Below are 108,853 nucleotides of genomic sequence, written 5' to 3' on the forward strand. Positions count from 1 at the left end.
CGTCGACCGGATCGAAGCCGTGCTGCTCCGTGAACTCCGCGTGGTACTCGGCAGGGTCCCGGTCTCCCGGGTGCGGCCGGACGGAGCCGATCGCGTTGGCGATCCACTCCAGTTCGTCGGCACCGGACCACTCCGGCTTGGTGCCGAGGCCGAGGGCATTGGCGTCGACGATGTCGGTGTCGGTCACAGGTCCGGGGTTGCCGTTGGTCCGGGACAGCGGCCTGCGGCAGTCGGGGATGAATCCCATGGCAAGCAGGACGGTCACCGGCAGGTGGTGGGCGTGCCAGATCGCGTCGGCGGCGTCGGTGGGGGAATCGCCCGAGGAGAGTCCGCCGGAGAGGTACAGCCGGTAGCCGGCGACCTCGATGGTGTCCGTCTCGCTGGAGTCCAGCACCTCTTCGAGCTCGTCGATGATCCTGCGGCCGACGCGCTTGATGACCTCCGGGGTCGGCTCGCCCTCGGCGTCCAGGTGCATGTCGGGGTCGAAGTCCTCGACCAGCTCCTCGAGCTGGGACTCGGGGTCGTCGAACCGGAACGATTCAGGGTCCGCGGTCTCCTCGACCATCAGGCGGCCGCGTTCGAAGTCGATCGGCTTGGTGCGGTTGGCCGGGACGGCGATGGCCGCGGTGAGCATATCGGCGCTCATGGGTTCTCCTTGGGTCGGGATGTGGGTGGGGTCGGCTCAGGCGGCGGATTGCTGTGTCTTCGCGGCGGCGTGCTCGCGGTAGAGGCGCACAGCCAGGTCGACGCAGTAGCAGGTGAACAGGAAGTGGATGTCCCAGTCGCGCAGGTCCCACTCCCAGGTGTCGGAGCCGACGGTGTCCTCGTGCTCAGCCAGCCATTTGTGGGCCTCCGACTCGCTGTCGGCGTGCCAGCGGGCGTCTTCGATGATTTCCATGCGCCGCTCGGCAGGGGAATGTCGTGGGACCTCGATGTCGGCGATCTCCATCCAGTTGTGTTCCTCTGTGAGCCGGTCGAACTTCTCGTCGGGGATGCCGTCGGTGCTCCAGAGGGCAGCACGCGCCGCAGCGGCCGCGTTCCGGCGCTCGTGGTTCAGCACGGTGTCGGTGGCCGCTCGGTGCTCCTGGGCGGTCCAGTGGGCCTCGAAGAGCGCCAACTGTGCGTCCCCGTCAAGGCCGCGCAGTTCGTGCAGGCGCGCCAGCAGCGCCAACTGCTGATGGTGGACCTCCTGGGCCTCGGTGCCGAGTCCCTCGCTTTCTTCGAGGTGCTCCCGCACCAGCTGGATGAAGAGATCCGGGTCGTACTGCTTTACTTCGCGGGAGCGGCCGCCGCAGAGCTTCTCGGCCCAGTAGCGGAAGTCGATGCTTGGCGCACCGTCGGAGTAGTAGCCCTCGCTCTTGCCGGCCGACGCGAAGAACCCGATCATGTCTGGTTCTCGGGTGAACATGTAGCCGTCGGCGATGTCGCCGCTGGTGGCCAGGTGGCCGGGCCAGGTGGTGACGTCCCAGGACCACATGCGGGTCCCTGGGGCCTGGATCCTGAAGTGGCGGTAGAGATCCTCGTCGTGCAGAACGACGAGGACGTGCTCCCGGGTCTGGGCGAGAAAGTCGGCGTACGTACGGGCGTACGGGTTCTCGGGCTTGACGGTGTCAGGTGCGGACATGGCGGGTCCCTTCCGGGTCTGCTGGTCAGGGTTGTGGTCGGGGCCGTCCGCTCGGGCGGTGCTCAGAGGATCGGCAGTGGCCGGCCGGAGGGCTTGTAGTGGCCGTCGGCCTCGTCGAGCACGGCCTCGGTGAGGAGCACGGTGGCGGGCATGAGGAACGCACCCACGAGCGCGGCGAGGCGCTGCTCGTCGGCCAGCACCCGCTCGGGGATGCTGCCGCGGGAGCTGAAGAACATGTCGGCACGCTCGATGAGGCTGGCCCGGCGGGCCTCTCTGGAGGTGAAGTGCTCGGCGATGGTCTGTCCGGGGCCGTACTCGGTGATCACCGAATAGAGCGCGGCGGGAACCTCGGTCTTCTTGCGGGTTGTGCTCACGTAGACCTGGACGCCCCATCGGCGGCAGAGCTTGGCGATGGCGTTGACCACGCTGTCCGGGGCGCTCTCCCACTGCCCGGAGCTGGACTGGTACAGCTCGTGCACTTCGTTCGCGGCGGAGGCGTCGATTGCGCCCAGGACGACGTCCGAGGCGGTCAGCAGCTGCGCGCACATGCGCAGCCGGAATGCTGGCGAGGGGTAGTGGTTGTGGAAGACGATCCGGTCGTCGTGGCAGATGACCAGGTCGTAGGCACTGTCGGGGCCCGGCACGAGCTCCTCTGAGCCGGCCTGGATTCCAGTGGCGGTCATGGCGTGCTCCTTCGAAGCTGCATTGGCTGTGTTTATAGGATGGGAAGCAGGAGGCGCGGGCGCTCCGACCTCTCGTGGAGGTGGAGCGCCCGCGCCGGTGCCGTCGGTCAGACGGCTTCTGCGACCTGCTGCTGGTCGCCGGCGGTACCGGCGTCCTCGTCGTCGACCAGAAGGGTCGGGTCGATGCCCGCAGCGCGCTGCGCGTTCTTCTCGTCACGCTCGGTGAGGGCGTTGACGATCTGTTCGTAGCTGCTCTGGATCGGCGGGTTCTTCGCCGTGCCGTAGGAGAGCACGTACTGGCTCTTCATGGCGCGCGTGAACGCGACGTAGAACATCCGCTTGGTGTCCTGGGTCATCTTCGCGTCCTCCTTGTAGAGGACGACGACGTTGTCGAACTCGAGGCCTTTGGCACCGTGGATCGTCGAGACGACGAGGTCGGCCTTGGACTCGAGGTTCTTCCGCTTGCGCTCCTGGTTCTTCTGCTTGTTCACGTTCAGCTTCTGCTGGTTGCGCGTGATCTCGAAGGACAGGAGGTTGTCGCGGAGCCGGTCGAAGAACACGTTCGCAGGCAGGCTGCCCTGGTTGCACAGGGCCACCCAGCCGTTGATCGCGGCGCTGTTCTCGACCCACCACTCGGAGATGGTGCGCAGGATTGCCTTCTCGACGTTGACGTTTCCGGCATTCTTCGTCAGCTTGCCCATGTTGTCCTTGATCCCCTGGGAGACCACGAACGAGGCGTTGGCCGGCTGCACCTGCAGGACGTCGTTCCAGAAGAACTTGATGTACTTCGAGAAGATGTCCGTGGCGTAGACGCGGTCGCTGACGAGCGAGGCCACGTGCTTATTCGGGTAGGCCTTCTCGAGCACTTCCTGGATCAGCGCCACCTCACGGCGGGCGTAGGCCAGGAAGGCCACCTGCTCGCCGCGGTCCAGGCAGGCCTGAACGTACTCCGGGATCACCGTGTTGCGCACGAGCGGCTGCAGGTCTTTGGCGATGAAGCCGGTCAGGCGGGCCACCTCGTGGTAGTTGAGGGTGACCTTCTCCTGGAAGGAGTCGACCGTGGGCACCGCCAGCGAGTTGGCCTGCAGCTGGATGTTGGCGAACTGGTTGGTCTCCAGACCGCCAAGCACGACGTTCGCGAAGTCGAGAATCTCCTGGTTGCTCCGGTAATTCGTCGTGAGCCGGAAGGTCGCGAAGACCCCCGAGCCCTCCAGCGTGTTGAGCGCCCTCGGGTTGGCCGAGCGGAACTCGTACAGCGTCTGGCTGGCGTCGCCGACGATGAACAGCGACTGGGCGTGCTTGGTGATGTACTTCAGCACGTAGATGAACTCGAAGACCGAGTTGTCCTGGACCTCGTCGATGATCAGGTACTTGCTCTGCACGTGGGCAGGCTCGGACATGTCATCGATCTTCTGGTAGCAGATGATGATCTGCAGCTCCAGCGAGGTCTGCTCGATGCGGTCGAGCAGCGCGATCACCTCGTCGAAGTGGTTCTCGACGAAGGTGTTCAGGGCCGTGAACGCGCCGGTCTTGTTCTGGTCGACCTCCAGCAGGCGGTGTCGGAACGTCGCCGCGAACTGGCTGTTCGGGTAGAAGATGTCGATCGAGTTGATGATCGTGTCGATGGCCGAGACCTTGTGGGTCGGGTGGTTCATCGAATAGATGTCGATGATCATCTTGGCGATCGTCATCGAGCCGACGTTCGGGTTCTTCTCCGTGATGTTGTCGGCCGCGGCGTTGGTGAACGACAGGACGGTGATGTCGCTGGCGGGCACCCCGCAGGTCTCGAGGTACTTGATGCGCTCGAGGATCACGGTCGACTTGCCTGTGCCCGCGCCTGCCTGCGTCATCACGAGCGGCTCGTGCGTGCTGAGCGCGTCGAGCTGCTGCTTGGACAGGTGCGGCGGGAAGACCGGGGCCGTGGCCGGCTGGGGCGGCGTGATGAGCTGGCCCTTCATGCGCTCCAGGTGGTCGAGGGTGTGGTTCATCAGCAGGCTGAGGTTCTGCTTGGACAGCTTCGCCGCGATCGGCGCGGAGAACGTGGTGTCCAGCTGCTGGTGGATCCGGCGGTAGGCCTCCAGCGGGACGTTGTAGTTCTCCAGGTAGCGCAGCTGCACCGCGAGCATGTTCAGCTGCTCCTCGGTGGGGCTGGCCGGCATGTCCTGCACGTACTGGCAGACGGTGTCCGAGATGGCCTCGGAGTCCCAGATCTGGGCCAGGCGCGTGATGCGCTCGTAGATCGGGTACTCGTCCATCCAGTCGGCGAGCTTGTCGAGGTTGGTGGCACTCAACCCTGCGGCCGAGAGCACATCCTCGATGACGTCGCGGGCATTCTCTGCGGGGCTGGTGTCCCACTGCAGGAACACCGCCGCGTCGTGGTTACCGTAGCCGATGGAGCGGGATACCGATACGGCACGCTCGGGCTCGGCCAAGCCCTGCTTGAGGAAGTAGAGCTCCAGGCGGTACTGGATCACCAGGTCACGGCGGATCTTGTCGCCGGACTTGTCCTCGTACACGGTCAGGGCCTGGGGGGTCATGTCGAAGTGCACGTCCCAGGAGTTGGTCGGCGTGGCGATGTCGAGCTCGAAGCGGTCATCGACATGCGGTACCGGCAGCGTGAACGACCCGCCCGAGAGCAGGGAGCGGCGCGTGATCGGGGCCAGCGGCACCAGCGCGGTGGTGATGTCGTGGTGGGTCGAGCTCTGCTTGACCTCGATGTCGCGGTCAACCGCGTAGGCGGTGTTGGTCGCAGTGTTGATCGGCCGCAGGCTCTCATTGAGCAGGCCGGTCTTCTTGCCGGACCCGGTCAGGCGCGAGGAGAAGAACTTCGGGTCGACGGTCTTCTGGGCAGCGACGGCGGCTGCGGAAAGGTCGATGTCGTCAAGCAGAATAGGCATGGTGTCGTCTTTCTTCGAACGAATCAGTAGGCGGGTCGAGAGGGTTTGTCGAATGGAAGCCGCATAGACCATGCTCACAGGAGACGAATGGTCAGTCGAATGCTCGTAGACGAGCGCTTGGGTCACGGGCGCGGGCATGAGAGCGGGAGGGCTCGCCTCTGGCGACGAGCCCTCCCGCGCTCCTCTCAACCCACCCGTCAGGGGCCGTGAGGCCCCTGAATCCGGGCGCGGCGGCGTCAGCCCCGCGGACCCGGACACCGCGCACTACCCATGCGCGCGGCGGTCAATCGCAGGCTCACCTCTTGGGTAGGCCCGGCGGGAAGCACCTTCAGTCGGCGTTCCAGGGATTGGCCTTGGTGACGGACCCGGAGGGGTCCACCTCGACAAGGCCGAGCATGAGTGCGAGATCACGGCAGTCGGCCGCGTCCGCCGAGTGGGCGGAGACCAGCAGCAGTGCGTCGCCGCAGATCTGCTCGCTCCTGTCTTCGGGCTGTGCCGAACGGACTGTGCCGACGGCGGTGGTGGTCGTGGTGGTCATGGCAGTGACGTCCTTCTTCCTGTGTTCGAACGCGGTGCGCGCACGCACGAGCGCCCCCACCCCAGGTATCCGGGACAGGGGCGCTCGAACGCAGTGTGGTGCCGGATCAATCGACGGCCAGCGGCTCCGGCTCGTCGGAGACGGCGGCTGCGGGTGGGATGAACGCAGTCGACGCAGCCGACGCAGCCTGGGCGGCGAGCAGCCGGTCCTCGATCCACACGCGCACGGCCTTGCCGGCCGGACGCGCACCCTGGGAGTCGACGTAGGTTTCCTCGGCGACGGCACGCAGCTCGTCGTCGGGGATCGACGCGGGCAGCGTCTGGCCCAGGCGGGGCCTGGCGTCCAGGATCCGTTCGCGCTGGCGGCTGTACTCCGCCGCGAGGATTTCCCGGTAGGCCTGCTCGTCGACCGGGTTGAAACCCACGACGAGTGAGAACCGCCCGAGCAGCTCTGCGTCGAAGAACTGAGCCAGCTCCTTGGTCAGGGACCGGTGGGAGACCGCCGGCGGGGCCGAGCCGAAGCCGACCGGCTTGCGGTTCAGGGCTTCCCGCGCGGCGTTGGTCGTGCAGATCACCAGCGCCTTGGAGAAGTCCAGCACCTTGCCGTGGGCGTTGCGGATGTAGCCCTCGTCGAAGGCCGAGAGGAATAGCCGCTGCACGGCTTTGTCCGCCTTCTCGAACTCGTCGAGCAGGATCACCCGGTGGGGGTTGGACTCGAGCGTGTCGAACGGCAGCTCGCGGTTGGAGTCCGAGCCCACGTAGCCGGGAGGTGCCCCGACGATCTTCGCGGTGTCCGAGGGAGTGTGGAACTCCGTCATGTTCAGAATGATCGGCTCGGTGCCGGTCATCTGCTCCGCAATGATCTTCGCGGTCTCGGTCTTGCCCACGCCCGAGGCTCCGGCGAGCATCCAGGTTGTCGGGGTCGACGTCGGGAACAGGTCCAGCTCCTCGCGGGCCAGGCGGTCCACGAGCTTCTCGAGCACGTCGTCCTGTCCGCGCAGGCGGCCCAGCAGGGTCGCCCGGAGGGTTGCGACGTCGAAATCCGGACGCTGGGCGTTTCCGGTCATCAGACGCTTGGCCACGTCCAGGACGCGTTTGGTAGTCAGCGGCACCTGCGGGATCGACCGCAGGGTGTTCACGAGTGCCGTGTCTCCGGCTGCCTCGGCCTGGACGATGAGCTTCTTCTGCTCCAGCACACGGTCGGCCATCGCCCGGTCCAGCAGCGTGATGGCGCTGTCGGGGCGGTGCTGCCCGGCACGGGAGTTCTCCTCCGCGATCCGGACCGTCTCCGCCAGGACATCGTCGGAAACCGCGATCTGGTGGCGGTAGTGCGCCACCAGGCCCGGACGGACACTGCCGAGCACCGTGAGGGTTTGCTCGACGGTCAGTTCGTCGACGATGAGCGGGGTGAAGCGCCGCGCGAAGGCAGGGTCGTCGTCGAAGGCCCGGGACTCCGTGGAGGTGGTGGCACCGATGACGCGCATGTCGCCGCGGGCCAGGGCAGGTTTGAGCACCTGCGAGACCTTTCGCAGCACCGAGTCGGTGTGGGAGGTGGATCCACCGGTGATTTGGTGGATCTCGTCCATGAACAGGATGACCTTGTTCTTGGGGTCTGAGGCGAAGTCGATGACGGCCTGGACCTTCTCCTCCAGCTGCCCGACGATGCCGGAGCCGGCGACGAGGTTGGTGATGGGCAGCTCGTAGACGGTGAAGCCCTTGAGCTGGTCGGGGATGAGGGTGTCGCCCAGGGCGATCCGGCGGGCGATGTCCTCGACGATCCGGGTCTTACCAACGCCGGCGGAGCCCTTCAGGAGCACGTTCGGCTTGTTCCGGCTGATCAGGACGGAGAGGACCTGCTCGATGAGCGCGTCGCGGAACATCGTCGGGTCGGCGTTCTTGAACTTCTCGTTGTAGTCGACGAGGAGCTCCTTGACGGCGTCGTCGGACTGGCCGCCCTGGCTGGGGATGCCGCCCATGGGCGGGAAGCTCGGAGGCGTGCCGCCGCTGTTCGTGTCGTCGTCGGAGCCCGACGTGAAGTTGTTGAGGCCCATCGCGGGTCCCTCCTTCGGTGGGGTTCGCCGGGCGGCGCGCTGGGTGGGCGCGCCGGGATGCCCGGCAGGGTTACGGGTAGGTCTGAGGGAGGAGGAGACGCCGGCCGGTTCGGCCGGTCGGCGTCTCCCCTGTGGCCGGGAGCAGGATCAGAGGACCATGCCCAGCAGCTTCTGCCGGATGCTCGGGTCGATGTGCTGCATGCCGTTCGCGTACGCCTCGGCGGAACGGACCATGTACTTCCAGTCCATGGCCGAGCACGGGGCGTAGTAGAGGTTCGGCGGGTGCTCCTCGCGTCTCGAGGGCGGAGACCACTCGAAGTCGGTGATCATCAGCGACAGCCGGCGCTTGCGCACCGGGGAGGCGTTGATGTAGTCCCACACCTGCTTGAACTCGGTGCCGCCGGTGACCTTGGGCACCTTCCGGAACTCCTGCCAGATCTGCCGCGTCGACTTGTTCTCGACCTTCAGCAGCGTCTCCTGGGAGAGCATGTGGCTGAAGGAGTTGAAGTACAGGTTGACGTTGAGCTTCTTGGCGATCCGGATGAGCATCAGCACCGCCTCCTGGTAGTTCTCCTCGGAGATCGACCCGGAGGTGTCGATGAAGACGTGCAGGTCGGGCATGTACTGCACCGAGGTGATCCGGCCCGGCTTGTTGAAGTCGTCCGGGTTGCGGCGGTTGGCCTTGAGGAAGGTCGTCTTCGTCGTCCGGTAGACGTTCTGGGACTTGTTGACCTTGCCCATGCGCTTGAGCACCCGGGTGATGTCCTTGAACAGGTCCAGCTTCGTGGGCGGGGCCTTGCGGAACTTCACCTGGGCCGAGCGCGAGCCCGGCTGTCCCGGCTGCTGCCGTGCGCCCATGGCAGCGGCCCTGGCAGCTGCTCGCGGGAGCGAGGTCAGCTTGGACAGCGCGGCGTTGGAGACGACTTTCACGGGTGAGGCGAGGGACTGGTTGATGAGGTTCCACTCCCCCGTTACCTTTGCGGCGGTGGCGCGGGCGTGGGCCTCGACGTTGACCAGGACCAGCGACCGCGGGCAGAACAGCTCCCCGACGGTAAACGGCATGATGCCGGTGTCGAGGGCGGCCGCGCCTGTTGAGGCGGCCTTGCGCTGCTGGTCGACGTAAGTCATCAGCATGCGGATGACCAGCCGGGCGAAAGAGAACTCGTCGTTGCCGTCGGAGTCGTCCTTGCGCAGCAGCAGCGATTCGGTCAGCCCCTTGAGCGAGAGGTTCGCGAAGTCGTTCAGCAGCCGGAGGGTGTCCGCCGGCATCGCGTTCGCGCCGGCCATCGTCTGCACCTGCTGGTTCAGCCAGATCTTGAAGCCGTCGAACGCGGCAGAGGACTGGAACCAGAACCCGAGGGTATTCGGGTGGTAGGTGTAGGCGACGGAGGCGAAGAAGGCGCTCTCGTCGGCGGAGCCTGCGAGCAGGCCCTTGGCCGCGGGGATGACATCGTTCTGGGCTGAGTAAAGGACCCGGGCTGACGGCGCGGGCCACTTGTTCTGCTGCCCGGCCTGGACAGCGAACAGTTCGCCCACCGGCAGGGGCGTGCCCTGGTCATAGCTGACCATGGTCTGCCCGAGCAGCGCCTTGGCGTTCTTCTCGGCGGCCGGGTCCATCGTCTCGCCGAGGCAGCGCATGACGATGTCCAGGACGTCGCCGGTGATGTCGTGGCCCGAGCCGTCGACGATGCTCGCCGGAGCGCTGGGGTTCAGCGGCTCCAGCAGCGGGTCGACCAGGACCTTCTGGATGGCCGGCATGGGGTCGTAGTCGCCCGTGCACGAGATCGTGTGCAGGGCGTCGAGCACCGCCGGCTTCTGGTTCGTGACGGTGATCGTCATCGTGGTCTCCTAATGCGGTCTGAGGCGACGGGTGTCGTGGGATGGCGGGGGACGCTCCGGAACGGAGCCGGTGGCGTCCCCCGCCGCCCGGTGCCGGGTCGGCTCAGAGGAAGGCCGACAGGGACGGCTTGACCGCGGCCACGATCGGCGAGTCGACCTCGAGGAAGGCCTCCAGGTTCTGCCGGTCGAACTGCCCGGTGGTCACCAGCTCGAACAGGGTGCGCGTGTGCTCCGGCTCAATCTGGACGGCGGCCTGCGCCAGCTGCTCGATGAGGCGCGAGTTGTCATCCTTCTCCTTCATCGCGTAGAGCAGCGAGCCGGAGACCTCGTTCTGGGTCAGGCCCGAGATCTGCGCGGCGAGGTCGGTGACCGTGCCCGCGGACTTGAGGGTCGCGTAGCAGTTCGGCTTTGGCACGTTGACTCGGTTGTGTGCCGGGCCGCCCGAGTTCGATGCGAGGTCTTCGGCGATGACCGCCACGAGCTGGGTGGTGAACATGGTGTCGCCGGTGAAGGCCTCGATCGCCTCGTTGAGCAGCGAGGTGTCGCGGCCGCCGATCTGGACCGGGGTCGCCAGGTGGCTTGCCAGCTCCTGGCGGTCGACGCGGTTCAGCCACCGGGAGAGGTGGTCGATGGTGCGCGGCGTGGTGAGCTGGTTCATCTCCTCGCCGCCGTCGAACAGCTCGGCCATGGTGACGTTGCCGTCGTCATCGTCGTCATCGCGGCCGTCGGCCACGATGGAGTTCGGCGTCGACTTCTGGAAGATGAGTCCGGGGTGCTGGGTGAGGACTTTCTTCACCCAGGGGTTGAGCGCGTCACCGAGGACGGACATGAGGGTCGTCGCATCGGGCTCGACGTGGAAGATCGCGAAGCGCGACAGCGAGGCCTCGTCGAGAGTCGTGACGTTACCCTTGTCGTTGCCCGCCACGATGAGGCGCACGTTCTCCGGCAGTTCGATGTGGCCCATGCGCCGCAGGGTCACCAGGGTGAGCGCGCCGGAGGTCACGTCCGAGGTCGTGCGGTTGATCTCGTCGAGGAAGAGGATCGGCCACTCGCGCGGGTTCTCCAGCGCGTAGTCGATGCACTCCTGAATGACCTGGTGCGGGTAAAAGACCTGCTTGTAGGACTGTGTCCCGTCGGTCTTCTCGTAGGGCACCAGGCGCGCGCCGGTGAGGTCGGCCTTGTCGGCGAGCTGGTTGCAGGGCAGGACGAAGGCTTTGGTGCCCATCGAGTAGGCGAGAGCCTCGACGAAGGAGGACTTGCCGATACCGGGCTCGCCCATGAGCGCGGGCGTGGCCCCGACCTCGAGGGACTGCTGGATCAGAGTCGTCAGGGTGTCGTTGAACTTCATGGGAATGTCTTTCTGGTCGTGGGTGAGCTGTGAGCAGGTGAGACGGGAGACGGACCCACGGCAGGGCTGAGCGCCGTACGGGACATGTCGGAAGCAGGGCCACAAGGCCCGGTGACGGGGGCGGTCGGGCTCAGAAGCCCACCGCCTCCCCATCCCCGATCGGGCTCCGCCCGATCCAGTCCTTGTTCCACCGCCAAACCGATGGGCAACCCCCAAAGGTTCACCCCGCCTCGGCGGAGGCTTCCCGTGCCGCCACCAGGGCAGCGGCACGGTCCAGCAGGAACGGCCTGCCGTTGCGCATCTGGGCGTGCTTGGGCCGAGGCTCGATCACCGCCAGCGAGGTCTTGTACAGCAGCCAGGCCTCGTCACCGGAGGAGAACTGCGCGCCGAAGGACCGGTAGGTGCGCAACGGCAGCTGCATGCCGGTGTAGAGGACACCCAGGACGGAGAACTCCCAGCGGGAGCGGTCGTTGTCGAAGTCCTCGGGCGTCTTCAGCCGGTCGCGGGAGCCGGCGAGTGTCTGCTCGACGATGGCCTCGGCGTACGGGATGTCGGGCATTTCGCCGTCCGTGCCGACGGCGGTCGAGGGGATGCTGATGCTTGGCTTGGCCTTGGCGGCGAGGTCTGCATACAGGTCCGCCACCGAAGAGAACCGGTCGGAGGCTGGTCGCGCCGCAACGTGTTCGACGATCCGCTGCGGCACCGGGTTGCGGGTGAACGTGCACCAATGGTCCAGGAGGACCTCGTACCAGCCGTGCTCCTCGCGCAGGACGCGCTTGTCAGCGGCGATCGGGAAGTCGTGGAGGTTGGCAGGCAGCGGGGCGACCAGGTGGAAGCCCCGGCCCGACATCGACAGCTCCGAGTACAGGATTCCGGGCAGGCGCAGGATGTCTGCGGCCACGTCCGGCGGGCAACCGGGCTCGACGTCGATCACGATCAGACCGTCGGAGGGGGCCTGCAGGTAGAAGGCAGCGTTCGCCGCGTTCGGCAGTGTGGCGGCCAGCTGGTCGAGAGTGAGCAGGCAGGTCGCGTCCAGGGCGAAAGCTCCGCGCAGGGGGCCTGCGTGGCGGCAGCCCGGATTGCAGCCGTCGAGCAGGTGCCGCACATCGATCGGTGCCTTGCGGCCGGAGTCCTCGTCGTCGAGCTCGCCGAGCCGGCCGGAGATGGTCCAGCGGCAGGCGGTCGCCAGGGCGCGAATCGCGGGGTTGTCATAGAAGCTGGGGAAGATCGCGCGGGGATCGACGGCGGTCACATCAATGCCTTCTTGTCGGGAGCGGATGAAAACAGGGCCGGGTTGCACTCCGGCCCTGAAAGACGAGACCCCCGTACGGCATGGATGCCTGCACGGGGGTCTCGTCTGGGGGTTCGGTCGGTCGGATCGGCCTTGGATCAGCCCTGGTAGGTGATTCCGGCCTGCTGGGCATCGCCGGAGCCGCCCCACGGGCCCTGGCCGGCGGGAGCACCCACGGCCGAACCCGCGTTCTTCAACTCGGCGTTCTCACGCTCGAGGCGGGCGAGCTTCTGCTCGGGCGTCTCCTGCTGCGGCTGCACCGCGGGGACCGGGGCGGCAACCGGAGCCACGGCAGGGGCCGCCTGCGGAGTCACCGCGACCGGTTCGGTCAGGACCTGCGCGTGGGCCTGGGCGGGGACCGGAGCCGCGACTGAAGCCGCGACGGCGGGCTGCGGGGCCGGGAAGGACAAGCCGTCCTCGACCTCGGTGGCGACCGGCTCCTCGCCGTTGCCGACGGCGGAGCCCGAGCCCGGCTGGGCCTGGACCGCGCGGGGCGGGGCGTTGAAGACGATGCCGCGGGCCGCGAGCTCCCCGCTGGCGACGCCGCCGGCGTTGTAGTAGCGCGGGGTCTCGTGCACAATCACCTGGTCGAGCGACAGGCCGCGGTTGGCGAAGTTCTTCGGCTTGTAGACGCGGAGCACGAGCGTCACGTCCAGTCCCTGTGCCAGCTCCTGGCCGGAGGTGTCCTGGTCGTAGGTGCCATCACCCTTCTCGGACGGGATCGCGATGATCGGCAGGTTCGTGCCCTTGGAGTCGATCGAGTAGTTCGCGCCCGAGGCTGGGTTCTTCTTCGAGGTGTAGCGGCGCTCGGAGACGAACTGCTCCTCGACCGTGGGGTTCGCCGGGTCGGCGAACTGCACCTCGGCCTCGGTGATCGTCGCCGTGGTGTGCGGCTTGCCCACGGGGCTCATGCCGTTCTGGACCTTGCGCTGGTCGCTGGCGGCGAGGGCAGCACCCTCGATGAGGCTGGTCAGCCGGGCGAAGGCGAGCTTGCCGCGGATGAAGACGCTGGTGCCCTCGGTGAGCTGGTTGGCGGAGATGGAGTAGTTGGCCATGGTGGTGGGTTCCTTCTGTTGAGTGATTCGGTGGTTCGTGGCGGCCCGTCGGACTGGTCTATGACTCGTCTATTCCTTCTCCTATTCTATCAAGAGGCACTGGACTACGAGTAGAATGTGCATGAGGACTCGAATGGTCACAAATGGTGAGCTGGATAGAGAGGGACAGGGATGACGGATACGATGCACAGGCCCGAGGAGAAGGTCGCTGATGCGGCTCCCCCGGCCCGGGTGGCGGTGCAGCGGCGGGACCGGCTTGGGCCCCTGGGCTATGGCGGTGGACCGGTGCTGGCGGCCGGGATCATGGCCGGTGGCGCGCTGCTGTTCGCCGGCTGGGGCGCGACGCAGCTCCTCACTGCTGACCGGAGCCCGGCGAGCGATGCGGCGGCAGCTTCCCAGCACGAGGAGGGCACCGTGACGGTGACCTTGCCGGACCGGGACCGCAACGGGGTCCCGGACGCCTTCGAGGCCAAGGCCGGTAACGGCAGCTCTGCGGACGGCCAGGGTTCGGGCACCTCGGCGTCGGGCAAGGGCGACGAGGACAAGCCGGCGCAGGTCCCCGAGCCGAAGCCACAGCCGCGGGTGTATGTGATCCAGTGGGGTGACACCCTCACGGAGATCTCGGCGGAGACCGGAGTGCCGATCGGGGCCCTGGTCGAGAAGAACCGGATCCAGGATCCGAATCTCATCTACGCCGGGGCCTCGCTGCTCATCCCGCCCACGGCGTGAGAGCAGGCCTGGGGCCCGGACTGCGCCGACCTTCAGCGCAGTCCAGGCCTCTTGCTGTGTCCGGAAACGGTCAGTCGGCGGGTCCTGCAAGCATCTGCTGCAGCGATCGCAGCCGCGTCAGCTCGGCCTGCATGCGGGCGACGTCGTCCGGCGCGTAGTCCTGGGGGTAGTCGAGCTTGTACTCGGCGAGCAGCTCGATCTTGGCGGCGAGGAGGTCCGGCACGCCGAGTTCGTCGATCAGGGCCCGGGTGAAGGCCCGGAACGCGTCCTCGTGGGTGATCGCCGCGCCCTGGGCCCAGCCGAGGGCTGCGAGGGCGGATTCCCCGTCCTCATGGGTGAGGCCCCGGGAGGTGACGACAGCGGCTGCGGCCTTCTCGGTGAGGCTTGCAATCGTTCCGGTCAGGTCAGTCATCGGCACCGCCGCCTTGCCCTGCGGCGCTGTCGCCGGCCGGGGGCGACGGGGTCTGGATGTCCAGCCAGATCTGCATGGCCTCCAGGACGTTCGAGACCCCGTCGCCTTCGTCGAGCGTGATCAGCTCCGTCCATCCCGACTGCGTGAGTGTCGAGACGGCGAACTCTTCCCTGGCCGCAGTCACCTGGTAGAGCCCGGAGCCGGCGACTTCGTAGATGGTCCGGCCGTGCCGGGCGGAGCCTTCGGCCCGTTCGTACTTGACGGGCAGCTGGGCTGCGCGGAGAGGGACGGTCATGGGCTACTCCTGTGGGTCGTGGCTCTCAAGAACAGACGATTCGGTAACGGTGGCCGCGCCGCGCACCGCGCGGCTGCGACCACCACGGAACGACCCCCGGGACCGGCGTGAGCCGGTCCACGGTCTTTTCCACCGGTTCCCCAGGGAAGCAAAAGACCCCGCCTCGGCCGAAGCCGGGCGGGGTCGATCGAGCGCCGGAAGAAGTGCTGCGCCGCGCTCAGGCGGCGTCTGTGTCGGCCTCACCGGGATCCTCGGCAGCGTCGTGCTTGTCAAACAGGAAACCCCGGGCCTGGCCGCTGGCCATCATGTCTCCGAGGTGCGCCAGGAGCACCGCGCGCTGCGTGGTCCGGCGGTCCTCCAACGGGTCGTAGTCGCGCAGGGCATCCAGGTTGACCACCCAGCCGTTCTCGCGTTCGACGGCTTCCTCAAGTTCGGAGCCAGCGGCGACGGTCATATCGGTGAAGTCGTGGTCGAACTCGGGTGTGACGTCGAGCCGCCGTGTCGGGTCGTCGATGTAAAGCGTGTCGCCGAACAGCAGCCCGCCGGAGCGGTCGAAGGCGGTGAGAAAGACGCGGTCGGCGCGGGAGGTGTTCTCGACATGCACGGCGGCCACGGCGTCGTTGGCGAGAAAGTCCGTCTCGCTCAGACGGGCATAGATGCGTGAGCGGGCTTCGTAGCACCACATGATCGACCGGGCCTCGTCGAATCCGCGGAACTCGTCGGAGGGGGGCTGCATATCGACCATCTGATGCTCCTTCACGGGCGTGATCACCTTAGTCCGGCGGGACATCACGATGTACGGAATCGCCGGGCTGTGGTTCCCATCCTGCCACAGGAGTGGAAAAGATTCCACTCAAATACCAAACGCCGGCACGAGGAAGACGTCCGCAGGGTGGTGGGACCCCGCGGCGGGATCAGTCTTGAGCGGAATCAGGGCTCTTGGGCGGGTCGTCGAGCTGTTCGCTCTTGCGCGCCAGCTCCACAATGGCCCGGATGCTGGCCAGTGCGCCGTCGCTGAGCCCGTGCACACGCAGGGCGATGGTGCGCTCCTGCGGGGTCAGCTCCTGCTCGGTGGCGCTGTCTGGCTCGTTCTCCTCCAGGAAGTAGGACAGGGGGACGTCGAAGGCGTCGGCCAGGGCTCGGAGGTGCTGCAGGCGGGGATTGTGGGCCTCCCCCTTGCGCAGTTGCTGCAGGTAGCTGAGCGACATCGAGGAGATGCCGCGCTGCTCCATTCTCTGGACGATTTCCTGCAGGGTGACGGGGCGACCGTGTGGTCCCGCCGTCTCCGCGAACAAGCGTTCTAGTCGCTGGGCGATGGTCACGGAGCTGGATCCTCCTCGTGATTTCAGACATGAAGTCATCGAGGCGAACGGTGCACGCGACGACACCTTCATACTAGTGGAAGATCTTCCAATGCGGTGGCATCGGCACATTTCCCGCTGCGCCGGAGCGGCGGGCAGTCCTAGCCGGCGGTGGGCATGTACGCACTGGCTCCGAGCATCACGGCGGCCGCCAGGCCGGATCCGAGTGCGAGCTCGAGGCGTGTGTGGTGCTTTAGCTTCAGCCGGGCGAAGGCGACCACGGGCAGCAGGGTTGGGAGGGCAAGCAGCCACCAGGGCGAGAGCCGCATCGCCGCGAGGACGACGAGGGAGGTGAAGCAGAACGCGTGCATGGAGACTTTTGGTCCCAGGAGGGTCACTCCCCCGGCAAGGACGAGCCCGGCGACCATCGTCGGCAGGATCCACAGCAGCGGGCGCGGTGCGTCCAGCAGCACCGCCGTTGCCATGCCTCCAAGCACAGACGCCACGCAAACCAGGAAGACCCACCAGCGCTGATCGCGCCGGGTGACGTGTCGATCGGTGAGCTGCTCGCGCCGCACGGCGACATGGATGGTTGCTGTCGGGATCACTGCGCAGAAAGAGCCGATCAGGATGCCCCATCCGAGACCAACCCATGTATGCGGGTGGCCTGTGACGCCGCAGAGGACGCAGATGAGGAACACGGACACAGCGGGCGCGAACACGTCACTGAGGATCCGGGCGGCCCGGGTCGCAGGATCGCCGGCCGCGGGGATGCGGATATTCGTCCCGTTCCCGGTCATCGCCCGTCCGCCCCATTCATGGCACTCATCGCAACACGGATTTCGTAGAGGCTCTGCACAGAGGCGGCCAGGGTTTCGTCGTCTTTCAGCTTGAGCGTGCGGAGCCGGCTCAGGGCGAGTGTGAACCACCCGAGGCTGGGAACGGCGTTCTCGCCGCTGAGATGGCGCACCAGCCCCGCCGACAGGTGCGGATCCTCGGGGTGCTGCCTGTGCAGGGGTTCCAGTGCGGGGTCGTGGTCCTCGCGGATGAGTCTGAGCGCGTCGTGGGTTTCGATGGTGAGCCTTGAGAGCGTCATCAGCTGATCGAACCCCTGCCTGTCTTCGGGCGGAAGCTTTACGTCGGGGTGAAGAGTGGTGGTCGTTCGCCACAGAGGTACGACGACCTCGTGCGCGAGGCGGAGCGCGAGCCTCACCTGCGTTTCTATGCTGATGCGGCGGATGACCCCTGTTGCGAGTCCCAGGAAGAAGAAGCTGACAACGGTGACGAGGAGTTGTGTCCTCAGTTCAGTTCCGCCGACGACCGGACTGCCAAAGAGGTCCAGGAGTGATGAGCCGATGAACAGGGCAGATCCGATGGCCCCCGTAAAGACGAATGCAACCGGAAGGCGGGCGGAGAAGGGTTGGTTCTTCTGCGTCATGGTCCGCCAACAGCCGACGGCAACTACGGCAGTTGCCGCGGCGAATGCAGAGAGGTACAGGAAGTTGTAGGAGATCAGTGCCCAGGCCTGGCCGCGGGCAAGGGCGGCGTCGATGTCGACCCGGTCGTAGATGGTGCCGTCGGCATGGACGGGGATGAACCACACCAGCACGGCCTCGCCCAGGGCGATGATCCCGGCGAAGAGGTAGATGAACCGGGTTGCACGTCGTGAAAGCGGAGTCGCGCGGAACGTGAGGATGAGCAGCGCCACGGATACCTGGGCGGTCAGGATGGCAAGGCGCTTGAGGAGGTCGACGGCAGGTCCGTCTAAGGGCGGCTCCACGCCACGGCAGACCGTGGCCACGAAGAGGGCGGCACAGGTGACCCTGAGAAGGTTAACCCGGCGTCGGCGTCCTTGATACAGGGCAGAGACGATGATGATCAGGCCCATGGTGATACCGACAATGATGATCTCAGTCATCAGATCTCACCGTCCTCGTTTGATCCGGACAGGAAGGCGAGGACCTCGCTGCGTTCTTCCGATGCCCGCCGCTTCCGGTGCAGAGCATCCATCAGCCGCATGCCGGTGGTCTCGGCGCGCTTCTCCACCGGATCGTCGAACATGCTGCGCAGATGGGTGCAGTCGGTGTCGGCCCGGACGTCGCCGTGCAGGATATGGGCGAACTCGTGGAGGATTGTCTGCTCAATGTTGAGGGGCGGGAGCTCAGGGTCGTAGAAGACGTGGGCCACTCGTCCGATCACAGTAGTGAGGCCGCTGACCTCATGATGGCGCATCTCATCCGGGATGGGCCGTATCACGATCTCGAGTCCGCAAGCTGAGGCGATGGCTTTCCCGAGTGCTTCGAGGCTCAACTCGTTCGGCCAGTCGAAGAGGTCGAGCTGAGCGGGCTTCGGGGTGCAGCTGGTGGGACCGATCTTGGCAGCGCCTTTGCGCATCAGTCGGGCGAACAGGGGGTGACGGGGCTGGCCGTTCCGAGGCGTATCGGCGGTCGCAGCGGATGGAATGAAGGCAGGCATCAGCGTTCCTCTAAATAGCGAGAAGAGCGGACACCGCCTGTCGTTTGTCAACGAAGGGGTACAAGTCCAGTAAAGTTCAGTGTCACAACTTTACAACCTGGGAGGGTAAGAAAAAAATGAGCGACATGGGGAGAACTGCCCTGGTGATCGGTGCAACCCGTGGGATCGGGGCGGCCACGGCTCGAGCCCTGCTCTCCGCCGGCTACCGGACGGCGGGTACGCATCGTACCGGGGGGACCGTGCCCGAGGGGGTGCTCCCCCTCGAGATGGATGTGCGTGACGGTAATTCGATCGCAGCTGGCGTCAAGGCGGCTGCCGCCGACCTGGGTGGTCTGGATGTGCTCGTCGTCGCAGCAGGGATCACCCGCGACAAGCTGCTCATGCGGATGAGCGAGGAGGACCTGAGCGAGGTCATGCAGGTCAATGCGATCGGGCCGATGCTGGCCTGCAAGGCGGCCCTGGGGCCGATGCTGCGGCAGCGCGGCGGATCGATCGTGCTGGTTTCATCCATGTCCGTGAAGTACGGCGTTGTCGGCCAGTGCAATTACACTGCCTCCAAGGGGGCATTGGAAGCGTTTGCACGATCGATGGCCAGGGAGTACGCAGCCCGGAACATCCGGGTGAACGTTGTTGCTCCCGGCGCAACTGATACGGACATGATGGCTGATGTTGCTGAGGAGGCACGGATGGCAATGCTGGAAGGAATCCCGCTGGGTCGGTTCGGGACGGCAGATGAAGTCGCTTCGGCGATCATTCACACCGCGGAGAATACCTACATGTCGGGGGCCACTGTGCAGGTCTCAGGCGGTATTTGATCATGCAGGTCCAGCTGGATGTAGGTTCCTGGGGCCTTTTCTGCGGAAGCGACGGCAAGCAGCTGGTTCTGGTGGACGATAAGCCCTGTGGTCCGGTCTCCGCTCGGAAGCCCACGCGTGCAATTCCCAGGCGTCTTCTACTTGATGAGAACCGCATCGCCCAGGTGATGCGCAGTGGCAATGTAATTTCCGAGACAGTCCCCCATGCGGACGAGCAGTGGGCAGTTGAGGTACGGCCCGTCTTCTCTCCACGTACCTCCACGGTGATCGGTGTCCTCGCCGGCGTGGCCAAAGCGGCTGATCCGCTTCCGGAACTACCGCTGGTCGGTGGCTGGGAATGGGAGATCGAGCGTGACGCCGACGGTCAACCAACACTGCGCCGGCGCACGTACTGGGACCGGAACCTGTTTCGTATCTATGACGTCGACACAAGCGTCGCCCAGCAGCGCAGTGGCTATTGGGAAGCCGGGGAATGGGCGAGCGAGCTCATCGACCAGTCCGACCGGATGCGCGTGAACAGCCTCATCCGCGACGGCATCCAGGACGGGCTGATGGGCGTAACGGGCAAGGTCCGGTGCCTGACCTACAACATCGTCACAGGTTACGGCACGGCTTCACAGGACCGTCGGCACATGCGCCTGGTCGGCGTGATTCCGCCGATCGAGCCCGATCACGACAAGATCTATCTGCAGGGCTTCAGTTACGAGGCCCCGGAGACTTTTCACGATATGGCCTTCGAGCAAGACGCCAATGCGGGGCGCGTGGACGACGTGCTTCGCGGAGTCATGGCCCTGGCCAAGGAACCGATGGCCGTCGTCGACTCTGCAACGCTGGATGTTCTTATGACGTCGCCATCGTGGCGTCGGGAAGACTTCGGGTATGTCGGCGGCCTTGGTGAATTTGCCATTGACGCTTCAGGTGAGTTGCACAGGTTCATCGCGGCTGCGGCGAGGGATACCGCTCGTTCTCAATCGATGGGTCTGGCGCTTCGCCGGGTCGACGGTTCCGTGCAGAATGTGCGCATCACCGCCACCGGAGTCAGGTCTGGGGCTGAAGGGCGGGATGCAGTCATCAGGCTCGACTTTTAGTCGAGTCCACCTGCCCCGCCGTTTCGCAACGGGTTTCGTGCACTGAACACCGCCACGGTACCGATGACGTCGACCTTCACTTGGTCGAAGCTTCGCCGCAGTGCAGCCTCAAGTCCTGCGGCGTCGTCTTCGCGGTTGTGAAAGATGCCCAGGCGGTTGTACAGGGCCATGAAGCCGCGGCCGATGAGGTTGTGGCTCACGCCACTGCCCAGGATGGTACTGCCGAACAGCACACCGTCAGCAGCGAGCCGCTCCCCTAGGTGTTTGAAAGCTACGCCCTTGTCCGCCCAGGAGCCGGGAACGCAGTGGAAGACGTAGTTCGCCGCGATGGAATCGAATTGGCCGAGAGCCTCGGGGATCGGTTCGAGGACGTTCGCGGTCACACCTCTGGTGCTTACGTGGGTGTGGGCGAGTCTGGACGCTGCGTGCTCCACGCTGTTTTCGTTGAGGTCCATGAGTGTGATCTCAGCAGATTCGGGGAGGTCGGCATTGGCGAGGTACCAACCAGTGCCGGGACCGACATCGAGATGGCGGGTGCCGATGCAACGGTTGTACTGGTCTAGCATGAGCTGGCTGGGGCATCGCCAGGCCAGCGAATTGGAGAACTTCACGACGAGCAGGTCGTAGAAGCCCAGCACCGGCTTGCTGTAGATACCTGCGCCGCGGCGCACTTCCTGGTCGTTCATGTGATCGGAGCCTATCGGTCGAGGTCGGCGAAGTGAGGGTGAGCAGGGTGGTTTCACGAAGGAGCAAGGACGGCTGTGCTGGGGTCCGTGTCCACTGGGTAGCTCTGAGATTGCATCCTAGTGGAAGTAGTTCCACTGGTGAAGTCGAGCCGGTGCGGCGTCAGCCGAAGACCAGCTCGCCGTAGCAAGCGGTCTGAAGGATGATGTCAAGGTCTTGGACGCAGCCGAATCCGAGCTGTTCGGACTCGATGGCGGCAGAGCAGCAGAGGTGGTACCCCTTCTGCTTGGCCTTTCGAAAGGCTTCCTTGATTTGGGCGGCCGACAGCTCGTAGTCCTTGGTCTTGGACTCGTCATCAGACTCTGGATCGTCAAGTGTGATGCTCACGTGCAAGCCGTCCTCTGTCAGCTTGCTCCCGTGGTACCAGGGAAGCGCGCCACCGAAGTAGAACTCTTCGACGTCCTGCAGGACTGAAGTTGCTGATTGGGTGAAGATACCGGTGTTGGTCATGTTTCCATTCCTTCGCGATTCCGTGCGATCAGGGCAAAATGACTTCGCGGGAGGCGAGGTCGGAGAGAACGGCCGGATCCGGGACCCGTGCATCGACGCTGTCCTCCTCACAGAGGGCATCGATCAAAGGGTGGCCTTCCAGCGCGCTGCGGGCTTCTGTGGGAGATGCGAAGACGACAGCTGTGCGGGGATGGAACTCCCGGTCGATGAGCACGTAGCCTAGTTCGCCGGGCTCGCGGCGCTGCATGCGCAGCAGGTCGAGATGCAACCGTGCCTGCGCTTCGACGGCGGCGACGTCGATACCAAGATCTGCTGAGAGTCGGTCGTCCACAGTCCTGGGCTTGTCGGACTCCGGGGTCTGCCTCGCGCGTTCAGTGTTGTCGTTGATCATGCTCATCCCCTCTCGTAGGTCTTGTGGAAGCCGACGACTTTGCTGGTGATTTTCCATGCAGCGACGATCCAGGATGATGCGGCCACGGTTCTACCTCTGGTCCGCGATCTAGTCGAGGGGGTTCCTGTCCTCCACGGTCATCTGATCGATCGCAGCCAACCGTCTGGCGATGGTTTGTTCGAAGCCATTGCCGGTAGGACGGTAATACTGTGTGCCGCGGACGGCATCGGGTAGGTATTGCTGCAAGACAACTCCGTGTTCGAAGTCGTGAGGGTAGAAGTAGCCTTCTCCGTGCCCGAGGCCCTTCGCGCCCGGGTAGTGCGCGTCGCGCAGGTGCACTGGCACGCTCCCGGTCCGGCCGCGCCGGACGTCTTCCAGCGCTTGGTCGATGCCGCGGATGACGGCCGGCGACTTGGGGGCCGTGGCGATTGCGACCGTTGCCTGAGCGAGGTTGAGCCGCGCCTCGGGCATACCGATCAGCTGGACGGCCTGGGCGGCGGCCACTGCGATGCCCAGCACCGAGGGGTCGGCCATGCCGACGTCCTCGGAGGCGTGCACCACCAAGCGCCGTGCGATGAACCTCGGGTCCTCCCCCGCCTCGATCATCCGGGCCAGCCAGTGCAGGGCCGCATCCGGGTCGCTGCCTCTCATGCTCTTGATGAATGCGCTGACGACGTCGTAGTGCTGGTCGCCGTCGCGGTCGTAACGCTGCAGCGCAGCGCCGGTGACCTGCTCCAGCACCTCGCGGTCGACGACGCTCTTGCCTGCGGCCTGCGCAGTTGCGACAGCGGTCTCCAGCCGGTTCAGCGCCTGGCGGACGTCGCCGCTGGACAGCCCTGCAATGATCTGCAGCGCGGGGTCGGCGAACCCGATCCCGGTGGCTGAGAGGACCGGGTCCTCCTCTAGGGCACGCGAGAGCAGGTTCACGACCTCGCCGTCCTCCACAGGGCGTAGGACCAGCAGGATTGAGCGCGAGACCAGTGCCGAGTTGACCGAGAAGCTCGGGTTCTCGGTGGTCGCGCCGATGAGCGAGATGACCCCGGCCTCCACGGCGGGCAGGAGGACGTCCTGCTGCGCCTTGGAGAAGCGGTGGATCTCGTCAATGAACACGAACGTCTGGAGGTCGTCGTCGAGGGCCTTCTGGGCTCCGGCGAGCGTTTTGCGGACATCGGCTACGCCGGCGCTGGTCGCAGAGAGCTCGACGAAGCGGCGGCTGGTCTGGCGGGCGATCACCGAGGCGATGGTGGTCTTGCCGACGCCGGGCGGACCCCAGAGCAGGACCGAGGTCGCACCCTCGCCCTGGGCGAGCAGCTCGAGCGGCGAGCCGGGAAAGACCAGGTGCTCCTGGCCCACGATCTGGTCGAGGGAGGTGGGCCGCATGCGGGCGGCCAGGGGTTGGATGGCACTCATGGTCTACTCCTTGTTTGGTTCGAGGCGGGCGATCTCGGCCTCGACCCGGGCTTCTTCGCTCTGTGCCGCGGCGGTGCGCGCCCTGGCCTCGGCGAGCCGGGCACGCGCCTCGCGCAGCGCCTGCGCGTCCGACATGGCCTCGACGGCGTGGATCGCTTTGAGCACCGGTGCGGCTGCGTACGAGGGCACCCGGACGCCGATCTGCAAGTAGAAGTCGTCACCGTCAGATGCGTGACCGACGCTGGGCGGCCGGCCGAACGCTGTCGTGCACTCCTCGTTCTTGCGCGTGTGGATCCGGCCGGCGAAGACCTGGGCGGCGGTCACGCTGCAGTCCGCGACGGCGGCGTGGATGGCCCGGAGCACCGGCTCGACGAGCTGGGTGTCGGTGCGCTGCTGTGGATTGACGGTCGGCAGGAGTCCGGGGTCGAGGTGGCTGTCTTCGATGCGGGGGTGCATGATTGCTCCTTTTGCGGCGGGGGTGGCCATCAGCTCTCGATGCGCGTGAACGGGCCGGAGTTGTGGACGAACAAGGCGATGATCGGCGCGTACCGGGCGTCGCGGTGTACGCCGCCGGCGTCGGTCCAGCCGCCTTGGGCGTCGAGCGTCCAGCGGTCGCCCGTTGTGTCGAGGTACTCTCCCGGCTCGGCCGGGAGCCGATGCTGTTTCACCATCCGGCGGAGCTTGCGGTCAATGGCGGCGCGTTTCCTGGCCGGCATGGGCGCGCCTGTAGTCCGTTCAGGGGGATAGGCGTCCCCGGGCAGCATGTTCTGCTGCCTGAAGCGGCGCGGGAACAGTGGCATGGCGGTCCTTTCAATTGACGGTGCTGCGCTCAGGCGGAGACGGCGTCCTCCCGCTCCTTGTGCCGGGCGAGCACCCGGTAGACGGTGCGGTCGGTGACCTCGGCCATGTCGGCGATGGTCCGGGGGTCGATCCCTCTGCCGGCCATCGCGACGATGAGGGTGTCGCGTTCCTGCTTTTGCGCCTGGGCGGCGCTACGGTGTGCCACCGGTGAAGTCTTGATAAGGCGGTCGCGTTCGGCGGTGCTGAGTCCGCCCCAGATGCCGAAGCGCTCGTCGGCGCTCAACGCGTAATCCAGGCACTGTGCGCGCACCCCGCACTGGGCACAGACCTTCTTGGCGTCGGTGGTGTTGCCGCCCTTCTCCGGGAAAAACGCGTCGGGGTCTGTTTCTGCGCACAGGGCATCCCTGCGCCACTTCTCGTCGGGGTCCTCGCCGCTCATGACGGTGCGGCCGGGAGGCGGGTGTTCTGCTGTGCGTGCACCGTGGCTCCTCCTAGAAGTTGTCGTGCGTGTGTCGGTACTTCGTTCTCGGGGTGTGCGGGCACAGAGCCCCGGAGGATCCCATTCCTCCGGGGCTCTGTGCGCGAGGCTTCCGTCCTGTACTCCGGGGCGGCTGCGCCGCGCGCTGCTCCCGCTGTTCCTTTTAGTCACTGAAAAGGTGCGCGAAGTGTTCGTCGCTGAGGTCAATCTCGACACGCTGGCCCCCACGAGAGATCGTGAAGACGCAGCCCTCGTCAGCACTGGGCTGCCATGGTCCGCGCTGGAAGACCTCCCGCCAGACCTTGCTGGCGGCCTCAGCGGGCGATGCAGCATCCTGGTCGATCGTCCATCCGACGAGGTACTCCTCGCTGCCGGTGCCCTCAAACGGGTCGAGCTGATCCCGGGGGAAGACCTGGTCGAGCGCACGCTCGAAGTCTTCCCGGGTGGTGTCGCCGCCGGACACAGCTCCGCGGATGAGGTCGGCAAGGCTGTCGATGTGCAGGCTCATGGGGTTGCTCCCTGGGTTTTGGTTCGGGTGGGGTCTGCTGCGACCAGCGCGGCGATGAGCTCGAGGTCGTCTCCGCTGTCGGGGTCGATGAGGGTCCCGGCGGATCCGATGTCGGCCAGCGGCTGCTCGTGCGTCTTGCCTGCCGTGTCCCGGTAGACGAGCGTCACGCCGGACAGGTCCACGGCCGTGGTGCTTACCGGGGAGGACCCGGAGGCCTCGAACGCCGGCCGGATCGCCTCGATGAGCGCGATGAGGTGCTGTACCTCTGATTTCCGTTCGAGCAGCGCCTTGCGCTGGAGTGCGCGCTGCTCGAACCGGGCCAGGTGCGCGTCGCAGCAGGTGTCGGTCTTGTCGGGCTCGTCCTTGGGATAGGACAGCAGGTAGTGGTCCGTCTCGACGGATTTGTCGACGAGCGTGTCGAGCAGGATGTCGGCCTGCCGGGCGGTGATGCTGAGGCCGAGGCGCTGCTGCGCCGCTGCCATCAGGACGCCGCCTTCCGGTCCTCCGGGACGATGCCCTTGGTGCACAGCCGGACGAGGGCGGTGAGCATGTCCTGGCGGTGCCCGCCCCAGTGGACAGTGCGGCCGGAGGCCAGCTTGACGACGATCACGGGTGCCTGGGCGTATCCGAGGTCTTCGGTGATGTGGCGGTGGTTTTCATCGCCCTGCTCGATGTCGATTTTGGTGTACTGCATCGCGGGCTGCTGCCGATCGAACAGGCTCTTGGCCTTGTCGCAGTTGGGGCACTCCGCCGGCCCGTAGATGGTGATTTTCGGCGCGGTGTGGGCGGTCCGGGGCAGGTCGCCGATCGTGGTGGGGGTCATGGGACTTGGTTTCCTTCTCTCCCCTGCTGGGGTCGTTGTGGTGTGGAGGCCCTGGCTCTCAGACGTCGGGCTCCAGGTCGAACAGCCCGGGCTGGGCCACACGCTCGCGCAGCTGCCGGGCGGGTTCCTCGCCGAGGCGCTCGACGGCCTTGTCCAGGTCGCGGTAGGCCTCGGACTCGCCGAGTCCACCCATGGCCTCGATCTGGAAGTACAGCTCGGCGAGCTCCCGCTCGCTCAGGCGGTGGCCGAGCACTTCGGGGGCAGCGAGGTCGGTGTACGAGGCGCTGTAGCCCAGCTCCCAGTCGGACTCGGTCTGCTGCTCGGCTGTAAAGGCCACGAGGATGCCGTGGTCGGGCACGAGCGCGCCGACGAGCAGGTCCGCCAGCTGGTCCGGTGTCGGGCTCCACGGCTGCGCCTGCTGGAGGACTGCGCGGACCTTGGTCCGCAGCACTGAGTCGGCGTACAGCCCGGGCTTCCCGCACGGGCACCCGCCGCGAGGGGGCCGCGATCGATGGGCACCCAGAGCCCGTGGTCGTGCTCGAGGTGTTGGTCGGCGTCGTGCCGGGCGATGGCTGCTGGTGTCGACATGACCGTGCTGTGCTGCCAGCTGCACCCGATGCACGCCATGCCGTCTGCGCGCTGCTGGCCGTAGACGTAGACCTCGTGCTTGCCGGGGTGCTTGGCGCGCTTGCCGTCCGGCGTCGCGTCGACCCACCAGTCGGGCAGGGGCGCGTTCACGGCTTCACGTCCTTGGCTGTGCTGTGCATCTCGGCGAGATGGGCGATGGTGCGCCGGCGGAGCCCGTCGTAAAGCGCCCAGAAGGCGTCGTCGCGCGCGGCGAGCTCGTGTATCCAGCTGTTGATCTGTCCGTCCGGGAGCGCTGCGATCTCCGCCGCCTGCTCCGGATCGAGGCCGTGGGCCTCCGGGGCCTCCCGCAGCTCGGCGCGCAGTGACTCTGCGTCGAGCGCGATTCCGGTTGCGGGCCCTCGGTTGTTGTCGGTCATGGGTGGTCTCCTCGGTGTCGCTGCTGGTCGCGGATCGCCTGTCGCTCCCGCTCGCGGCGGGTGCCCTTGCGGGGCTTGGGGGTGTGCCGCTGCGTCGCACTGGACTTGCGGAGTTCCCGCATCCAGTGCGCCTGTTCGGGATTCGCCGACGGCCGGAAGCCCTCGGTGGAGTAGTGCTGCCTGCGCTTTCGGCTCATGGGTTCTTCTCCTCCGCCACGCGGGCGATGTGGCGGGCGCAGCCAGCCGCCCACGTGCGGGCATCGGCGGTCTGCGCGGCGGCCACCGCCTTCGCGGCGCGGTCGGCATCGATGGGCAGCCGATGCCGGATGAGCAGCGCCAGGGTGACGTCGAGCATCACGGTGCGCTCGTGGTCGCTCAGCTCCGTCTGCTCGGAGTGCTCGTGCACCCCACGGCGTTCGTGCAGGGCACGGTCCGCCCGCGAATCGAGCAGGGTCTGCTCGATCTCAGGGACGAGCTCTTCTGCGGTGGTCGTGGTGGTCTGGGGCGTCATGCGGTTCTTTCCGCCGGGCCGCTTGGCCCGGGATCGAGGAGCCCCGTCGCGACGCCGTCCCACAGGGACCCGGCCGCGGCGAGGCTGCGGTCGTGTGGTCTGGGTCAGTCCTTCGAGCCGTCGCGGAACTGGAGGTACTCCCGCAGGGTCGGCGCGTCCGCGCCGGGAAGCGAGATCCGGTCGAGGGCTCCGTACAGGTCCTCGTCTCCGATCAGCTCGCCCTCGTGGGCGACGACGGCTTGCGCCAGGCGGACCAGCAGGACCTTCATCTCCTCGGCGCGCTCCTCGTCGGCGGTCCGCAGGCGCTTGATGTCGATGAGGCGCTTCTCGCAGAGGCTCTTGAGGTAGAGCGCGCCCTTGCGCCACTCGAGGAACTCGATCAGCTGTGTGCTGTGATCCAGCGGGGACAGCCGCCAGATCTCGGCGTCGTCCTGGCGGAATGAGAGCTGCTGGTCGATGCTTGAGGCGGTGGTCTTCAGCCAGTGCTCGGTTTGGTTGAGGCCGGCCGGCGTGGTGGTGACCTCGGCCCAGACTGCGTCATCGCGCAGGCAGCTGCGCATCACGGCGTCGAGCGGGTCCTGCAGGCGTGGAGGTGCGGGGCGGGCGGTGGTCGTCATGGTCATGGCGGATGTCCTCGTCGGTCGTGTCGTTGATGGTCTGCGGAGCGTCGGCCCCGACAGCGCGCCCGTGGCGCTGGTTGTGGAATTAGGTCTCAGTTCCTGGTGCCGAAGCGCAGGTCGGGCCAGATGGGCTCGACCGAGACGCCCAGCAGCTGGATACGGGGGTCGCGGTCCTTGGCGCGTTTCCAGGCGCGGCGAACGGCTGCGGCCTTGTTCCGGGCCTTCTTCTGGTCGTCGAACGGCCCAATCAGGCGCGAGTAGGTCTGGGGGCTGGCGGACTTCAGGCTCTTGGCCTGCATCATCACCACGACGCCGTAGCCGTTGGCCTCCTCGGCCACCAGGTCCTCCCAGGAATCGTAGGTGCGTTCGGTCTGCGTGCTGTACGCCTTCATGGCGAGACCTCCTGGTCGTCGTGACGGATGTCGATGGGCCGCTCCCAGAGCGGCATCCCGTCCTCGCCGGTCTCGGCCGAGAACTCGAGGCGGACCTCCGGCTGGTCTATGTGTGCGCCGAAGTCCGACCAGCCCGCAGGCGGGAGCCGGTAGATGGGCTGCTCAGCCATGGGACTCGCTCCTTCTCGTTGTGGTGTCGTGGCAATGAGGGGGGACCGGGCCGGGACCCGACCCCCGGCATCACTGCCCCGGCACCCGGGTCGGCCCTGCCGACCCCGACGCTGTGCCCTCCGGTGACCAGCACCCGCAGGGTGCCGGTCACCGGTCGGTCATGAACCAGCTGCGATGCGTCCCGTCCCGGTCATCCTGGTCTCAGCCATAGGGCTGTTCTCCTGCGTTTCCGGGTTGGGTCTGCCGACGTTCGGCGGCCCAGGGGAGGCGGGAGTCCTGGTCAGCGGAGCACCAGAGCCCGCCAAGCGAGGCGCTGCGGTGGGTGTGGGGCAGGTGGTCCTCCCGGTCTCCGCACAGCCCGACGGGCAGACCGGCCGGGTCTCCAGTCAGCTCGGCGAAGCGCAGGCGGTACTCGAGCTCGGCAGCATCCGGGCTCCAGGCCTGGATCTCGATCCCGAAGGGCTGACCTGGAACCTCCCAGTCCCCCGCCGGCTCGCCCAGCAGCGCCGCGCGCTCGTCGAGCAGGATCCGCGAGTCGGCGTGCTTCACCTCGGCGGGCATGGCGGGGTCGATGCTGAACTTCTGGGCGATGGCGACCATGACGCCGTCCTCGACGGCCCGGTACTCCGGCATGTGAAGCTTCAGCGGGCGGACCATGTCGCCCACGTATGCCTCTGTCGCGTCGTGCAGCAACGCCCAGAGCGCATGCTCCGGGGCGACGAGTCGCGAGAGGAGTACGCAGTGCTCGGCGACGGACATGAACCGGCGGACGTGGCCGTTGTAGCGGCACTGCATGGACAGCGCGTGTGCGATGTCGGCGATGTCCACGTCCTCGGGCCGCGGGTCCAGCGGGTAGAACCGGCGACCCGTGTAGGTCTGCATCCAGTTGCCGCGCGGAACTACGGTCGTGGCGGGCCGGGCTCCGGCTGTGGCCATCCCTGCTCCGTGATGGCGAGTGACGCTCCTTGTCCCCCGGGCGGGGTCGAAGCTGGCCGGCAGCTCGCGGTCGAAGAGCTCCTCGAGCAGCGCGACGTCGGGGTCGACGGGTTCGTGCTCTGCGCTCTGGAGCCAGAGCACGCCGTAGCGTTCCCCGGTCTCGCGCAGCACGACGTCGTGCAGGCCGTCGTCGGTGTTGTCGATCGTGTAGTCCGTGTTCGGCCCGAGGGCCGGTGCGCGCAGCGGCTTCGTTCCGGGCCGCGCCTGCATGGCTTCCCTGGCCTCGGCGGTGAAGCGCACGCGCGCTCCGTCGGGCCAGGCCTGGTGCTTCGGGTCATTCATGGATCAGTCCTCCTCGGGCCGGGTGGCACTGGGGTCGGGGTGGTGCGCCGCGGAGCGCCGGCGTGTGGCTGGCGCTCCGCGGCGTCGGAATGGGTTGGTCAGACCCGTTCGGAGACCCACAGGTCGTTGAGGTCGTCCTGGATCTCCTCCTCGAGGGCGACGAGGATCGCCTCCTCGCCGGACACAGCCGAGATGAGGTCGTCCTGGACCTGCTGCTTCTCTGCCAGGACTCCGGGCATCCGCTCGTCCTGAGTGCCCTTGGTGATAATCCGGTGGATCACCACGGGCTTGGTCTGCCCCGTGCGGTAGAGACGGCCGTTGGTCTGCAGGTAGTGCTCGAGCGAGAACGGCAGCGTGTACCAGATCATCGTCGAGCCGCCGTCCTGCAGGTTCAGGCCGTGGCCGGCCGCCGCGGGGTGCAGCAGCATCACCTGGATCTGCTTGGCGTTCCACCGGCGGACCATCTCCCGCGAGCCGTCAAAGACCTGCGCGTCGATGCCCGCCTTCTTGAAGCGCGCCATCAGCTGCTCCAGGTCAGAGCGGAAGTGGTACGCGACCAGCACGGGGTCTCCCCCGCTGTTGCGCACCAGGTACTCGGCCATTTCGAGCTTCTTGTCGTGGATAACCTCGTACTGGCCCTTGGTCGCCGGGTCCTCCGGGTCGGCCGTGTAGAGCGTCCCCGAGGCGAACTGCATCAGTTTGCTGGTGAGGACCGCCTGGTTCTCGGCGACGATCGACTCAACGCTCTGGGTGAGCTTTCCGTCCTCGTCCTGGTAGGTCTTCACGACGTCGAGCACGAGGTCGCGCCTGAACTCCTTGTAGGCCTGCATGAGGTCCGGCGGGAGGGTGACGTTGGCGTCCTGGATCGTCAGGCCCGGCAGGTTGAGGTTGGTGTTCTGCGCGCTCATCACCAGGTGCCTGATGGCCTCATGGATCTCGGCCTCGGCGTTCGGGGTCGGGATCCACTTCGCCGGGGTGGTGGTGCCAGGCACCATCTTCGGGATGAACCACCGGTTGCGGAACTCCGTGATGGTCCGGCCCAGGGCCTCGCCCTGGTCGAGCAGGTAGATCTGGCTCCACAAGTCGTGCAGCCCGTTCGGGCTCGGCGTGCCGGTCAGCTCGATGAGCCGCGTGATGGCCGGGCGGACCGCCTTCAAGGCCTTGAACCGGGCGCTGCTGTGGGACTTGAAGCCCTGCGACTCGTCGATGATCACCGTCTGAAACGGCCAGATGAGGGTGTCCTGTCCGTTGATGGACTGGATCGGCATCTGGTCGACCAGGCCGTAGCGGCACTGCGCGCAGCCGTCGCCGCCGCAGCTGCGACAGTCGTGGCTCTCGCGCTCCAGCGCGCCGCGGGTGACGAGCTCGCTGATCGCCTCCTTGACCGCGGTCTTGGTGGGGGCTTTGGTTCCGGACTGCCCGGCAGCCAGCTGCAGGAAGTGTCCGATCAGCTGCTCCTGGGCCATTGGTCCGATCGTCTCGATGAGCCCGCGCAGCCGCACGGCCTCCGGTGAGATCCCGGCGGCGATGGCATCGCCGGTAGGGTCGCCGGTCAGCTGGAGCAGACGCGCACCCTGGGAGGGCTGGGTCAGCAACTCCTGGTTGACGAAGTACATCGTCGGCGGGTCGGAGAAGACTTCCCGAAAGCGTTCCAGTCGCTTCTCCTTGGGCAGCTTCCGGTCGTTCTCGTTGACGATGAGCGACTTGGTTCGGATCGGGAATCCCCATTTGTCGATCTCGTCGAGCCAGGTCGAGCGAGCGATCGCGATCGGTGCGACGACGAGGATGTGGCCCATCGGCCGGACTGTCTGCAGGACGCTGAGGGTCGAAAGCGTCTTCCCGGCTCCGACACCAAGCCAGGCTCCGGCGAAGGGGCGGCTGACGAGGAAGTCGTGGATCTGCTGCTGGTAGGGCTTGAGCACGATGGGCGCGGGTGACGGCTGCGGTGGTGCGATGGTCGTGGTCATGGTGTGCGGCCTCCTCTCGTGGGTTGTCGGCAGTCGGGATCAGGCATGGAATGCCTCGCGTATAAGGCCCAGGCGGACCTCGGCGTCATCGGCCCGGCGTGTCTGGGCGGCGAGCTCTGCCTCCAGCCCGACGATCCTGCGCTGCAGGGCGGTGACACGCGGGTCCTCACCCAGCGCGGTGCGTACGCGCTCAAGCACCGCTTCGGCAGAGGCATCCCCGACGGCCGCATCGGGTATGGGCGTCGCAAACGGCAAATCTTCCTTGGCCTCGGCGGTCATGTCGTCCTCTGCTTCCTGCCCGGGCTCGGGCGCGATCATCAGGTGTCCCCGGCGGCGGGTGGGCCGGGCCGTCGCGGGCTCCGGCTGGTCTTGTTCCGGTGCATCGGGCTGTGCGGGCGCGTCGACGGGCACGGCCTGGAAGGCCGGCTCCCCGGCCCCGTCGAACGAGACCTCGATGAGCTGGTCCGCAGGCAGGCCCTCGGGCTGGGCGTCGAACCAGCGGGAGAAGGCGGCTGGGTGCTCCACGAAGGCCACCGCGACGGTCATCTGCCGTTTCCCGCGTGGCCTGCGGTCTGCGGCGGATACTGCATGATCGGCCCGGTGCCCGCCGAGCAGCCGTTTCATGTCGGCACGGGCGTTCTGCGCCGTGCGGTTGGGTGAGGTCATGTTGCGCGGCACCGAGACGGATCCGCCGGCATTGTTGCGCAGGATGGCGTGGCCCCGGGACGAGACACGCCCAACGCAGCCGGCCCGCATCGCTTCGAGCACGAGCTCCGTGGCCTCGCGATCGAAGGTGCCCAGGTCGGCCCGGGTGAGCTGGCGGAAGGCCGAGGTGGCCTGGCCGTTGCCCTTGGTGACGCGGCCGCTCATCGGGCGGCCTCCGGGGTTCCGGCGTCACCGCGGGCGATCACCGTCCGGGTGCTTTCCGCGGCCAGGAGGTTGAACACCACGGCAGCCGCGTGGTCCTCATCGTCTTCGCCGCACATCCACTGCATGAAGTGGCGGAAGGCGCTGGCGCGGAACTCCTCCATCTCTGCGGCAGTGCTGGCCTGCTCCCAGTCGCGCGAGTCGTACTTGCGCGCTCCACGCTCCACGAGCGCGGCCGTCCTTGTGAGCAGCTGGTCCTGGTAGGGCACCTGAAGCGGTACGAGCAGGTCGAAGCGGGGCTGGCCTGTCTTCACCTCGCGCTGCATGCCGGAGGCGGTGACCCTGCGTGATCCCGAGTCTTTCGTTTCGTAGTCGCGGGCGGCTGTCTCCGGGCCCGCGGCCGTGGCTGTTGCGGTCATGATGCTGCTTTCTGCTGGCTCTCGATCCGGCGGTAACCGAGCACGTGGGTGATGAAGGCGTCGACGGCCTGCTCGTCATCCACGACGTGGATCTCGGCACCGAAACGGCGCATCTTGGCGTGCATGACGCGCTGGCGCTTCTCGAGGTCTCCGCCGGGTCGCTTGACCTCGACGAAGACCGTGCCGGTGGGCGTGAGGACGATTCGGTCGGGGACGCCCCCGCGGGCCGGGGACACGAACTTCAGGCAGAACAGACCGTGCCGGCGGCACTGCGTGAGCAGGTACTGCTCGACGGCCTTCTCCCGCTGGTTCTTCTTCCTCGGCATGGGGCCTCAGTCCTCGTCGGTCCCGGCAGCGTCGGAGGCGTCGCCGTCAAGGAAGTGCCCGAAGCCGACGATGTCCTCGTCGTCGATGTAGGCAGCGATGGCGTCCGGGTCGTAGACGAAGCTCGGGTCGTCAGGGTCGACTACGACCCAGCGCTTGGCCGCATTGCCGTAGTTGGAGAAGCCGTCGATGTCGGCGACGGTCACCAGGCCCTGGTGGGCGAGCTCCTTGAGCCGGGTGCGGATGACGGAGTCCGAGGAGCGCGGCACCTCGCCGAGGCTGGTGACGACGCGGTCGTGGTAAGCGGCGATGAGCTCGTCGTGGGTGAGCGGGCCCTTCTCGCGGACGATGTCGAGCACGATGGGACGGACGCGGGATGCGCCGAGCGCGGCCTTCACGGCGGCGGCGTAGGAGGTCTCCGGGTCAGTGGAGCGGACAGGGAGTGTTGACTGGGACATGATGGCCTCTCGTGGTCGTGTCGTGTCGAGCCTGAATTGCCTTTCGTACTCAATTATGACTCGAAGTGAATGATCTGTACGGAACCATTCGCAATGGTGCACAGAGTTGAACAAGGGGCCGCGGCGTCCGCGGCCCCCTTGTGCGGGCTGTGGTCGATCGGCTCAGGCGGCCTCGTTCATCCAGTTCTTGGTGAACGTCTCCTCGAGCATCCGGACGTAGGTGTCCAGGTCCAGCGAGGCGATGAGCCGCTCGATCCGGTCGGCCGGCAGCTGGTGCAGGTCGTCGTTGACGACGACCATCGACCAGGTTGGGTCGATGGCGTTAATGCGCCGCACCACGACGTCCTGGTCGTCCGGGAGCACGGCGAGCCCGTCCGACATGCTGGCCTCGGCGCGGGAGCGGGCCCAGCCGTGATGGCGCAGCACCTCCAGCGCGACCGGGTCGCGCTTGGTCCGGCCGATGTCCTCCTCGCGGCGCTTGGCCTGGCTGGCCGCGGTGACCTTCCAGGCACCGGCGTTGAGCAGGCTCCGGGCGTTCTCAGTGCCCTCGCGGACGATGAACACCCGGTTGACCATCTGCAGCACCTGCGGGTCGCGGACGTTGGTCACGTGACCCTGCTCGCTGTACTTCACACCCACGGCGGGGTCGATGGGTGCAGCCGAGAAGGGGTAGGTGATCGAGCCGCGGGAGGCCGCGATGACGTTCTGGAACAGCAGGAGCGACCGGATCGGGTCGTCCTCCAGGACCGCCTCCTCGATCACCTTCCGGCCCAGCATCAGGTCGAAGGGCTCCGCGATCGCCGACTCTCCCCTGCTCGCCACCGTCTGCAGGTAGCGGGCCAGGGCGAAGTCGATCACGGCCGGGTGGGCCAGCGACTTCGTCGGAGTCGGGCCCGCGTGGCAGGCCAGCGTGCCGCCACCGGCGGCGATGATCGGACTGTCTGCCACGGACCGCCCCGGCTCCGGGGCCTCCAGCTCCAGGCGGTTGTTCGAGTCCTTGCTGATGAGGAACATCAGCTCAGGCTCGATGTCGACGCCGATGGCCTCCTGCTGCTCGGCGAGCACCCGGTTGTTGGTCGCTTCGTCGAATCCGTTCTCGCCGCCGACGACCGAGTAGAGGCCGTCGGTGTTGGTGGAGATGATCCGCGCCCCGGCCAGGGTCTGGGCCTGTCCGATCCGCCAGCTGAACAGCTGGCCAAGGATGCGCATCGAGATGATGCGGTTGTTCATCCGGATCGGCGTGCGGTGACTTGCGTCGCCTGCGCCCGAGGCCGAGTTGAGGATCAGCTTCGTGCCGTTGCGCAGCACGCCGAGCCCGGCGATCTGAGCCTTCAGCCGCGCAGCTTCAGGGCTGTCGCCCGGAAGCTGGGCCAGCTGCTTCTTCAGCCCCTTGATCTCCTGGCCGTAGCGCTCCTTGTCGAAGAAGATCTTCGCGTAGCGGTCCTCACCCAGCTCGGGGTTCCAGAACGCCCGCATGTTGCGCAGCAGGTTCGGGTAGTAGCTGGTGAAGTCCTCGTGGATCACCAGGCCAGCCGAGGTGCGTGCGAACTTCGGGTGCAGCTTGTCGGAGCCGTCTTCCTTGGCGATGAACAGCTCTGGCTTCTTCTTGGCCGGCTCATCGCGGTAGGCGGCATTGGTGGCCGTGCTGTTGGCGAGTACCACCTTGCCTTCCAGGACACCGCCGTCGGGCAGGACGACGTTCAGCGCCTCCGCCTCGGGCCGCTGGGTGGTCAACAGGTCCGCCGGGTCAGGCACCTGGGCCTGGGCGCGGGCGAGCTGCCCGGCCTGGTCAGGGTCGTCCTTCTTCGGCTTGCGGTACTTGACCTTCTCCGGGTCCGAACCCAGCAGGACCAGCCGCTTGTCGACGAAGGTGCCGTCGGGCAGGCGGAGCATGGCGTGCTGACGCTTGGCCTCTGCTACGAAGTCCTTTGCGTCCGGGAAGGCCTGCGCTGCCCGGATGAGCATCATGGTCTGATCGTTGTGCTCGACCTTCTCGGCGTTGAACACCGACAGGTCGGCTTCGGCCCCATGGATGCCGCCGGTGGAGAACGTGGCGAAGCAGGACGACGGCGAGGCGTCCGCCCGGAAATACGGCACGTTGTTCGGGGTCTTGGGCACATCGCGCAGAGACCGGGCCGGAAGGCTGAACTTGTCGCGGTACTCCTCGGAGTCGTTGAAGTTCTGCCCCTCGATCGAGCGGTAGTACGCCACGACTTGCAGGAATTGCCGGTGGGCCTCGCGCTGGGCTGCAGTCACTTCGGAGTGGGTGGCCGGGTCGGGCGCGACGTTCTCCTCGAAGAAGCGCACGCACTCGTCGAGCACGTTGACCGGCTCGATCCCGCGTTCTTTAGCGACCTCGGGGTGCGGATATACGAAGGACACCGCCTCGATGTCATCCAGTGAGGCGTAGGGTGCGAGGATGCGGCCCACGAACTTTGCCGATGAGGAGTCGACTGCCAGCCGGTCCTTGCGCACCGCACCGTTCTTGGTGAACACCGTTTCGGTGAACTGGGTGAGCAGAGCGGCCTTGAGATCGAAGTTGCTCGCGTACGCCGGGTGCCGGAACAGCTGGGCCAGACCAAGGCAGTCCGAGACGTTGTAGGCCAGCAGCTCATAGAGATCCTCTACCGCCTCGATGCTCGTGTCATGGCTGAGCTTCTCGGATTCCTTGATCTGGCGGCCGAGCATCCCGAGCAGGCGCTTGAGGCTGACCTTGGACTGCAGTTCGTTCAGCCGGGCCACGTCCAGGTGCCGGCCCGAGTGAAGCATGGCGCGGCGGATCTTCGCAGCCGCCCCGTCCCAGCCGAGGTAGCCAGGCATGTACTCGATGTGCTGGGACGAGAAGAGCTGGTCGTTGTGGTCGCGCAGAGTACGGGCCGTGGTCGGCTGAAACGGCCGACCGCTGCCCGGGGCCGGAAACGCCTCGTTGAGGTAGAGCGCGACCATGGTCGTGTCATAGTTCATTGAGTTGTAGCCAGCAAGGAACGGATGCAGTGCCGGGTCGTATTCGGGGTCTGTGTCGCAGACCGGACGCAGCGCCGCGGGGTACCCGCCTGGGTCGGAGTGGTTGCACACCTGGTCGGCGTTCGAGAGGCCCATCAGTTCGGCGAGCCGGAGGCTGCCCCGTTCGCTGCCGAGGTTCCAAAGCTGGACGCTGACCGCGGGCAGCCCCGGGTTGGAGCGGATCACGGTGTCGTAGAGGGCCTGGGGGTCGACGGAGGCGACCAGCGCCGGGTCGTCGGCCAGGAAGAAGATCTCCAGGTCGTGGACGGCGCGGCCCGGCCGCGGGGTGTAGGCGCACAGCGTGAAGACGTTCGACAGCGATTCGATGTCGTAGAACGTGAAGAGCGCGGTCTCAGCTGTGACGGGGGTGCGCTGGGTGGTCATGGGTCTGGCCTTTCGGTCGTCACCGGCCGTCACGGCCGGGGTATGCAGTTATCTGGTCGGGGTGCCGGGCGCTGCCGCGGATGGCCTTAGGCGGCGCTTCTTCCTTGTGACGGGCGCGGGGACCGGCCGGGCACCGCGGGCCCATCGACCTCCCACCAGGGAGTAGCCGAAGTGCTCACGCTGGCCGGTGCAGTCGGCGCATTCCTTTCCGGGCGAGACTCCCTCTCCTGCACATCCGTCTTTCCAGTTCGGTTCGTTCGGGTGCGGCTGCGTCATGTCCTGTTTTCCGTTCTTGTCTTCAGTCGATCGGGTTGTGTGGAGAGCGGCGGCGCGGGGCGTCCATCCGGCTGGAGGCCTCAGCCACGAGCCGCCGCTTCTCCTCCGGGTCGGCACTGATCTGCGAGCGGACGATCAGGTTGGTGATCCGCTGTTCGCGGGCGACATCGGCCAGCGCGGTGCTTGCCCTGCCTTGTTGCTTGGCGAGGTCGGTCACCGCCCGGGCGAGCTCGGTGATGGCCCTGGCGATTGTGGGCATGGTCGGATCAGTCCTCTCCTGTGGTGTCCTCGTCGTCGGCGTCCACCTGGGCGGCGGGACCTGTGTGCCGGAGCAGGCCGCGGTAGTTGGCCTGAAGGACCGGCTGCGACTTCTTTTTCGGGTCCGAGCCGCTGTAGTGCGGGTTCATCCACTTCTTCAGCTCGTACTCGGCGATGGTCGTCTCGGGGGTGGCCATCATCTGGCCGGGGCGGATCTTCTTGTTCTTGTCCGGGCAGTGCCACAGCGGGTCAGGCCGCACGATCGCAACCAGGTCCGTGATGAACTGCTTGTTGCTCACCGGCGACCCCGAGGGCGAGACGTCTGCGAACCAGGCCTTGTAGAGGTCATAGGTGAAGGTGAAAGGCACCAGGTCCCACACCAGCCGCTCGCGGAACTCTTCCCAGAAGGCGCGCACGGGGTCGTTGGCCTCCTTGTACTCGGCCAGGACCACCTTGGTCGCCACCGGCTCGGAGAGCTGGTAGTAGTTGCCCGGGTCGGCTGCGCCGGCGCGGTTGAGCACGTACCAGAGGGCGTACTCCAGGACCTCGCGGCGCTGGAGGTAGTCGTCCTTGATGTACTTGCGCTCCATGCCGGTGAAGCTCTTGTTGAACGGTACGAACAGCTGCCGGCGGTAGAAGCTTTCGGACTTGTCCTTCACGCGCGGGAACTCGTTGAGGCACTGGACCATGAAGCCGAAGAACTGGTAGGCGATCGGCATCCGGTACTTCCGGTTGATCTGGATGACGTCGTTGGTGACGATCGCCTTCAGGTTGGCCGCTTTGTCGATGAAGGTGCCCACGTCGTTCTCGTCGACGATGATCGCGTTGGCGCGCACGAGCGGCTCGAGCGCGAAGTCCTTGCCGAAGTCGCTCAGCGGGATCGAGGTGTGCGAGCGTGGCCCGCACAGGTTGCGCATGAGCGAGCACAGCGTGCCCTTGCCGTTGTTGCCCTGTTCTGAATAGAACCAGGCAGTCTTGCCCCAACTGACGTGCGGCCGAATGATCGCGCCGATGACCTCCCAGAGCAGCTCGGGGATACCCTCCTCGTCGGAGAGCTCGCGGATCCAGGACTCGATGTCCCAGACCGAGCCGTCGACAGGGTGGACGATCACCGGGTTGTCCGGGTCTTCGACGTAGTCGATGTGGCACTTGGCCAGGAACACCAGTGCCGGGTCGAAGGGCACGAGCGACTTGGGTTCGAAGTGGAAGGCCTTGCCGCCCTCATGGATGTCCCGGGCCTCGCGGCCGTAGTGGAACACGCCGTTGTTCACGGCGATGAGGTCTCTGTGGCTGCACTGGTGCCGGCGCGGGCTGTCCTCGCGGAGTACTGCCAGGACCTCGGCGAACTCCTTGAGTGTCAGCTGCGTGTTGTAACGGCGTGCCGTGGTGCGGATGTCGTCCTCGCTGGTGGTGTACGTGCCGCGGCCCGGACCGGTGGCCTGGTACATCGCCAGCAGGTCGTACTCGCGGTCAGTGTCCTTGGCGCTGGGGGCGATGCGGATCACGTGGTGCAGGCTCAACAGGATTTGCGCCACTTGCCAGTAGGTCAGGTGCCGGGCCAGGGGCAGCTTCTCGGCAGCCACCTTGGTCTTGCTGTTCTCGGCCTTGGAGACGCCGTTCACGATCGCGAGCAGCTGCTTCTCGAGCAGGCGCGGTGCGGGCGGGTCCGACGGGTCGATCAGCTGGAGGTAGACCTCGGTCGCGCGCGTGACTATTTCGTTTTGCGGGGCGATGTCGCCGCCGTCGGCGAAGTACGTCATGACCTCGGTGAAGGCGTCGGCGACAGGGTTGGTCGAGGGGGTGTCGAAGTCCTCGTCGAAGACGGGCGTTGGGTCGTCAGGAGTCGTCATGCTGCTGTCTTTCTCGATCGCGTCGAGTACCTGCCGGCAGTGAGTGGGAAGCCGATTGGTCTCGTAATCGAATAGGAACGTGCTCACGACTCTATGCCATCCGAATGGTCTTTCGCAACGAGTCGACTGATAGTCGACTCATGGTCCGACAGAGGTCCCGGGTGGTACCCGGGTGGGGCTCGGAGGGGTCGCGCGCGAGACCCGGAGGCCACGGCGACACGACGAGAGCGTGCGGTCTGGAATGAGAAACAGCGGCTCCGGGGGCGTATGCCCCACGGAGCCGCTGGCTTCTCGTGCTCGAGCACTCCCCCGCGGGCGGCGTGAGCCGCCCGACCCCCTGGTCGGGGTTCGGGGAGTTCTTCCGACCGGCCGGCCGGGAACCTCCAGAGCTGGGATCCGGCTGCAGCAGCGAGCCGGTATACCCCCAATGGGTATCGGAAGGTGTACCACTTGACGTGGTACACCTGTTTCCCCTGGTCAGTCGGGGATTTCAGGACTTCTCCAAACGGGGTGTACCACATGGAGATTTGCACGTGGTACAGGCGTTTGCCCTGGTCAGACGGGCTTTATATACCCCCTGTACCACTTGTACCACTAAATAAAGACTAGATATACGCGCATGGGGATAAGAGCTCTTACTGGCTGGATGACCGATCGGAGGCGTCCTTCGCGCACATATGTAAACGCTCGGAATCTGGTGGTACTCGTGGTACACCCGCCGAAAACGCTGATCTGCCAAGGCAATACGGCGTACCACGTCCGCTCGGGCACGTGGTACAGACTCCCTCGGCCGCGGTCGCCTGACCCGCCGTTTGAGCAGGCCAGCACTGGGATCGGGAGGTGTACCACGACACGTGGTACACCTCGGCGCTGCGTCCTCCCGTGCAGCGGAGCATCAGGCCCTGACGGCCCTGACGGGAGCGATCGCGATGGGTCCCGCGTCCTGGTCGACCGGGCTTCCGAGTTATTCCGAGTGATTCGAGACAGACCTTCGAATGGTCGCCGGAATGGGACGCCGACTGCATTGCACATGATGAATCGACACTGATATAGTGGGCATCGGTGTTAGGGCCAGGAACCGTCACCAGGTGTTGTTGTCACAGGAACGTGAAAACAGAAAGGCCGGAGAAGCATCCCCGTGGGAAGGGAGCTCTCCGGCCTTTCTGCGCGTTCACGCTGGTGCGAGGCCCTGGGTGCGCCGGCCGCCTAGAAGGCGGCCGCGCTGCGGCCTCGCCGGTATCCCGCATTGGGGGACTCGGGTATGTGGGCACGGACCCGGTGGCCGTCCTCGACGGCGTACAGGATCTCGTAGGTGATGGAGACGTTGCGGTTGCAGGGCATCACACCCTGCCTCCGGCGCATCTCGAGCTTGCGGAAGCCAGCGACGGACTCGGCGCGTTCGAAGAAGCGGGCAAGCATCTCGCGGGCGCGTTCGTGCGCCTGCTCCGCCGTGCGGCCGCTGGTGCTCATGGTGAAGAAGTGCATGGACCCTCGATCGAAGGTCGGCCTCTCACCGGTGTCGAAGTCGCTGGCGAACCGCGCGCGGCGCACTTCGCTGCCGCTGGGGCGCACGAGCCGGCCTTGCGCGTCATACGCGCACTTGTTGACGACTGCCATGGTGGATCCACCTCCTCTCAGGTCTGGCTGACGAAAATCCTTCAGCCAATCCCCCGGTGACCGGATCACCCCGGTCACCCAAGAGCAGGCCCTCCGGAGCGACCGTCGGCCCACGGCCGAAAGGTCGCCCGGAGGGCACCAGCGTCAGTCCTGCACATTGAGCCCGGCCGCTATGCGGCCTGTGGCTCGCTTTCCCTGTCTTCTTCCCCGCCGGCTTCCCTGTCGTCTTGTGCAGGCCCGGGCGCGGGTGCCGCCATGCGGTACACCGCCAGGGCGCACGCGAGGAACGCCGCGGTCATCAGCAGCGCTGAGACGGGGTTCGCCAATGCGCCCAGCAGCTGGGCGGGGACAAGGACGGCCGCGAGGTTGAAGGCCAGGTGGAGCAGCACGCACGGCCACAGGACGCGGGCGCGTTCGTAGACCAGCGCCAGCAGCACCGCCAGGGGCAGCGTGGCAGCAAACTGGACGACGTTGGCGTGCAGCAGGCTGAAGCCCGCGGCGGTGACGAGCACCGCCGCGACGATGCCGACCCTGCGCCGCAGCAGCGGGTAGAGCAGGCCGCGGAAAAGCATCTCCTCGGCCACCGGCGCTGCCACCAGTGCTAGCAGGAGGGCCACGACGGGACCGGCGTCTGTCCTGGCTCGGGTCGATTCATCGAATCCCGCCGAGCCGCCCAGGGTATTGAGCCACAGGGCCAGGGACTGGCCGGCGAAGAACGCCAGAGCCAGGCACCCAAGCACCGTTCGGGTAAAGCGCGGTGTTCCGGACATCGGTCGGACCGTTGGCGCGTTGGCGAACCACCGGGGCCGGAAGAGCCTGGCAGCGCCGACGAGCAGCGCCACCAGGCCTCCGAGCACCGCCGTACCCAGGACGGGCTCGCCGACCACGGAAACTACGGCAAGGCCAAGTCCCAGGTAGGCGGCGAGCACGCCGAGGGGCACGAGGACACACCACGCGATGGAGACGAGCCGGGACTTGATGGGTGGAGCGGGCATCCCCGCCTCCTTTCCGTGGTCAGACAGACGCGGGGATCTGCTCTTCGATGACGGCCTGGACGCGGGTCTCGCCGCGGAAGGTGTTCAGCTGCAGCTTCGCGATGAAACGCAGCGTTCCGACCTCGGTGCGGCTGGCCGACCGCGTCAGAGCCGAAATCTCCGGCTCCTTCTCCTCGGCGACGTTCCACCACAGGCAGGACAGCCCGGACCTGGTGACCAGCCGCAGATGCTTCTTGCACAGGCGGCACACGCGGTAGCCGCGGGCGTTGGTCATCAGGTTGGCGTCGGTGCGCTCATGGCCGCAGTCAGTATCGGAACCGATCCGGTCCACCCGCAGCCCAAGGGGCTCGACAGCGATTTCGACCACCGGCTCGACGAAGCCGTGGCCGAAGGGCCGCAGCGCTTCCACACGCCGGACGAAGCCGACCAGAGGCTCCAGGTCGTCCAGGCCAGCATCGCAGTCCCGGTCCGGGCCCAGGACCAGGTCGGCCCGGCGCTCATCCTGGACGACAGCCAGCAGGGCAACCTGCGTGGCCTCCCGCAATGCTTCGACCAGACCGTCGAGCAGTTCCGCCCGGTCGACCTTGACGCCGCAGGCCTGCTGGTGGCCGATGGCACGCATGCCGTCCTGGTGCTCGAGCGTGTCGATGATGCCGAACCACGACGGTGCCCGGCCGGAGCCTCCGACGTAGTCATCCGGCCCGACGGGACGGTTGAGCACGACGACCGGGTGGCCGTGGCGCTCCATCAGCCGGTTGGCGAGCAGACCGTACATGCCCGGGTAGGCCTCGGAGAAGTAGACCCAGGGGGCCAGCGGCTGATCACCCTCCTCGAGCTCCTGGGTGTGGACCTCGACAAGCTCCTTGCGGCTCTCGTTGGTCGCGATGACCTGGTGTGCCGCCTCGAGCATCAAGTCCTGGTCAGGCGCGGTGAACACACCGAAGCACGGTGCGAGCGGGTCGCCCGTGCGGCGCGGGGAGTTCATCGCCGGCGCGAGGTAGAACCCGTAGAAGCCCTCGTCGATACTGTCGATGTCGCGGACCTTGCCTGCCTGGCCGAAGGCCTTCAGCAGGACCGCGAAGCCCTCGAAGGCCCGGACGAAGGCCGGGTGGTGCGGGTCGACGCGCAGCAGCTGCATCAGCGTCGACTGCCCGACGTCGATCGCCTCGGGGTCCGGGTCGAAGCCCCAGGGGGTCGGGACGGTGCGCGGCGCGGGCGCGTACAGCAGCCGTGCGATGGACAGCGAGTCGCGCACCAGCTGCCGGTTCTCGTACAGCACTGGCATGACGTCGGAGACGGTGCCCAGGCCGGCGAACAGGCGCAGCAGGCGGATCTCCCAGAGCTTCTCCGGCCGGTGGACGCGGGCATAGGCCTCCAACACCTGGTAGAGCACGTGTGCGCCGCAGATGCCGGTGTTGGCGTAGGTCTCGTCCATCCGACAGGGGTCGACGGTGACGTCGGCGCTCGAACCGGGTTCGAGCTCCTCGTGGTGGTCGGTGACCAGGGTCTTCCATCCCAGAGCCCGGGCGGCGGCGATCCCGCGGTGGGAGTTCACTCCCCCGTCGCAGGTCAGCAGGACCTTGGTGTCCGGCCACGTCGCGGCGATCTCTGCGATGTCCTCGGCCGTGAGGTCGTGGCCGCGGCGGTAGTCGGGCACGTGCAGCTCGACGTCGAAGCCGAGCTCTGACAGTCCGGCGTAGCCGAGCACACCGGAGGAGATCCCGTCCATGTCGAAGTCAGGGGCGATGGTGACCTTGTGGCCGGCGGCGCGGGCGTCTTCCAGGGCCTCGACCATCTCGGCCAGGCCCAGGAGCTCGTCGTGTTCAGCTGATTCGATCTCGCGGAAGTACTCGTCGGTCCAGCCGCGGCGCTGGCACATCAGGGCGAACAGGTCGACGCCGTCGTCCGTCAGTGGATGGTCGTCGACGGTCTGGAGAATGGTCATGGTGGGGGGCCTCTCGATCGTGTCGAATGGTCGGTTTACAGGGGTGGGGAAAGGCACCCGCTGGCAGTGTGATTTTAGCAGTGCTGCGGGTTTATTATGCTGGTATAGCAGCGTTTTCGGCCTATGATGAAGGCATTCGAAAGATCTGTCGTTCTGGCGTGCCCAAAGACTTCTCTAAGGTGGTTCGGATCGTCTACCATTCAAGACATGGCTATTCGAAATATTGTGGAGTCGGACATCAGTGGCAAGCCGGATGCTGCCACAGTCACCTTCGGACTGGGCGACACCTGGTTCGAGATAGACCTGACCGACGAAGAGCGCAAAGAGCTTGAGAAGAATCTCAAGGAATACATCAGTAAGGGTCGAAAGGCCACTAAGAAGGGCGAGAAGAAGCGACTCGTGCCCGAGACGACGCCCGAGGAACGTGAGGAGATCCGTAAGTGGGCGCGCGAGAACGGTCATGAAGTGCCCGAGTTTGGTCGCATTCCGAAAGCTGTCATGAAGGCCCACGATGAGGCACACGGCATCGAGCGGACTCTCTAGCCCCACCCTTTCCGCAGTCTTTCGGGCCATACCGGAGAGATTTCCGGCCACCTATTCGAATCAAGGATCAACAGCCCTGCAGCACCAGCTGCAGGGCTGTTGTCATCTCCGGGGTGTGCACTTGTCAGAACGGAGGCAGGCGCGGGTGGATGATGTCTTCGACCTCGATGCTTGCAGCCAGGGCGCGGGAGCGGGCGTGCACGGTGCCATGTGAGAAGTGCCCTGGCGTTCCGGGCATCAGCTGCTGCTGGCCGGTGCGTTGGTCGCACTTGCTGCAAAGGTCCAGGAAGGCGGCGACACGGACCTCCGCTCCCCCGGCGCGCATGGCGACGAGGGCATCGACCATCCGTTGGTTCCGGGTGAAGCCCGCCGCCTTGGGCTCAGCGCTCCAGTCGGCCGGGAACTCAATTACTTCGAAGCCGGCAGCCCGCCACAGCCGCTCGGCCATGGCGTCAGCACCCTTGGGACAGTGCCCTGAGAGGAGCACGGGTCGGGCGACCGCAGACGGTCCCCAGGCTCTCCAGGCCTCGTTCAAAGCCGCCTTCATGGCCTCCGCGGCGTCCCAGGTCCGGGAACCGGTCACGAGCAGGGCATGGCTGAATCCACTGGTCATCGTGATGCCTCCCGGCTGGTCATCTTGGTCATCGGCATAGATCCCGCCGAGGCCGCCGCGGTGGCAGTCCGGATTGTGATACTCGTCTGTCGCTGCATCATTCGCGTCCTCTTTCGCCGCAATGTTTTCCGGAATGATTCCCGGTGTTCCTTCTCAGTCGGCAGGTCACTACGCGGCAGCTGCCGACGCCTGGGCACTGTTGACCCTGGCACCGCCGCGTTCGTAATGGATTGCCACCCGGACCTTCCGGTCCTCGCTGAGCGGTGCGACGTGAAGGGTGTATCCACCGTCCTTGTCGCGCTCGAGGTAGGCGACGCAGACCGTGCCGCTCTCTTCATCGTCGAAGTCGACCTTGCCAAAGCTCTCCGCCGGAGTCGCCTCAGTGACTCGCTCTCCGTAGGGGATCCACGGCTTGGCCTCGCACCTTGCTCCGGTGTCGTAGGGCGAGAGCTGCGGCTGTGGCCGGCGTGCGGACCTGGATGCCTTCCGGGCGTGTGTCATGACGATGCCTCTTCTGTTTCTCGGGATGCAGGTGTCGGGCATCGAGTGCAGGTCCCGCCAGGGGTCCGCGGAGACTCGATGTACGGTCCAGCTCCCGTGCCAGCTCCGCTGGCCTGACGGCCTACTGGTGAACCGTGTCGGGAACTGCTCCGACTGGGCCGCGCAGCGGGCCGGCCGACGGGCCGTCCTCCTCGGACAAACCTGGTGCGCAGCGCCAGGTGATCCACCGCCTGGCTGCACCCTTTGCCGCGTCGTCCACCTGTGGACAAATGCGGCGGGGCAGGCGGGGTGTCCTCCACTCAAGCGCAGCGCTGGGCATAGCCGGAGGGAGCGCAGCGACTGACGGACCGGCGAGCGAAGCGAGCGGTGGAACCTGTCGGCTATGCCGACCAACAGCGTCTCGAAGCGCAGCGAGAGACCGGAGCGAAGCGGAGGGTCCGCAGGACCGCTGTTGCCAGGTTCCCTTATGCCCTTTTCCTCTCTTGCCGCCATTTCGCCATTCCACGGCTGGAGCGTTAGCGGAAGCCTGGAATATCAGGGGAAACGCCCCGTACACCCTTGACCCGTACACCCCCTCTCCATCCGCGCAGCGGGTGTACGGGTCATGTCGTTTCCGCTGGATTTACGGGCTTTTGGTTGTACAGCCCTTTTGCCGTCCGCTGCAACGCCGTACGGATGCATCTTCCGCACCACCGCGAGGCACGAGCGGGTACCCGTACGGGTCCTCACATGTAGCGTCAGCGACGTCGGGCGCAGCCCGGTCCGCACCCCCTGGTGGATCCTGCTGCCGCAGGCGCATCAGGCCCGGCGCGCAGCGGTCCACCACTCCTCGCGACCTGTCGCGTCAGGCTGTGGAAAACTCTGCTGTCACAGCACTGCACTGATCTGTCGGTGCGCTCGTCGCACCGGTGTGCGGGCGCTCACTCCGGCTCTGTTTCGCGGTCGCGCCAGCACCTGTCGCACCGCGTCCGAGGCGGGCCCACACCGCTTCCTTGCCGGGGTCCGTTCCGGGCCGGCCGACTGCCCCTCCTGGTGGCAGCTGCACCCCCGGATGAGCGACAGCGAGTCCTCGACGGCCACCGCCCGGCCTGCCCCTCGTGGACGCATCAGAAGAGGAGCTTTCCCGGGAAGCATGAAGCCTCCCTGGATCCAACGGCAGCCCCCGCTTCCACAGCGTCACCGAGCCGTCCGGGTCTCCCACCAGGTGCAGCTTCCTGAAGAGGCTCACGGGTTCTTACCTTCTAGACCCCCACCGCCCGTGAGCCTCTTCAGGAAGCGGAGTTTTTGCCCTTTCGCTCCATGCGGGGCCCTACTACCCAGTTCGCCTTTTCCCTCCGCTCTCCTTGCGGCCCCCCCGGGCGGGTCGGTGACGCCACAGGCGCAACCACAGCTGCTCCACCCTGCTCCGATAGCTCCTCCGCTCGCTCCAGGACTGCCTCGAGGTGTCGCAGGCGGGTGTTCCAGGTACCGGTCCGGGCCCGCATCGCTGGACCCCTTCTGGTCCCGGAGTGGACAGATCATTGCACCGGCATGGACAGACAGGGACACAGACCAGACCTACACAAGCCCCGAGAGAGTCCAGAAAGGCCATTCAGACACCATTAAGTGCCGGATGGCGCTCCTCGGGGCCGCTTCGGGCGCACTGCTGGTCTCATGATGGTCTCTCACAGGTCTGCTCTGGTCCGGCTCGCGACGGTGGACTGTTGCTGGTCTCTTCGAGGGCGCTTCTGTGCTTTGTGTGGGACCACCGAGCGCCCTCCAATGTGCCGTGGCCTGATCGAGGTCTTCTGCTGGTCCGCAGCGGACCGCGTGCCGGTCCCGGGTGAGCCCTTGATGAGTCCTGTGTCTTCTGGTTCCCCGGCTGACCCGTGGCCTTCTGCGGGTCCTGCCGGCGGCTCCCACGGGTCCCGCCGCGGCCATGGTCGCTCACGGTGACGCAGGCCTGATCTGCTGGTGGCCTTTTGCTGGTCTTGGCGTGGTCCTTGCAGAGACCATTGAAAGACCAGTAGAATGATGACTGATAAATGAGTCGAAAGGTCCCCGACTGGCAGTAGCGCCTCGGGGACCGCGCATGAGAGGGGGCCGCGATGACCGAGGACAGTGTCCATCAGCACGAGGGCGCAAGGGGGTGCTCGCAATGACCGATAAGGCCGAGCCGCGCCGTCTGCGCTGGAGCGTCCCGCGGGCCGACGAGTCGACGAACCGGTGGCTCGACGAGCAGTACGACATCTCGCGCTCGCTCCAGCTGTTGATCCGCGAGTCCATCCAGCGCGACGGCTACATCGACGTGGTCAACCGTCCCGTCGAGCAGCTTCCCCGGCGCGGCCGCCCGCCGCAGGGCGAGCAGGACCCTGGGCGCAGCGAGGCCCTTGACGGAGAGGAACGCGGCGATGACCGCCGTGACGGGAGTGAAAGCCAGCACGAGAGTCGCGAAGGCCGTGACGAGGCTGCCGTGCCTGTTGCTGTTTCTTCAGAGCCCGTGCAGCGCGTCGAGGCAGCCCAGGCTGTTCAGCCGCCGCCCACGCCTCCTGTCCGCGAGCCCCACCCTGTTCCCGCCGAGGAGCCTTCTGTCCCTTCGGGGCTGGACGCCTTCCTCACCCGCTGATCCGCACCGCACTTCCTGAGACACCGACTTCCTGACCGAGAGGGACACAACCATGAGCAACACCCGCACCGCCGAGAAGACCATCCAGCTCACCGGCGGCATCGACGTCGGCAACGGATACGTCAAGGGCGTCATCCGCGGCGAGGTCCACGGCAAGGAGGTCTTTGACACGATCGACCTTCCTTCTGCCGTGGTGAGCACCTCGCGCTCCACGCCCAAGGTGCCCGAGGCTGACTCGGATGCCTTCAAGATCGTGGTGGAGGACGACTTCTACAACCGCGTCGCCGCCTCGTTCACCACTCCCCTGATCGGGCACTCGGACCTGCGCACCTTCGGCCGCGCGGCACTGAGCACCCCTGGGTCGAAGTTCACGCAGTTCGAGGTCGTCGGATCCCGCTCGAAGGCCGACCAGGAACTGAGCTCGGTGCTCGTCCTGGGCGTCTTCGCCGCCAAGGCCCTGCGCGACTATGTCCGCGAGCACGGCGCGCTGCCGGACCGCGAGCTGCGCGCCACGGTGCGCGCAGGCCTGGCTCTGCCGATTGCCGAGTACGTGCAGCGCCGCAGCGCCTACGCTGCCCAGTTCGTGGGACTCCTGGGCGCGGCCGACCCCACGGTGCACCTGGTGACCGTGAAGAACTTCTCCACGCCGGTCACCGTGCGCCTGCAGTTCGAGGATGTGCAGGTCCTGCCCGAGGGCGCGTCCGCGCAGTTCGCGATCACCGACAAGGGCGCGCCGCTGGCGCAGGCTCTGCTGGACGATCTTCGGGCCTCGGACCCCGAGGAGGCCGCGCGCCTGCAGGGTGTCACCGCCGAGCTGCTGGTCGGTGTGCGCAACACCGTCGGCGTCGACGTCGGCGAGGGCACCGTGAACTTCCCCGTCTTCACCGACGGCGCGTTCAACTCCGAAGCGGCCAGCACGCTGGACCAGGGCTACGGCACCGCGCTGACGAACGCGCTGGACCGGATGAGCACCAGCGGAGACAAGGACCTGAGGTTCAAGAACCGCAAGGCGCTGGCCGACTTCCTGCAGCAGGAGCCCAGCGTATTCCTCCAGGGCAGGTTTGACCGCGCCAAGGGCTACGTCGACGAGGAGGCCGAGTACCTGGCCGAGGAGATCGGCGCACGCTTCGAGGACGTCCTCGCCGAGGTCGGCGGCACCACCGAGGTGGTGTACGTCTACGGCGGCGGTTCGGGCCCGATCAAGGAGATCCTGCGCCCTGTCCTGCAGAAGGCCGCCGGCGGCATCCCGGTGCTCTACCTCGACGCCGCGTACTCGCGCCACTTGAACCGCGAGGGCCTGTACCTGGCGGCGAAGGCCGTCGAGGTCCAGAAGCCCGAGGGCAAGCGCAGCAAGGCCGCGGCGTGACGATCATGCATTCGTGGCCCGGTCCTGAGAGGCTTGCGGTCGGCATCGAGATGATGCGTGCAGGCTGCCGATCGCGTACTGCTTCCTGTGGTACCGCTCACAGTGCTGAGCGGTACCACAGGAAGCCCCGAAAGAGACCACTGATCGACCAACAACAGACCACAGCCCACCCCAGGAGGGATCAATACCATGACCGACCACGACGAGACCCACGACGGACCCAAGAAGGACCAGCGTCAGACCTATGAGAAGCCCTCGGGCATCGTCGCACGGCTCCAGCAGCTGCACGAGGACCGACCTGTAGTCTTCGCCGTGCTCGTGATGGTGGTCTCCGGGCTGGTGTTCCTGCTCGGCGGAGTCCTCACCGGAGCTGTGGACCTCATCGGCATCTCTTTGCTGCCGATGGACAACATGCCGTAGCGCCCGGCAGGCACAGCGCGGGCGAAAAAGAGACCTCCCCGGCGGCAGCTGATGCTGCGCCAGGGAGGTCTTTGCGGTGCTGGTGATCCAGGTCAACAGGATGGTCAATCGATGCCATGCTCGGCCGACAGGGCTGCGAGATCGTGGCTGAGATCTTCCATCGCGGCGATGGCGGCCATGGTGCACTGCTGGGTCGCAGGGCAGCAGAGCGAACGGCGCAGACCTGCTCCGACGATCTCGACGGCCGGCATGTACTTGAAGAGCATGCGGTACATGCGCGAATCCTGGCCGTGGCCGAGCTGGTGCCGGATCGAACCGGCGTTGTCCTTCAGGTCGCTGGCCTTGATGAGCAGCGCCCGGGAACCGGAGTTGGCAAGCCGCGTGAGGTGCTCCTCATAGGAGGTGCTCCCGCCAGGAGTGGTCACCGCCCCAACGAGCACCGAGACGCGCCGGCCGTACAGCCGCGCCAGACAGCCCAGGGGATCCTCACCCGGCTGGCCGAAAGCAGCAAGCAGCTCTTTGCTGCAGTCCTCGACGACATCATGCAGCAGTGCTGCGGCAATCAGTTCAGCGTCGGTGACGCCCCAGCGCAGGAGGCGCAACGCCAGGCGCAGCGGATGCTCGATGTACGGCACGCGAGGCATGTCTCCCCTGATGAAGCGGGTCTGCTTCCGGTGCAGGAACGAGGCCGTCGCAGCTGCGCGGGTCACGAGCTCCGTGTTCGTGGGCATGAGGTGTTGGATCTCCCGCTCGAGTTCGAACACGAGCATCGCAGGGTCCATTTGCTTGAGCGGGACACGCGTCGTGGTCAGGGTGGTCATGGCTCTTCCTTTGTTCGGGATGGTTCTCTTGCTGTTGCAAAACACCAGGCGCTGCCCCGCAGCGCGTGGACCCGCCTCAGAGACAGAGCGAGAGCCCCGGCCCCGCGCCGGAGCGCAGGAGCCGGGGCTCTGGTGGGATCAGGCAGGGCGACTGGTCATTGGTGCTGGCTGGGCTGGGTGTCGTTGTGACGGCGTAGCCGGGCAGCCCAGGTCTTCAGGCCCGGAAGTCCAGCAGCCCAGACAGCACCGGACAGGACCACGAGCACCACGCTCGCCGTCCAGTGGCCGGTCCAGGCGCTGGCTGCGATCGCGGGCAGCAGGGCGAGGACGTTCAGCACGATCCCCGTGACGAGGAGCGCCCTGCCGACACTCCGGAGGATCCGCTCGCGGCGGCCGGTGGTCTGCATCGTGTCAGGCATGGTGGTTCACGCTCCTTCGTCGTGGGATGTGTTCTCTCAGAGCTCGATCCGCTTGCCGCGGGCGAGCTCGGCAGCGGGGATGCTCAGCCGGTAACCGCCGACCGGGTAGCTGGGGTGGTCGCTGGCGACGACCGCGCAGTTCCACCAACCAGCGTGGCGCTTGCGAGGACGGGGTTCTTCCTCGCCCTCGGTGCGGGCCTCGCCGCGGTATTCGATGGGCACCACGACGACGCGGTGGCCTGAGCCCCGCTCGGTGGCGTGCCAGGGCAGCTCGATGAGCAGGTCCTGGGGCCACTGCTCGATGGTGACCGGCAGCTTGGACAGTTCGTGGTTGGCCGAGCCCTCGGGCGACTGCGCGAGGCGCTGGGCCTCCTGCTCGGCGGTCTCGACGAATCCGATCTTCTCGAGGAAGGACATGGTGATCAGTGCTCCTGGTTCATGGGTTGGGAAGTCGACGGGTCAGCCTCAACGCTGGACTCGCCGCGGACGAGATCAGCCAGCGCCTGGGCGTAGGCGTCTTTGGCCCGTTCGATTGCAGCCTGCTCGTAGAGTGAGTGGATCTTCTCGCCGGCGGCGATGCGGTCCTCGACCTCGTCCATTGCTATGACGGCGGCGGCGAGCTGGACCCGGGCCTGAGCCTCGGCACGCCGCAGCTCCGGGTAGAAGGCCTTGCTCGTGGCGAGCCGGTGGACGGCGGTAACGCGTTGGGCTTCAGCGTCGAGGTCGGGCTCGGAAGTGGTGGCAATGGACACGGTGATCCCCTCCTGTTTGATGAAGTCGTTTGTTCGATGCCGGACCTGGATCAGCTGCGCTGGTTCCTCAGCCCTCTGCCAGACGGCGGGCGGCCGCCTGGAAATCCGCGAAGGTGGTCTCGGCGCGTTCTGCCCGTGTGCCGTCCGCCGTGAACGCCGTGCCGCACCATCCCGTGACGTAGCGCTGGCACAGCTCGCGGTCGGCCTGGCGGGCCTGCTCGTCGTAGACGGGCGCGCTGACGACCAGCACATCAGAGCCGAAGTCGAATGGCAGCGCGTCCTGCATGGGTGCGGCGATGGTGCTCATGGCGGTTCTCCTCGGAATCCTGTGGGGCACGGCGCTGCACTGCAGGCCGTCCTTCGTCGATGACTCCTCCGTGACAGCTCCGCTGTCACCACCACTGGCTGCACCTGAGAATCGAAGATGAAGAAGAACAACAAGAAGGTTCCAACCCCGCGCCGGCAAAACGCGGATGATCCGCAGCATCGGCACAACCCCTCCACGCACCCTGGGATAGGCTTTCGGCGGAGTTCAAAATTCAACAAAGGGAGAGATTCGTGGCGGGAAGCGCGGTCTATGGCAAGGGCTACCACGCAGGCAAGCAGGATGCCCGTACAGAGGACCTGATCGCCGCGGGGGTCTTGGCGGCTGCAGGTCTGGTCATTGCAGGTGGCGTCAAGGTTTACCGGAAAGTCAAAGAGGCCCACGCAACCCGGCTGGAACAGCGGCTGAAGGACATCGACGACGGAGGTAACTCCGAAGATTCCGGCCAGCAGTAAACCACGGACACAAAAAAGAGACCCCACCGCCGGAGCACGCGCTCTGACGGTGGGGTCTTCTTCAGGCGAACGTCCTGTCCGCAGCGAAGTGCTCGTGCACGGCCTCGCGGGCGGCGGGGTATTCGTCGTAGGGATCCGGGTAAGCAGCATCGAACCGGGCAGCGGTGGTGATGCCCTGGAATCGGAGCAATTCCAGGAGATCCGGCAGGTCCTGTGCACGGCCGGAGAACTCCGCGGTGTCCGCGGCGATGATCTTGGCGCGGGTCAGCGTGGGGACACTGGCCAGCTGAAGCCTGATGCACTCGTACGCTGTGTCGTCGTCGATCCAGCGCGCCTGGTATATCGAGGCCACGAGCTCAGCGTCGTCACCGTCCATCACGTTGTCGTTGTTGATCCAGTCGCGCTCCAGGTTCATTTCGTCGGCCACCTCATGGATTGCCGCCATGACCTCTGGCGCGAAATCGCCGGTGACGCTGTCGATGTCGACGGTGAATGCCCGGTCCGCAGCACGGATGCCGTACTTCATGAGCGCGAAGCCGCCGATCGCACGGATCTGCACCGGGGCGTTCAGCCCCAGGCGCTTCAGCTTTCCGTTGAGCACCTCGAGCGCCCGCTCCAGCTGGGCCAGGCTGCACTTGTGGTCGTCGTGGCTCATCGTGCTGCTCCTTCTGGTCAGGAAGGAGCGGGTGTCTCCTTCGAGTCCAGATCCGGATCGGCTGTGCCGATCTGACGAGCCGCCAGGAAAGAGACGAGCCCGGCACCAGGGGCTCTCCCCCGTGCCGGGCTCTGTTCAGGCTCAGTGCATGCGTTCGATGCGCGTGGATCCGGACCCGTCCTGCAGGCCGGTGGCGCAGTCGTACCAGAAGCCGTTGGGCAGGCGGACCAGCGTGTGCGCCTCACGTCCTGGCCAGTTGCCGGCAGCTGCGATCGCGGGTACCGCCCGGCGGTCCATCACGCAGCTCACCCCCAGCTCCTCCACGACCTGCGGGTCGCGGACGTACTTCGCGGTGGAGCCATTGCGGGGATCGCACGGGACCTGCTTCATCCAGGCGGGGTGGTCGAGGACCCTCTTGACGAGGACCTTGTCGCCGACCTGGAGTTCGTCCAGCTCAGAGGGTGCTGTAGGGATGGGCATGTGGTTCTCCTGGTTCGTAGTCTGTAAGTGCAGCAGCTCAGCCGCGGCCGATGGAGGAGCACTGTGAGTGCGCACCGGCACGCAGTGCCACGGCGTTGTCAGCCGCCGTGCGGTACTCGGGGATCCGCTGGGGCTCCGGCTCGCCCTTGGGGAACCAGGGCATGGCGTAGCCGTCGGTGACCTGCTGTCGCGCGGCATCGTTGTGGGCCGGTGTGATGACGTAGGCGAGAGAACGGCCATAACGGTCAGTTCTGTCTGCCCCGGGGTCGTACTCGATGGTCACTGGCATGCCCTGCGGCAGGATGCCGCCAAGATGATCAGTGGCGGCCCTAGCGCCGCACTCGGGCTCGGCATCCTTGTGATAGTTCATTTCGGGCGCGTCGATGCCCAGGAGCCTGACTGTGTGCTCGGGGATCCCGATATGCTTGTCGGTCGCCTCGAGCAGGCCGGCCACCGGCAGCACGGCGACGGTGTCGCCGTCGATGACACGGATGACTTTGGTCTCCACGCTCGCCGGTTTGCCAGAGGACACCTGTCCCGGGTCCTGGGCTGCCGCAGTGCTGGTGGACGGCGTACCCGGGACGCCGGGGGCCTTCGGCAGGTCCTCGCAGCCGGTCAGCGTGACGATACAGAGCACGGCGGCGATGAGGCCGCCGAAGACAGATCCGGAGGGGGTGCGCTTCATGGTGGGGTTTCCTTGCTGGAGTGGTCGTCGGGCGCTCTGGCCGGGGTGGCAGGCGTGCTTCTCCACGGGCACGCCCGAGCCAGCTGTGCTGGCTGTTCCGGAAAGAGAAAGACAGGACCCCCGGCCCTGAGCGATGCGCTCGGTGCCAGGGGTCCAGTGAGAGAGATCAGTTGCCTGCCGCGACGGATCCGGAGTCGATGGGTTCGACGATGAAGACGCCGTCGGGCTCGCCCGTGAGCTCAGCAGCGAGCCGGCTCAGTGACTGGGCGTGGTCGAGCCTGTTACCGGCCCAGACACGCCGGCCAGCGTCGAAGTGCTCTGCGGCTTTCCTGGTCTCCTGTTCGGCACCGAGCGAGGCGATGTGTGCGAGCTTGCGGCGCACGTCCGGGCTGAGCTCGCGGATCAATGCGCTGCGTCCCTTGTGCGTCATGCCGAGCAGCATGCCGTTGCTGATGGGTCCGGTGTACATGGCGGTTTCCTTGCTGGTCAGGGTTGTTCCGGTCCGCGGGCGACGAGCACGAGGCGCGAGCCGCGGACGAGGTGGGCCTCACCGCCGACGGTGAGGATGTGGACAGTGCTGCCCACCGAGGGCCGCACCTGCTGGACGACGGCTGTGCCGCCATCCAGATCAGGGTTCAGGTCGCGCAGCGCGACCCGGTCGCCCCGGCGCAGCATCCGGGCGCTCTTGCCGCCGAGGATGCGGTGGCGCTCGGTCGAGCGCAACAGAGCCTCCTGGACCGCAGGACCGCCGTCTTTGACGATGTCGAGGAAGGCGGGGGTGATGGTGTCGGTCATGGCATTGCCCTCCTGGCTGGTGCAGCTGATGGATCGCGCGGGCCTGTACGACCCTGGGTCTGTGGCGCTCACGGGGATCGAACCCGTGACCTCTCGTGCGTCGCCCTGCAACGGGCCTGTAGCCTGGGTCTGCCTGACCAGGGATTGATGCGGAATCGAACCGCGGGCAGTCAGAACGCCGAGTGCTCTGCCGCTGAGCTAGAGCGCCGTGGGCCGGTTCCGGGAAGGAGCCGGCGAGGGGTTGTGAGGAAAGGGACGAGGAGCCGTTCGCCACTCACTTCCAGGTCGGTGCCCGCAGGGAGTCCGGAGCCGTGCAGCCGTCGCACGGCCTGGCCGCTGGCGCGAGGTGGTGCTCGACGAGATGGGACAGGAACCGGACTCCGACCTCGACGTCCGTCGTGAACGACTCGTCATCGGCCGTGCCGACGATCTGCGCGGAGGCGACCGTCGAGTCGATGTCCAGGTCGATGACCAGCTGCAGGGCGAGGCCCGGCGCGGGGCCGATCAGCTCGACGAGCACCTGGTAGTCCGGCTCGCACGAGTGCGAGACCCAGCCGACGTGGCGCTCGAGCTCGTCGGCGTCGTCGGCGGCGTTCAGCTCCTGGAAGACCGCTGCGACGGCGGACAGGAAGCCGGTGAGGGTGTGGTCGTGGTTGCGGTGATGACGGTGCTGCACGGAGGTCGACATGGCCCCTCCTCGGTCGATGGGTGGTGATCAGCGGATCTCGGAGTAGCCGCACTCCGGGCAGGTGTGGGTGCAGGCGCAACCGCGCCGGCCGGCCCGTTCGCGGGCCGTGGCGGGGGCGTCGGACTCCATCGGCACGCCATCGTTGGGGCAGCTGAGACCAGACATGGCGGACCTCCAGTGAAGTGTGGCAGGACGGGGACGTTGTCCTTCGTCGTCAGATCCGGATCGGCTGTGCCGATCCCCTCCACACAGGCCACGAACGAAACCTGAACGAAAAGACAGCGCCCCGCCACGCCGCTGCTGCCGGGAGGGCAGGGCAGGGCGCGCGGGGCGCTGGTGGGGCCGGAGCCACGGAGGGATCGAACCGCTCTGCACGGAAGCTCTCAGCGCCGGATCCCGACGGCGGCCTTGCACCGCTTGGTGAGGACCAGGAACTGGAAGAAGGCGACGGCAGCCGACTCACCGAGGAAGTAGTGCACTTCTTCGATCGTCATCCCACTGGGGTCGAAGTCGACGATCCGGGGATACGTCTCGGCGAGGATCCGCGCCGCCGCGGGAAGCCCGGCAGCCGGCTGGACCTCGGCGGCGGGCTCGAGCTGCTGGACCAGGCTCATTCGTCCTCCAGGTCCATCCGCCCGGTGACGGTGCGGAAGCGCTCCACGGGGCGGGTGCCGCCGTGATCGGCGACGAAGACCTGGCTGGCGTGAAGGCGCAGCTTCTGGATGACGGCGGTGACGACGTCGTCGACCATGGCCTCGACATCCGGTCCGGGGTGGTCGGTGATCACCGAGCCGACGACGGCGGTGAGCCCTGCGTGCAGGGCCTGGTCGTGATCGGTGGCCTCGACGGTCGCGTCGGCGACGATCTGCATGGCGGAACTCCTTCTCTTGGCTGATGACGTTGGGGGCAGGGCAGGACGGCGGCCAGCGAAAGCAGATCCCCGTCCGAGCAGCGCGAGGCTCCTCGGACGGGGACTGTCGGCGTGCGTGAGCCGCCTATTCGGTTGTTATTCAGTTGTGGGTTGTGCTGGGTGCGGGGCGCGCTTCTCAGGAGAAGGGCAGCTCCTCGCTGTGGACGGCGCTGGCGACGGCCGGCTGCGGTGCGGCAGCGGCTGCGACGGGAGCCGGAGCCGGCTGGGTCTGCAGGGCCTGGTTCTGCGCCTCGGCGGCAGCGACGCGCTCGTTCACGCGGGCCTGGGTCACCGAGCGGGGCTCGAGGAACGTGATGTCCTCGACGACTGCCTTGAGCTCGAAGACCTCGACACCGTTCTTGGTGTAGCGGTCCTGGCGCAGCTTGAGGTTCACGGCCACGAGGTCACCCTTGTGGATGCTCGCGAACGGGCCGATGCCGTTGGTGGTCGCGCGCACGAAGGCCTCGACCGGCACAGCGTCAGCGCCGCGGTTGCCATGGCTGTCGGTGTAGTTGTGGTCGGCCATCAGGGTGAACGCGACCTTCTTGGAGCCGTCCTGGTTGTTGAAGACGACCGGGTCCTTGGTCAGGCGGCCTATGACGGTGGCGGAGTTGCGGGGGTTCGACATGAGTATTTCTCCTCGTTGTGCACGAAACGCGCGGGCAGTGTCCCTGCTCCGCGCGCGATGGTGAGTTGAAGTGTTCGGTTGTCTCTCAGACCCCCATCCGGATCAGCTGTGCTGATCAGACGATGATCTTTCGAATGAAGACTCGGATCAGCTGTGCTGATCGAGCGCTCCTCAGTGCTCCTTCCGGATCAACTGCGTTGATCCCAGATGCCCTTGCATCACGGGTCCCGCATCAGCTGCGCTGATCGAACCCGGTACGCCCGGCCCAAGGCCAGCCCGGTGCTGCCCCCAGATCCCAGAGTTCAGCCTCGATCTGATCGGCCGCGGCCACGTCTCCGCTCTCGCAGGCCCGCCGGTAGTCCTCCTCCAGGTACGCGATCTGCCCGTCCCGGTTCGGGAACCGTCTCCGGAACAGCAACCAGCCCAGCCACGCGAGGCAGATCATGAAGGCAAGAGTGGCGATGAGGACTCCGGTGCTCTCGATGATGTTGTCCATGGCGTTTCTCCTGTCTGCTTCAGATCCGCAGCCGCCGGCGGACCAGGTCCACGAGCGTCGGGTCGGGTGCATGCCCCTGGGCCTGCTGCAGCTGCAGCCAGGCGAGGACGTTCTGCGTGTCCTGGGCCTCGAGCTGGCGGCGCTCGACCTCCAGCTGTTCCTCGCCGAGGGCGAGCATCCGTCCCTGGAGCTGCTCGATCTTCTCGAGGTGGCCGGTGCTCAGCTTCAGGACGCTCAGCGCATGGGTGTCCGCGGCCATCAGAGCGTGACCTCGACCTCGTGGGCGGTGGAGGCGAACGGACCGACGGTCACGGAGCGCATGATGCGCACGAGCCCCGCCTCCTGCAGGCGCTCGGCCAGGCCAGCGTGTTCCGACCAGTCCTTGATGAACACTCGCCCCGGGCCGGCTACGAGGCCATATGCCTCGAGGTTCACCGAGATGCGCTCGGGGGCCTCGTCGGTCAGGAGTACGAGGCTGCGCTGGGCGTCGGCGTGCTGCAGGGTGCCCGTGAGCTCGATGACGCCGAAGTCGACGGCGACGCTGTGCTTGATGACGGGCGGTGCGATGGTCTGGTCCATGGTTCTTCTCGCTTTCGATGCCTGCACAGGCAGGTGAATGGTTGTTGACCCCGGGCCGCCGTGGCTTCGTTGCCGGGCTGCGGCAGGAACGGTGTGTCCGGCGCTTCTCGCGACGGCCCGGGGCTGTTCGTGGTGCGGCAGTGGGCCGCATGAAGTCTTGACCCAGCCCCGCAGGAGGCCAGGGGGGCCGGAAGGGGTCTCTTTAGATTCCCCGGCGGGCCCAGTCGTAGACCTCGGCGGGACCGCGACGGGACCTCGCGGAGCCCTGGTGGCCCTGCCCCTGGATGAGACGAAGGGTCGGGCGGGCGGTGGGTACAGGAATGGGAACGAGCGAGCTGTCTGCCTCCTCGGCCTGCGGCTGCTGTGCTGCCGCCTTGTCTGTATGTCTGCGCCGGAGCGCAGCCTCGGCCTCGGCGTAGAGCCAGATGAGCCCGAGCACAAAGACGGCGAGCAGCACGATGAGGGCCCAGCTCTGTAGTGGTGTCATGGGCATGAGCGGGACGCTCCTTCGCTGGTCGGTGGTTCAGTCGATGAGTCCCCCGACGCAGCTGCGCTGCGTCGCTGCATCCCTGCCCCGGGTCAGGAGGCCCGGCGGGCAACGGTGTGCCCACAGGCGAGGTACGCGATGTCGTAGAGCGGGGCCGGGCCCCAGGCGGCCTTCCAGGCCGCGGGCAGCGGCAGCGGCTCCGTCGTACGCAGGACGACGTCCTGCGGCATGCCAGGGATGCCGCCCTCGACATCGGGCACCGGATCGTCCCCGGGGGTGCAGCCGCCGCACCACTCCTGTTCGGGCAGGAGCGCAGCGGCGGCCTGCAGTTGGATCTGCTGTGCGATGGCGTCCGACGGCCGTGCGTCGTCGATGACGTCATGGAGGGGGCGGGCGATCGTCATGATGGAGTCCTTCGGTCTGTGTGCGGTCAGTGGGATGAGCGGGATGGCAGCCACCCGCGTCAGGGCCGCCGGCTCATCCCACGGCGAGCTGCGTGGCCCGCGACCAGCTGCCCATCCGGAACCGGATGGTGGCCGCCGGCGGGACATGGGTCCGGCAAATGCCGTCGGTGCCGCCGGTGCGCCAGGCCTCGTAGGCGAGCACGGCGATGGAGCCGGTCTTGATCCAGCACTCGCGCAGGGCGTCGAGGATCATCTCCTCGGTCCACTTCGTGGTCGCGCCCTGGAAGTGCAGCGGCTGCTCGGTGGTGTTCAGGCCCGCTCTCTCCAGGGCTGCATTCCAGGAGCCGAACCGGCGCTCCAGCAGCGGCGCGGATGGTTCGTCGTCGTGTCTGCGGCGGATGTAGTCGTTGCGCGGGAGGCTGTCCTGATCCGCGGCGCAGCGCAGGAGCGCGTCGACCATCTGCTGTTCGGTGTAGGTCTGGACAGGCCCTTGGAAGGCTCGGGCCGGCTCTGCGGGGTCGAACGCCGTGCAGGCGTAGCCGTTTCCGGCCAGCGCGTGGGAAATTGTGTGCTCCGAGATCCAGTGATCGTCCGTGTGTGGATCGGGGTTCTCGCACTGCACGCCGCCGCTCTCGTGGTGCTGGCACGGCAGGTGCTCCTGCACCTGCGGGTCTGCGATCTGGCAGCGCGGCATCAGGTCCGTCGGCACAGTCGTCCGGGTCATTGGCAGTCCCTCTCTCGCTCGGCGTCGTCCGGGCGCAGCAAGCCGTCCCGACCCGGCCCACCCAGGGACCGGGTGACGCGCTCGGGACGCGTCGAGCACCCGTCCGGATCAACTCCGTTGATCCCTCCCAGCCCAGCTGCCCCCTGGCGATACCAGGCATCGCCAGGGCCTGGCGCAGACCTTCTGTCAGCCGTCTTTTGTGTCGCTCTTCGCGCATCAACCGATAGACCATTCGATTGACCTATCGGATAAGATGTACTGGAAGACCAGTCGGATGCGGGCTCTGTGCCATCCGGCGCAGACATCGACCCGACAGGAGAGGCCATGGCGATGAAGACCCCGATGACGAGGAAGGCGGCATTGTCCGCCGCCGCACTGGCGGTGCTGGGCAGCCTGCTCGCCGGATGCTCCGCCGGTTCAGAGACGGCGCAGCCATCGCCGAGCCCGAGCACCAGCGCGGCGAAGGTGACCAGCGAGAACCTCGGCAAGGCGCTGGACCGGCTCGTGTTCCAGGGCACCGGGGCCAAGAGCGCCGACGGCGGCGCGTGCCTGGTCCGCGCCGTAGAGGACAAGAAGCTCTCGGACGCCGCGCAGGCTTACATCGTGGGCAAGGGCAGCGACGACATCGCCGCGGTGGCAAATGGCCTGCGCGAGGTCAGCGCGATGGACGCCGCGATCATGCTCTCCCCCGAGCTGCGCGACAAGTTCGACGCTTGCGTCGACGCGGTGATCCCGCCGACCCCGGCCCCGTTTGCCACGACCAGCAAGGACGGCAAGGACGGCAAGGACGGCAAGGATCAGGTCTACGTGCCGCCGAAGCAGGGACAGGAGCTCCCCCAGGCCCGGCAGCCGGATCTTACGCCGAAGTTCCCGGTGCCGCAGGGCGCGAGCATCAACTCCTCCTCACAGCTGACCGCGGGGCTCGTTTCGACGTTCTCCTCCTATGCGCTGAACGAGGATCAGAAGAAGACCTACGCAGCCTCGGGCGCTTGCCTGGCGGGCGTCGTCTTCCAGGCAGGGTTCTCGCAGGAGACGCTGCGCTTCCTCGCCGGCGGCGCACCAATAGGGACCGGATCGATCTCGGACTTCCTGCCGAAGGACGAGGACAAGAAGATCTGGAAGTCGAAGGACTTCACCTCGGCACTCGTGGACTGCACGGCCAGCGCAAAGGTCTGAGGCTCATCCATCGCGGGTTTTCGTCCTGCCGTTGATTGGCTTCTACCGATCAAAAAGAAGAACCGGTGCATACTCGCACCGGTTCTTCTTTTCCTGTTCACAAGGCTGCCGAAGTCATAGCAAGCCCCAGATGGCAGCATTCCAGAGCGGAGTCCGCGTCACAGCACTTCGATGGCGACGTCGGCACTAGAGCCGTTTTGGCTGCGCATTGCCGAGGTGCGCGCGCACCACGGCAATGTCCCTCGTCGGGTCGCGCCGGATCCGCTTCGACTTGACGATGAACGCGGACTTCTCGATCACAACGAGCTTCAATCCATGTTCGGGGATAAGAAGGCGCTTGCGTTCGTCGTAGAGGCGACGTTGCTCGCCGCGACCGACACCAGAGACGGTCTGCCGCCGATCGAAGAACGGCGACGGCTTCGAATGCTGCTCCTCCTGGAACTCGACGACGAGCTTGAGATCGGACCAAAAGCCGTCCACGGGTAGCTTGGTGCCGAGGGGTCGCAAAGGGGACGGGTCGCCGCGGAGCCAATCGAACGTCGCTTGGCGACAGCTGCTCATGCCGAGGACGCCATCGCACAGGTCAAGCACGTAGTGCTCATCGGACGCAGTGCGGTCGACCATGCCGTGATTCTTGCAGAGTTCAGCCGAGAGGCCCATGCTTCATAGGTTCAAGAACGACGTTTGGTCCGCTCTGAGAGCTTAGGATCTCGGAACCAGGCTGATTCGGTCAGTGCCGGCGGCGGCCTGATACGGCCCGGTGCCAGTAAGCCGCTTCTGCACTTGTCAGAATCTCGTAGATCTCCTCGACCACGAACTTGCCCAAATAAGGGCGTTCCTCGGCGCTCAAAGTTCCCAGAGACACCAGTGCAGCCGCCAACAGCACATCGTCTTCAATCGAAGGCTCAACCCATTCCCGCACACCATCGTCGGTAAGGTCCTCCCAGACATATGGCGAGGTTGCTATGGCCTCCCTAACCGCGGCGAGTCGCACCCTTACGTCTCCGCTGCGGGACCGCGCGTAGAGACGGATCTGATATTCATCCGAGGCCGGGGGCACAAGGGGTGCCCCGCCGGCTAACGGATGATGAGCAGCAATGACCTGGTAGCGGGCCCGGGCAGGGTGTCGGTCATGGAGGTTCTGGCGTATTTCCCTGATGCGGTGCCCGGGGCGCAATGTTGCAATTCCAGGGATGCGGTTGTCCCGCCTATTCGCGTTGTGTGGTGCCATGACCTGTCCCGACAAGCGGCCAATAGGTGTCCCCCTCCCTCATGATAGGCCCGGTTCGGACGGAGGTTGAAGGGCACCGGATCGAGGCGGCTGGGCATACCGGAACGAGCTTGATCGTCCCTGCGGTTTTCCACATACGCCAGGACTCCCCTACCGGCAGTCGGCAACCGATGCTGCACTGGAGGCATGCTCAGCTACGAAGACATCATTCTGCTCGGCGAGGAACGGGTCTTGGTCATCCAGGAACACAAAGAGGGCCGTTGCTGGTGTGGCCAGACCTGGCAATGACCAACCTTGACGGGCGCTGTCTTGGTTGTATGGCTGGTGCTTCCTGATGCCGGACTGCTTGCTTCAGGCCGGACCAGGACCTTGCTGGGAATTCAGCAGGGTATCCGGGCGGAGGAGCATACTGAAACGGTTACACCTCACGGTCCGGAACGCGAATGATGATCATCCGGGATCCTTCCGGGATTTTGGCCTTCGCAGCAGCCAGGGTGGTGCCATAGTCGGGGCCCGTCGCGCTGACGCGCATCATTTCGCCCTGGGCATCTTCAATGGTCAATTCAACCTCCATAGCTCTGAGCATAGAGCCCTGCCCGGCCGTCCTCTGTCCGTTGGAGAAGAGAAAGTTGTCAAGTAACAGCATGCGCAGTGAGTAGCCTGCCTAAGACCGGAGCGAGACTGGGATTGCCGGTAAAGGATAGACTGCCTGAGTGCCCGGTCATGATCAAGAAGGCCCGTTCGATCGGGCGCAGCCGCTCAATCCATCACGTCTTCAGCAGCCCAAGGACAAGTCAGTCCAGTCTGAGCCCATTGAAGTGCCCAACCCTGAGGCCGCCGGAGCCTGCGAGCAGGATATGAGCCAGGGCCCGACCCGCTGGCAGCGGATCAAGGAGCATCCGGCTTTCAAGACAGGTCTCGCCGTTGGCGCTCTTGCGGCTGCTGGCGCGGTCACGTTGTTGACACTGAAGTCGCCCGAAGTATTCAAGCAGGTCAGCGCGGCGGTCTGGGAGAAAATCCCTGAGTTCACGGAGGCGGCTTTCGAGGGCATCGGCGAGGAGGCCAGCAGAAAGTCTCCGACCGAGCATAATGTCAGCGGGCACCAGCGCGTGCAGCACTACGGTCCCGGCGGCACCGAAACAAAGTTCGTCCAGGTATCGCCTTACTCGCGTGGAGGTAGTACCTAACAGGCGCATGCGATACTGACCGTGTCGAAAATTGCGGTTGTGCTTGTCGTCAGCGGTTTATGTCATATCAGAAACGGCTTCGGCGGGACGTATTGGGACGGTAGGGCCTTTGGGTATCTTTGATTTCCTTGCGAAGAAGGAAAAAAGCTGGGACGAGATCGATGTCTACGAGGGTGAAACGCCCCCGTGCCCCAACTGTGGGACGCCCCTGGTGAAAAAGTTTGTTTACTCCGAGATGTACTGCCTTGAGTGTCGCTACGGTCTAGATGACGATGACGATGACGATGACGACAGCGAGGCGCTGAGTGTTTACGATGCAGCTCAGATCTGGGCCTCACACGGTAAGGATGAGGATTACATGTTCGGGTATTCCTCGGAGGAACTCGAAGCCGCGCTTTAATGTGGCAGGTCGCTGCTCGAGTTTGCTGCCGGCGCGGGTGCTGTTGAGGTCCTGCGCTTCCCTTACCCCGCTATGCCACAGCGACCGGCAGCTCGTCCCAGTGGGTCGTGCAGCGCTTCGAGAGCATGGCGCGCTTCATCTCCCACGCCGGCGGGGTCTTCATGCCACCCAGGCCCACACCCACTGCCTGCGCGCCGAGCTTTCTCGTGATTTCGTCAAGTACCTTCCCTACTCCCCGATCTTCGAATTCGGATTGGAACACAGGTAGGAACTGAACGCCGTCACCCGCGCGCAGTCCCGTGAGTACAACTCCTGCACGGGCGTAGCGGATACCGGCGGTCGGAAACAGATCAGGCAGGATCACACTGGCAGCTTTCGTAAGCGCGATCGGGTCATCGGTCGGCATGGCCAGCGGAACAGCCCGGTGGGCTGAATGCGGGACGGTTCCTTCGTCGGCCCAGCCGGTCGAAGCCCACACCGAGAGCACGCCGGCGACGGACCCCTGGGCCCGAAGACGTGCTGAGACCCGCTGGGCGTAGATCGACAGAACCTGATGCATCTCGTCAGGGTCCGTAAGCTTGCGCGAGAAGCTCCTGGAATAGATCAGCTGGTCCTTGGCAGCCGGCGGCTGGGTCTCCAGCTCGATGCATTTTTGCCCGCGCAGCTCCAGGATGGTTCTTTCCATGACGACGGAGAACCGTTTGCGGAGCCATTTGGCATCAGCGTCGCGCAGTTCTCTGGCCGTGTGGATGCCGAGCGCAGCCAGGCGCTTGCCGTTACGCCCGGCGACGCCCCAGAGGTCAGTCACATGGAGGGAGTCAAGGATCCGGTCAAGCTGCTCCTCCGAAAACCGCCGGAGATCGAGAACACCATTGAACGCGGGGTTTTTCTTGATGCCGAGAGCCGCTACCTTGGCGAGGGTCTTCGTGGGACCGATCGCGACGCGGACAGGAATTCCGGTCAGCTGGAGGACAGTCCGTCGGATCTCCTGTCCCCGTGATTCGAGTTCTTCAGGAGCCCCCCGCAGCTTCAGCCAGCTTTCGTCGATCGAATACACTTCCTGCCACGCACTGAAGCGGCCCAGAATGGTGGCAACCCGTGCACTCAGCGAGCCATAGAGCTCATAGTTCGATGACCTGGCTTCGACGCCCTTGGCCTGGCACCAGCCGCGGATCTTGAACCACGGCTTGCCCATGATGTCAGGATCGAGCTCCTTCACCAGCGGGCACGCGGCAACCACACAGCCGTCATTGTTCGAGAGGACAAGGGTCGGCCGGTCATGCAGCGTGGGGTCGAAGACACGCTCCGCGTTGGCGTAAAAGGAGACGCAGTCTACGAGAGCGATTTGATCGGGTGCTGGGGTCAGAGTCGTCATTGCCACGGCTGGAGACTATAGGCGGGGTCTGACACCACGTTTGATTTTCGCAGGAGACAGAATCCATGTGACCACGCCCCAGACTGACATCTCCGTGTGTTCGTGGAGAACGATGTCCGCATAGTCGAGGTTCTCTGCCACGAGAACGGTACGTCCTTGGATGACGTCCAGCCGCTTGACGGTGTATTCGCCGTCAACGACGGCGATCACAATCTTGCCCGGAACGGGATCGATCCCCCGGTCCACGAGCAGCAGGTCGCCGTCATTGATTCCGGCTCCGGTCATGGAATGGCCGGCTGCACGCCAGACGAATGTGCAGGTTGGGTCCCGGACCAGGTGCTGGACAAGATCGAGGTCCCCCGACCAATATCCCTCTGCAGGGCTGGGGAAGCCGCAGGCGACGGCTTCCGGCGCAAACGGGAGTATCAGCGGCTCGTCGAGCGCCAACGGTTCTGGCTGCGAGGCCTGCATGTCCACTTCCTTTTCGAACATATGTTCGATGGAATCGTACGCCCGGGCGGGAACGGCGCGCAACGTGGAGCAAAATGCCGGGCGGACTGGACAGGCCTGGGCTCTGGGACGGCAGCCAGGAATAAAGGCCCCGGTGCGCTTCATGCGCGTCGGGGCCTTCTCTTTTTCCCACGAACGGGAGGTGCGAACCAACGTCCAGCGGCCCCGGCCTTGGGGTCGAGGAACCGAGGCCGCCTGGGACACGCGATCAGGCGCTGACCGGGTGACGCAGATGACCCTACCTCTCTGCCCGACCTCTCCCAAAGGTCTGTCACAAGTCATTGCCCAATCATTCGTGACAGGCATTCGAATGACGTTAGAATGGACTCGTACATCAGTCGAATATGACAGGAGAGGCCAGACATGACCGTCGTCGACGAGCCGAAGGCTGCGCCTCCCGCTGCGCGGGCTGCGACCAGGTCCGGTGGACCGAGCACCGACCAGAACGGCAGCGACCGCAGGGAGCGGGTCTTTACCCGCCTGTCCTCGGACGAGAAGCAGCGGGCGGAGTACTGGGCGCAGCGGCGCGGCTACCCCTCCGCCAACGAGTACTACGCCGAGGCGATCGCCGAGAAGATCCGGCGCGAGAATCTCGACTTCGACATCCCTGATCTGCTCACCGCGCGCATCAACCAGGTCGTCGACGAGCTCAAGGCGCTTTCGACGAACAACGCCAACCTCGAGCGGGTCGTGACCATGGGCTTCGATTCCCTGCTCGGGCTGACCAGGGGCGACAACTATCTGCTGGACGAGGAGAACGGGGAGCTGACGTGAGCCAGGGGCTGAACGAGATCATGCCGTCCACCGACGAGCTGATGGACGTCGACACGTCCTTCCTCGATGCGTACCGGACCGGCGGGAGCGAGGGCCTGAAGCGGGCCCAGGAACGGGCACAGCCGGCGGAGCCGGAGCAGGACACGCCGGAGAAGGATGAGGCCCCGCAGCAGAGCGCCGAGAACCTTGACCGGGAAACCGGTGCCGGCCAGCGGGGAGGCTCGGGAGCAGGCAGCGCCACTCCCCCGGCCCAGAGCGACGCCGTCGTCGTGGACACAGCAGCGATGCCGCAGGTGCACGACGACGCAGACGCCGAAGCACACCCCGCGGCCCTCCCGGTGTCGCCGCCGGAAGATGCCAACCTCCTCCCGCCCGTCCCGCTCCAGCACACCGACCATCAGGAGGCCGTGCAGTCTGCGGCGGCCAGGGGCGGCTCCGGCGGAGGGGACGAGGGCAGCGAGTCGTTGCCACAGAGCGGCTTCCGGCTCGACGGCGTGAAGAGCCAGCCTGCCGTCCGGGCCCTGCCCGAGGCCATCGTCGGCGCGCTGCGGGAGCAGCTGCGCTCAGCGGCCGTCCGTGAGCTCGGCGTCGGCGACACGGCGGCCCGCGAGTTCACCGAGCGGTTGAGCCAGGCAAGCCTGGTCACGGCCTTTCTGCTGGCCCAGCTCGACCTTGGACTGGCGACCGATGCTGCCACCCGGCGCGCGGCGCAGCTGTTCCGCTCCCGTGATCCGCTGCTGGGCAGCATCGCGGCGCGCATGGAAGCCCTGGAGCAGATGGGCCGTGAGCAGACCCAAGGCCTGGCCGCGCTGCACGGGCAGCTGGGTGAGGTAAAGGAGACCAGCGCGGCGATCGAGCAGGCACTCGCGTACTCGATCGCGGACCGCACGAGCAACTTCCTGCGCGGCTCGCACAATGTCCACGAGGCTCCGATCACGCACAAGGACGCGGTCTTCGTCCGGGACCGGGTGCGGGAGGCGACGAAGAAGCAGGCGAAGCTCGAGCGCGAGCGGGAAGGGCGGCCGATCCGGTGAGCACCGCCACGCACAGGAGTACAGCGACCGACGCCGAGCGGTTCTGGGAGAAGGTCGATAAGGAGGCGGGCAGGCTCGACGGCACAGGCTGCTGGGTCTGGACCGCCTCGGGCCGCTTCGGCCTGTCGAACGGCCGATCCTCGGCCACGCCGCGCCGATACGCCTGGGAGGCCCTGCAGCAGGAGCTCGGGCTCGGGTCCCTGACGCAGGACGAGATCCTGCGGATGGCCTGTGGTCGCAGTGCCTGCGTCAACCCCGGGCACATGCAGAAGGGGGCCAAGCCGCTGCGCCGGCCGGGCAGCCGTACCTGTGCCCGCGGGCACACGATGGACGCCGACAACGGCTACTGGGCCAAGGACGGCACCTGGGTGTGCCGTCCCTGCAAGCGCGACCACTCCCGCCGGTACCGCCAGGACCCGCAGTTCCGGGCCGACCAGGCTGCTGCCAGCGCCAGGTACATCGCCGCGGACCCGCAGCGGGCCGAGCGCAAGAAGCAGCGGCAGCGGCAGCGGTACCGCGATGACCCCGATTACCGCGCCCGGATCCGGGCGGCGGCGCGCGAGAGGCGCGCCAGGAAGAAGGCTGAGGAGGGCCGCGACGACCGGTCCGGCAACGCAGAAATGAAGGAGGCCGGGCGTGGCTGAGGTGCTGTTCCCGAAGAGACAGCGGTGCAAGGGGTGTGGCAAGGGTCTGGCGCTGCGTCCCCAGGACCCGGTGCTGCTCGGGCTGTACTGCGCTCCCCGGTGCGCGGGGATGTCCAACCCCGCCTCCCGGGCCGAGGACGCCCCGCGCGAGTGCACGACCATGCGCGAAGGGAAGAAGGTCTTCAAGCGCCGCTACCGCAGCGAGGGCGAGATTCCGGACCGGCTCCGCGAGGATCCCTCGACGAGCTGGTACAGCTGTGGACACTGTGGCCACTGGCACCTGGGTCATACCCGCATGGGGACCGCCGAGAAGTTCCGCATGTTCGAGGACCTTGACGAGGACCTGCCGGACCTGTTGGTCAAGCTCCGGGGGAAGGCCTCCCACAAGCAGGTCGCCGAGGTCGCCGGCGTCCGTCCGATCCGGATCAGGGAGCTGGAGTCCGGTGTAGACCATCCGGAGAACCTGAAGACGCTCGGCAAGGTCCTGAAGGCCTACCGGGTTCGTCTGGGCGTCGCGCTGCCGCCCGGACGGTGATCAGCGCCGTACAGCATCAGCGATGCATGGACAGACGATCCGTGCTACTTTATAGCCATCACGATCAGCCCGTTGCCGCAAGGCGCGGGCTGATTTTCTTTTCAGGGGGAGGAACGTGGCGGAGTACGCGAAGCCATGGCTGTCGGTCGACGCGCAGATCGACCGGCTGGCGTGGCACGGGGCCGACGTCGGGGACCGGGCAGCCGTGCTGCTGGGTGCCGTCGGCTACTACCGCCTCACCGGCTACCTCTACCCCTTCCGCGAGTCCGAGCGCTACGCCGACGAGGACGGGCGCTCCCGCATCCGGGTGCTCAGCGGCTACCGGCCGGGCACGACGTTGCGCCACGCTGAGGAGATCATCGACTTCGACCGGCAGCTGCGCATGCTCGTCATGGACGGCGTCGAACGCATCGAGGTCGCCGCGCGGATGCGGATCGGCTATGTCCTCGGCCGCCGGTCCCCTTTCGCCTACGAGGACCCGGAGTGCTTCACCGAGGCCTTCACAGCCGAGAGCACCGATGTGCGGGATCCCGCGCCGAGCCCGCATGTGCGTTGGCTCCAGCGCGTCAACGAGCGGCGGGCCAGCTCCGACGAGCAGTTCGTGGAGCACTTCAGGCAGAAGTACGACGACAGGATGCCGGTGTGGGCGCTGACGGAGATCCTTGAGCTGGGACACCTGTGCGTGCTTTACCGCGGCATGCACCAGCAGGATGCCGAGGAGATTGCCCGTGAGTTCGGCGTGCCGACGAAGAAGGTCATGATCAGCTGGCTCGCCAGCCTGAACTACGTGCGGAACGTCGCTGCCCACCATGCCCGACTGTTCAACCGCAAGCTCCAGAACGCGCCGTCGCGGCCGAAGGTCGGAGTGGTGCCGGTGCTGGACCACCTGCGCGATGAGCAGACCGCCAAGGGTGTCTTCGGCACGTACAACGCCCTGGCCGTAATCGCGTACCTGCTGCGCGCCATCGACCCGGACACCGGTTGGTCCGGTCGGCTGGCGGCTCTGCTTCGCCAATTCCCGGTCTCACACGCCCTGACCATCGAGTCGATGGGCGCGCCTGTGGGCTGGGAGTCGCTCGAGCTCTGGCGCGGCTGAGGCGGAGCTAGGACCGGACGGTGAGCCGGCCTTCCTTCATGTCGTCACGCAGCTGCGACAGCATGTACCAGTGCGCGCCCTTGGGCTTGAGTGAGATGTAGTGCTCGTGCTGCTTACCATCCTGCTCCCAATCCAGGACCATCTCCGGACGGCGCAGCAGGCCCTGGTATTCGTCGACGTCGGCACGGATTTCCACGCGCACACGTTCGTCCGCAGGCGGCACCAGCAGCACCGCGACGTCGCCCTCGTAGCTCAGTGAGACCTCCTGGGCGAGGAGCCGCCGTACGTCGGCCGTGCAGATCTCTCCGCGGGCGACGTCGAAGACGTTCTTGCCGTGCGTGGCGCTCTCCCAGGCATCGATGCACTCGATCAGCATCGAGCACCCCTGGGCGATACGGATGATGTCCGCCTCGTCCGGCGGCCAGCTGCCCTCCTGCATCTCGATGAGCATGCTGCTGAAGTCCTGTGGTGTGCGCAGGAAAGCGTGGTCGAGGGCCATGGGATTCGTGCTCCTGGGTCGGGCGTGAGCGGGTGGCGACTCTATAGACGTTACCTCGATCCGGGGTCGCCGTGAATGATCCAGGCCCTCTCTGACCGGCGTGCCGGCGCGGGTCTCGCCGCTCCCATTCGACTCGCTGCGCGACTCGCTTAGACTCGCCATTCAACTCATTCTATCGATAGACTTGTGACTGATTTATGAGTCGACTGGTTTATGAGTCACCGACGAAAGGGAGTCATGATGGTTGTCGGGATCCTCACCGAGAAGCCGAGCGCGGCGCGGCACTTCGCTGCAGCCCTCGGCGGCATGAACGGCACGTACAACGGGGAGCAGTTCGTCATCGCCCACGCCCGGGGGCACCTGTACGAGTTCGTCGATCCGCACCGGATGGTGGCGGATCCGGACGTGGCCGGGAAGTACCGGACCTGGGACCTGGGCAACCTGCCCTGGGACCCTCAGCAGCTGGACTGGAGCCTGGAGGTGATCAAGAACGCGAGCGCTGTCGCCGCGGACGTGAAGCGGACCCTGGGCAAGTGCGACGAGATCGCGATCGCCACCGACGTCGACCCCACGGGCGAGGGCGGCATGATCGCGGTCAATGCCTTCCTCGAGTTGGGGCTGAAGCCGGGCAAGTGGTCGCGCATGTACTTCACTGATGAGGCTCCGGCCTCGCTGCAGAAGGCCTTCGCCGCGCGCAAGGTCATTCCGTCACTCCTGGACTTCGACGAGTACCGCAAGGCGCGCTACCGCTCACAGTTCGACCTGCTCTCGATGCAGTTCACCCGCATCGCCACGAACATGGCCCGCCAGTCCGGGCAGGACATGGTGCTGCGCCAGGGCCGGCTGAAGTCGGCGATGGTCAAGCTCGTCGGCGACCAGCTGAAGGCGTATAACGACTACGTCAAGAAGCCGTTCTTCCAGAACCGGTTCCGTGACGAGAACGACGTGATGTACACGAACCCGGAGGAGCCGCGGTTCGACCAGAAGGACCAGGTGCCGAACCAGTACGACCCCTCCCCCGTCGTGCTCGACGGCAAGGCGACGAAACAGACCCCGCCACCGAAGCTGCTGGACCTGGCCGCACTCTCGTCCATCCTGGTCGGCAAGGGAATCAGGGCCCAGCTGGTGCTCTCGACCTACCAGTCCATGTACGAGGCCCAGGTCGTGAGCTACCCGCGCACCGAGGACAAAACGATCACGCCTGAGCAGTTCAACGAGCTTGCGCCTCTGGTGGACAAGATCGCCGGCGTGGTCGGGGTGGATCGCAAGCATCTGACGCACCGCGAGCCGCGCAAGGCCCACGTGAAGCCGCAGGGGGCGCACGGTGCGAACCGTCCCGGCCCGAAGGTGCCGTCCTCGCTGGACGACGTCGAGCAGCGTTTCGGCAAGGCCGGCCGCCTGATCTACGAGACCCTGGGCAAGAACTACCTGGCGATGATTGCCGAGGACTACGTCTACGAGCAGCAGAAGGGCCACGTCAAGGACTATCCGGACTTCGTGGGCATCGCCAACGTGCCCATGTCGGCGGGCTGGAAGGCGGTGTTCGATCCGGACGCCGGCGACGACACCGCCGAGGGCGACGAGAACGAGTCGGCCAAGGGCCTGGGCACCAACGCTGAGCCCTTCGTCTTCGAGGGTGCGAACAAGCGCCCCGAGCACCCGAGCATGAAGTGGCTGATGAAGCAGCTGGAGAAGCGCGACGTGGGCACGGGTGCCACCCGGACCTCGACGTACTCCGAGGTGACCTCGACGAAGACGAAGTACCCGCTGCTGCTGGAGAAGGGCCGCAAGCTCACCCTCGCCGAGGCCGGGGACATGAGCTGGCGGCTGCTTCCGGGCACCCGGATCGGCGACCTGGCGCTGACCGAGAAGGTCTATGCCGATATGAAGGAGATTGCCGTAGGCACCGGCCCGAGCGCAGAGGAGCGCCTCGCGGTCGTGGCCGACTGGGTGCGCGAGGACATCGCGACCATGCAGAAGAACGCCGCGACGATGCGCTCCGCACTGGGGCTCAAGGAGGAGGCCGTCACCCGGAAGGAGCGGGCGCAGGGCACCTGGGCCAAGACGGGCAAGGATGTGGTGTTCGCGCGTGAGTGGGGCGGCCACCGCTTCACCGACGACGAGGTCGCCCGGCTGCTGGCCGGGGAGACGATCGAGTTTTCGGCGAAGAGCACCACGGGCAAGGCCTATGAGGTCTTCGGCGAGCTTGGCGAGGGCACCTTCAAGGGCCGGACTTTCGTCGGGTTCCAGAAGCTCGGCTTCGGCCGGCGCGACGCCAGCGGCAACGCGCTGCCGCCGGCGTCCTGGTGCCACTACACCTTTACGCCCGAGGAGATCGACCGCCTCATGGTTGGCGAGGGCGTCGAGTCAAGCGACTTCGTCTCAAAGAAGGGCAACCGCTTCCAGTGCAAGGTCTTCTTCCGCGAGGAGAAGAAGGGTGAGGGTAAGAAGATCGTGCCTGACTTCGAGGCCTCCCTGGACTCCCCGCCGAAGAGCTGGTGCGGGGTTGCCTTCACCGACGACCAGCTCGCGGCACTGGCCGCGGGCAAGACGATCAAGGGTACGGGCTTCACCTCGAGCAAGGGAAAGAAGTTCGACGCCGAGCTTCAGTGGAGGAACGAGGGCGGCAAGAAGAAGCTCGTCCCCTCCTTCGGCTGAGGTTGCGCGGACTCGTTCCTGAATGATTATTCGGATGCCAGTCCGATAGACTGCCCGTCCACTTAAATCAGCACGCCACGGTACCGCCCGACGGCATCGGATCGCACGTCCGAGTCGCTGGGCGGTGCCATTCTTGCGTCAGTCGCGCTCGATTCGATAGGTCTATCTAAGGTAGAGTGGTCATGTATCCCTCATCTATGAGGGCATTCGGACAGGCGCAGACAAATCAGTGGTGGCAGCAGGGAGAGATTCATGGCGAAGATGTCGTACAAGGTGCCGACGAGCCTCAACAGGTCGTTCCTCGACCACGAGATCACGCTCAGCAAGGGCGGCTGGGCGGCCAAGCCCTCCCCCATCAAGCAGCTGTTCTTCTTCGGCGGGGGCGCGCTGGCGCTGCTGTGGGCGGTGACGCAGACCTTCGTGGCGAGCTCGGGTCCGGTGTTCATCACGCTCTTCGTCATCTGGGGCCTGGCACTGATCGTCTACTTCGGCGGCATGACCAAGACCAAGGAGCTGCGGGCGATGAACGTGCCCGCCCTGCTGGCATACGCCCCGTCCCGGGCACGCAACGTCTTCACCCGCCGCAGCTCGGACCCGAGCGACTTCCACTCGATCGTCGGTATCGACGGCATCGAGGAGGACGGCCGGATCCACTTCTCCGACGGCGGTGAGGGGCAGGTCTACTTGGTCGTCGGTTCAGCGTCGTACCTGCTCTTCGACGAGGACCGCATCGGCATCCTGGACCGGGTCGACGCCTTCTGGCGCAAGATCGACACGAACTGCGAGTGGGCCTTCGTCACCACGAAGGAGCCGCAGCGGATCTACCACCAGGTGGCCTCGCTCGAGCACCGCAACCACGCCCTCGCGGTCCGCGACCCTGACCTGATCGAGCTGCAGAACGAGCAGTATGACATCCTCACGCAGCACGTCGGTGGCAAGTTCACCTCGATCCACCAGTACCTGCTGCTCAAGGGCAAGAGCGCTGACGCTCTGCGCCGGGCGCACATGGTGCTGCAGTCCGAGGTCGAGGGGTCCGCGCTGATGATCAAGGAGGCTACGGTCCTCGACCGCGAGGAGACCGAGCCCATGCTGCGGGTCTTCTACCAGGGCATCGAGGACGACCTGCACTCTCTCAAGGCCTCACTGAACTGACCGGGCCGAGCTGGACGAACAAAGGAAGGACGAAGGGTGACATGGCGCTGATGACGAAGGCCCGCGCGCAGCTGGGCATTCCGGGGAAGAAGCCCCGGGGCGGGGACGCGACGGCCGTGCCGGGCGTGGATGAACTGGAGGCCGCTCTCGACGGCGATCCCGCCACGGGCGGGACGGCGGAGCCGTCCGAGGTGACCGCGCCGGCGGTCGCCGCTGAGCCGGCCGAGGTGGCCGAGCCGAACAAGAACTGGTGGCAGCGCCGCCAGGAGATGAAGAAGCTGGAGGGGCGGTTCGACTCGTATCCGCACCTGCTGGCGCTCAAGCCTCGGGAGAAGTACGTCTTCCGCTCCGACTACTTCGAGGTCGACGGTTCCGTGGCGTGCGTGCTCGCGTTCTTCCACGACGACGCCGCGCACGACAACTTCGCCGCGTTCTGGGGCATCGACCGGATCCCGGACGGGCTCGACGAGCGCGTCACCGCGGTCGTCCTGGAGCAGGTGCGCCGGATGGACGAGAAGTGGGTGGATTCGTTCACCAAGCAGTCGGAGAAGCTCGACCGCCTTGACGCGAACGAGCAGGAGGAGACCGGCACGACCTCTTCCAAGCGCAAGGCCGCCAAGATCTCCTCCGACCTTGAGGTCACCATCGGCGAGATCCAGGACGGCGCGAGCTACCTGTCGGTGCACAACCGCCTGTTTCTCAAGGCTCCGGACCTGGAGACGCTGGACGACTCGGTCGACCGCGTCACGCGGCTGTACATCGACCGCTTCGGCACGCTGAAGGCTGCGGCGTACGCCGGCGAGCAGCGCCAGGAACTCTCGGGCCTGTTCAAGAACAACGAGAAGAAGCGCGGCAAGGGCTTCCACTTCACCTCGACCGAGCTCGCGGGTTCGTACTCGCTGGTGACTAACGGCCTGAACGACCGGGGCGGCGAGTACGTCGGCTACATGGTCGGCGACGTCAACAACTCGGCCGTACTCATGGACGTGAACCGGTACGAGCACCACGTTGTCGTGGCAGACGCGACCCTGAGCGAGTACCTGGACCGCCAGCGTGTGTCGAACATGTGGTGCTCGAAGATCTCGCAGGCCTGCATGCTCGGCAACGGCTCGGTGGTCCACCTCGTGCTGGACGGGGCGGACCTGGACAAGCTCGGCCCGAACTTCGAGCGGCTGACCTCGCGCGTGGACCTGAACCGCGGTGACGTCAACCCCTTCGAGCTGTTCGGCGACGAGGACGACGAACTGACGGTCTTCGCCGCGCAGATGGAGAAGCTCAAGCTGATGTTTGAGCAGCTCTACGAGACCACGGACGGGGCAATCGGCTCGATCATCCGCTCCGCGCTGGAGGACACGGCGACCGACTTCTACGTCGAGCAGGGCATGTGGCGGCACAACGCCAAGGACCAGCGGCACCGCCTGCGCGTGGTCAACATCCCGCACCAGCAGGTGCCGCGGCTGCAGATGTTCGTCTCGTACCTCGACACCGCGCACAAGGCCCTGCTGAACTCAAGCAAGACCGACCCCGACCAGCTGCGCGCGTACAACGTGCTGCGCGGCATCGCGAACACGATGCTCAGCACGAATGGCGACCTGTTCAACAACCACACGGCATCGGCCGTGGACGGGGTCCGGGATGCCCGGCGCGTGGTCTACGACTTCTCGCGGCTGATGCGCCGCGGCAAGGGCGTGGCCATGGCCCAGCTGGTCAACATCGTCGGCTTCGCCGTCGGCAAGCTCGGGCTCGGGGACACCGTGGTGATCCACGGCACCGAGCAGATTGACGACCGCGTCAAGAAGTACCTGCACGACCAGTTCGACCACATGCACGAGCGCGGCGGCCGCGTGGTCTACAGCTACAACGACGTGGACAAGATGCTCGCGGACTCGGACTTCAACAAGTTCGACGCCGCGGACTACACGCTCTTCGGGCCGATGCGCGACCGCACGGTGGCGGAGTACCAGAAGCAGCTGCACCAGCAGATCCCGCCGGACCTCGCCCAGCTCATCACGACCAAGGGCGAGAACCTTACCTACCTGCGCCGGGACGTGTCGAACGTGGTCTTCCACCTCGACCTCGCGCTGGGGATCAACCCCTTCCGCGAGGCCCAGCGCAGGCAGGTTCGTCTGGAGGCCGCCAAGGCCGACGAGGCGGCCCGGATGGACCAGCTGATGAAGGACGAGCCGGCACCCGGCGCGAAGCTCACCAGTGCCCGCCAGAGCGTCGAGTCCGAGGAGGACCGCTCCGAGGACCATGTGGGGCGGGCCGACCGCAGGAAGGCCATGAAGAAGGCCGGGACGGCCCCGTGGAAGCTGGGTAAGTCATGACGGCCATCACGGACACGACAGACAGGAAGGGAAAGATGAACGGGACCATCACGCTCGCGGCGCGGGCCCGGGCCGCGGCGACTGCCCGGGGCGGGCTGGTGCGCGTCCTGGCTCTGTCGCTGCTCGTGGCACTGGTTGTGCCGCTGCTGATGACGGTGTTCGCGCCATCGGCGCACGCTGCCGACGACGAGGACCGCGACAATTACTCGCTGTACCAGCTGGCGTCGAATGCCTCGACGTACTTCAGTCAGGAGAACTCTCCCGAAGGCAAGGACAAGCCCGAGGATCGGATGAACGAGGACTGGCGGGCGATCACCGCCGACCCGGCGACGGGCGGCGACATGCTCGGCTACGCCGACTCCGAATTCAGCCTCTTCAACGTAGTCGGTTGGCTCTTCGCCGAGGCGACGGGCTCCACGCAGACCATCGGGTACGACACGCTGAATGCGACAGCCAGCGGCAGCGGAAAGAACGTCTACTCCGGCATGGTGGACTACGCCCACTTCGGCGCGGCCAACGCCGACCTCGGCCTGGACACGATGTCCTCGGGCATCGGTGGACAGATCCTGTCGCTCATCGGCGGCGGCGCGATCTGGCTGCTCTACGCGATGGCGCTGGCCGTGGGCACGCTGTTCTATCTCATCATCCAGCTGTTGAAGGTGCTGAACCCGTTCATGTGGTTCTACCAGGCGGTCGCCGGCGTCGCGGACTCCGGCGGCAATACGAACAGCGCGCACCAGCAGGACCTCGCCGACGGGATGACCGGTGGCCAGGCCGGCGGCGGTGCCCTCGCGGGCCTGCAGCACTGGATCGCAAGCTGGTACGGCCTGCTGCAGTCCATCGCCTGGGAGGCGCTGGTCCCGCTCTTCATCGGGTTCCTGATTATTGGCCTGGTGCTGTTCAAGAAGATGGACCGCGGCTCGGCGATCAAGAAGCTCGTCGTGCGCGTCGTCTTCATTGGCGTGGGCCTTCCGCTGATGGGTTCGATGTACACCGGCGTCCTGGACAAGTTCGATGACTCGCTGCTGGGCCAGCACGCCGGCCCGACCCGCGTGGTGCTCTCCACGTACGTGGACTTCGAGGCCTGGATGATGAACGACCGCCTCGGCGTTCCTGATGAGGCCGTTATCGCCTGGGACAACGGCCAGGCCAGCAACAACGCGATGATGTCGGTGCGCACGACGGCACTGGCGATCAACAAGCAGGCGCACGGTTCGACCTTCCGCGACATCAGCGTGGGCCCCGGTGCGACCAATGCCGAGACGGCCTGGAAGAACAGCCTGGTCGGCATGGAGGGCAGCCCGGCGGGTGACTTCAACGCCGTGGGCGAGACCTTCGGCATGCTCAACAGCTACATCTCGGGCCAAATTACATCGGCGTCGGACTTCGAGTCGGGCATCAAGAGCGCGATCACCAACCTGCCGGTCAACAGCGACGTGAAGAAGGAGTGGTTCATCGACAAGAAGTCCTACGGTGACAGCGACAACTTCGGCGGGCACGGCGAGTCGGACTACATCCCGACCAACCACCCGGTGCTGGCGGTCGGCGGCAAGGGCCTGACCTCCTCGAACCCGGGCGGGAACACGACGAGCTTCTCGACCCAGGGCACCAAGCACGGCTGTGGGTTCTCGGTCTGGGCGGACAACGCCCCGGTTTCCTGCAACATGTCGGCGCTGTCGGCGTACAACTACCTGAACACCGGCTTCGGCCCCGACTCGATGACGATGTACAGCTCGAACAACGTCACCAGCGGCCTGACCCGCGAGGACCACATGGCGGTCAGCCAGGTCGGCACGGGCCCGGCGAAGTTCATGTACTGGCAGAACGCCGGCGTCGTCCTGGGCAGCATGGTCCTGCTCGGCTTCTGGTACGCCATCGGCATGCTGGTGGGCGCGGTCAAGCGCACCTTCAGCCTCGTGGCCGCGGTGCCGTTCGCCACGCTGGGCGCGATCGCCGCGATCAGCAAGGTGATCGTCTACTCCGTCGCACTGATCCTCGAGGTGCTGGTGACGCTGTTCATCTACCAGTTCGTCTCGGAGCTGCTGATCTCCATCCCGGACATCATCTCCGGACCGGTGTCGGCCTGGATGTCCCAGGACGGCCTGTGGGGCTCAGGCATGCTCGGCGGGATCATCGTGGTCATCCTGACCCTGATCTCCTCGCTGCTGATCATCGGCATCACCTTGGCGCTCCTGCGGGTGCGCAAGGTCGTGCTGCAGGCGATGGACGAGGTGTTCACCAAGCTGGTGGACAAGTTCCTCGAGACCAACACCGCACCGAAGCCGGACAAGAGCAGCATGCTCCCCGCGCTGGCTGCGGGAGCCGGGGCCGGAGCGGGCATGGCCATGGGTAACAAGCTCGCCTCCGGCGTCGGCGGCAAACTCGGCGGCAGCGGGGCCACGAAGCCCGGCGGCACCCCCGGTGGCGGCAAGGGCTCGTCGACCAACGCCGGCGGCCTGAACGGTGAGCAGAAGTCGCTTGCTGCCGGGAAGGGCGCACTGGCCCTGGCCGCCGGTCCGAACGACGGTCCGGAAGCCGGCCCCGACGGCGGCAGCCCCGCCGGTCCCGGTCCGGTTCCCGGCGGTGGTGGTGACAGCGGCGGCCGCGGCCCGTCCGCTGGTGGTCCCGAGGGTCCGGGCGACAAGGGCGGTCCTCTGCAGCTCACGGGCGGCAAGGCGGGGAGCTCCCGCTCCGACAAGGAGACTGCTCAGACCTTGAGCGGCAAGGGCGGCCTGTCGAACCTCGGCTACAGCACCGGCCAGGGTCCCTCCTCGCGGGGCGGCCAGGCCACCGGCGGCCAGACGAGCTTCGGGCTCGGCGGCGCGCAGGGTGCTCCTGGTACCGGGCAGCAGGGCCATGGCCAGGGTCAGGGCCAGAAGCGCGACGGGCTCACGGGCGGCACCGATAGCGGTGCGCACACCAGCGGTGGCCGCAAGGCGGACGCCGGCCAGTCGGCACCGACGCAGTTCGGCACCGGACAGCAGGCGGCTCCGGCCTCCTCGGGCCAGGGCCCGCGCTTCACCGCTGGTACCGGCGGGCCCGCGCAGGTGAACCCCGTCATCGCAGCGGTCCCGGGGATTCCGGGCACCCGGGCGACGCGGGCCGCCGAAGGCCAGCAGCCGCAGGCCAACGCGGGTTCCGGCTCCCGTGCTGTGCAGGCGGGACCCGGTATCCCGCAGGCCAACGGCAGTCAGCGCCGCAGCCCGCAGGCTCCGATCCAGCCCCGCACCGGCGCTCCGGCGCAGGCGCAGGGCCAGTCCGGTCAGCGTCTGCAGGCCCCGGCTCCTGCTCCTGCTTCTACCCAGCCCCGTGTCGGTGGCCGGGTTACCGGAGGCACTCAGGGCAGCCAGGGTGTCCAGCCGACTCCACGCAGCGGACGTCGATCGGCACCGGCGGCTCAGGCTCCGAAGGCCCCGGCCCCGAAGCCGTCGCAGCCGGCTCCGGCCCAGCCGCGGCGGACGGCGGATCCGGCTCCGAAGCGCACGGACGGTCCCGTGTCGCGGAGGAAGCCGGCTGAGGACCCGAAGAACTGATCGTTGGTGATGAGGGCGGCGCACTCCGACAAGGGGTGCGCCGCCCTTTGCCTGCCACGGGGGAAAGGATGGAACGGATGAATCTGCGAGGCAAGGCGCGCGACGAGTTTCCGCTGGGCTGGTGGCACTCGGGGCGCTGGTGGCTCGAGGGAGCGCGCGAGCTGGCGGTGAACTGCCTGGCCGCGTTGGCTGCTGTGTTCTTCCTGCGCGAGGCGCTGCGGCTGGTCCGCCATCGCGACAGCCCCGCTGATCTGGCGCGCCGGCGGGTGCCGACGGAGGGTTGGGTGGCCGGGCTCCTGCTCGGGTGCATGGCTTTGGGTAGTTCAACGGCCCTGGCGGCCCTGGCAGCACAGACGGGCTCCTCTGAACGGAGACTGGTCCAGGCTGCGGTCCTCATCGCCATCTTGTGGTGGCTGGCCAACGTGGTCGTTTCAGTAACCGCGCTTGCCGTGCTGGCCAGGTCGCGGGTCCGGCACCGGGACACCTGGGCCGAGATCGATTTCGTCGAGACACATGCGCCAAAGTACGGACGGCCGCCGGAGACGATCGAGGAGTACCGGGCGCTGCGCCTGAAGGGCGGACGGCTGTAGGGCTCATACGGGACTGCCAGCCAGTCAGACACAAGAAGACCCCGTGGACGTGATGTCCACGGGGTCTTCCTTTCCCGTCGGGCGGCAGTCGTACTGCAGCACCGGCCTCAATCCCTCCGGGGGCCCTTGTCGAAGATCCGCGAGATGCGGTCGATTCCCTCGGCGCTGAAGATGTCCGAGACGGCACCGGCGGTCCCGCTGCGCGGCAGCTCCGAGCGCAGGGTGAGCTTGGCGTACCCCCTGGTCGGCCGGGACTCGATGACGTAGACGATCTCGTGCGAAACGAAGGCCGAAGTGGCCGAGTCCGGCTTCTTCTGGTGGGTGAGCACCCGGAAGCCGGCCCGGGTGCCGATGTAGTCGAAGAAGCGTGTGAGTTTCTCCTCCTCGAGCTGCCGCCGCTCCCCCGCGTTGCGGCCGGAGACTTCGATCAGCTGGATGTGCGTGCAGTCCACATCGTCCGTCGGCCGGCGGATGTCGTCGAAATCCCAGGTGGCTCTTGCCGTGCGCAGCTGCTCGTCGCTGGGGTACGCCACCCGCCCCTTGTAGTACCTGATCGGTCCGATGAGCGTCATGCCCGACCTCCTGCATCCTGTCTGGCGCGCGGGCGCATCCCGGGAGAGAAAAGGCAGAGCCCCGCGGACGCGTGGTCCACGGGGCTCCGGTGCTGCAGGTCGATCGGGGCAGTCAAGGGGTCAGCCTCCTCAGCCGCAGTACTTGGTCTTGACGGCCTTGCCCTGCTCGCTGTCGACTGGCACGAGCACGACGTCGTTGACGCCGTTGGAGAAGACGAACTCCATGGTCGACTTGTCCTTGCCGAAGCTGATCGAGCCGGTCTCGGTGGTGCTGCGGCCAGCCTCGGTCCAGTCCACGGAGGACTTGGACTCGTTGATCTTGCCGGTGCCGCGGACGGTGTAGGCGTCCTTGAGCTCGCCCTTCGCCGCGGCCGCCTTCGGGTCGTCGAGGACGGAGTTGATGGAGTGGCAGGCGAGGTCCTGGCGGCTGGCGGTGTCGAAGTAGGTGATCTGGTCACCGTCCACGACGACGATGTCGCCGTTCTGTCCTTCCGAGGTGGCGAAGTACCGCCCGTCCCCGCCGGAGCTGCTGCAGCCGCTGAGCACGAGCGCGGCGCATGCCAGGGCTGCAGCGGTCGCGGCCAGCTTCGTCCGCGTCACGTGTGCGGTCCTGGTGATGTCCATGGTCTTCTCGTCCTTCTGGTCGGTCCTGTCGTCCTGGCTCTGTGTCCAGGCAATGAGTGTTCGGAAGGTCCAGCGTCTCGGCTCCACAGTTCAGAACTGTTTCCCCGAGCCCCCGTTCCCAGGCCATGCCCGGGAGCCGAAGCTGGACTATCCACGCCCGCCTGGACGGACGATCTGCTCAGCCGGGGCTGAGCAGGATTTCCACTCGTATACCTGTTTTCTCTACCAGTATGGCAGACCACGTACCACCTGTACCACCTTGCACATGTCAGTCAGGAGATGACAGGGACAACTCCAGACACAGAGAGCAGCACGCGGATCCCTGCGCGGAGAACGCCTGCAGGACCCCGGCGTCGTGTCCGGTGTGCCACTCGGACCCGTCGGGGCCGGGGGTTACACCGCACGCGGGGAGGAGGTGACCGGGTGTGGAGTAGAGGTGGTGGACGGTGCAGGGGGCAGAAGCAGCTGGCATGTCCCCATTGTCGGACACTGCGCCGCTTTGTGCCGAACCGGCAGCGGACCAGGATCAGTCCGTTCCGGACGTTGTCGGAGCCCTTTTATAGCTTGGTGCCCAGGGGATCGAAAAACAGGACCAAAGGTGATTCCCGGGAGAGAGGCGGCCGGCCGTAGCCGCCATCTTTGTGGGTCGCCTATTCGAATATGTGTTCTAAGGTTGTGTTATGTCCTCCGAAGAGTTCGCCGCTGCACTGCAAGCGCAGTATGCGCGGCGGGCCGGCCCGATCGGGCTGACCGTGGAGGAGCTCGACTTCGAACATTTCCCGGCCAAGAACGGGTATCCCGGAATCCCCGTCAAGGCATGGATCCGGTTCCCGAACTGCGCAGAACTGGTGGACGGCGAGGTCTTCGCCTGGACAGCGAAAGCGGTCGAAGTGACATGGAAGGACGGGCCGGTGACGTACCGGACCTGGGTGTGGAGTTCGGCGGTTACCCGCCGGGAAGAAATGATTAACAGGAATCTTGGAGAGCGGACCCGTGGCAGCAACAGCATCAAATAGCAAACCTCTGGACGCTCCAGTGGAGGTCCGCTTCACGGCGAAGGGGGTTCCCCTGGCCGTCAGGCATGACGGCAGGATCTGGGCCGTGGCCGCGGAACCTGTGCACTGGTTCACCCGTGCCGACTGGTGGAACACCGCCAAGCGGGCACCGGTGGGCAGCGGCGACCTGATCAGCGTCGAACACTGGCAGGTTCAGGTCCGGTTGACGTCCACTTCGGCGCTGCGAACCTTCGAGCTGCGCCGCGACCCTTTGTCCGAGCAGTGGCTGCTGGCCGGGATCAGCGACACCGGGGCTGCCGCGGCCTGAGCCCGCTCCATCTCGTCGACTCATCCCCGAGTGTGACGATTCGACTCGTATCAGATTCCATTCGATTGATCCTCTGACTCATTAGTTGATAGAGTGCCGATAGGCATTCAAAGCACAGCTATCTGAGGCAGGCAGTCATGACAGGACAGGTCACCACCGCTGAACGCGGTGTGGCTTCGTCTGCATCTGCCTCCCCGCGCAGGCCAGTGCAGATCTCGGCGGCAGCTGCAGCCGCGATCGCCGTCCGCCCGATCCCGGTGGAGGCCATCAAGGCCGGAGCCGCCGTGGCGGCCTCGGTGGCCATCCGGCGGGCGGAGGCAGCTGAGGCTGCCAAGCCTGCGCACTTGGGTCGCCGTCGGGCCGCCTAGTCCCCGAGAGTCAGCTCCACGACTGGCGTGAGCCCTTGACCCCGTGCTTGTTGCGGCGGTGGCTGGGCAGCCCGGGCAAAGGGAATTCCTGGCCGCACTCAGGACACGGCACTGGCTGCGGGTGCGCGTAGTTCATGTGGTGGCGCAGGTTGTTCCGGTAGCGGAACGTCCGGGGTTCTTCGCACTTGGGGCACTGGTAGCTGCCGTTCGAGGGCATGAGCGAGTACCCGCCCCCGCGGCGCGGCTCCTGGTCGTCAGCTTCGCCGAGATACCAGAAGCCGATCCGGCTCAGGTTCGTGCCCTGGGAGCCGAACATCCCCTTGACCGACCCGCGCTTTCCGTCGTCGGCGTAGACCACGACCTTGCGGAGGAAGGCCCTGATGATCGACTTCTGCTCCGTCTCGGAGAGCTCGAGGAACTCGGCCCCGCTGATGTCGGGGATCGCCCTCGGTCGCCCCTCGGTCTTCTCCGAGATCCGCATCTCGATCTGGCCCTTGAGGGCCTCCTCCTCACCGATGCGGTTCAGCAGTGCCGACATCGCGCTGGCCGGCGCGGTGTTGATCTGGGCCCGCAGGATCAGGATGGAGTCCCCCAGGGCATCAGCCTGTTCGTGGAGCTCGGACAACTCCGAGCTCGCGCTCCCTTCCGCGGCCTGGTTCAGCCTCTCGGCCTGCAGCTCCATCACCTCGGGGCTGTCGAGCGATCCGGCGACGACGTCGCGGATGAAGCGCTCCAGGGCTTCCCTGTTGATTGCAACGCCGGGGCAGTCAGCGCCGCGCATCCGTCCGTTGCACACGTACGATCCCGACTCACCCATCGACCTGTTGCTGGTCATCTTGGTGCCGCAGCCGGCGCAGTAGACGAGGCCGACCAGGGGAAGGCCTCCGGCGCGGGCCCGGGTCCGCTTGAGCGGTTGGGGCTTCATCAGCAGGCGCAGGGTTTCCCACTCGGCCTCCGTGCAGACCGCCTCATGACTCTTGACCGGACGCCCATCCTTGTCGATGACGATCTTGCGCGTGTCGCGGAAGTCCGGACCTGGGCCGCCGCCGCGTCCATCGGCCTTGGCCGTGAGCGAGTTGTATCCGGCCAGGAGCGGATGGCGCAGTAGCGAGGCGACGGCGCGGTATTGGAACGGCCGGCCCTCGCGGTTGGTCAGACCCTTCTGGTTGAGCTCCCGGACGATCTCGGCGACGGAGAGTCCGTCGAGCCGCCATTCGACGATTCGGCGGACGGTCTTGCTCTCCTCCGGGTGCAGCTTCAGCGTCTTCACGCCGTCGGCGTTGCGCTGCTCGGGCCGCATCCAGCCGTACGGCGCAGGGCCGTTCCAGCCGCCCTTCTGGCGGATGTTCTCGGCGGTGCGCTTCAGCCGCTTGCTCGTGGTCGCCGCCTCGGTCTCCGCCAGGCCGCCGAGGACGGAGATCAGCAGGATGGTGTCGGGCGATCGAGGGGCGAACACGCGGTCATGGGTGTAGATCGTGACGTTGTGGCGGTTGCAGGTGTCGACGATGCGGGCGGTGTCCATCAACCGACGTGCCAGCCGGTCAAGGTCCCGGACGTAGAGCGCCTTGACGTCGCCTTCGGCGAGGACCCCTTCGAGGCGGTCGCGCTCTGGGCGGTGCCGGTCGCGGTAGGCACTGACGACTTCTTCGAAGATGTCGTGCTTGGCGACCGTGTGGTGGTGCTTCCGGCTTTCCGCCATAATCCAGGCACGCTGGTCGACGAGCGACGCGTTGCCCTCGGTGGGATCTTTGGATCTGCGGATATAGGCAACGGCTCGCACCCGTAAAGCATACATTTTTAAGGGTGGTGACCCTCGTGGTCTGTGTATCGGTGTGATGATGGCCTCTGCAAGTGCTGCATTCCGCAAGGCTCGGCTTGGCCGACCACGTGGGTCGGACTCGTCAGCCGCCAAAATATCGCGAAGCGTAGAACGTGCGCCTCGGAACATGGAAGGCATCCTTGTTCCTAACTATCAGCGAGTTTCATCGTTCCTTTGCAGGTCGGGTACCCGGTGCAGCCGAAGAACCGGCCGTAGCGCCCTTTGCGTTCCCTCATCGTGTGTTTCTTGCATTTCGGGCAGACCACGGGGGTGATGTCGTCGCCTGTCGCGGATCGGATCTTGACGACACGATCTCCGACCAACTCGAGGAGGAACGCTGATTCCCTACCGGCGCGCGTCACCAAGAGCGCTGAGCGCTTGGCACGGGTCAGTGCGACATAGAACAGGCGTCGTTCTTCTGCGTGTGGGTAGGAGTCGGGGGCGGCCATGGCCAGTTGCAGGAGAGCATCATCCTCGACAATGCTGGGGAATCCGTTCCTCTCAAGGCCGAGCACAACGACGTAGTCTGCCTCCTTTCCTTTCGAGGCGTGCACGGTGTTGAACTCGATGGTCAGGTTGGCGTATCTGGCTTCCAGCGCCGAGGTGACATCGTCCTTGGACCGGGAGTACCGGCCGAGCAGCAGCACAGTGGCTGGCTCAGTGAGCTCTGAGTCAAGGGTTGTCAGGTGCTGCCGAACGGCCGATCCGTAGTGGCTGCGCTCCCGTACACTGACGGCGCATACGGTCTCGTCAGCCTCCGGCGCTGAAGATCGGACGTTCTTGGAGATTTGATTGGGGTTTTTCATCACGAATCCACCCGCGACATCGCACAGGGACTGCGGGGACCGGAAGGTGCGGTCCAGCCAGATGGTGGACGCTGTCCCGAACCAATTATCGAAGCGGGTCATCACACTGAGGTCTGAGCCCGCGAACCTGTTGATCGACTGCCAGTCATCACCGACCGCGTAAAGGTAGTTTCCAGGAGTCTTCATCAGCGCCCTCACCAGCGCCGCACGGGCAGAGCTGGTGTCCTGCATCTCGTCGACCATGACGAGCCGGTAAGGGCTCATCCAACGGCCCGACTCGACGTGATCGGTTGCGAGATTCAGCATGTCCTCGAAATCGATCTGGCCCGCGGCTCGGAGCTGACGGTCCCATTCGGCGAGGATGACGCCGTACAGGCGTGTGAAGAGCCTGGCCCGCAAGGTTCGGCTGGCCCGCTGCGTCAGCACGTCAGGGGTGAGGCGGTTGCCCTTCGCGTGGGCCATGAACGACCGCATCAGCGTCATCATGGCTGGTTCGGTGATCGGAGGCTCCCCTACCGCCTCCCGGTAGGGGTCTTCCTCGAGTTGGATTCCGTGTCGGCGGAGCTCCTGTTCGAGGTGCTCGAACCCGGACCCGTCCCGGATGGTTGCCGAGGTTGTCTCGATAAGTCTTGTGCTGTATCGAGTGTGGGTCTGACGCCGCCACGCCACACTCTCGGCATACCCGTCAAAATTTGGCGGCGGGTTGCCGTCTGAACCGAGCGCCCAGTGCTCATGCCAGACGTCGATGTCCGGATAGTAGAAGTCCGGCTGATACTGACGGTGGTGCGCGTCCGCAACGTCGTGCGCGTAGGGTCGCTCGTATTCATATCGGACGCCGTTCAGGAAGAGCCAGTTTGCGATCATCACCTCTTCCTGGCTCTTGACGACCTCCCCTGCGAGAGTGCCGAAGCCGTTAATACCTTTGTTCCTGTCCCACGTCTCAGGCTCGTCTTCGTCCCCGAGGTCCGGCAGTTGCCTGCCGAACACGAGCCGGAAAAGGTCCCAGTCACGCCGGAAGGCCGGGTCCCGGTCACGGAGCCCATCAACGATCGCCGCGAGCCGCCCGATCCCGTTGCCATTGGTGATGTCATCGGGGACTGAAGGTTTTCGACCGGTGGCTTCACCGACGACTCGCAGTCCGAAGGCGTGAAAAGTGCTCGACGCTACCGACGCACCGTCATCGCCGAGGCGAGAGACAAGCCGCTCCGAGAGCTCACCGGCTGCCTTCTTGTTGAATGCGAGGGCAAGGATCTCCGTCGGCTGGGCGATGCCACGCCGGATCGCATACCCGGCGCGGGCTACCATCGTCGACGTCTTCCCGGAGCCCGCGGCCGCGATAACACGCACCCGGTTGTCGAAGCAGACCGTCGCCCTCGTCTGCTCTTCCGTCAACGGCGACTTCTCGACCTTGCGGAAGAAGTCGGCAAGGTCGTTTTTCTCCCACTCCAGGAACGCCTCGTTGCGCTGGGCAGCCCACCTTGACAAGTCAGTGGTGCAGCAGGCGTCGACTGCGGCACGCTGGTCCTCACGTTTGCCCTTGGGAAGCCCGGAGAGCCTCGGATCGCTGTCGGCAGCCAGCCACACAGCGACGTCCGGACGGGAGTCCGCGAGCGCGGCGATCGTGTCCTGGTCCGCCCACCGTAGTCGGTCCATCACATCCCGGACCCGGGACCACCACAGGCTGGCCGCCTCGCCCTGCTCCTCAGCCTTTGAGAGCAGGGCGGCGAGATGCCGTCGCTCATCGAGCTCGGAGTGGTACGAAGCGGCAACCTCACGCACCGCGCGACGAGACAGCCCATTGAGCACCGTCTCCGTCCCGTGGACGAGAGTGACGATGAGCTGCCCTGAGCCTTCATCGACTGCGAGTCCGAGGACGTCGATGACATCAGCGTCCACCTCCCGGGGGATTCCGCAGACGCGCAGGCGGCCCTCACGGATCGACAGCACCCATGACCCGGCACCTCTGAACGCGCGTGCCCACCAACCCGGCTTCCACTCCGTCATGCTTCCCCCGACTCACACACGTCTTCAAAAGGAGACTATTTGCCCTCTTTCCACGGTATCAGCGAGGAATTGTGTGTCGTCGAGTGCGTTCACCGCGTTCGTGCTGATCCGCAGGTACTGGACTCGGCGGGCTTGCCCGTCAACCCTTCGATGGCATGGTGGAGGCGGGCCTCCCCATCATGGAAGGATATGGCAGAGGTCTTGGGAGAAGGAACGGGTTGTGAGCACCACACACGAAGAAGTGAAAGCCGACCACGGGGCGCAAAAGAAACGTCCGCTCGTCCGCGTTGAGCCGCAAAGCCACCGTGACGACGGGTCGCCCATCGCAGGTGAAGGTCAGGCGTATGTGACCCGGTCGGGCAAGCTGTTCCACACTCAATGGTGTGGGATCATGGACGGCCACTGGCGCGCCACCAATGGAGGCATCTACTTGACCATGCTTGCGGATGTGGGCCTGCGGGGACGTTGCCCGCAATGCGACCAGGACCCTGAAGAGAAGAAGCGCTCCAAATTGGAGCGTGCGGAGAAGCGGGCAGAGAGGCTGCGACTCAAAGAAGAAGCGAAAGCTGAGCACCGGGCAAAGGAACGGCCGCTCGTTCGCGTTGAGGCGCAAAGCCACCGTGACGACGGGTCACCTGTGGCAGGTTACGGACAGGTGTACGTCACACGAACCGGGAAACTGTTCCACACTCAGTGGTGCTCGATCATGGATGGTCAGTGGCGATCCGGCCAAAGAGGCATCTATGTGACCATGATGGCTGATGTGGGCCCGAGGGGACGCTGCACGCAATGCGACAGGGACCCTGAAGTGATGAAGCGCTCCAAATTCGAGCAGGCAGAATTGCGGCGACTCAACCAGGAACTGGATCAACTGGGCAGGACCATAGCGCGAACCCTCGTGGTGAAGGGACCGGAGGGGGTCAACACATTGGGCCCTCAAGTGATCCGGTTCAGGGAAACCGAGGCAGAGCTGACTGCATTGTCCGGTCGCGTCGGGGGCTCGTACTCATACGAAGCTCCGAACTCGTAGTTACTCCTTCATCGGACGACATCGGCCGGCTGCGAAGCTGGCGCGGACGGTTGCGAGATTCGACCAAGTTTGTCGTGGCTTCGCTGTGCTTCAGCCGGCGATTCCGAGTTTGCCGGCTCGCCCGCCCTTGATGCCATGGTCCTTGCCGTAGCGCCACAGGATGGCGTCGATGATGCGCAGTTCGGAAATGGGTGTCTGGACCGTAGAAAGCTTGTGAATGCGCCCCAATCGTCCAGCAAGGTCGGGGTCTTCCATGAAGAGGTTGTGCCAATTCAGCCATTGGCCTTCAGAGGTGTCTTTGCCCACGACTGCCCCAATTACTTTGTCCCAGATGGGGATGAGATGCGGTCGCTTCCTCGCCATGATCTTGCTGGCTGTGGTGGCCCCGACATCCCAGCGCGTTTTGGGTGTGCGTCTCAGCTCCTGCCAGAGCAGCCATGGGGGGCTGCCCTCCCCGAGAGTGGCTTCTGCTTCGGCGACCGTGAGGTCGCTCATCTTCACGTCGGTGGGTATATCAGCCAGGAGATCTCGTATTTTCCCCGCCAACAGCTCCTCCTGCAGTCCGATGATGGCCTGGGCCGGCACTTTGACGCTGAGCATGGACACGGCGACGGCGTCGCTGTCGGTGATCCTGTCCCTCACCTTCGGGTTGTCGCCGCGGTTCGCCCATTCATCAAAGTAACTGCCGGTACTGAGCAACCCCGTCTTTGTGGACGGTTCAAGGTAGTAGCGCCGGAGCAGTTCGGCTGCGGCTTCGACGTTATCTTCTTTCAGGATGGCTGGTAGTTCCATGAATCCCCCTATGGCTCCAATGCGCGGACTATGACCCTGACTGACCCTGCGACGTCGCTGGGTAGTCAGTCTGTATGGCGAACCTCAATTCCGGGGTGGTTCTCCATGACCCAGGCGGCCATCCGACGGCTCCGTGCCGAGATGAACTCCAGCGTGGCCTCCCGGTACGTTACGTACTCGTCTTTTGTGGCCGGCATCCCGGAACGCTTGAAGTTGTCGAAGGGCAGGTAGAACCGAACAAACTCCTTGAACCCGTCGAAGAGCGCAAAGAAGTCCGCGTACGCGTTGATGACATCGGCCAGAGGGCTCTCCGGCTCTCCTGCGTAATGACGCCGGATGCACTCCAGGGTCAGATCCATCCGGTCGGCGATGAGCGACCTGAACCCCCGGGCCTGGTTCATCGTGGGTCGGTCCTTCTTCCTGACGGGCCAGATCATCGCGCTGCCGATGGTATACGGCGGATTCAGGTAGCGGGACCGCTCGTCTTCGTTCAGCGAGGCGATGGCGTTCGCCAGAGACCTCGTACGTGCCCGGTCGGTGTAGGAGTGCGTGATGGCATCACTGCCGTACCAATGCCTCGCCTCGGAGGGGTCAGTGAAGATGAGGTAGCCGTCCCCACGCTTCGGCGGCGCGGTCGGTTCGAAGACGACGCCGGGTCGCAGCTCCTTGGTCCACAGCAGCTCGTGGTCCGCCCGGCTTGCCCCCTTCCGCACCAAAGCCGTGGAGACCAAGGCCTCGCCTCGGAGGGGTCAGTGAAGATGAGGTAGCCGTCCCCACGCTTCGGCGGCGCGGTCGGTTCGAAGACGACGCCGGGTCGCAGCTCCTTGGTCCACAGCAGCTCGTGGTCCGCCCGGAGATTCGGACTGCCACTGTCCGGGTCAGTCCCTGGAGGGGTGTCGGTCATGTAATTGAACGAAGTATCGAAGACGCGCGGCTGTTGCTGCTGCGGGTATTCCGGATCACTCAAGGTTCCCCCAAAGACCAGAGTTATAAGACGAACGAACCGGTGGTTGGGTCCGCAAATGTCTCGGCCATCGGCTCTGTCCCAGACTAGGTGTCACTTCCTGATATTGAAACCCCAAGTGGCCGACTGACTCTCGGCAACGCCCATGTTCCCTGGGGTTCTGATTGTGTGCCCATGCAGCACTGCACTTTCAGGGAATTCTTCCCATGTCCTGTACGTTGCAGGATCGGTAATACCCCCTCAACAGAGAAGAGATGCACCTCCGTGGCAACCGATTACGATGAGCTGCGCACCGACGTCAAGGAATCCCAGGAAAACTCCCTGGAGGCCCTGAAGTCCGCCAAAGCCCCGGATGCGAAATCCGTGGTTCAGGAGCTCGACGAGGCTGACGCCCTGGACGGCCTGACCCCTGGCGGGGAGTTCATTGCCGAAGAGCTGGTCGTCCAGGTCATTCCGCAGGCTGATGATGAGTTCACTTGCTGGTCCTGCTTCCTGGTCCGCCACCGTTCGCAGAAGGCCCGCGAGAAGGACGGCCATGCCTACTGCGTCGAATGCGAAGACTGAGCGGTTTTGGCCGGCTGTCCCGGAGCATATCTGGAACAGCATCCGCGAAGAATTCACCCTGCCGACAGCGGCAGACCTGGAGACGCATTTCCAATCCCTCGGCGACCCGGAGGCCATGCGCCGGGCAGTTCGGGTATTCATCGGCGAGGGAACCTTCTGCCCGGGCTTCCAGCTCAAAGATGGGCTCTTCCACGAAGCGGTGCTGCGCCTCTTTGACCAGGCGATGAGCCTGAAGATTCCTCATAACGTGTTCGCCGCCTGGATGGTCAGCCCACTGCCGGCAGAAACCCGTTCCCGGCCAGTGGACATACTGGGCAGCATGACGCTGCTCCAGAGCTCCTTGGTCGCCTTTGGTGACAGGTACCGGCCGGCCGAAAAGCGTAACTAGCGGCTTGGCTCTGCCGTATCCTAAGTCAGATGGCTTCGTGGAGGGCATGAATAAATGGCTGCACATGTACCCGACCTAGCGGGCATCCTGCCCGCGGTCCAGAATCTGACGAACCTCGCGAAAAGCTTCGAAACGGCGGTTGGCACGGGCTTCCCGAACTGTGACGACGTCGAGGGGGCCCATGCTTCATCATGGGAGCCTGGGCAGGCGGCCGGACTGCAAATTCACTACCGATCGATGCCTGACTTCGTTCCCGCAAGCTATCCCCTCGGTGTGGTTCCGAGCGGCCTGGAACGTGGGCACCTGACTCAAGCAGGTTTAAACCGGGAGGCAACCGTCTCACGCATCCTCGCCACCGCAACGTCGCCGGCTGGCTCTTCTACAAGCACTTTGGCCAGCCGTTTCGGCCAGAGTACATGAATGCCATGGGTCGAGAATGCGCCTCCGATCAAGGGCCAGTCGGCTTCAACAAAGCACAGCGCCCCGGTGACCGGAACATCCCCGACGAGGTCTCGCACGACGTCGACCTGTTTGAGCACCCCATCGACCAATTTCGTGCAATCCCGTCGGCCGACGAGGAGCTTCTCGACGCGGGGGCGAAGGATGCCACCCTCGATCTTCAGTTCAGGCCGTCCCTTGTAGCGTTTGGCGTCGATGACCCAGATTCCACTGGAAGTGATGGCTATGTGGTCGATGTTGGCCTTAGATCCGGGGATGCGTCGGTCGTGAAGGACGGCCAGGCCATCGGCGGCTAGGGCATCCAGCCGAGCGCCGAGGCGTTCCTCGCCAATCGCGCCTCGATCCCAGGCCTTGGTGCTTTGGCGTTCGTCGGAGACGGCGACTGCGATGCCGCCGAATGGCCCCCACTTCTCGCGGAGCTTTTCCTCGTCTTTCGCTTGGCGACGCTCATACTCGCGTCGGGCTGACGAGCCAGCGATTCCGGACTCAGTGGACAACGAGTTATCACCAACTCGTTCCAGGTGGGGGGTTGTTTCCGGGGTCTCGGTGGCACACTCCAAGCATCGGACGGTCTTCGTCTCGCTCTCGTAGATCGCTTCCGTCCCGGCCGGAAGAGATGCACCGCACAGCCGACACGCTCCGGCGTACCGGAGCCGCATCTTCTTCATGAGGACACAGGGTGGAGCATCGACACGGACCCAATCTGCTTGTAGATCACGGCGGTTAAAATGCGGATACGTTTACCATGGCTCAATCCTCGCCCACCGCATGTCAATTCCCTGCAAACCGTCCCAGGAGCTGAGTGGAAATCTTGACCGCCGGCCTTCCGGCGAGCTGTGATGACCTCGGGTGAACGCCCCGTAGGTCACTACGTTGTCTGCTGGCTGTCTGTATCCGGGAATTCACGGAGTGTGGCCGCTATGGCTCTGACTGCCGCCGGGTCCTCGGTCCAGTGCCGGGCCGTACGTGTGCAGGCGTGGAAGTTTTTCACTTTCGATGCCTTGGCGGCCTCAGTTAGTTCTGCCCACGCTTCCCGCAGTTCCGCTTGGAGCTCAGGTGACATGGGCGCGCCGGGGACGCGTTCCGCCGCCACGACTGGACTTATGGGTGCCGCGGTTGCGCCTCTTCGCCGAAAAAGACTTCTAAGACCCATTTCTGTTCCCCCTTTCCCCTCTGCCCAGAGTATCAATGTCCTCTCAATGCGTCCGGGACACTACGACCGAGCGCCCAGCCCCATGGCCAAGCGGATAGCAGCAGCCGAACAGACGCGTTATTCCCGTGCGGCGGGCGGCGTTTCCAACGCCGGAAACAACCCCGATCCATGCCCCAGACAAAGAGAAGAACGACAACTAGGAACTCGTTCGTTTGACCTCTTAGTCCAGTCGATGTTCCATGCGCTCTGCTGTACCGTGGCGGCTGAAGGCCTGCCGGTCCCCCATCGGTGGGCCTTCTTTTTCCCTCACTGCGGGGCACGATGGGCGAATTCGTGGCCGAAGTTGCCCCTGAAGTCGCTAAGAGACTGACGAAGCAGCCGCTGGATATCAGTCCGCAAGGGTACGGAGCTTGGCGGCGCTGAATTCCTCGTCAGAGAGTGCACCCTTCGCGTGGAGTTCTGCAAGGAGAGCCAGTTCTGCCGCCAGGGACCTTCTGCCCCGCATTTTGCCAAGTAACATCCGATGCCCGCCCGTGCGGGCTTGGGCTGCCGCTGGTTCCTGCGTCTGCCGTCGTGATGAACCTTTGATGCCAAATGCGATGAGTAGGGTTATCGCGAGGACGCCTAGCGCGATTCCCAAGGGGGCTCGGAACGGCTCCGTTGCGTTTGCCACGACGGCGATAACCACCCCAGCAACTGAAAACGTCCCAGCTATCCGAAGCCACCCTCGGCTGAGGCTGAACGCAAATATGTATTGGCCTGGTTCGGTCGGTACTGCATGTTGGTTCATCTGCCGAGGATAGCCCTACGAATACTCATAGAACATCCCCTGATGTGAACGCGATGAACTGCCGAACGCTGAACTCGTCATAGGCGTCCTTGGTCCACTTCCCGTTCCCATCGGGGGAGTAATTCTTGCGACCCTTCCCAAAATACGAAGTCAAGATCGCGTCGTTGTGAATTCAAGCGTTGCCTGGGTTGTCGAGTTGCTTGCGCAGCCGCTGGACTTCAGCCTCCGCCGCGGCGAGTCGAGCCTCGATCTTCTCCCGATCGAGGTTCGTCGACGGACGCGGTGCCGGCCTCGTCCTCGTCCTCGTAACGAGCCAGCCGATCCGCTGATAGCCAGTGATCCGCCGCACCTGCGTACACGTGAAGCAGTCCCTCTCGGGCTCAGGGCGCGGCCAGCGCAGATCGATCATCTTCCGGATGTGGTCTCGCTCGAAACCCTTTTCAGGCCATCCAGGGTTATCCGCTGCCGCCCAGCTTTCCTCGAAATCACGGCGGATTTCCACGATGCGCTCCTCGGACACCAGCTTGGGCCCGTCCTCGGGCTTCCAATCCACATCAGTGCAGACTTGCTCATAGTGCCCGCAGGAGAGCTTGACCCGCCAGAACGCCGACGAGTGTGGCTTGGGTTTCCGGATCTTCGCCCAGTCCTCGGCGTCCATCCAGTCGTATTCCGGCTCCACAGGGTCCGCCGGGAACTCCGTGACCTTGCGATCGACCCACTCGACGATGTCCCGATACGGCTTCTGAGCAGGTCCGTGGTCAGTCGTACACCAGAACTCCCCGGAGGGAAGCCTGCACTGACTGATGAGGTCGGGGAAGCGGCGATCGTCCGGATACTTGTCCTCTCCGTGCGTGTAGACCTCGTGCGTACATCCGCACTCCAACTCGACGCGCCAGCGAAACATGTTCTTGGCTTCCGGGACGAAGAGCGGCCAGAATACCGGGTCGTAATGCTGACGCAACTGGGCGACACCCTCCTCGAACTCCCGGAGGGCCTCCTTCTGAGGCCGCGCCCGCCCAGGTACTCGCTTCAGCAGTCTTGCGGATTCACGTGTCTGGTCATCGACCGGGGCAGTGTCGGCGGCGCTCACTATTCAATGCTCGTCCACAGCGTCACCCAAGTCTAGGAACAAGACGGACATCATCCCGAAAACGTAGCTTTGAACAAAAGCCAGGTCCTGCGCAGTTCCAGCTGATGGTTTCTCGTTCGGCTAATTGTTGGCACCAATCTGCTAGGAGACAGCAGCCTGGTGTGGACGGATAATGAGCGGCTATGGAACCAAATGCTGAGGTTTCCCGTGGTCCCTGCCCGGGGGAAGAGTGGGCCTACAGGCTGCGTGACGATGCGCGGTCCGAGCGGGTGCACATCGTGGCGGTGCACCAGGAGGGTCGAAGATTCCGGGTCGACATCCGTCACATGCACGGCCATCCACCGGGCAGGGAAGAGAACGTCCCTCGTTCCCGGCTCAAGGTACCGTGGGAAGACGTAGTCCCGTACGATGCCGCAATGGATGGCTGGAGGCGGCTCAAGGCCGAGGCCATCGACGAACATGAGGCGTCGGCCCTTTGGGCGGCCCTTGAGCTGCTTGTACCTTCGGAGGTCGCCGAGCTGTCTGTCGCTTCAAGCGACGATACGTTGACGGTCCACGATCACGTCGCCTTCGAAGCGCTCACCGGACAGACCGTGGCTGCCTTCCAAGCCCGATTTTCCTGGCTGGTTCACGACGGCGAGGTGTTCCTATCGCCGCGTGCGGCGCTGGCTGTCGTGGAGCTGGCCTGTCGCAGGAACCCGGCCCCGGTCCTGGACCTCGTCATGGCCGAGGAAGCGGTGGCTCGAGAAAAATCCAAGCGGGGCGGAACAATTGAAAACTGGGAAACCCGAGAACCGGTAACGACTTCAGCCGAGTTTGAATACGACTATTACCTGCGCCGCCAAAAGCCCGTTCATGAGATCCTCCGCCAATGGTGTGGTTATGGCTCGGTGACGGCCCATGAACGGCTCTTGGCTGCAGAAGCGGAAGTCAATCGCCTCGACGTCCTCCTGGCCTGGGCAGTGGACCACATCCGCAGGACTGACAAGAGCGCCGCAGAATTGATCGAGAGGGAGCACGAGGAGGACCGCATCACCCCTTATACCATCCGCCCGGTTCCCCAACGTCCACTGAAACCTCACGAAATCCCGCGGATTGAAGTCCCCACCCGCCGCGGCTGGTACCGCTGACACGTACCCACTAACCGCAGACGACGTGGACACTGCTTGCGTCTGCGGATCCCGACTCACTTCTGGAGCCAAGCGGGATACAGCACATGAAGACTTCCATCAAGCCATGGCTCGACAAGAGGAACCAGGCCTTCACCGCCGGAGCGAGGAGCGCAGAGCATGTCGACCCGTGGAGACATGCTCTGGGCCGGCAGCCCGAGTTGGGAGCGGCATTAGGCTCCGGTTCGCATGTAAGTGATGGGTACCGTAATAAGGCTTAAGCGGACTGAGCGGTCCGGGTCACTGGTCGAGCGAAGCACGTAGTCTGGTTCGTCCGGATGCTCCAGATTCTCTCGCAGGTTAAGGAAGAGTTTGTGCTCACGAATCGCTGTCTGCGCCTTCGCCATAGCCTCGGACATGTACTTCCTGTCACGGATGAAGATGATCAGGGCTGCTCTGGTGTTCCGCCAGACCACGTAACGGCCCATGAGCTGGTCGATCGCTGCCTGTAGCCCTTTTTCCCCTTCCCAGAGCTTGCACTCGGCGATGAAAGCGTCCCTATCTTTCCATCTCAGGAGGATGTCGCTCTTCCCGATGCCGATGAAGGTCTCGCCCGTGGCGGTACCGTCCCAGTTGGCATTGAGAATGAACAGCAGAAAATCACGGAGTGTCTGCTCGTCGCTTGTCAGCAGCGCGTCGGCTGATTCAGGGAGCCGTTCCAGCGCTGTTGCGAAGGAGCGAATGGTTCCCAGTAATTGCGCCGCTATCTTCTCCTGGAGCTCATATTCGGGTACGCCGCTGGCTGCCGATCGGTCCACGTGGCTAAGGGTCAGCGATGCCGGTCGAAGAGCTATCTCGATTCCACCTTCCACAGGGACCAAGTTAATTCCGGCCCTCCGCATCGATTGTCGAACCATTCGCGAGGCGCGTTGCTTGTGCTCCAGGATGGAGGAGAGCTGGGCTCGCATTCGTTCCTGGTGCTCCATGATCACATTGTTGGCCTTCCCAACAGCCTCGTTGACCTTCTCCACCCACTGCCGCTTCAAGTTGGCTATGGTTTCATCGAATTGCTGCTGGGTGACTTGGTCCAGCCCTTTGCTGGTCAGCGTCAGATGGATTTCATATCGTTCGCCCCGCAAACCAGTGTTTCCGCAGCTGCCGATCACCCCCGGATCGGAGACACGGATCAAAAGATCTGCCGCGCCCGTACATGGAATGGTGAGCTGCACCTGCACGACCCTTTCCCCTGGCGGCGGGATCTCAGCCATCGTGGTCTTAGGCCAGGATGGGGTTGCGTGCATCCTATCGACATGGATTTCAATGGGTAAGGCCGCCCACATCTTGACGATCTCACCAATCACAACGTCGACGTCCGTGTCCTCGAGTGTCTCGTCGTCGACGAGCTCGGCCGTTTTCCTGGCACCGTCTTCCCGGAAACCGAAGTCCGACTCAAACTCTCGTTTCGTGTTGCGAGGAGGCTGTTGCATTAATCTTTGTCTCCAAAAGGGCGCGAGGAAAATCCAAAGGGATAAGGCTGTTGAAGCCCAGCCTACGGCACGCAAGAGCGCCTTCCGCGGCACACCGCTCCGCGTCGAGGACTATGGATGAAGAGGCGACGGGGGCTTCCTTGCACTGACGGCATTCTGTAGTCTCTGGAGCTTCGGACCAACCCCGCGCCTTGAGGAGGACAGAACGCGGCGACCCCTGATGACGTCCAAGGCGGTCTGCATTGGTGGTCTCCGTCCAGACGTTGTGGAGTCGTTGGTACGATCCGGTCATGGTCGATTGGCTGGAGGACCCTCGAAACCTCGAGCTCCTCATGAATGCTTCTGCCGTGGTGCTGAGCGTGCTCGGGATACACCTGACAGCCCGCGGCGCGGCCAGGATATTGTGGGACCTCATCCGGAAGCGGACGGTTGTGTCCCCCGCCGGGATTCCCTCCGGCGCGAGGCTTGGCGACGCATCCATTATCAGGGATACAGTGTCGGCTGAGCTGACAAGCCCCGAGCTCGAGCGCCGATTGGAAATCCTCGAGCAACAGATGCATGACTCGTACAAGCAGATTCAAAACCTGCAGTCCGTCCAGAACCTCATTCGGACAGCGCTGGACGAGCTTCGCAGAAGCCACGCCGAGCTGAGTGCAGACATCACGCGGAAGATCGATCGCGCATCCCAGGAAAGCATCGAGATCAACGCGATCGGGATCCCGTTCGTCGTCGCTGGGATCGTGCTCGGGACATGGCCGTCTCTGTGGATGAATCCTTGGGCCGTGCTGGTCATGATCCTCGTCGCCGCGCTGATCCCGACGGCGATCTGGAGGAGGGACCGGAAGCTCCGGGCCAGGCGAGCGAGCAGTTAGAGGCGGCCACAGCCGGGTTCCCGCCCTTGCCGCGGGAACCGCCGGGCGGCGCGGCGGGGTCGTAGTGGCTCTCCTCGTGAAGAGACATCTTACCCATCCTCTGGTGTGGGGTGGTCTGCCATGCGGCGAGCGCATCGTCAACGTCCAGGCGGGCCTCGTCCGCGAGCGACTGGACACCATGGTCGACCTGTTCTAAGCGTCTCGGGGATGCAAGCGCGGCAGGCCCGTACAGCGGGGCTTTTATCGGATGAAGGTGGCGGCACGGGTCGATTCATAGGTGGAGAAGAGCGATCTGATCAGCACCAATACAGCCCGAACACCTAGGGTTCTGGGGCACGGTGAGTCAGGAAAGATGATCCGTACGAGCCACGCCGGCACTGCACCACCGAGATGTCGTTGGTGGCCTCTAGAGTCTGCCTATGACTCAGTACATCTATGCGACATCTGGCCAGGCCGTGGGCTTCGTTCGAGGCCGATATATCCACTCGCTCCACGGCGCTGCCATCGGTCAACTCCATGGAACCCATGTCCATCGGCTTAGCGGTCAGTACGTCGGAGAGCTCCACGACGACCAAGTCGTGGACAAACATCTCGGCAATTTAGGTAATATCGGCAATCCAGGAAATCCGGGGAACCCTGGCAATCCAGGAAACCCCGGTAATCGAGGCAACCGGGGCTGCCCCTACCCCGATGTCTTCCAAAAGCTCCTTTAGCTGCCGAATGGCAAACCTGTGACATAGCGGCACGCACGCCCGGAATGATGGAACGGTCGAGCGACCGGCACGGGCTTGCTGACGGTCGATGGGTGGTTCGCCTCCGCGATCTCGAGGCTCAACGAGAAGCTCTCCGCGGTTGACCACATCTGATCGCCCGAAGTGTTCGGAGTGCCCGTTGCTGACCACTAGCGCGTGATAAATGCGCACTCACCTCTCGACAGGCTGGTCGTTCTGGCCGAACTCCCGAGCCTCATCTTGCCAGCCCTTCAGGACTTCAAAGTTGTGCAGTACGAGGTTGGGGGCGTAGTCATAGGTCACCAGCAGCCGCGACATCCGCTCGAGCACCTCCTCGTCGTTCAACTGGGCCAACCACGCCGCGATCTGCGGGCTGCTCGGGGACCCGCCCATCTGGCCGATCATGTCGACCAGATCAACCCGTGCCGATGCCGCAACGAGGCGCTGCTTGTGGCGTTCCCCTGCGGACGTCGCCGATCCCACCGAGATCGCTCGACGCTCGTCCCCATGCCCGACGGCGATCTCGTAGCGCGTCGGAAGCGCAGGCTCGGGCGGTTCTGTCCCCGTGATCAGGCGCGGCACCGCCTGCGTGCGGACCCAATGGGCGATCTCATCGAGTTCCTGCGTCAGGACCGGCCACCGGTCCGTGTCTGGTCGGTTGATCCCGACCGTAGGAAACATGGTGACAGGGACCCTGGTGCCCATCGGGGTCTCCGCGATGATGTCGCCAACGCGCAGCGGTTCCTCGGGCCGGGGAGCAAGGTCGCGCACTGAGCGAGGCATCTGGTCGTCCTGGTACATGGCAGCCAGACGCACCGCCGTGATCGCCGGCGTCCTGTGCTTGGCGTGGTTCGTGTGAAGCACAAGCCGGGCCAAAGGGTGTAATTGAGGCTCGTTCCGACGGTGGAATGGCTGCAGGCCGTCGATCCGTCGTACGAGCTCACTGCCGGCACGCAGTGACGGCGGGCCATTGCGTGCTCGCTTCTTCTTCCACTCCTCGAACTTCTCGTAGCTGTCTGACGCGGGCATCTCAACCAGCTTGGCGGCCTTCTCGTCGAGTGGCGCGCCGTCCACGAACTCGACCTCGGCAAAGAGCGTGTGCTCGAGTGCGGCCCGGAGCGCCACGAGCGCGTCGGCAACGAGCAGCGGCACCTTGCGCGGGATCGGATCTACGCGCTCTACAACGGTTCGGCTGAACCTGCCCGCAGGCACCTCGCGCAGGCCGATCACGCCGTCTGGCTGCGTCTGGTAGTCGAAGAGGAGATCCGCGACCTGCCCGATCAGCTCGTCGGCGTGGGAAATTGTCGCGGCGACGCCGAGATGGCGCTCAGGGAGCCAGGTATACGTCTGATCGGTCATGACGATACTCTAGGGGTCGCTGCCCGTAAGCCGGCTTATCGTCACCGTGGGTCACATGATGTGGTCGTGCTCATGAGGGTCGAGCCATTCGCTTAGTTTCCGGGTGAGAGCTGACGACGAATTGTGGAGCGTGTTTCGGCATTGAGCGTGCTATCCGCGGCGACCAGCAGGCCGGTATCATTTTCGTTCGAGCAATCCGGCCACCCGTCACAAACAGCGATCACGAAAGCGCACTGGGATGCGCTGACTGGACGCAGCGTTTTCTCGGAAGAAGGAATCCTGCTGCGCTCGATGCACACGTCCGCCGCTCATCTGCTGCGGGGTGTCTGTGCGATGTATGTCCCTACTTCCACTGATATGTAGGTTGGGTTGTCAATAGCGCGTAGGTGAGCGGCTCCTGGATTGCGGTTCCGGGGGCCGCTCATTTGGTGCCGATCCCGGGTGATGGTGTTTGTGCTGGGCCGGGTCGATTTCGACTGGCAGTGTCAGGCTGATATGCGCGGGTTGGTTACCGCATGACGATTTATTCGGCTGGAGGCGTTTCGGTGTCTAACATCGAGCGTCCAACGGGGGGTGATCCGTGTGCTCATAGAGGGGTCCCGAGTTGGCTCCGCGTGCTGCCCTTCGCACCTTGCACCATGTCCCGGAGGGCACGTTTAGGGATCAGGCCACGTTCATGCGTTCTCCTTGCTGGAGCGGGGCAGCCAGTGACCAGCACCAGCCGGCGAGTTCGCGGGCGATCGCGGTGTTGGCCTTGACTGACATTTTGTGGCGGTCATCGAAGTGTTGCCACTTGTTATGGAGCCTGTGGTTTCCTTCCAGGGCGCGGATGCGGGTTGCCGGGGCGACGCGGTCGAGCTGGCGCAACAGCCGCTCCCCGGGCCGGGCGTAGGGGCGCCGGTGCACCCAGGCGGCCTCGACCAGGAGCTTACGGGCATAGGTGTTCCCGGCCTTGGTGATCGGGCCCTGGTGCCGGGACTGGCCGGAGGAGTTCTCACTCGGTACCAGCCCAAGGTAGGAGCCGATGGTAGAACCGGTGAAGCGGGTCCAGTCCCCGATCTCCACGGCCAGCCCGAACGCGGTCGTCATCTGTATCCCGCGCAGACACATCAATGCCTCAATGACCGGCCCGTAGGAGCATGCGGCGGCGGTGGCAGCGACCTGTTTATCAATGCGCGCCAGATGCACGGCGAGTAGCTCGGCCTGTTCAACGTCGGCCTCGTAGGTGAATTGCAGCGCCGGTTTGTCAAAGCGTTGGCGGTGCAGCCAGAGTCTGTGTTCTTTGGTCCATCTTGTCTCTTTCGGGTAGCGAATGCCGTGGCGCAGCAGAATGGCGTTTACATGCTGGCGGCCGTGGGCAAGGTCGGTTGCTGTGCCGGAACGCAACCGGGACAGATCCCGCAGGGCTTCCTCTTCCAGGCTGGGGATTCGCACCTCGATGACCGAACCGACAGCGAGCATCTCGGCTAGCACCCGGGCGTCACGTCGATCGGTTTTGACACGGTCTCCGGGAGCGCGGAGCAGTTTCGAGGACGCCGCGACCACACAATTGATGCCCGCAGCGTGCAGGTAGCGGGCCAGGACGAAACCGGTAGGGCCGGACTCGTAGACAACCTTGACACCCGGCTCGAAACGGCGGATCCACTGCAGAACCACGGCCGGGTCGGCGGTCATCGTCTGGGCGCTGATTTCGCCGGTGGCCGGGTTCAGCGCATGGCCGACCACGTTGACCGCGTGAACATCCAGACCAATGAAAGTATGCTCAAACATAGCCGGGACCTCCCAAACCTCACATGTGGCACTACCATTGCACTCCCCGCGGAGCCGTCAGGCCATGGGGAGGCGCTAATGGCAACCCACGGCCCTGTGAAACAGAAGGCCCCGGCCTCCTCCTGCCCGTCCGGGATAGAGGACATTACCGCCGGGTACCCAGGTTCCGGCAGCGCCGCCCTTTTCCAGCAAGAGCCAACGGGGCCCCCCGAAGCCGGCGCTGGTGGGACCGCCCGGCGACAATGGCCGGCCCCGGACAGGCAGGAAGCGCTGTCACTTCATATCGTCTAACCCCAACCGTCAATGATCTTCTGTTCCTCAGGAGTCGGACGAGGAGCTGCGGGTATGTGCCCGGACCACCATCGATTGACCACACGGACGGGTGCATCGTGCTGGCCCTCCCATCTTCGCGGCGTCCAGAATCGAAATAGGGATTCGTCCGAATTGGGTAAGTCGATCAGCTGAGACCGGATGCTGACCGGCTGCGAGGGAAGGTATAGCCTCTCCGCAATGCTGTCTCCCGCGCAAGCGATCGCGAAGCTATGCGCATTCGCGAGGATCGAACTGTTTAGGTCGATCGCTTCGCTCGTCGTTAGCATCGAACCAGGCTCCAAGGGAGGCTCCAGATCACGTCGGTACATAGCAAGCACAGAATAGGGGCCCAGAGGGAAGGCCAAAATCGGAGCGCCCCACACCCCACCCCCTATCGCGGGATTGGCCATGTACTCATGTAGCTCGATGACAGGCTCATCACAAGTAATTAGCGCCCTTCGAGTCCCATAAAGCGTTACATGGCGTGTCATGAGGATGCCGGCGATATGTGTCGCTGCTTTTGCTGAAGACTCCAGGTCTTCTTTCCGTGGGAGCGGCAGTTGCGACGGATCGGTGCGGAAACGTTCGACATCCGCAACAAGCTTTTCGAGGTCCTCGGAGGCGAACGACTGGTCACCGGCGGACAATTCGCGAGCTAGTTCGCCAGGTCCGCCGATCTCCAGGACCCGGGCCATCTGCTCGGCAATCATTGCACGCCGCCGCAGACGCGCAGAGCGGCTGCGCGTCATCTGCACAGCCAGAAAGAGACATAGCCACTGATGTGCTTCGTCGTCCATGGCCCCCGGGCCGGCAGCATCGATGCGTGCGATCGATGCCGCGGCCTTCCTCTCGACCTCCGAAAGCCACGCTTCCCAATAGACCGGCGACGTCTCATCGTCCGGCTCATCAAGTCGATAGAAGTCAGTCTCCAACGCGGCCTGGGCCGGAGAGAGTTCGTAGGCGTTCCGCCCGCGCAGTAGGTCAACGACTCTTACTCGCCCATCGACAGCCCAGCGATCGATGTAGAACCGGGGGACGAGATGATGGCGTCTTGGCTCCTGCCCCGCCGCTGTCATTGCAGCAGCCCGCGCAGCTGCCGTAGCCCATAGGTCATACGTAAGTTCCGCTCCCATCTCAGGAGCGTATCCAAAGAGGACAGCATTGGCGGAACTGTGTCTGGCCACGCGTCATTCCTTAACCTGCGCAAACCTTCGGAACCGGGACTCCCCATTGCGGAACCAGAGGCTCGTTTCGGTCGAGCCCGACTGCAAGGCTAACTTGATGGCGGCCGTGGTAGCGCCACATGCTCATGCTGTCGCCGTCAGATAAGGCGGAAAGCACAAATGAAAGCCGCGATCTCTCCCTTACTTCGGGAATGTATCTTTCCAACCCCTCGACTTCCGTCGGCAGCGCTGCCCGCTGATCCTCAAAATGCTTTCGAAGCTGATCCTGACACACAGTAGTTCGTTCGTATCTTTCATGAACGCCGCCGAACCGCCCACAGCTCGTTCTTCGTAAGGATATTCATCAAGGCGGCACCATCGGTGCAGTGCCCAACCAGTGCCGGCGCATTCTTCTCATGCCCCGAGCCCACGCTGCTCATGGTGTTGGGCGTTCACGCTTCGCCGGGAGCATCAGCCAACACGAGCCAGCGGAAGCAGCTCGGAGTCCGACTCAACATTCGGCTGGGTCTGCACCATCTTGAAGAATATGTCTGACTGCGCTGCGGTCAGATACTGGAAGCTCTGCGGGGGACGAAGGGTCGTGCCCAGTTCAGACAGGGGGACTGGTTCAAGGAATCGGCCAGCGGTCTCGACAAGGATCCCTGTTCCGTGCTCCCGCTGGTCGTAGTAGTCAAAGAACCTGCTCTTTGAGATCCCACCAACTGCACGGAATGTGGACCAGAGCCTCTTCGGGGACATGGTCTTCTGCCCGCGGACAGCAAACCACCCAAGAAGTGAGCCAACAGGCATGGTGGCATAGATCAGAACGTGGCTGACGTCATCGGCGACGGGCCGCTTGCGGAACTCCACAATCTTCTCGCCGGCGAGAATCGCATTGGCAAACTCCGGCCTGATAGACATCAGGGCTACCCTTCCTGGAGTGTTCTTGCCCACTGAATTCCTCCCTCTGATTTGATTTGGGCGATGGATTGCGGGGACTCTTCCATGACTCCCAGCATTTTGAGGTTTTCGCGCGACACTGGCGCGTCGAGCACTTGGTCAAGCCTGAATTTGACCGCCAGTACTTCCTTTGCGCACATCTTCTGGAGTTCCTCGGCACGGTATACGGTGCGTGCTCCGGCGAAACTCAGCACGTCGGCCAGGACGCTGGTGCGTCGTGTTTCTTCAACGACGCCAACAGCGTGCACAGCCCGCCTTTCGTGCGTCCGGAGAAAGAAAAGAGTGTCGCCCGGCTCCAACGTTTTTATACCCGAGTGGCAGATGTATACCTTACGGATTGCGTTTCCATAGGTCGAATCGAAGAAAGACTGCTGTGGTTCGGACGCAGGGAAGAGCATGCTGTGGAATACCGGAATGATAGGGACGAGGAATGCCCTGTTCACACGTCGCTTTCCAGGGCCGTAGCGCCTGTTGTACTCGAGGGGGTGCTCAGGCGGCTCTTGGTCGACGCTGGGCTCCAGGATCTTGCCAAGCATAATTTGTCCGGACGCCCCCGGTTTGGGCCCCAAATCGAAGAAGCCGAATTCCTTCAGCATCGCGAGCAACGGCTCTTTGTCCAAAGAAGCCTCGATGAAGCAGGTGTCAGCCCGCATCGACCGGATGCGGGCTATGACGGCTTCCAGCAGTGTCTCTCCCAGTTTCTTGCCCTGGTTGGCTTCGGCAATCTTGAATGTACAGATCTTCACGCTGTTTCCGGTCAATCCGGACACTTCCGGTTCCTGACGATCGAGGACCGCCAGGCCACGGATGTCCCTGCCGCCCCCTATGACCAGACAGGCCCGTCTTTCGGCAACCACTTTCTCCCACCAGCTGGAAAAGTCCCCATAATCAGCTCGGAGTGAATCAAAGAACGGTTGGACTGGATCTATGGTGTGAGGCTGGACGTCATCGACAGAATAATGAACTGGCAGCTGCCCCGACAGTGCCGTCAACACCCCTTGGGCGTCATCGAGCATCATCACGCGGTCTTGAAGTCCCGCATGACGGGCATGCGCGTGGAGCTTCCGGTCCTCAGTTATCAGCCAGGTGGCGGCGTTACGTTGCAGTGCAAGAAGCAGCGCGGCGTCCACGCCATCGTTACTGCGGGCCCCAAGATCCGGTGCATAACGTGCCTCATTCAGGAACCCTGTGGTGAGTTCAACACGTCCCAACCGCGGATACTTCTCCAACTGACGGCGCCGGCGGTCCCTTAGGTGGCGATCCTGAATCCGCGAGATGTCGTCAAATTGATTCTCCATGATGGAGATCTTGCCGCCGGTGTCCAGAACAAGGCGATAAACATTCGACGCCGACTGGTGGTTGACGTGATCTGCATCCTCATCACCCTCGATGGCGAGAACAATATTTGTGTCCATCAGGACTCGCAGGTCCCCCATATGCCCCGCGTGGCTTCCCATTTTCTCCCCAAGCTCTCGAATGCGGCAGACCATCCGCGTTGTCCCTGCTGCCTACGCTACCGACCTGAGCTCACGCTGGCCCTTTGCCACGGCGGCGGTGCAGAAAGTGACTCTAGAAGCCGCCGGCGGCCAGCTGGGCCGCCTTAGGGCCGAAGACAAGACCTATGAACTGGCCAAAGCAGCCTCCGAAGCCATGACCCCCGAGGGCTCGAAGGCAATCGCGATCCGGCCTGCCTTCCGCACAAGACCCTGCCACTGGATATTCAAAGTGAGCTACGCATCAGATACTCACTGAGCAGCCTGATAAGACGAGGACCAAGGTGTCGAGTGAAGTCGTCGACAACGCTACGGTCATCAAAGCTGTCCAACACGCCCCCGTACCGCCGGATGACCTGCTCTCGACGAGGCGTCGGAGCGAAGAGCGCACCGTAGAAGGCTCGTTCCGCTCCGCGGGAGGAGCTGTCGCGGCACCGCGCCGGGCGAGGTCGAACAGGTGAATGCGCTCGAAGTCCCTCAGCCGCACCCAGCCGAGCGCGACGTTCGTCTTCGAGAACTGCGCGCTGCATGGCAGGCGGTCCCAAGACCACTCATGAGCACCCAGACTCCGAGGGCGACGGCCGCTGATCACTCGTTCCAGGACGTCTCCGGCGACCGTGTCGACACCAGATAAGCCTGGTATACGAGTGCATCATCATATCTATGGTTAAGAGCAATGACCCGGAGGTGCAGGAAAGCGTAAAGACCATGTGTGCGCGCCCTGCTGACACCGAAATTCTGGCTGATTTGTGGACGGTAGCCAGGATCGGTCCGACCAACTCTGGGGTTCTCGTGGGTACCTGAAGACCTACAAATTCCGATGGCATGTCCTCCAGAATGGGGATACACCAGGGCTAGGCTGGCGGAACAAAGTCGGATTGGGGGATCCCCTGAAGCGCAGAACCGGGTTGTTAGCGGCCAGGAAAACTGCCCATAGGGGCGGGGAAGCCCGGGCCAACCGCCGCTTCGAAGCGTTCCGCGAGGTCCGCCGGCTATTGAACGGTGACCCGGTGGTATCTAGGCGAGGCTCTAGCTGCGCTTTTCGAGCGGACGATACCTGTCACCAAGCATGCGCGCCCCGGCACCGGGGCGCGCATGCTGTACCTTCTCGTCGCCGGAGACAGTCCCTGTCCGGGTCCGCCTAATGAATTCCGGCCGCAGCGGGGGCGTTGGCCTGTGCCGCGGTTCGGGAAGGCAAGGTAGCTGCAGCCAGTATTCCTGCAGCCACCAGCAGCCCAGCCGCGACGGCAAGTGCGCTGCCGTATCCGGCGACCAGTTGGCCTGCCTCGGTGACGGCCGAATGCTGGCTGCTGTTGCTGACCGTTGCAGCAACGCCTGCCAAAACGGCCAGTCCGAGGGCAACGCCGATTTGCTGGGCCGAGTTCAGCAGCGCAG

Annotated in this window: 122 protein-coding genes, 1 tRNA gene and 1 pseudogene (2 of these 124 only partly in view); 31 read left to right on the top strand and 93 right to left on the bottom strand. The window is 65.3% G+C overall.

Translation table 11 applies throughout. The annotated features are described in order from the left end of the window. The 10 genes from ASG79_RS00245 to ASG79_RS00290 form a co-directional block, all read right to left on the bottom strand. Nucleotides 1–646 carry the 5' portion of a hypothetical protein gene (locus ASG79_RS00245; protein WP_056387443.1) on the bottom strand. It extends 56 nt beyond the left edge of the window, so the window shows 646 of its 702 coding nt (coding positions 1–646); its start codon is at nt 644–646; the stop codon falls past the left edge of the window. A 36-nt stretch (nt 647–682) separates the two neighbouring features. Beyond that, the gene (locus tag ASG79_RS00250) at nt 683–1,624 is read right to left on the bottom strand and encodes a hypothetical protein (protein WP_056387446.1); all 942 of its coding nucleotides are present in this window, start codon (nt 1,622–1,624) and stop codon (nt 683–685) included. A 62-nt stretch (nt 1,625–1,686) separates the two neighbouring features. After that, nucleotides 1,687–2,307, bottom strand: a complete 621-nt coding sequence (locus ASG79_RS00255; protein ID WP_056387450.1) for a hypothetical protein — start codon at nt 2,305–2,307, stop codon at nt 1,687–1,689. A gap of 107 nt (nt 2,308–2,414) precedes the next feature. Beyond that, complete coding sequence (locus ASG79_RS00260; RefSeq protein WP_056387452.1) at nt 2,415–5,204, bottom strand: AAA family ATPase; 2,790 nt, start codon at nt 5,202–5,204, stop codon at nt 2,415–2,417. A gap of 328 nt (nt 5,205–5,532) precedes the next feature. Beyond that, nucleotides 5,533–5,742, bottom strand: a complete 210-nt coding sequence (locus ASG79_RS00265; RefSeq protein WP_142133563.1) for a hypothetical protein — start codon at nt 5,740–5,742, stop codon at nt 5,533–5,535. Nucleotides 5,743–5,848: 106 nt separating this feature from the next. Then, on the bottom strand, nt 5,849–7,792 hold the full coding sequence (locus ASG79_RS00270; protein WP_082581620.1) for an AAA family ATPase: 1,944 nt from the start codon (nt 7,790–7,792) through the stop codon (nt 5,849–5,851). Nucleotides 7,793–7,939: 147 nt separating this feature from the next. Continuing rightward, nucleotides 7,940–9,631, bottom strand: a complete 1,692-nt coding sequence (locus ASG79_RS00275; protein ID WP_056387459.1) for a hypothetical protein — start codon at nt 9,629–9,631, stop codon at nt 7,940–7,942. A gap of 103 nt (nt 9,632–9,734) precedes the next feature. Further along, nucleotides 9,735–10,979, bottom strand: coding sequence for an AAA family ATPase (locus ASG79_RS00280; protein ID WP_056387461.1), 1,245 nt, complete (start codon nt 10,977–10,979; stop codon nt 9,735–9,737). A gap of 220 nt (nt 10,980–11,199) precedes the next feature. Then, entirely contained in the window at nt 11,200–12,231 is a 1,032-nt protein-coding gene (locus tag ASG79_RS00285) for a hypothetical protein (RefSeq protein ID WP_056387464.1), read from the bottom strand. Nucleotides 12,232–12,368: 137 nt separating this feature from the next. Further along, nucleotides 12,369–13,325: a hypothetical protein gene (locus ASG79_RS00290; RefSeq protein WP_056387467.1), complete on the bottom strand. Its 957-nt coding sequence runs from the start codon at nt 13,323–13,325 to the stop codon at nt 12,369–12,371. Between the two features lie 171 nt (nt 13,326–13,496). On the opposite strand from ASG79_RS00290, the gene ASG79_RS00295 reads away from it, so the two are divergent. Continuing rightward, the gene (locus ASG79_RS00295) at nt 13,497–14,054 is read left to right on the top strand and encodes a LysM peptidoglycan-binding domain-containing protein (RefSeq protein ID WP_056387469.1); all 558 of its coding nucleotides are present in this window, start codon (nt 13,497–13,499) and stop codon (nt 14,052–14,054) included. A gap of 70 nt (nt 14,055–14,124) precedes the next feature. Here ASG79_RS00295 and ASG79_RS00300 read toward each other — a convergent pair whose 3' ends face one another. The 7 genes from ASG79_RS00300 to ASG79_RS00330 all read right to left on the bottom strand — a co-directional run bounded on the left by ASG79_RS00300 (nt 14,125) and on the right by ASG79_RS00330 (nt 18,537). Continuing rightward, nucleotides 14,125–14,466, bottom strand: a complete 342-nt coding sequence (locus ASG79_RS00300) for a hypothetical protein (protein WP_056387472.1) — start codon at nt 14,464–14,466, stop codon at nt 14,125–14,127. Beyond that, nucleotides 14,459–14,761 (bottom strand): hypothetical protein, encoded by a 303-nt coding sequence (locus tag ASG79_RS00305; protein WP_056387475.1) that lies wholly within the window; start codon nt 14,759–14,761, stop codon nt 14,459–14,461. The genes ASG79_RS00300 and ASG79_RS00305 overlap by 8 nt, the downstream gene beginning before the upstream one ends. Before the next feature lie 217 nt (nt 14,762–14,978). Further along, nucleotides 14,979–15,506, bottom strand: a complete 528-nt coding sequence (locus ASG79_RS00310) for a hypothetical protein (RefSeq protein WP_056387479.1) — start codon at nt 15,504–15,506, stop codon at nt 14,979–14,981. Between the two features lie 169 nt (nt 15,507–15,675). Next, nucleotides 15,676–16,083 (bottom strand): hypothetical protein, encoded by a 408-nt coding sequence (locus ASG79_RS00315; protein WP_142938874.1) that lies wholly within the window; start codon nt 16,081–16,083, stop codon nt 15,676–15,678. A gap of 140 nt (nt 16,084–16,223) precedes the next feature. Then, entirely contained in the window at nt 16,224–16,862 is a 639-nt protein-coding gene (locus tag ASG79_RS00320) for a hypothetical protein (protein ID WP_056387484.1), read from the bottom strand. Further along, the gene (locus ASG79_RS00325; RefSeq protein ID WP_056387487.1) at nt 16,859–17,980 is read right to left on the bottom strand and encodes a hypothetical protein; all 1,122 of its coding nucleotides are present in this window, start codon (nt 17,978–17,980) and stop codon (nt 16,859–16,861) included. Before ASG79_RS00325 ends, ASG79_RS00320 begins: the two co-directional genes overlap by 4 nt. Next, nucleotides 17,980–18,537 (bottom strand): hypothetical protein, encoded by a 558-nt coding sequence (locus tag ASG79_RS00330; protein ID WP_056387490.1) that lies wholly within the window; start codon nt 18,535–18,537, stop codon nt 17,980–17,982. The genes ASG79_RS00325 and ASG79_RS00330 overlap by 1 nt, the downstream gene beginning before the upstream one ends. 125 nt (nt 18,538–18,662) lie before the next feature. On the opposite strand from ASG79_RS00330, the gene ASG79_RS00335 reads away from it, so the two are divergent. Continuing rightward, on the top strand, nt 18,663–19,352 hold the full coding sequence (locus tag ASG79_RS00335; RefSeq protein ID WP_160147647.1) for an SDR family NAD(P)-dependent oxidoreductase: 690 nt from the start codon (nt 18,663–18,665) through the stop codon (nt 19,350–19,352). 2 nt (nt 19,353–19,354) lie between these two features. Further along, on the top strand, nt 19,355–20,440 hold the full coding sequence (locus tag ASG79_RS00340; protein WP_056387497.1) for a hypothetical protein: 1,086 nt from the start codon (nt 19,355–19,357) through the stop codon (nt 20,438–20,440). Here the strand turns inward: ASG79_RS00340 and ASG79_RS00345 are convergent. The 29 genes from ASG79_RS00345 to ASG79_RS00480 form a co-directional block, all read right to left on the bottom strand. After that, a complete protein-coding gene (locus tag ASG79_RS00345) occupies nt 20,437–21,126 on the bottom strand; it encodes a class I SAM-dependent methyltransferase (RefSeq protein WP_056387501.1) in 690 nt (229 codons plus the stop codon). The two genes, ASG79_RS00340 and ASG79_RS00345, sit on opposite strands and share 4 nt — an antisense overlap. Nucleotides 21,127–21,286: 160 nt before the next feature. After that, complete coding sequence (locus ASG79_RS00350; protein ID WP_056387504.1) at nt 21,287–21,634, bottom strand: hypothetical protein; 348 nt, start codon at nt 21,632–21,634, stop codon at nt 21,287–21,289. A gap of 28 nt (nt 21,635–21,662) precedes the next feature. Further along, nucleotides 21,663–22,025 (bottom strand): hypothetical protein, encoded by a 363-nt coding sequence (locus ASG79_RS00355; RefSeq protein ID WP_056387508.1) that lies wholly within the window; start codon nt 22,023–22,025, stop codon nt 21,663–21,665. Between the two features lie 108 nt (nt 22,026–22,133). After that, entirely contained in the window at nt 22,134–23,435 is a 1,302-nt protein-coding gene (locus tag ASG79_RS00360; RefSeq protein ID WP_056387510.1) for a replication-associated recombination protein A, read from the bottom strand. A gap of 3 nt (nt 23,436–23,438) precedes the next feature. Continuing rightward, complete coding sequence (locus tag ASG79_RS00365) at nt 23,439–23,891, bottom strand: hypothetical protein (RefSeq protein ID WP_056387513.1); 453 nt, start codon at nt 23,889–23,891, stop codon at nt 23,439–23,441. Nucleotides 23,892–23,920: 29 nt separating this feature from the next. Then, nucleotides 23,921–24,235, bottom strand: coding sequence for a hypothetical protein (locus ASG79_RS00370; RefSeq protein ID WP_056387516.1), 315 nt, complete (start codon nt 24,233–24,235; stop codon nt 23,921–23,923). 29 nt (nt 24,236–24,264) lie between these two features. Further along, nucleotides 24,265–24,675, bottom strand: a complete 411-nt coding sequence (locus ASG79_RS24360; RefSeq protein ID WP_142133561.1) for a WhiB family transcriptional regulator — start codon at nt 24,673–24,675, stop codon at nt 24,265–24,267. A 202-nt stretch (nt 24,676–24,877) separates the two neighbouring features. After that, nucleotides 24,878–25,222, bottom strand: a complete 345-nt coding sequence (locus ASG79_RS23355) for a hypothetical protein (RefSeq protein ID WP_056387519.1) — start codon at nt 25,220–25,222, stop codon at nt 24,878–24,880. Further along, nucleotides 25,219–25,704, bottom strand: coding sequence for a hypothetical protein (locus ASG79_RS00385; protein ID WP_056387522.1), 486 nt, complete (start codon nt 25,702–25,704; stop codon nt 25,219–25,221). The genes ASG79_RS23355 and ASG79_RS00385 overlap by 4 nt, the downstream gene beginning before the upstream one ends. Continuing rightward, nucleotides 25,704–26,045 carry a glutaredoxin family protein gene (locus ASG79_RS00390; protein WP_056387525.1) on the bottom strand — a complete coding sequence of 114 codons (342 nt, stop codon included), beginning with the start codon at nt 26,043–26,045 and terminating at the stop codon, nt 25,704–25,706. The genes ASG79_RS00385 and ASG79_RS00390 overlap by 1 nt, the downstream gene beginning before the upstream one ends. Nucleotides 26,046–26,103: 58 nt before the next feature. Beyond that, nucleotides 26,104–26,403: a hypothetical protein gene (locus ASG79_RS00395; protein ID WP_156400142.1), complete on the bottom strand. Its 300-nt coding sequence runs from the start codon at nt 26,401–26,403 to the stop codon at nt 26,104–26,106. 376 nt (nt 26,404–26,779) lie between these two features. After that, complete coding sequence (locus ASG79_RS00400) at nt 26,780–27,049, bottom strand: hypothetical protein (protein ID WP_056387532.1); 270 nt, start codon at nt 27,047–27,049, stop codon at nt 26,780–26,782. Further along, complete coding sequence (locus ASG79_RS00405; RefSeq protein ID WP_056387535.1) at nt 27,046–27,246, bottom strand: hypothetical protein; 201 nt, start codon at nt 27,244–27,246, stop codon at nt 27,046–27,048. Before ASG79_RS00405 ends, ASG79_RS00400 begins: the two co-directional genes overlap by 4 nt. After that, complete coding sequence (locus ASG79_RS00410; protein WP_056387538.1) at nt 27,243–27,560, bottom strand: hypothetical protein; 318 nt, start codon at nt 27,558–27,560, stop codon at nt 27,243–27,245. The genes ASG79_RS00405 and ASG79_RS00410 overlap by 4 nt, the downstream gene beginning before the upstream one ends. Before the next feature lie 104 nt (nt 27,561–27,664). Beyond that, nucleotides 27,665–28,183 (bottom strand): hypothetical protein, encoded by a 519-nt coding sequence (locus tag ASG79_RS00415; RefSeq protein ID WP_056387540.1) that lies wholly within the window; start codon nt 28,181–28,183, stop codon nt 27,665–27,667. Between the two features lie 89 nt (nt 28,184–28,272). Beyond that, nucleotides 28,273–28,572, bottom strand: a complete 300-nt coding sequence (locus ASG79_RS00420) for a hypothetical protein (RefSeq protein WP_056387543.1) — start codon at nt 28,570–28,572, stop codon at nt 28,273–28,275. Next, complete coding sequence (locus ASG79_RS23360; protein ID WP_156400143.1) at nt 28,569–28,742, bottom strand: hypothetical protein; 174 nt, start codon at nt 28,740–28,742, stop codon at nt 28,569–28,571. The genes ASG79_RS00420 and ASG79_RS23360 overlap by 4 nt, the downstream gene beginning before the upstream one ends. 202 nt (nt 28,743–28,944) lie before the next feature. Then, nucleotides 28,945–30,021, bottom strand: coding sequence for a hypothetical protein (locus ASG79_RS23770; RefSeq protein ID WP_186447726.1), 1,077 nt, complete (start codon nt 30,019–30,021; stop codon nt 28,945–28,947). A 98-nt stretch (nt 30,022–30,119) separates the two neighbouring features. Beyond that, entirely contained in the window at nt 30,120–31,988 is a 1,869-nt protein-coding gene (locus ASG79_RS00430; protein ID WP_056387546.1) for a DEAD/DEAH box helicase, read from the bottom strand. Nucleotides 31,989–32,027: 39 nt separating this feature from the next. Next, on the bottom strand, nt 32,028–32,858 hold the full coding sequence (locus ASG79_RS00435; RefSeq protein WP_056387548.1) for a hypothetical protein: 831 nt from the start codon (nt 32,856–32,858) through the stop codon (nt 32,028–32,030). Next, entirely contained in the window at nt 32,855–33,274 is a 420-nt protein-coding gene (locus ASG79_RS00440; protein ID WP_056387550.1) for a dATP/dGTP diphosphohydrolase domain-containing protein, read from the bottom strand. The genes ASG79_RS00435 and ASG79_RS00440 overlap by 4 nt, the downstream gene beginning before the upstream one ends. After that, nucleotides 33,271–33,600, bottom strand: a complete 330-nt coding sequence (locus tag ASG79_RS00445) for a VRR-NUC domain-containing protein (RefSeq protein WP_071416422.1) — start codon at nt 33,598–33,600, stop codon at nt 33,271–33,273. The genes ASG79_RS00440 and ASG79_RS00445 overlap by 4 nt, the downstream gene beginning before the upstream one ends. A gap of 6 nt (nt 33,601–33,606) precedes the next feature. After that, a complete protein-coding gene (locus tag ASG79_RS00450) occupies nt 33,607–34,056 on the bottom strand; it encodes a hypothetical protein (protein ID WP_056387553.1) in 450 nt (149 codons plus the stop codon). A gap of 162 nt (nt 34,057–34,218) precedes the next feature. Continuing rightward, complete coding sequence (locus ASG79_RS00455; protein WP_056387555.1) at nt 34,219–37,443, bottom strand: hypothetical protein; 3,225 nt, start codon at nt 37,441–37,443, stop codon at nt 34,219–34,221. Between the two features lie 298 nt (nt 37,444–37,741). After that, nucleotides 37,742–37,978 carry a hypothetical protein gene (locus tag ASG79_RS00460; protein WP_056387559.1) on the bottom strand — a complete coding sequence of 79 codons (237 nt, stop codon included), beginning with the start codon at nt 37,976–37,978 and terminating at the stop codon, nt 37,742–37,744. 7 nt (nt 37,979–37,985) lie between these two features. Beyond that, nucleotides 37,986–39,914 (bottom strand): phage/plasmid primase, P4 family, encoded by a 1,929-nt coding sequence (locus ASG79_RS00465; RefSeq protein WP_200953126.1) that lies wholly within the window; start codon nt 39,912–39,914, stop codon nt 37,986–37,988. 1,119 nt (nt 39,915–41,033) lie between these two features. Continuing rightward, complete coding sequence (locus ASG79_RS00470; RefSeq protein WP_142133558.1) at nt 41,034–41,399, bottom strand: hypothetical protein; 366 nt, start codon at nt 41,397–41,399, stop codon at nt 41,034–41,036. Between the two features lie 215 nt (nt 41,400–41,614). Further along, entirely contained in the window at nt 41,615–42,439 is an 825-nt protein-coding gene (locus ASG79_RS00475) for a CPBP family intramembrane glutamic endopeptidase (RefSeq protein WP_056387568.1), read from the bottom strand. A gap of 19 nt (nt 42,440–42,458) precedes the next feature. After that, the gene (locus ASG79_RS00480; RefSeq protein ID WP_056387572.1) at nt 42,459–44,384 is read right to left on the bottom strand and encodes a DHH family phosphoesterase; all 1,926 of its coding nucleotides are present in this window, start codon (nt 44,382–44,384) and stop codon (nt 42,459–42,461) included. Between the two features lie 207 nt (nt 44,385–44,591). Between ASG79_RS00480 and ASG79_RS00485 the strand changes: the two genes are divergently transcribed. After that, nucleotides 44,592–44,927, top strand: a complete 336-nt coding sequence (locus ASG79_RS00485; RefSeq protein ID WP_056387574.1) for a histone-like nucleoid-structuring protein Lsr2 — start codon at nt 44,592–44,594, stop codon at nt 44,925–44,927. Between the two features lie 124 nt (nt 44,928–45,051). Here ASG79_RS00485 and ASG79_RS00490 read toward each other — a convergent pair whose 3' ends face one another. Beyond that, entirely contained in the window at nt 45,052–45,540 is a 489-nt protein-coding gene (locus ASG79_RS00490; RefSeq protein ID WP_056387577.1) for an SLOG family protein, read from the bottom strand. Nucleotides 45,541–45,708: 168 nt separating this feature from the next. Continuing rightward, a complete protein-coding gene (locus ASG79_RS00495) occupies nt 45,709–46,041 on the bottom strand; it encodes a hypothetical protein (protein WP_056387581.1) in 333 nt (110 codons plus the stop codon). Between the two features lie 2,137 nt (nt 46,042–48,178). Here ASG79_RS00495 and ASG79_RS00500 point away from each other — a divergent pair. From ASG79_RS00500 to ASG79_RS00510, 3 genes are all read left to right on the top strand, one after another. After that, nucleotides 48,179–48,646, top strand: a complete 468-nt coding sequence (locus ASG79_RS00500) for a hypothetical protein (protein WP_056387585.1) — start codon at nt 48,179–48,181, stop codon at nt 48,644–48,646. Nucleotides 48,647–48,698: 52 nt separating this feature from the next. Further along, on the top strand, nt 48,699–50,012 hold the full coding sequence (locus ASG79_RS00505) for a hypothetical protein (RefSeq protein WP_056387588.1): 1,314 nt from the start codon (nt 48,699–48,701) through the stop codon (nt 50,010–50,012). 189 nt (nt 50,013–50,201) lie between these two features. Continuing rightward, nucleotides 50,202–50,432 (top strand): hypothetical protein, encoded by a 231-nt coding sequence (locus tag ASG79_RS00510; RefSeq protein ID WP_056387591.1) that lies wholly within the window; start codon nt 50,202–50,204, stop codon nt 50,430–50,432. Nucleotides 50,433–50,536: 104 nt separating this feature from the next. On the opposite strand, the gene ASG79_RS00515 is transcribed toward ASG79_RS00510, so the two are convergent. The 5 genes from ASG79_RS00515 to ASG79_RS00535 all read right to left on the bottom strand — a co-directional run bounded on the left by ASG79_RS00515 (nt 50,537) and on the right by ASG79_RS00535 (nt 52,731). Beyond that, on the bottom strand, nt 50,537–51,253 hold the full coding sequence (locus ASG79_RS00515) for an HD domain-containing protein (protein WP_056387593.1): 717 nt from the start codon (nt 51,251–51,253) through the stop codon (nt 50,537–50,539). A gap of 155 nt (nt 51,254–51,408) precedes the next feature. Then, nucleotides 51,409–51,672, bottom strand: coding sequence for a hypothetical protein (locus ASG79_RS00520; protein WP_056387596.1), 264 nt, complete (start codon nt 51,670–51,672; stop codon nt 51,409–51,411). 36 nt (nt 51,673–51,708) lie between these two features. After that, a complete protein-coding gene (locus ASG79_RS00525; RefSeq protein ID WP_021473549.1) occupies nt 51,709–52,089 on the bottom strand; it encodes a hypothetical protein in 381 nt (126 codons plus the stop codon). A gap of 5 nt (nt 52,090–52,094) precedes the next feature. After that, nucleotides 52,095–52,424, bottom strand: coding sequence for a hypothetical protein (locus ASG79_RS00530; RefSeq protein WP_056387598.1), 330 nt, complete (start codon nt 52,422–52,424; stop codon nt 52,095–52,097). A gap of 67 nt (nt 52,425–52,491) precedes the next feature. Continuing rightward, nucleotides 52,492–52,731: a hypothetical protein gene (locus tag ASG79_RS00535; RefSeq protein WP_056387601.1), complete on the bottom strand. Its 240-nt coding sequence runs from the start codon at nt 52,729–52,731 to the stop codon at nt 52,492–52,494. 251 nt (nt 52,732–52,982) lie between these two features. Between ASG79_RS00535 and ASG79_RS00540 the strand changes: the two genes are divergently transcribed. Then, a complete protein-coding gene (locus ASG79_RS00540; RefSeq protein ID WP_056387604.1) occupies nt 52,983–53,204 on the top strand; it encodes a hypothetical protein in 222 nt (73 codons plus the stop codon). Between the two features lie 61 nt (nt 53,205–53,265). Here ASG79_RS00540 and ASG79_RS00545 read toward each other — a convergent pair whose 3' ends face one another. The 17 genes from ASG79_RS00545 to ASG79_RS00615 all read right to left on the bottom strand — a co-directional run bounded on the left by ASG79_RS00545 (nt 53,266) and on the right by ASG79_RS00615 (nt 60,735). After that, nucleotides 53,266–53,859 (bottom strand): hypothetical protein, encoded by a 594-nt coding sequence (locus ASG79_RS00545; protein ID WP_056387607.1) that lies wholly within the window; start codon nt 53,857–53,859, stop codon nt 53,266–53,268. A gap of 141 nt (nt 53,860–54,000) precedes the next feature. Beyond that, nucleotides 54,001–54,339, bottom strand: a complete 339-nt coding sequence (locus ASG79_RS00550; protein WP_056387609.1) for a hypothetical protein — start codon at nt 54,337–54,339, stop codon at nt 54,001–54,003. 37 nt (nt 54,340–54,376) lie between these two features. Then, nucleotides 54,377–55,024 (bottom strand): thermonuclease family protein, encoded by a 648-nt coding sequence (locus tag ASG79_RS00555; RefSeq protein ID WP_056387612.1) that lies wholly within the window; start codon nt 55,022–55,024, stop codon nt 54,377–54,379. Between the two features lie 166 nt (nt 55,025–55,190). Then, the gene (locus ASG79_RS00560; protein WP_056387614.1) at nt 55,191–55,493 is read right to left on the bottom strand and encodes a hypothetical protein; all 303 of its coding nucleotides are present in this window, start codon (nt 55,491–55,493) and stop codon (nt 55,191–55,193) included. Nucleotides 55,494–55,510: 17 nt separating this feature from the next. After that, entirely contained in the window at nt 55,511–55,819 is a 309-nt protein-coding gene (locus ASG79_RS00565; protein WP_056387617.1) for a hypothetical protein, read from the bottom strand. A 62-nt stretch (nt 55,820–55,881) separates the two neighbouring features. Continuing rightward, nucleotides 55,882–56,027 (bottom strand) — tRNA-OTHER (locus ASG79_RS23365). Nucleotides 56,028–56,093: 66 nt separating this feature from the next. Then, nucleotides 56,094–56,507, bottom strand: a complete 414-nt coding sequence (locus ASG79_RS00570) for a hypothetical protein (RefSeq protein WP_056387620.1) — start codon at nt 56,505–56,507, stop codon at nt 56,094–56,096. A 27-nt stretch (nt 56,508–56,534) separates the two neighbouring features. Next, entirely contained in the window at nt 56,535–56,672 is a 138-nt protein-coding gene (locus ASG79_RS23370; RefSeq protein WP_156400144.1) for a hypothetical protein, read from the bottom strand. A gap of 218 nt (nt 56,673–56,890) precedes the next feature. Continuing rightward, nucleotides 56,891–57,121 carry a hypothetical protein gene (locus tag ASG79_RS00575; RefSeq protein WP_056387625.1) on the bottom strand — a complete coding sequence of 77 codons (231 nt, stop codon included), beginning with the start codon at nt 57,119–57,121 and terminating at the stop codon, nt 56,891–56,893. Beyond that, nucleotides 57,118–57,378 (bottom strand): hypothetical protein, encoded by a 261-nt coding sequence (locus tag ASG79_RS00580; protein ID WP_056387628.1) that lies wholly within the window; start codon nt 57,376–57,378, stop codon nt 57,118–57,120. The genes ASG79_RS00575 and ASG79_RS00580 overlap by 4 nt, the downstream gene beginning before the upstream one ends. A gap of 175 nt (nt 57,379–57,553) precedes the next feature. Continuing rightward, nucleotides 57,554–58,045: a single-stranded DNA-binding protein gene (locus ASG79_RS00585; RefSeq protein ID WP_056387630.1), complete on the bottom strand. Its 492-nt coding sequence runs from the start codon at nt 58,043–58,045 to the stop codon at nt 57,554–57,556. Between the two features lie 232 nt (nt 58,046–58,277). Further along, on the bottom strand, nt 58,278–58,541 hold the full coding sequence (locus ASG79_RS00590) for a hypothetical protein (protein WP_056387633.1): 264 nt from the start codon (nt 58,539–58,541) through the stop codon (nt 58,278–58,280). A gap of 19 nt (nt 58,542–58,560) precedes the next feature. After that, nucleotides 58,561–58,800 (bottom strand): hypothetical protein, encoded by a 240-nt coding sequence (locus ASG79_RS00595; protein WP_056387635.1) that lies wholly within the window; start codon nt 58,798–58,800, stop codon nt 58,561–58,563. Further along, nucleotides 58,800–59,147 (bottom strand): hypothetical protein, encoded by a 348-nt coding sequence (locus ASG79_RS00600; protein ID WP_142133551.1) that lies wholly within the window; start codon nt 59,145–59,147, stop codon nt 58,800–58,802. Before ASG79_RS00600 ends, ASG79_RS00595 begins: the two co-directional genes overlap by 1 nt. A 175-nt stretch (nt 59,148–59,322) precedes the next feature. Then, the gene (locus ASG79_RS00605; RefSeq protein WP_056387639.1) at nt 59,323–59,613 is read right to left on the bottom strand and encodes a hypothetical protein; all 291 of its coding nucleotides are present in this window, start codon (nt 59,611–59,613) and stop codon (nt 59,323–59,325) included. Nucleotides 59,614–59,699: 86 nt separating this feature from the next. Then, complete coding sequence (locus tag ASG79_RS00610; RefSeq protein ID WP_056387641.1) at nt 59,700–60,011, bottom strand: hypothetical protein; 312 nt, start codon at nt 60,009–60,011, stop codon at nt 59,700–59,702. Nucleotides 60,012–60,084: 73 nt separating this feature from the next. After that, complete coding sequence (locus tag ASG79_RS00615) at nt 60,085–60,735, bottom strand: homing endonuclease associated repeat-containing protein (RefSeq protein WP_142133550.1); 651 nt, start codon at nt 60,733–60,735, stop codon at nt 60,085–60,087. A 324-nt stretch (nt 60,736–61,059) separates the two neighbouring features. Between ASG79_RS00615 and ASG79_RS00620 the strand changes: the two genes are divergently transcribed. Then, nucleotides 61,060–61,911: a hypothetical protein gene (locus ASG79_RS00620; protein WP_056387647.1), complete on the top strand. Its 852-nt coding sequence runs from the start codon at nt 61,060–61,062 to the stop codon at nt 61,909–61,911. A 186-nt stretch (nt 61,912–62,097) separates the two neighbouring features. On the opposite strand, the gene ASG79_RS00625 is transcribed toward ASG79_RS00620, so the two are convergent. The 3 genes from ASG79_RS00625 to ASG79_RS23375 form a co-directional block, all read right to left on the bottom strand. Continuing rightward, nucleotides 62,098–62,535 carry a hypothetical protein gene (locus tag ASG79_RS00625; RefSeq protein ID WP_056388145.1) on the bottom strand — a complete coding sequence of 146 codons (438 nt, stop codon included), beginning with the start codon at nt 62,533–62,535 and terminating at the stop codon, nt 62,098–62,100. A gap of 106 nt (nt 62,536–62,641) precedes the next feature. Further along, on the bottom strand, nt 62,642–62,833 hold the full coding sequence (locus tag ASG79_RS23705; protein ID WP_162256812.1) for a hypothetical protein: 192 nt from the start codon (nt 62,831–62,833) through the stop codon (nt 62,642–62,644). A gap of 727 nt (nt 62,834–63,560) precedes the next feature. Continuing rightward, a complete protein-coding gene (locus ASG79_RS23375; RefSeq protein ID WP_156400145.1) occupies nt 63,561–63,704 on the bottom strand; it encodes a hypothetical protein in 144 nt (47 codons plus the stop codon). Nucleotides 63,705–63,855: 151 nt separating this feature from the next. On the opposite strand from ASG79_RS23375, the gene ASG79_RS00635 reads away from it, so the two are divergent. Further along, on the top strand, nt 63,856–64,329 hold the full coding sequence (locus ASG79_RS00635; RefSeq protein ID WP_142133549.1) for a hypothetical protein: 474 nt from the start codon (nt 63,856–63,858) through the stop codon (nt 64,327–64,329). Between the two features lie 109 nt (nt 64,330–64,438). Further along, nucleotides 64,439–64,729 (top strand): hypothetical protein, encoded by a 291-nt coding sequence (locus tag ASG79_RS00640; RefSeq protein WP_056387658.1) that lies wholly within the window; start codon nt 64,439–64,441, stop codon nt 64,727–64,729. A 70-nt stretch (nt 64,730–64,799) separates the two neighbouring features. On the opposite strand, the gene ASG79_RS00645 is transcribed toward ASG79_RS00640, so the two are convergent. Together ASG79_RS00645 and ASG79_RS00650 are read right to left on the bottom strand one after the other, a co-directional pair. Then, entirely contained in the window at nt 64,800–66,104 is a 1,305-nt protein-coding gene (locus tag ASG79_RS00645) for a Y-family DNA polymerase (RefSeq protein WP_082581623.1), read from the bottom strand. A gap of 15 nt (nt 66,105–66,119) precedes the next feature. Continuing rightward, complete coding sequence (locus tag ASG79_RS00650) at nt 66,120–66,596, bottom strand: LexA family protein (protein WP_235009458.1); 477 nt, start codon at nt 66,594–66,596, stop codon at nt 66,120–66,122. A gap of 381 nt (nt 66,597–66,977) precedes the next feature. On the opposite strand from ASG79_RS00650, the gene ASG79_RS00655 reads away from it, so the two are divergent. The 5 genes from ASG79_RS00655 (at nt 66,978) to ASG79_RS00675 (ending at nt 70,697) form a co-directional block, all read left to right on the top strand. Beyond that, nucleotides 66,978–67,388 (top strand): hypothetical protein, encoded by a 411-nt coding sequence (locus tag ASG79_RS00655; RefSeq protein WP_056387660.1) that lies wholly within the window; start codon nt 66,978–66,980, stop codon nt 67,386–67,388. After that, nucleotides 67,385–68,422: a hypothetical protein gene (locus tag ASG79_RS00660; protein WP_056387663.1), complete on the top strand. Its 1,038-nt coding sequence runs from the start codon at nt 67,385–67,387 to the stop codon at nt 68,420–68,422. The genes ASG79_RS00655 and ASG79_RS00660 overlap by 4 nt, the downstream gene beginning before the upstream one ends. Continuing rightward, entirely contained in the window at nt 68,419–69,066 is a 648-nt protein-coding gene (locus ASG79_RS00665; protein ID WP_056387666.1) for a hypothetical protein, read from the top strand. The genes ASG79_RS00660 and ASG79_RS00665 overlap by 4 nt, the downstream gene beginning before the upstream one ends. Nucleotides 69,067–69,175: 109 nt before the next feature. Next, a complete protein-coding gene (locus ASG79_RS00670; RefSeq protein WP_142133547.1) occupies nt 69,176–69,601 on the top strand; it encodes a helix-turn-helix domain-containing protein in 426 nt (141 codons plus the stop codon). A 115-nt stretch (nt 69,602–69,716) separates the two neighbouring features. Then, complete coding sequence (locus ASG79_RS00675) at nt 69,717–70,697, top strand: Abi family protein (RefSeq protein ID WP_056387671.1); 981 nt, start codon at nt 69,717–69,719, stop codon at nt 70,695–70,697. 7 nt (nt 70,698–70,704) lie between these two features. Here the strand turns inward: ASG79_RS00675 and ASG79_RS00680 are convergent, their stop codons facing one another. Further along, nucleotides 70,705–71,196, bottom strand: a complete 492-nt coding sequence (locus ASG79_RS00680; protein ID WP_056387674.1) for a hypothetical protein — start codon at nt 71,194–71,196, stop codon at nt 70,705–70,707. A 213-nt stretch (nt 71,197–71,409) separates the two neighbouring features. Between ASG79_RS00680 and ASG79_RS00685 the strand changes: the two genes are divergently transcribed. The 5 genes from ASG79_RS00685 to ASG79_RS00705 all read left to right on the top strand — a co-directional run bounded on the left by ASG79_RS00685 (nt 71,410) and on the right by ASG79_RS00705 (nt 81,456). Beyond that, nucleotides 71,410–73,854, top strand: a complete 2,445-nt coding sequence (locus ASG79_RS00685) for a type IA DNA topoisomerase (RefSeq protein ID WP_200953127.1) — start codon at nt 71,410–71,412, stop codon at nt 73,852–73,854. A gap of 252 nt (nt 73,855–74,106) precedes the next feature. Beyond that, nucleotides 74,107–75,006, top strand: coding sequence for a hypothetical protein (locus ASG79_RS00690; RefSeq protein ID WP_056387676.1), 900 nt, complete (start codon nt 74,107–74,109; stop codon nt 75,004–75,006). 41 nt (nt 75,007–75,047) lie between these two features. Continuing rightward, nucleotides 75,048–77,333, top strand: coding sequence for a hypothetical protein (locus ASG79_RS00695; RefSeq protein WP_056387679.1), 2,286 nt, complete (start codon nt 75,048–75,050; stop codon nt 77,331–77,333). Continuing rightward, nucleotides 77,330–80,866: a hypothetical protein gene (locus tag ASG79_RS00700; RefSeq protein WP_056387683.1), complete on the top strand. Its 3,537-nt coding sequence runs from the start codon at nt 77,330–77,332 to the stop codon at nt 80,864–80,866. The genes ASG79_RS00695 and ASG79_RS00700 overlap by 4 nt, the downstream gene beginning before the upstream one ends. A 77-nt stretch (nt 80,867–80,943) precedes the next feature. Beyond that, nucleotides 80,944–81,456, top strand: a complete 513-nt coding sequence (locus tag ASG79_RS00705) for a hypothetical protein (RefSeq protein ID WP_056387685.1) — start codon at nt 80,944–80,946, stop codon at nt 81,454–81,456. 107 nt (nt 81,457–81,563) lie between these two features. Here ASG79_RS00705 and ASG79_RS00710 read toward each other — a convergent pair whose 3' ends face one another. Both ASG79_RS00710 and ASG79_RS00715 read right to left on the bottom strand, forming a co-directional pair. Next, complete coding sequence (locus ASG79_RS00710) at nt 81,564–82,028, bottom strand: hypothetical protein (protein WP_056387689.1); 465 nt, start codon at nt 82,026–82,028, stop codon at nt 81,564–81,566. A 129-nt stretch (nt 82,029–82,157) separates the two neighbouring features. Next, entirely contained in the window at nt 82,158–82,739 is a 582-nt protein-coding gene (locus tag ASG79_RS00715) for a hypothetical protein (RefSeq protein ID WP_071416348.1), read from the bottom strand. Between the two features lie 593 nt (nt 82,740–83,332). Between ASG79_RS00715 and ASG79_RS00720 the strand changes: the two genes are divergently transcribed. The 3 genes from ASG79_RS00720 (at nt 83,333) to ASG79_RS00730 (ending at nt 84,343) form a co-directional block, all read left to right on the top strand. Continuing rightward, on the top strand, nt 83,333–83,668 hold the full coding sequence (locus ASG79_RS00720) for a hypothetical protein (RefSeq protein ID WP_056387696.1): 336 nt from the start codon (nt 83,333–83,335) through the stop codon (nt 83,666–83,668). Nucleotides 83,669–83,687: 19 nt separating this feature from the next. Further along, nucleotides 83,688–83,975 carry a hypothetical protein gene (locus ASG79_RS00725; RefSeq protein WP_056387699.1) on the top strand — a complete coding sequence of 96 codons (288 nt, stop codon included), beginning with the start codon at nt 83,688–83,690 and terminating at the stop codon, nt 83,973–83,975. A gap of 137 nt (nt 83,976–84,112) precedes the next feature. Next, a complete protein-coding gene (locus tag ASG79_RS00730) occupies nt 84,113–84,343 on the top strand; it encodes a hypothetical protein (RefSeq protein WP_056387702.1) in 231 nt (76 codons plus the stop codon). A 10-nt stretch (nt 84,344–84,353) separates the two neighbouring features. Here ASG79_RS00730 and ASG79_RS00735 read toward each other — a convergent pair whose 3' ends face one another. Beyond that, a complete protein-coding gene (locus ASG79_RS00735) occupies nt 84,354–86,123 on the bottom strand; it encodes a recombinase family protein (RefSeq protein WP_160141484.1) in 1,770 nt (589 codons plus the stop codon). A gap of 185 nt (nt 86,124–86,308) precedes the next feature. Beyond that, nucleotides 86,309–88,972 (bottom strand): UvrD-helicase domain-containing protein, encoded by a 2,664-nt coding sequence (locus ASG79_RS00740; RefSeq protein ID WP_056387706.1) that lies wholly within the window; start codon nt 88,970–88,972, stop codon nt 86,309–86,311. Between the two features lie 220 nt (nt 88,973–89,192). Here ASG79_RS00740 and ASG79_RS00745 point away from each other — a divergent pair, with 220 nt between their 5' ends. Further along, on the top strand, nt 89,193–90,002 hold the full coding sequence (locus tag ASG79_RS00745; RefSeq protein WP_056387708.1) for a hypothetical protein: 810 nt from the start codon (nt 89,193–89,195) through the stop codon (nt 90,000–90,002). A 90-nt stretch (nt 90,003–90,092) separates the two neighbouring features. Here ASG79_RS00745 and ASG79_RS00750 read toward each other — a convergent pair whose 3' ends face one another. The 3 genes and pseudogenes from ASG79_RS00750 to ASG79_RS24410 all read right to left on the bottom strand — a co-directional run. Beyond that, the gene (locus ASG79_RS00750) at nt 90,093–90,794 is read right to left on the bottom strand and encodes a DUF6308 family protein (protein ID WP_056387711.1); all 702 of its coding nucleotides are present in this window, start codon (nt 90,792–90,794) and stop codon (nt 90,093–90,095) included. A 65-nt stretch (nt 90,795–90,859) separates the two neighbouring features. Next, the gene (locus tag ASG79_RS00755) at nt 90,860–91,525 is read right to left on the bottom strand and encodes a DUF6994 family protein (protein ID WP_056387714.1); all 666 of its coding nucleotides are present in this window, start codon (nt 91,523–91,525) and stop codon (nt 90,860–90,862) included. A 77-nt stretch (nt 91,526–91,602) separates the two neighbouring features. After that, nucleotides 91,603–91,698, bottom strand: a pseudogene (locus ASG79_RS24410) (DUF6994 family protein); the annotation flags it as partial. A gap of 324 nt (nt 91,699–92,022) precedes the next feature. On the opposite strand from ASG79_RS24410, the gene ASG79_RS00760 reads away from it, so the two are divergent. Both ASG79_RS00760 and ASG79_RS00765 read left to right on the top strand, forming a co-directional pair. Beyond that, on the top strand, nt 92,023–92,322 hold the full coding sequence (locus ASG79_RS00760; RefSeq protein WP_056387717.1) for a DUF4193 domain-containing protein: 300 nt from the start codon (nt 92,023–92,025) through the stop codon (nt 92,320–92,322). Then, the gene (locus tag ASG79_RS00765; RefSeq protein WP_142133544.1) at nt 92,294–92,710 is read left to right on the top strand and encodes a hypothetical protein; all 417 of its coding nucleotides are present in this window, start codon (nt 92,294–92,296) and stop codon (nt 92,708–92,710) included. The genes ASG79_RS00760 and ASG79_RS00765 overlap by 29 nt, the downstream gene beginning before the upstream one ends. A gap of 308 nt (nt 92,711–93,018) precedes the next feature. On the opposite strand, the gene ASG79_RS00770 is transcribed toward ASG79_RS00765, so the two are convergent. The 3 genes from ASG79_RS00770 to ASG79_RS00775 form a co-directional block, all read right to left on the bottom strand. Beyond that, nucleotides 93,019–93,837 (bottom strand): nuclease-related domain-containing protein, encoded by an 819-nt coding sequence (locus ASG79_RS00770; RefSeq protein ID WP_235009457.1) that lies wholly within the window; start codon nt 93,835–93,837, stop codon nt 93,019–93,021. 873 nt (nt 93,838–94,710) lie between these two features. Beyond that, entirely contained in the window at nt 94,711–95,112 is a 402-nt protein-coding gene (locus ASG79_RS24415) for an SHOCT domain-containing protein (RefSeq protein WP_395858336.1), read from the bottom strand. Nucleotides 95,113–95,284: 172 nt separating this feature from the next. Continuing rightward, on the bottom strand, nt 95,285–96,202 hold the full coding sequence (locus ASG79_RS00775) for a hypothetical protein (protein ID WP_056387723.1): 918 nt from the start codon (nt 96,200–96,202) through the stop codon (nt 95,285–95,287). Between the two features lie 182 nt (nt 96,203–96,384). Between ASG79_RS00775 and ASG79_RS00780 the strand changes: the two genes are divergently transcribed. Next, nucleotides 96,385–97,332 (top strand): hypothetical protein, encoded by a 948-nt coding sequence (locus ASG79_RS00780; protein ID WP_235509699.1) that lies wholly within the window; start codon nt 96,385–96,387, stop codon nt 97,330–97,332. 212 nt (nt 97,333–97,544) lie between these two features. Here ASG79_RS00780 and ASG79_RS00785 read toward each other — a convergent pair whose 3' ends face one another. Next, complete coding sequence (locus ASG79_RS00785; protein ID WP_056387729.1) at nt 97,545–98,798, bottom strand: hypothetical protein; 1,254 nt, start codon at nt 98,796–98,798, stop codon at nt 97,545–97,547. Between the two features lie 290 nt (nt 98,799–99,088). Between ASG79_RS00785 and ASG79_RS00790 the strand changes: the two genes are divergently transcribed. Both ASG79_RS00790 and ASG79_RS22935 read left to right on the top strand, forming a co-directional pair. Further along, nucleotides 99,089–99,670 carry a hypothetical protein gene (locus ASG79_RS00790; protein WP_142133541.1) on the top strand — a complete coding sequence of 194 codons (582 nt, stop codon included), beginning with the start codon at nt 99,089–99,091 and terminating at the stop codon, nt 99,668–99,670. Between the two features lie 419 nt (nt 99,671–100,089). Then, nucleotides 100,090–100,383 carry a 4-fold beta flower protein gene (locus ASG79_RS22935; RefSeq protein ID WP_082581626.1) on the top strand — a complete coding sequence of 98 codons (294 nt, stop codon included), beginning with the start codon at nt 100,090–100,092 and terminating at the stop codon, nt 100,381–100,383. A gap of 210 nt (nt 100,384–100,593) precedes the next feature. On the opposite strand, the gene ASG79_RS00800 is transcribed toward ASG79_RS22935, so the two are convergent. From ASG79_RS00800 to ASG79_RS00820, 5 genes are all read right to left on the bottom strand, one after another. Then, nucleotides 100,594–101,760 (bottom strand): hypothetical protein, encoded by a 1,167-nt coding sequence (locus ASG79_RS00800; protein WP_056387737.1) that lies wholly within the window; start codon nt 101,758–101,760, stop codon nt 100,594–100,596. Nucleotides 101,761–102,423: 663 nt separating this feature from the next. After that, nucleotides 102,424–103,530, bottom strand: a complete 1,107-nt coding sequence (locus ASG79_RS00805) for an IS110 family transposase (protein WP_056387739.1) — start codon at nt 103,528–103,530, stop codon at nt 102,424–102,426. A 287-nt stretch (nt 103,531–103,817) separates the two neighbouring features. Beyond that, complete coding sequence (locus tag ASG79_RS00810) at nt 103,818–104,975, bottom strand: DUF4238 domain-containing protein (protein WP_142133540.1); 1,158 nt, start codon at nt 104,973–104,975, stop codon at nt 103,818–103,820. Nucleotides 104,976–105,476: 501 nt separating this feature from the next. Beyond that, on the bottom strand, nt 105,477–105,959 hold the full coding sequence (locus tag ASG79_RS00815) for a hypothetical protein (protein ID WP_200830697.1): 483 nt from the start codon (nt 105,957–105,959) through the stop codon (nt 105,477–105,479). Continuing rightward, nucleotides 105,932–107,380 carry a hypothetical protein gene (locus tag ASG79_RS00820; RefSeq protein ID WP_142133539.1) on the bottom strand — a complete coding sequence of 483 codons (1,449 nt, stop codon included), beginning with the start codon at nt 107,378–107,380 and terminating at the stop codon, nt 105,932–105,934. The genes ASG79_RS00815 and ASG79_RS00820 overlap by 28 nt, the downstream gene beginning before the upstream one ends. A gap of 61 nt (nt 107,381–107,441) precedes the next feature. Between ASG79_RS00820 and ASG79_RS23385 the strand changes: the two genes are divergently transcribed. After that, on the top strand, nt 107,442–107,717 hold the full coding sequence (locus ASG79_RS23385; protein ID WP_142133538.1) for a hypothetical protein: 276 nt from the start codon (nt 107,442–107,444) through the stop codon (nt 107,715–107,717). An 882-nt stretch (nt 107,718–108,599) separates the two neighbouring features. Here ASG79_RS23385 and ASG79_RS00825 read toward each other — a convergent pair. Then, nucleotides 108,600–108,853, bottom strand: partial view of an MFS transporter gene (locus ASG79_RS00825; RefSeq protein WP_056387751.1) — the final stretch only. Its footprint extends 1,180 nt past the window's final position; the window shows 254 of its 1,434 coding nt (coding positions 1,181–1,434); the start codon falls outside the window, past its right edge — the gene reads right to left on this strand; its stop codon occupies nt 108,600–108,602.

It is taken from the genome of Arthrobacter sp. Soil761 (genome assembly GCF_001428325.1).
GTDB lineage: Bacteria > Actinomycetota > Actinomycetes > Actinomycetales > Micrococcaceae > Arthrobacter.

Excerpts from the sequence above, each read along its gene's own strand:
- ASG79_RS00435 (WP_056387548.1), bottom strand. The coding sequence starts at position 32,858 with ATGAGCGGCCGCGTCACCAAGGGCAACGGCCAGGCCACCTCGGCCTTC.
- ASG79_RS22935 (WP_082581626.1), top strand. The coding sequence starts at position 100,090 with ATGACTCAGTACATCTATGCGACATCTGGCCAGGCCGTGGGCTTCGTT.
- ASG79_RS00780 (WP_235509699.1), top strand. The coding sequence starts at position 96,385 with ATGGAACCAAATGCTGAGGTTTCCCGTGGTCCCTGCCCGGGGGAAGAG.
- ASG79_RS00295 (WP_056387469.1), top strand. The coding sequence starts at position 13,497 with ATGACGGATACGATGCACAGGCCCGAGGAGAAGGTCGCTGATGCGGCT.
- ASG79_RS00800 (WP_056387737.1), bottom strand. The coding sequence starts at position 101,760 with ATGACCGATCAGACGTATACCTGGCTCCCTGAGCGCCATCTCGGCGTC.
- ASG79_RS23360 (WP_156400143.1), bottom strand. The coding sequence starts at position 28,742 with ATGGCTGAGCAGCCCATCTACCGGCTCCCGCCTGCGGGCTGGTCGGAC.
- ASG79_RS00690 (WP_056387676.1), top strand. The coding sequence starts at position 74,107 with ATGGCGAAGATGTCGTACAAGGTGCCGACGAGCCTCAACAGGTCGTTC.
- ASG79_RS00790 (WP_142133541.1), top strand. The coding sequence starts at position 99,089 with ATGGTCGATTGGCTGGAGGACCCTCGAAACCTCGAGCTCCTCATGAAT.
- ASG79_RS00440 (WP_056387550.1), bottom strand. The coding sequence starts at position 33,274 with ATGACCGCAACAGCCACGGCCGCGGGCCCGGAGACAGCCGCCCGCGAC.
- ASG79_RS00460 (WP_056387559.1), bottom strand. The coding sequence starts at position 37,978 with ATGCCCACAATCGCCAGGGCCATCACCGAGCTCGCCCGGGCGGTGACC.
- ASG79_RS00250 (WP_056387446.1), bottom strand. The coding sequence starts at position 1,624 with ATGTCCGCACCTGACACCGTCAAGCCCGAGAACCCGTACGCCCGTACG.
- ASG79_RS00290 (WP_056387467.1), bottom strand. The coding sequence starts at position 13,325 with ATGGCCAACTACTCCATCTCCGCCAACCAGCTCACCGAGGGCACCAGC.
- ASG79_RS00255 (WP_056387450.1), bottom strand. The coding sequence starts at position 2,307 with ATGACCGCCACTGGAATCCAGGCCGGCTCAGAGGAGCTCGTGCCGGGC.
- ASG79_RS00670 (WP_142133547.1), top strand. The coding sequence starts at position 69,176 with ATGTCCAACCCCGCCTCCCGGGCCGAGGACGCCCCGCGCGAGTGCACG.
- ASG79_RS00420 (WP_056387543.1), bottom strand. The coding sequence starts at position 28,572 with ATGAAGGCGTACAGCACGCAGACCGAACGCACCTACGATTCCTGGGAG.
- ASG79_RS00275 (WP_056387459.1), bottom strand. The coding sequence starts at position 9,631 with ATGACGATCACCGTCACGAACCAGAAGCCGGCGGTGCTCGACGCCCTG.
- ASG79_RS23770 (WP_186447726.1), bottom strand. The coding sequence starts at position 30,021 with ATGAATGACCCGAAGCACCAGGCCTGGCCCGACGGAGCGCGCGTGCGC.
- ASG79_RS00325 (WP_056387487.1), bottom strand. The coding sequence starts at position 17,980 with ATGACTGAGATCATCATTGTCGGTATCACCATGGGCCTGATCATCATC.
- ASG79_RS00520 (WP_056387596.1), bottom strand. The coding sequence starts at position 51,672 with ATGCCTGACACGATGCAGACCACCGGCCGCCGCGAGCGGATCCTCCGG.
- ASG79_RS00770 (WP_235009457.1), bottom strand. The coding sequence starts at position 93,837 with ATGAAGAAGATGCGGCTCCGGTACGCCGGAGCGTGTCGGCTGTGCGGT.
- ASG79_RS00550 (WP_056387609.1), bottom strand. The coding sequence starts at position 54,339 with ATGCCCATCCCTACAGCACCCTCTGAGCTGGACGAACTCCAGGTCGGC.
- ASG79_RS23385 (WP_142133538.1), top strand. The coding sequence starts at position 107,442 with ATGCGGCAGACCATCCGCGTTGTCCCTGCTGCCTACGCTACCGACCTG.
- ASG79_RS00615 (WP_142133550.1), bottom strand. The coding sequence starts at position 60,735 with ATGACCCGGACGACTGTGCCGACGGACCTGATGCCGCGCTGCCAGATC.
- ASG79_RS00650 (WP_235009458.1), bottom strand. The coding sequence starts at position 66,596 with ATGTTCGAAAAGGAAGTGGACATGCAGGCCTCGCAGCCAGAACCGTTG.
- ASG79_RS00335 (WP_160147647.1), top strand. The coding sequence starts at position 18,663 with ATGGGGAGAACTGCCCTGGTGATCGGTGCAACCCGTGGGATCGGGGCG.
- ASG79_RS00390 (WP_056387525.1), bottom strand. The coding sequence starts at position 26,045 with ATGACCCCCACCACGATCGGCGACCTGCCCCGGACCGCCCACACCGCG.
- ASG79_RS00565 (WP_056387617.1), bottom strand. The coding sequence starts at position 55,819 with ATGACCGACACCATCACCCCCGCCTTCCTCGACATCGTCAAAGACGGC.
- ASG79_RS00505 (WP_056387588.1), top strand. The coding sequence starts at position 48,699 with ATGAGCAACACCCGCACCGCCGAGAAGACCATCCAGCTCACCGGCGGC.
- ASG79_RS00475 (WP_056387568.1), bottom strand. The coding sequence starts at position 42,439 with ATGCCCGCTCCACCCATCAAGTCCCGGCTCGTCTCCATCGCGTGGTGT.
- ASG79_RS00720 (WP_056387696.1), top strand. The coding sequence starts at position 83,333 with ATGTCCTCCGAAGAGTTCGCCGCTGCACTGCAAGCGCAGTATGCGCGG.
- ASG79_RS00510 (WP_056387591.1), top strand. The coding sequence starts at position 50,202 with ATGACCGACCACGACGAGACCCACGACGGACCCAAGAAGGACCAGCGT.
- ASG79_RS00430 (WP_056387546.1), bottom strand. The coding sequence starts at position 31,988 with ATGACCACGACCATCGCACCACCGCAGCCGTCACCCGCGCCCATCGTG.
- ASG79_RS00535 (WP_056387601.1), bottom strand. The coding sequence starts at position 52,731 with ATGAGCACCATCGCCGCACCCATGCAGGACGCGCTGCCATTCGACTTC.
- ASG79_RS00345 (WP_056387501.1), bottom strand. The coding sequence starts at position 21,126 with ATGAACGACCAGGAAGTGCGCCGCGGCGCAGGTATCTACAGCAAGCCG.
- ASG79_RS00360 (WP_056387510.1), bottom strand. The coding sequence starts at position 23,435 with ATGAGTGCCATCCAACCCCTGGCCGCCCGCATGCGGCCCACCTCCCTC.
- ASG79_RS00625 (WP_056388145.1), bottom strand. The coding sequence starts at position 62,535 with ATGGTCGACCGCACTGCGTCCGATGAGCACTACGTGCTTGACCTGTGC.
- ASG79_RS23355 (WP_056387519.1), bottom strand. The coding sequence starts at position 25,222 with ATGAGCCTGCACATCGACAGCCTTGCCGACCTCATCCGCGGAGCTGTG.
- ASG79_RS00415 (WP_056387540.1), bottom strand. The coding sequence starts at position 28,183 with ATGACCATGACGACCACCGCCCGCCCCGCACCTCCACGCCTGCAGGAC.
- ASG79_RS00450 (WP_056387553.1), bottom strand. The coding sequence starts at position 34,056 with ATGTCCCAGTCAACACTCCCTGTCCGCTCCACTGACCCGGAGACCTCC.
- ASG79_RS00570 (WP_056387620.1), bottom strand. The coding sequence starts at position 56,507 with ATGTCGACCTCCGTGCAGCACCGTCATCACCGCAACCACGACCACACC.
- ASG79_RS00405 (WP_056387535.1), bottom strand. The coding sequence starts at position 27,246 with ATGAGCCGAAAGCGCAGGCAGCACTACTCCACCGAGGGCTTCCGGCCG.
- ASG79_RS00280 (WP_056387461.1), bottom strand. The coding sequence starts at position 10,979 with ATGAAGTTCAACGACACCCTGACGACTCTGATCCAGCAGTCCCTCGAG.
- ASG79_RS00700 (WP_056387683.1), top strand. The coding sequence starts at position 77,330 with ATGACGGCCATCACGGACACGACAGACAGGAAGGGAAAGATGAACGGG.
- ASG79_RS00585 (WP_056387630.1), bottom strand. The coding sequence starts at position 58,045 with ATGTCGAACCCCCGCAACTCCGCCACCGTCATAGGCCGCCTGACCAAG.
- ASG79_RS00445 (WP_071416422.1), bottom strand. The coding sequence starts at position 33,600 with ATGCCGAGGAAGAAGAACCAGCGGGAGAAGGCCGTCGAGCAGTACCTG.
- ASG79_RS00260 (WP_056387452.1), bottom strand. The coding sequence starts at position 5,204 with ATGCCTATTCTGCTTGACGACATCGACCTTTCCGCAGCCGCCGTCGCT.
- ASG79_RS00590 (WP_056387633.1), bottom strand. The coding sequence starts at position 58,541 with ATGGACAACATCATCGAGAGCACCGGAGTCCTCATCGCCACTCTTGCC.
- ASG79_RS00595 (WP_056387635.1), bottom strand. The coding sequence starts at position 58,800 with ATGGCCGCGGACACCCATGCGCTGAGCGTCCTGAAGCTGAGCACCGGC.
- ASG79_RS00365 (WP_056387513.1), bottom strand. The coding sequence starts at position 23,891 with ATGCACCCCCGCATCGAAGACAGCCACCTCGACCCCGGACTCCTGCCG.
- ASG79_RS24360 (WP_142133561.1), bottom strand. The coding sequence starts at position 24,675 with ATGAGCGGCGAGGACCCCGACGAGAAGTGGCGCAGGGATGCCCTGTGC.
- ASG79_RS00480 (WP_056387572.1), bottom strand. The coding sequence starts at position 44,384 with ATGACCATTCTCCAGACCGTCGACGACCATCCACTGACGGACGACGGC.
- ASG79_RS00575 (WP_056387625.1), bottom strand. The coding sequence starts at position 57,121 with ATGAGCCTGGTCCAGCAGCTCGAGCCCGCCGCCGAGGTCCAGCCGGCT.
- ASG79_RS00810 (WP_142133540.1), bottom strand. The coding sequence starts at position 104,975 with ATGGGAGCGGAACTTACGTATGACCTATGGGCTACGGCAGCTGCGCGG.
- ASG79_RS00310 (WP_056387479.1), bottom strand. The coding sequence starts at position 15,506 with ATGGTCGATATGCAGCCCCCCTCCGACGAGTTCCGCGGATTCGACGAG.
- ASG79_RS24415 (WP_395858336.1), bottom strand. The coding sequence starts at position 95,112 with ATGAACCAACATGCAGTACCGACCGAACCAGGCCAATACATATTTGCG.
- ASG79_RS00305 (WP_056387475.1), bottom strand. The coding sequence starts at position 14,761 with ATGACCGTCCCTCTCCGCGCAGCCCAGCTGCCCGTCAAGTACGAACGG.
- ASG79_RS00765 (WP_142133544.1), top strand. The coding sequence starts at position 92,294 with ATGCCTACTGCGTCGAATGCGAAGACTGAGCGGTTTTGGCCGGCTGTC.
- ASG79_RS00705 (WP_056387685.1), top strand. The coding sequence starts at position 80,944 with ATGAATCTGCGAGGCAAGGCGCGCGACGAGTTTCCGCTGGGCTGGTGG.
- ASG79_RS00490 (WP_056387577.1), bottom strand. The coding sequence starts at position 45,540 with ATGACCAGTGGATTCAGCCATGCCCTGCTCGTGACCGGTTCCCGGACC.
- ASG79_RS00265 (WP_142133563.1), bottom strand. The coding sequence starts at position 5,742 with ATGACCACCACGACCACCACCGCCGTCGGCACAGTCCGTTCGGCACAG.
- ASG79_RS00580 (WP_056387628.1), bottom strand. The coding sequence starts at position 57,378 with ATGCAGATCGTCGCCGACGCGACCGTCGAGGCCACCGATCACGACCAG.
- ASG79_RS00500 (WP_056387585.1), top strand. The coding sequence starts at position 48,179 with ATGACCGATAAGGCCGAGCCGCGCCGTCTGCGCTGGAGCGTCCCGCGG.
- ASG79_RS00645 (WP_082581623.1), bottom strand. The coding sequence starts at position 66,104 with ATGACGACTCTGACCCCAGCACCCGATCAAATCGCTCTCGTAGACTGC.
- ASG79_RS00320 (WP_056387484.1), bottom strand. The coding sequence starts at position 16,862 with ATGACCGGGAACGGGACGAATATCCGCATCCCCGCGGCCGGCGATCCT.
- ASG79_RS00300 (WP_056387472.1), bottom strand. The coding sequence starts at position 14,466 with ATGACTGACCTGACCGGAACGATTGCAAGCCTCACCGAGAAGGCCGCA.
- ASG79_RS00385 (WP_056387522.1), bottom strand. The coding sequence starts at position 25,704 with ATGGCAGCGGCGCAGCAGCGCCTCGGCCTCAGCATCACCGCCCGGCAG.
- ASG79_RS00525 (WP_021473549.1), bottom strand. The coding sequence starts at position 52,089 with ATGTCCTTCCTCGAGAAGATCGGATTCGTCGAGACCGCCGAGCAGGAG.
- ASG79_RS00560 (WP_056387614.1), bottom strand. The coding sequence starts at position 55,493 with ATGTACACCGGACCCATCAGCAACGGCATGCTGCTCGGCATGACGCAC.
- ASG79_RS00680 (WP_056387674.1), bottom strand. The coding sequence starts at position 71,196 with ATGGCCCTCGACCACGCTTTCCTGCGCACACCACAGGACTTCAGCAGC.
- ASG79_RS00485 (WP_056387574.1), top strand. The coding sequence starts at position 44,592 with ATGGCTATTCGAAATATTGTGGAGTCGGACATCAGTGGCAAGCCGGAT.
- ASG79_RS00410 (WP_056387538.1), bottom strand. The coding sequence starts at position 27,560 with ATGACGCCCCAGACCACCACGACCACCGCAGAAGAGCTCGTCCCTGAG.
- ASG79_RS00370 (WP_056387516.1), bottom strand. The coding sequence starts at position 24,235 with ATGCCACTGTTCCCGCGCCGCTTCAGGCAGCAGAACATGCTGCCCGGG.
- ASG79_RS00655 (WP_056387660.1), top strand. The coding sequence starts at position 66,978 with ATGACCGTCGTCGACGAGCCGAAGGCTGCGCCTCCCGCTGCGCGGGCT.
- ASG79_RS00605 (WP_056387639.1), bottom strand. The coding sequence starts at position 59,613 with ATGCCCATGACACCACTACAGAGCTGGGCCCTCATCGTGCTGCTCGCC.
- ASG79_RS00355 (WP_056387508.1), bottom strand. The coding sequence starts at position 22,025 with ATGATCAACGACAACACTGAACGCGCGAGGCAGACCCCGGAGTCCGAC.
- ASG79_RS00515 (WP_056387593.1), bottom strand. The coding sequence starts at position 51,253 with ATGACCACCCTGACCACGACGCGTGTCCCGCTCAAGCAAATGGACCCT.
- ASG79_RS00685 (WP_200953127.1), top strand. The coding sequence starts at position 71,410 with ATGAGTCACCGACGAAAGGGAGTCATGATGGTTGTCGGGATCCTCACC.
- ASG79_RS00350 (WP_056387504.1), bottom strand. The coding sequence starts at position 21,634 with ATGACCAACACCGGTATCTTCACCCAATCAGCAACTTCAGTCCTGCAG.
- ASG79_RS00710 (WP_056387689.1), bottom strand. The coding sequence starts at position 82,028 with ATGACGCTCATCGGACCGATCAGGTACTACAAGGGGCGGGTGGCGTAC.
- ASG79_RS00695 (WP_056387679.1), top strand. The coding sequence starts at position 75,048 with ATGGCGCTGATGACGAAGGCCCGCGCGCAGCTGGGCATTCCGGGGAAG.
- ASG79_RS00330 (WP_056387490.1), bottom strand. The coding sequence starts at position 18,537 with ATGCCTGCCTTCATTCCATCCGCTGCGACCGCCGATACGCCTCGGAAC.
- ASG79_RS00270 (WP_082581620.1), bottom strand. The coding sequence starts at position 7,792 with ATGGGCCTCAACAACTTCACGTCGGGCTCCGACGACGACACGAACAGC.
- ASG79_RS00555 (WP_056387612.1), bottom strand. The coding sequence starts at position 55,024 with ATGAAGCGCACCCCCTCCGGATCTGTCTTCGGCGGCCTCATCGCCGCC.
- ASG79_RS00455 (WP_056387555.1), bottom strand. The coding sequence starts at position 37,443 with ATGACCACCCAGCGCACCCCCGTCACAGCTGAGACCGCGCTCTTCACG.
- ASG79_RS00620 (WP_056387647.1), top strand. The coding sequence starts at position 61,060 with ATGGCGATGAAGACCCCGATGACGAGGAAGGCGGCATTGTCCGCCGCC.
- ASG79_RS00545 (WP_056387607.1), bottom strand. The coding sequence starts at position 53,859 with ATGAGCCACGACGACCACAAGTGCAGCCTGGCCCAGCTGGAGCGGGCG.
- ASG79_RS00820 (WP_142133539.1), bottom strand. The coding sequence starts at position 107,380 with ATGGACACAAATATTGTTCTCGCCATCGAGGGTGATGAGGATGCAGAT.
- ASG79_RS00400 (WP_056387532.1), bottom strand. The coding sequence starts at position 27,049 with ATGACCGACAACAACCGAGGGCCCGCAACCGGAATCGCGCTCGACGCA.
- ASG79_RS00730 (WP_056387702.1), top strand. The coding sequence starts at position 84,113 with ATGACAGGACAGGTCACCACCGCTGAACGCGGTGTGGCTTCGTCTGCA.
- ASG79_RS00740 (WP_056387706.1), bottom strand. The coding sequence starts at position 88,972 with ATGACGGAGTGGAAGCCGGGTTGGTGGGCACGCGCGTTCAGAGGTGCC.
- ASG79_RS00785 (WP_056387729.1), bottom strand. The coding sequence starts at position 98,798 with ATGCAACAGCCTCCTCGCAACACGAAACGAGAGTTTGAGTCGGACTTC.
- ASG79_RS00495 (WP_056387581.1), bottom strand. The coding sequence starts at position 46,041 with ATGACACACGCCCGGAAGGCATCCAGGTCCGCACGCCGGCCACAGCCG.
- ASG79_RS00340 (WP_056387497.1), top strand. The coding sequence starts at position 19,355 with ATGCAGGTCCAGCTGGATGTAGGTTCCTGGGGCCTTTTCTGCGGAAGC.
- ASG79_RS00750 (WP_056387711.1), bottom strand. The coding sequence starts at position 90,794 with ATGGAACTACCAGCCATCCTGAAAGAAGATAACGTCGAAGCCGCAGCC.
- ASG79_RS00610 (WP_056387641.1), bottom strand. The coding sequence starts at position 60,011 with ATGACGATCGCCCGCCCCCTCCATGACGTCATCGACGACGCACGGCCG.
- ASG79_RS23370 (WP_156400144.1), bottom strand. The coding sequence starts at position 56,672 with ATGTCTGGTCTCAGCTGCCCCAACGATGGCGTGCCGATGGAGTCCGAC.
- ASG79_RS00805 (WP_056387739.1), bottom strand. The coding sequence starts at position 103,530 with ATGTTTGAGCATACTTTCATTGGTCTGGATGTTCACGCGGTCAACGTG.